This is a genomic window from Rhizobium sp. BK008 (assembly GCF_014197345.1).
GTDB classification, from domain to species: Bacteria; Pseudomonadota; Alphaproteobacteria; order Rhizobiales; family Rhizobiaceae; genus Rhizobium; species Rhizobium anhuiense.
This window is the reverse complement of the sequence record NZ_JACIFK010000003.1, coordinates 56,033-170,237: the sequence shown is the minus strand read 5'-3', so window position 1 is coordinate 170,237 and position 114,205 is coordinate 56,033. Positions and strand designations below refer to the sequence as shown.

General features: G+C 61.4%; 108 protein-coding genes and 2 pseudogenes (2 of these 110 cut by a window edge). 67 read left to right on the top strand and 43 right to left on the bottom strand.

Annotated features, from left to right (window positions below; genetic code table 11):
* On the top strand, positions 1-2,305 hold the 3' portion of the coding sequence (gene leuS, locus FHT69_RS15485) for a leucine--tRNA ligase (protein ID WP_183905583.1). It extends 209 nt beyond the left edge of the window; only the last 2,305 of its 2,514 coding nucleotides appear in the window; its start codon lies off the left edge, out of view; its stop codon occupies positions 2,303-2,305.
* Between the two features lie 21 nt (positions 2,306-2,326).
* Positions 2,327-2,467, top strand: coding sequence for a GrpB family protein (locus FHT69_RS15480; RefSeq protein WP_141677034.1), 141 nt, complete (start codon positions 2,327-2,329; stop codon positions 2,465-2,467).
* A 29-nt stretch (positions 2,468-2,496) separates the two neighbouring features.
* Here FHT69_RS15480 and FHT69_RS15475 read toward each other — a convergent pair whose 3' ends face one another.
* Positions 2,497-2,754 (bottom strand): CrpP-related protein, encoded by a 258-nt coding sequence (locus FHT69_RS15475; protein ID WP_028758724.1) that lies wholly within the window; start codon positions 2,752-2,754, stop codon positions 2,497-2,499.
* Positions 2,755-3,129: 375 nt separating this feature from the next.
* Here FHT69_RS15475 and FHT69_RS15470 point away from each other — a divergent pair, with 375 nt between their 5' ends.
* From FHT69_RS15470 to FHT69_RS15460, 3 genes are all read left to right on the top strand, one after another.
* Positions 3,130-3,735, top strand: coding sequence for a LysE family translocator (locus FHT69_RS15470; protein ID WP_063475696.1), 606 nt, complete (start codon positions 3,130-3,132; stop codon positions 3,733-3,735).
* A 259-nt stretch (positions 3,736-3,994) separates the two neighbouring features.
* Positions 3,995-4,471 carry an NUDIX hydrolase gene (locus FHT69_RS15465; protein WP_029733135.1) on the top strand — a complete coding sequence of 159 codons (477 nt, stop codon included), beginning with the start codon at positions 3,995-3,997 and terminating at the stop codon, positions 4,469-4,471.
* 169 nt (positions 4,472-4,640) lie between these two features.
* Positions 4,641-5,021 (top strand): GNAT family N-acetyltransferase, encoded by a 381-nt coding sequence (locus FHT69_RS15460; RefSeq protein WP_246780728.1) that lies wholly within the window; start codon positions 4,641-4,643, stop codon positions 5,019-5,021.
* Between the two features lie 6 nt (positions 5,022-5,027).
* Here the strand turns inward: FHT69_RS15460 and FHT69_RS15455 are convergent.
* Positions 5,028-5,150 (bottom strand): annotated as a pseudogene (locus FHT69_RS15455) (TetR/AcrR family transcriptional regulator); the annotation flags it as partial.
* Positions 5,151-5,406: 256 nt separating this feature from the next.
* Between FHT69_RS15455 and FHT69_RS15450 the strand changes: the two are divergent.
* The 3 genes from FHT69_RS15450 (at position 5,407) to FHT69_RS15440 (ending at position 9,273) form a co-directional block, all read left to right on the top strand.
* Positions 5,407-6,492, top strand: a complete 1,086-nt coding sequence (locus tag FHT69_RS15450) for a polysaccharide pyruvyl transferase family protein (protein WP_183905581.1) — start codon at positions 5,407-5,409, stop codon at positions 6,490-6,492.
* Positions 6,493-6,511: 19 nt separating this feature from the next.
* Positions 6,512-8,026 (top strand): lipopolysaccharide biosynthesis protein, encoded by a 1,515-nt coding sequence (locus tag FHT69_RS15445; protein WP_028758729.1) that lies wholly within the window; start codon positions 6,512-6,514, stop codon positions 8,024-8,026.
* Positions 8,027-8,181: 155 nt separating this feature from the next.
* The gene (locus FHT69_RS15440; RefSeq protein ID WP_183902927.1) at positions 8,182-9,273 is read left to right on the top strand and encodes an acyltransferase family protein; all 1,092 of its coding nucleotides are present in this window, start codon (positions 8,182-8,184) and stop codon (positions 9,271-9,273) included.
* A gap of 57 nt (positions 9,274-9,330) precedes the next feature.
* Here FHT69_RS15440 and FHT69_RS15435 read toward each other — a convergent pair whose 3' ends face one another.
* Positions 9,331-9,924: a TetR/AcrR family transcriptional regulator gene (locus FHT69_RS15435; protein WP_183902928.1), complete on the bottom strand. Its 594-nt coding sequence runs from the start codon at positions 9,922-9,924 to the stop codon at positions 9,331-9,333.
* A gap of 151 nt (positions 9,925-10,075) precedes the next feature.
* Here FHT69_RS15435 and FHT69_RS15430 point away from each other — a divergent pair, with 151 nt between their 5' ends.
* The gene (locus FHT69_RS15430) at positions 10,076-10,474 is read left to right on the top strand and encodes a RidA family protein (protein ID WP_183902929.1); all 399 of its coding nucleotides are present in this window, start codon (positions 10,076-10,078) and stop codon (positions 10,472-10,474) included.
* Positions 10,475-10,522: 48 nt separating this feature from the next.
* On the opposite strand, the gene FHT69_RS15425 is transcribed toward FHT69_RS15430, so the two are convergent.
* From FHT69_RS15425 to FHT69_RS15375, 11 genes are read right to left on the bottom strand one after another with little or no spacing between them, the layout of a single operon-like run.
* On the bottom strand, positions 10,523-11,398 hold the full coding sequence (locus FHT69_RS15425; protein WP_183905580.1) for an FHA domain-containing protein: 876 nt from the start codon (positions 11,396-11,398) through the stop codon (positions 10,523-10,525).
* Positions 11,399-11,400: 2 nt separating this feature from the next.
* Positions 11,401-12,306 carry a type II secretion system F family protein gene (locus FHT69_RS15420; RefSeq protein ID WP_097542631.1) on the bottom strand — a complete coding sequence of 302 codons (906 nt, stop codon included), beginning with the start codon at positions 12,304-12,306 and terminating at the stop codon, positions 11,401-11,403.
* On the bottom strand, positions 12,303-13,166 hold the full coding sequence (locus FHT69_RS15415; protein ID WP_029868316.1) for a type II secretion system F family protein: 864 nt from the start codon (positions 13,164-13,166) through the stop codon (positions 12,303-12,305). Before FHT69_RS15415 ends, FHT69_RS15420 begins: the two co-directional genes overlap by 4 nt.
* A 10-nt stretch (positions 13,167-13,176) precedes the next feature.
* Positions 13,177-15,075 (bottom strand): ATPase, T2SS/T4P/T4SS family, encoded by a 1,899-nt coding sequence (locus tag FHT69_RS15410; RefSeq protein WP_029868317.1) that lies wholly within the window; start codon positions 15,073-15,075, stop codon positions 13,177-13,179.
* 20 nt (positions 15,076-15,095) lie between these two features.
* Entirely contained in the window at positions 15,096-16,034 is a 939-nt protein-coding gene (locus tag FHT69_RS15405; protein ID WP_063475693.1) for a Flp pilus assembly protein CpaB, read from the bottom strand.
* A complete protein-coding gene (locus tag FHT69_RS15400; RefSeq protein ID WP_183905579.1) occupies positions 16,031-16,957 on the bottom strand; it encodes a hypothetical protein in 927 nt (308 codons plus the stop codon). Before FHT69_RS15400 ends, FHT69_RS15405 begins: the two co-directional genes overlap by 4 nt.
* Before the next feature lies 1 nt (position 16,958).
* Complete coding sequence (locus FHT69_RS15395) at positions 16,959-17,639, bottom strand: TadE/TadG family type IV pilus assembly protein (protein ID WP_183905578.1); 681 nt, start codon at positions 17,637-17,639, stop codon at positions 16,959-16,961.
* Positions 17,611-19,254: a TadE/TadG family type IV pilus assembly protein gene (locus FHT69_RS15390; RefSeq protein ID WP_183905577.1), complete on the bottom strand. Its 1,644-nt coding sequence runs from the start codon at positions 19,252-19,254 to the stop codon at positions 17,611-17,613. Before FHT69_RS15390 ends, FHT69_RS15395 begins: the two co-directional genes overlap by 29 nt.
* Positions 19,251-20,048 (bottom strand): TadE/TadG family type IV pilus assembly protein, encoded by a 798-nt coding sequence (locus tag FHT69_RS15385; RefSeq protein WP_183905576.1) that lies wholly within the window; start codon positions 20,046-20,048, stop codon positions 19,251-19,253. The genes FHT69_RS15390 and FHT69_RS15385 overlap by 4 nt, the downstream gene beginning before the upstream one ends.
* Before the next feature lie 5 nt (positions 20,049-20,053).
* Positions 20,054-20,617: a prepilin peptidase gene (locus FHT69_RS15380; RefSeq protein ID WP_047611856.1), complete on the bottom strand. Its 564-nt coding sequence runs from the start codon at positions 20,615-20,617 to the stop codon at positions 20,054-20,056.
* A 13-nt stretch (positions 20,618-20,630) separates the two neighbouring features.
* A complete protein-coding gene (locus FHT69_RS15375) occupies positions 20,631-20,834 on the bottom strand; it encodes a hypothetical protein (protein ID WP_047611854.1) in 204 nt (67 codons plus the stop codon).
* A 469-nt stretch (positions 20,835-21,303) separates the two neighbouring features.
* On the opposite strand from FHT69_RS15375, the gene FHT69_RS15370 reads away from it, so the two are divergent.
* A complete protein-coding gene (locus FHT69_RS15370) occupies positions 21,304-22,623 on the top strand; it encodes a CpaF family protein (RefSeq protein WP_245433198.1) in 1,320 nt (439 codons plus the stop codon).
* A gap of 19 nt (positions 22,624-22,642) precedes the next feature.
* On the opposite strand, the gene FHT69_RS15365 is transcribed toward FHT69_RS15370, so the two are convergent.
* Genes FHT69_RS15365 through FHT69_RS15350 form a run of 4 tightly spaced genes read right to left on the bottom strand, consistent with a single transcriptional unit; the run spans position 22,643 to position 27,679 of the window.
* On the bottom strand, positions 22,643-23,191 hold the full coding sequence (locus tag FHT69_RS15365) for a sarcosine oxidase subunit gamma (protein WP_183905575.1): 549 nt from the start codon (positions 23,189-23,191) through the stop codon (positions 22,643-22,645).
* Positions 23,184-26,138 carry a sarcosine oxidase subunit alpha family protein gene (locus FHT69_RS15360; RefSeq protein ID WP_183905574.1) on the bottom strand — a complete coding sequence of 985 codons (2,955 nt, stop codon included), beginning with the start codon at positions 26,136-26,138 and terminating at the stop codon, positions 23,184-23,186. The genes FHT69_RS15365 and FHT69_RS15360 overlap by 8 nt, the downstream gene beginning before the upstream one ends.
* Positions 26,135-26,416: a sarcosine oxidase subunit delta gene (locus FHT69_RS15355; protein ID WP_183905573.1), complete on the bottom strand. Its 282-nt coding sequence runs from the start codon at positions 26,414-26,416 to the stop codon at positions 26,135-26,137. The genes FHT69_RS15360 and FHT69_RS15355 overlap by 4 nt, the downstream gene beginning before the upstream one ends.
* A gap of 12 nt (positions 26,417-26,428) precedes the next feature.
* Positions 26,429-27,679, bottom strand: coding sequence for a sarcosine oxidase subunit beta family protein (locus FHT69_RS15350; RefSeq protein WP_183905572.1), 1,251 nt, complete (start codon positions 27,677-27,679; stop codon positions 26,429-26,431).
* 86 nt (positions 27,680-27,765) lie between these two features.
* On the opposite strand from FHT69_RS15350, the gene FHT69_RS15345 reads away from it, so the two are divergent.
* From FHT69_RS15345 to minE, 16 genes are all read left to right on the top strand, one after another.
* The gene (locus tag FHT69_RS15345) at positions 27,766-28,725 is read left to right on the top strand and encodes a GlxA family transcriptional regulator (RefSeq protein WP_183905571.1); all 960 of its coding nucleotides are present in this window, start codon (positions 27,766-27,768) and stop codon (positions 28,723-28,725) included.
* A gap of 81 nt (positions 28,726-28,806) precedes the next feature.
* Complete coding sequence (locus tag FHT69_RS15340) at positions 28,807-29,490, top strand: helix-turn-helix domain-containing protein (RefSeq protein WP_063475681.1); 684 nt, start codon at positions 28,807-28,809, stop codon at positions 29,488-29,490.
* A gap of 88 nt (positions 29,491-29,578) precedes the next feature.
* A complete protein-coding gene (locus tag FHT69_RS15335) occupies positions 29,579-30,484 on the top strand; it encodes a class II glutamine amidotransferase (protein WP_183905570.1) in 906 nt (301 codons plus the stop codon).
* A gap of 55 nt (positions 30,485-30,539) precedes the next feature.
* Complete coding sequence (locus tag FHT69_RS15330) at positions 30,540-31,226, top strand: GXGXG domain-containing protein (protein WP_047611831.1); 687 nt, start codon at positions 30,540-30,542, stop codon at positions 31,224-31,226.
* A gap of 14 nt (positions 31,227-31,240) precedes the next feature.
* The gene (locus FHT69_RS15325) at positions 31,241-32,569 is read left to right on the top strand and encodes an FMN-binding glutamate synthase family protein (protein ID WP_003594873.1); all 1,329 of its coding nucleotides are present in this window, start codon (positions 31,241-31,243) and stop codon (positions 32,567-32,569) included.
* A gap of 91 nt (positions 32,570-32,660) precedes the next feature.
* Positions 32,661-33,968 carry a type III glutamate--ammonia ligase gene (gene glnT, locus FHT69_RS15320; RefSeq protein ID WP_063475679.1) on the top strand — a complete coding sequence of 436 codons (1,308 nt, stop codon included), beginning with the start codon at positions 32,661-32,663 and terminating at the stop codon, positions 33,966-33,968.
* A gap of 94 nt (positions 33,969-34,062) precedes the next feature.
* Positions 34,063-34,947: a formyltetrahydrofolate deformylase gene (gene purU, locus FHT69_RS15315; RefSeq protein ID WP_183905569.1), complete on the top strand. Its 885-nt coding sequence runs from the start codon at positions 34,063-34,065 to the stop codon at positions 34,945-34,947.
* Positions 34,948-35,120: 173 nt separating this feature from the next.
* The gene (locus FHT69_RS15310; RefSeq protein WP_183905568.1) at positions 35,121-36,254 is read left to right on the top strand and encodes an aminomethyltransferase family protein; all 1,134 of its coding nucleotides are present in this window, start codon (positions 35,121-35,123) and stop codon (positions 36,252-36,254) included.
* 11 nt (positions 36,255-36,265) lie between these two features.
* Positions 36,266-36,871, top strand: coding sequence for a dimethylamine monooxygenase subunit DmmA family protein (locus tag FHT69_RS15305; protein ID WP_183905567.1), 606 nt, complete (start codon positions 36,266-36,268; stop codon positions 36,869-36,871).
* Complete coding sequence (locus tag FHT69_RS15300) at positions 36,868-37,833, top strand: PDR/VanB family oxidoreductase (RefSeq protein ID WP_097544636.1); 966 nt, start codon at positions 36,868-36,870, stop codon at positions 37,831-37,833. Before FHT69_RS15305 ends, FHT69_RS15300 begins: the two co-directional genes overlap by 4 nt.
* Positions 37,834-37,867: 34 nt before the next feature.
* Positions 37,868-38,908 (top strand): heme-dependent oxidative N-demethylase family protein, encoded by a 1,041-nt coding sequence (locus FHT69_RS15295; RefSeq protein ID WP_097622835.1) that lies wholly within the window; start codon positions 37,868-37,870, stop codon positions 38,906-38,908.
* Positions 38,909-38,991: 83 nt separating this feature from the next.
* Entirely contained in the window at positions 38,992-40,329 is a 1,338-nt protein-coding gene (locus FHT69_RS15290) for an NAD(P)-binding domain-containing protein (RefSeq protein WP_097544638.1), read from the top strand.
* A gap of 117 nt (positions 40,330-40,446) precedes the next feature.
* Positions 40,447-41,049, top strand: a complete 603-nt coding sequence (locus tag FHT69_RS34555) for a PAS domain-containing protein (protein WP_047613341.1) — start codon at positions 40,447-40,449, stop codon at positions 41,047-41,049.
* Positions 41,050-41,259: 210 nt separating this feature from the next.
* A complete protein-coding gene (minC, locus tag FHT69_RS15280; RefSeq protein ID WP_047613339.1) occupies positions 41,260-41,979 on the top strand; it encodes a septum site-determining protein MinC in 720 nt (239 codons plus the stop codon).
* Between the two features lie 85 nt (positions 41,980-42,064).
* Complete coding sequence (minD, locus tag FHT69_RS15275; protein ID WP_018448670.1) at positions 42,065-42,880, top strand: septum site-determining protein MinD; 816 nt, start codon at positions 42,065-42,067, stop codon at positions 42,878-42,880.
* Complete coding sequence (gene minE / locus FHT69_RS15270; RefSeq protein WP_003574994.1) at positions 42,877-43,137, top strand: cell division topological specificity factor MinE; 261 nt, start codon at positions 42,877-42,879, stop codon at positions 43,135-43,137. The genes minD and minE overlap by 4 nt, the downstream gene beginning before the upstream one ends.
* A gap of 41 nt (positions 43,138-43,178) precedes the next feature.
* Here the strand turns inward: minE and FHT69_RS15265 are convergent, their stop codons facing one another.
* The 4 genes from FHT69_RS15265 to FHT69_RS15255 all read right to left on the bottom strand — a co-directional run bounded on the left by FHT69_RS15265 (position 43,179) and on the right by FHT69_RS15255 (position 46,795).
* Positions 43,179-43,559, bottom strand: coding sequence for a DUF6481 family protein (locus FHT69_RS15265; RefSeq protein WP_047613336.1), 381 nt, complete (start codon positions 43,557-43,559; stop codon positions 43,179-43,181).
* A 36-nt stretch (positions 43,560-43,595) separates the two neighbouring features.
* Positions 43,596-43,817, bottom strand: a complete 222-nt coding sequence (locus FHT69_RS33965) for a hypothetical protein (protein WP_047613334.1) — start codon at positions 43,815-43,817, stop codon at positions 43,596-43,598.
* Between the two features lie 127 nt (positions 43,818-43,944).
* A complete protein-coding gene (locus FHT69_RS15260; protein WP_003548109.1) occupies positions 43,945-44,154 on the bottom strand; it encodes a cold-shock protein in 210 nt (69 codons plus the stop codon).
* A 271-nt stretch (positions 44,155-44,425) separates the two neighbouring features.
* Positions 44,426-46,795 (bottom strand): DUF1989 domain-containing protein, encoded by a 2,370-nt coding sequence (locus FHT69_RS15255; protein ID WP_183902940.1) that lies wholly within the window; start codon positions 46,793-46,795, stop codon positions 44,426-44,428.
* 248 nt (positions 46,796-47,043) lie between these two features.
* Here FHT69_RS15255 and FHT69_RS15250 point away from each other — a divergent pair, with 248 nt between their 5' ends.
* Entirely contained in the window at positions 47,044-48,828 is a 1,785-nt protein-coding gene (locus FHT69_RS15250) for an APC family permease (protein ID WP_047613331.1), read from the top strand.
* A gap of 108 nt (positions 48,829-48,936) precedes the next feature.
* Here the strand turns inward: FHT69_RS15250 and FHT69_RS15245 are convergent, their stop codons facing one another.
* From FHT69_RS15245 to FHT69_RS15235, 3 genes are all read right to left on the bottom strand, one after another.
* Complete coding sequence (locus tag FHT69_RS15245) at positions 48,937-49,968, bottom strand: aldo/keto reductase (protein ID WP_097622832.1); 1,032 nt, start codon at positions 49,966-49,968, stop codon at positions 48,937-48,939.
* A gap of 225 nt (positions 49,969-50,193) precedes the next feature.
* Positions 50,194-51,462 carry an NAD(P)/FAD-dependent oxidoreductase gene (locus FHT69_RS15240; protein WP_183905566.1) on the bottom strand — a complete coding sequence of 423 codons (1,269 nt, stop codon included), beginning with the start codon at positions 51,460-51,462 and terminating at the stop codon, positions 50,194-50,196.
* Between the two features lie 58 nt (positions 51,463-51,520).
* Positions 51,521-51,943: a MarR family winged helix-turn-helix transcriptional regulator gene (locus FHT69_RS15235; RefSeq protein ID WP_097622830.1), complete on the bottom strand. Its 423-nt coding sequence runs from the start codon at positions 51,941-51,943 to the stop codon at positions 51,521-51,523.
* A gap of 89 nt (positions 51,944-52,032) precedes the next feature.
* Here FHT69_RS15235 and FHT69_RS15230 point away from each other — a divergent pair, with 89 nt between their 5' ends.
* The 7 genes and pseudogenes from FHT69_RS15230 (at position 52,033) to FHT69_RS15205 (ending at position 57,164) form a co-directional block, all read left to right on the top strand.
* Complete coding sequence (locus FHT69_RS15230) at positions 52,033-52,923, top strand: haloalkane dehalogenase (RefSeq protein ID WP_183902942.1); 891 nt, start codon at positions 52,033-52,035, stop codon at positions 52,921-52,923.
* A gap of 95 nt (positions 52,924-53,018) precedes the next feature.
* Positions 53,019-53,282 (top strand): annotated as a pseudogene (locus FHT69_RS34670) (rRNA adenine N-6-methyltransferase family protein); the annotation flags it as partial.
* A gap of 32 nt (positions 53,283-53,314) precedes the next feature.
* Positions 53,315-53,617 carry a hypothetical protein gene (locus FHT69_RS34665; protein WP_312865548.1) on the top strand — a complete coding sequence of 101 codons (303 nt, stop codon included), beginning with the start codon at positions 53,315-53,317 and terminating at the stop codon, positions 53,615-53,617.
* Between the two features lie 146 nt (positions 53,618-53,763).
* Positions 53,764-54,438 carry a response regulator transcription factor gene (locus FHT69_RS15220; RefSeq protein ID WP_097544644.1) on the top strand — a complete coding sequence of 225 codons (675 nt, stop codon included), beginning with the start codon at positions 53,764-53,766 and terminating at the stop codon, positions 54,436-54,438.
* Entirely contained in the window at positions 54,435-55,835 is a 1,401-nt protein-coding gene (locus FHT69_RS15215; RefSeq protein ID WP_063476221.1) for a sensor histidine kinase, read from the top strand. Before FHT69_RS15220 ends, FHT69_RS15215 begins: the two co-directional genes overlap by 4 nt.
* Positions 55,836-55,847: 12 nt before the next feature.
* Positions 55,848-56,828, top strand: a complete 981-nt coding sequence (locus tag FHT69_RS15210) for a 3'-5' exonuclease (RefSeq protein ID WP_097594705.1) — start codon at positions 55,848-55,850, stop codon at positions 56,826-56,828.
* Between the two features lie 189 nt (positions 56,829-57,017).
* The gene (locus tag FHT69_RS15205) at positions 57,018-57,164 is read left to right on the top strand and encodes a DUF1127 domain-containing protein (RefSeq protein ID WP_003548073.1); all 147 of its coding nucleotides are present in this window, start codon (positions 57,018-57,020) and stop codon (positions 57,162-57,164) included.
* 153 nt (positions 57,165-57,317) lie between these two features.
* Here the strand turns inward: FHT69_RS15205 and FHT69_RS15200 are convergent, their stop codons facing one another.
* On the bottom strand, positions 57,318-57,800 hold the full coding sequence (locus FHT69_RS15200; protein ID WP_132573343.1) for a hypothetical protein: 483 nt from the start codon (positions 57,798-57,800) through the stop codon (positions 57,318-57,320).
* Here FHT69_RS15200 and kduI point away from each other — a divergent pair.
* From kduI to FHT69_RS15185, 3 genes are all read left to right on the top strand, one after another.
* Positions 57,780-58,616, top strand: a complete 837-nt coding sequence (gene kduI / locus FHT69_RS15195) for a 5-dehydro-4-deoxy-D-glucuronate isomerase (RefSeq protein ID WP_097630896.1) — start codon at positions 57,780-57,782, stop codon at positions 58,614-58,616. The genes FHT69_RS15200 and kduI overlap by 21 nt on opposite strands.
* The gene (gene kduD / locus FHT69_RS15190) at positions 58,613-59,377 is read left to right on the top strand and encodes a 2-dehydro-3-deoxy-D-gluconate 5-dehydrogenase KduD (RefSeq protein WP_280178053.1); all 765 of its coding nucleotides are present in this window, start codon (positions 58,613-58,615) and stop codon (positions 59,375-59,377) included. Before kduI ends, kduD begins: the two co-directional genes overlap by 4 nt.
* A 182-nt stretch (positions 59,378-59,559) precedes the next feature.
* The gene (locus FHT69_RS15185; protein WP_097630897.1) at positions 59,560-60,303 is read left to right on the top strand and encodes a FadR/GntR family transcriptional regulator; all 744 of its coding nucleotides are present in this window, start codon (positions 59,560-59,562) and stop codon (positions 60,301-60,303) included.
* 6 nt (positions 60,304-60,309) lie between these two features.
* On the opposite strand, the gene FHT69_RS15180 is transcribed toward FHT69_RS15185, so the two are convergent.
* The 3 genes from FHT69_RS15180 to FHT69_RS15170 form a co-directional block, all read right to left on the bottom strand.
* Entirely contained in the window at positions 60,310-63,597 is a 3,288-nt protein-coding gene (locus FHT69_RS15180; protein WP_183905565.1) for a GH36-type glycosyl hydrolase domain-containing protein, read from the bottom strand.
* A gap of 105 nt (positions 63,598-63,702) precedes the next feature.
* Positions 63,703-65,244 carry a DHA2 family efflux MFS transporter permease subunit gene (locus tag FHT69_RS15175; RefSeq protein WP_097544649.1) on the bottom strand — a complete coding sequence of 514 codons (1,542 nt, stop codon included), beginning with the start codon at positions 65,242-65,244 and terminating at the stop codon, positions 63,703-63,705.
* Positions 65,245-65,526: 282 nt separating this feature from the next.
* Positions 65,527-66,435 (bottom strand): flagellin, encoded by a 909-nt coding sequence (locus FHT69_RS15170; RefSeq protein ID WP_063476216.1) that lies wholly within the window; start codon positions 66,433-66,435, stop codon positions 65,527-65,529.
* Between the two features lie 381 nt (positions 66,436-66,816).
* Between FHT69_RS15170 and FHT69_RS15165 the strand changes: the two genes are divergently transcribed.
* The 6 genes from FHT69_RS15165 to FHT69_RS15140 are packed head-to-tail and all read left to right on the top strand — an operon-like array spanning position 66,817 to position 74,237.
* On the top strand, positions 66,817-68,508 hold the full coding sequence (locus tag FHT69_RS15165) for an ABC transporter substrate-binding protein (protein ID WP_132573341.1): 1,692 nt from the start codon (positions 66,817-66,819) through the stop codon (positions 68,506-68,508).
* Between the two features lie 19 nt (positions 68,509-68,527).
* On the top strand, positions 68,528-69,508 hold the full coding sequence (locus tag FHT69_RS15160; protein ID WP_097544651.1) for an ABC transporter permease: 981 nt from the start codon (positions 68,528-68,530) through the stop codon (positions 69,506-69,508).
* Entirely contained in the window at positions 69,508-70,410 is a 903-nt protein-coding gene (locus tag FHT69_RS15155; RefSeq protein ID WP_063476213.1) for an ABC transporter permease, read from the top strand. The genes FHT69_RS15160 and FHT69_RS15155 overlap by 1 nt, the downstream gene beginning before the upstream one ends.
* Positions 70,407-71,222: an ABC transporter ATP-binding protein gene (locus FHT69_RS15150; protein ID WP_097544652.1), complete on the top strand. Its 816-nt coding sequence runs from the start codon at positions 70,407-70,409 to the stop codon at positions 71,220-71,222. Before FHT69_RS15155 ends, FHT69_RS15150 begins: the two co-directional genes overlap by 4 nt.
* On the top strand, positions 71,219-72,163 hold the full coding sequence (locus tag FHT69_RS15145) for an ABC transporter ATP-binding protein (protein WP_097630900.1): 945 nt from the start codon (positions 71,219-71,221) through the stop codon (positions 72,161-72,163). The genes FHT69_RS15150 and FHT69_RS15145 overlap by 4 nt, the downstream gene beginning before the upstream one ends.
* Before the next feature lie 52 nt (positions 72,164-72,215).
* Positions 72,216-74,237, top strand: coding sequence for a beta-N-acetylhexosaminidase (locus FHT69_RS15140; RefSeq protein WP_097630901.1), 2,022 nt, complete (start codon positions 72,216-72,218; stop codon positions 74,235-74,237).
* 85 nt (positions 74,238-74,322) lie between these two features.
* Here the strand turns inward: FHT69_RS15140 and FHT69_RS15135 are convergent, their stop codons facing one another.
* The gene (locus tag FHT69_RS15135) at positions 74,323-74,799 is read right to left on the bottom strand and encodes a winged helix-turn-helix transcriptional regulator (RefSeq protein ID WP_097630902.1); all 477 of its coding nucleotides are present in this window, start codon (positions 74,797-74,799) and stop codon (positions 74,323-74,325) included.
* 90 nt (positions 74,800-74,889) lie between these two features.
* Here FHT69_RS15135 and FHT69_RS15130 point away from each other — a divergent pair, with 90 nt between their 5' ends.
* A complete protein-coding gene (locus FHT69_RS15130; protein WP_097630903.1) occupies positions 74,890-75,705 on the top strand; it encodes an oxidoreductase in 816 nt (271 codons plus the stop codon).
* A gap of 52 nt (positions 75,706-75,757) precedes the next feature.
* Positions 75,758-76,759: an NADP-dependent oxidoreductase gene (locus tag FHT69_RS15125; protein ID WP_097630904.1), complete on the top strand. Its 1,002-nt coding sequence runs from the start codon at positions 75,758-75,760 to the stop codon at positions 76,757-76,759.
* Between the two features lie 80 nt (positions 76,760-76,839).
* On the opposite strand, the gene FHT69_RS15120 is transcribed toward FHT69_RS15125, so the two are convergent.
* Positions 76,840-77,577: an AraC family transcriptional regulator gene (locus FHT69_RS15120; protein ID WP_183905733.1), complete on the bottom strand. Its 738-nt coding sequence runs from the start codon at positions 77,575-77,577 to the stop codon at positions 76,840-76,842.
* A gap of 277 nt (positions 77,578-77,854) precedes the next feature.
* Here FHT69_RS15120 and FHT69_RS15115 point away from each other — a divergent pair, with 277 nt between their 5' ends.
* Positions 77,855-78,769, top strand: a complete 915-nt coding sequence (locus FHT69_RS15115; protein WP_097630906.1) for a DMT family transporter — start codon at positions 77,855-77,857, stop codon at positions 78,767-78,769.
* Between the two features lie 91 nt (positions 78,770-78,860).
* Here the strand turns inward: FHT69_RS15115 and FHT69_RS15110 are convergent, their stop codons facing one another.
* The 5 genes from FHT69_RS15110 to FHT69_RS15090 form a co-directional block, all read right to left on the bottom strand.
* Positions 78,861-80,063, bottom strand: a complete 1,203-nt coding sequence (locus tag FHT69_RS15110) for an ROK family transcriptional regulator (protein ID WP_097594720.1) — start codon at positions 80,061-80,063, stop codon at positions 78,861-78,863.
* A gap of 84 nt (positions 80,064-80,147) precedes the next feature.
* The gene (locus FHT69_RS15105; protein WP_097630907.1) at positions 80,148-81,347 is read right to left on the bottom strand and encodes an MFS transporter; all 1,200 of its coding nucleotides are present in this window, start codon (positions 81,345-81,347) and stop codon (positions 80,148-80,150) included.
* A 163-nt stretch (positions 81,348-81,510) separates the two neighbouring features.
* Positions 81,511-82,287: an SDR family oxidoreductase gene (locus tag FHT69_RS15100; RefSeq protein WP_047613294.1), complete on the bottom strand. Its 777-nt coding sequence runs from the start codon at positions 82,285-82,287 to the stop codon at positions 81,511-81,513.
* Positions 82,288-82,312: 25 nt separating this feature from the next.
* A complete protein-coding gene (locus FHT69_RS15095) occupies positions 82,313-83,176 on the bottom strand; it encodes a MurR/RpiR family transcriptional regulator (RefSeq protein WP_047613292.1) in 864 nt (287 codons plus the stop codon).
* Between the two features lie 21 nt (positions 83,177-83,197).
* On the bottom strand, positions 83,198-83,587 hold the full coding sequence (locus FHT69_RS15090) for a RidA family protein (RefSeq protein WP_012555064.1): 390 nt from the start codon (positions 83,585-83,587) through the stop codon (positions 83,198-83,200).
* A 111-nt stretch (positions 83,588-83,698) separates the two neighbouring features.
* On the opposite strand from FHT69_RS15090, the gene FHT69_RS15085 reads away from it, so the two are divergent.
* From FHT69_RS15085 to FHT69_RS15075, 3 genes are read left to right on the top strand one after another with little or no spacing between them, the layout of a single operon-like run.
* Positions 83,699-84,181: a hypothetical protein gene (locus FHT69_RS15085; protein WP_047613290.1), complete on the top strand. Its 483-nt coding sequence runs from the start codon at positions 83,699-83,701 to the stop codon at positions 84,179-84,181.
* Positions 84,182-84,211: 30 nt separating this feature from the next.
* Positions 84,212-85,687 carry a M81 family metallopeptidase gene (locus FHT69_RS15080; RefSeq protein WP_097630908.1) on the top strand — a complete coding sequence of 492 codons (1,476 nt, stop codon included), beginning with the start codon at positions 84,212-84,214 and terminating at the stop codon, positions 85,685-85,687.
* Positions 85,688-86,788 carry a D-TA family PLP-dependent enzyme gene (locus tag FHT69_RS15075; protein WP_097630909.1) on the top strand — a complete coding sequence of 367 codons (1,101 nt, stop codon included), beginning with the start codon at positions 85,688-85,690 and terminating at the stop codon, positions 86,786-86,788. It begins immediately after the preceding gene.
* A 235-nt stretch (positions 86,789-87,023) separates the two neighbouring features.
* Here FHT69_RS15075 and FHT69_RS15070 read toward each other — a convergent pair whose 3' ends face one another.
* Complete coding sequence (locus FHT69_RS15070) at positions 87,024-87,446, bottom strand: winged helix-turn-helix transcriptional regulator (protein ID WP_097630910.1); 423 nt, start codon at positions 87,444-87,446, stop codon at positions 87,024-87,026.
* A 101-nt stretch (positions 87,447-87,547) separates the two neighbouring features.
* On the opposite strand from FHT69_RS15070, the gene FHT69_RS15065 reads away from it, so the two are divergent.
* A complete protein-coding gene (locus tag FHT69_RS15065) occupies positions 87,548-88,669 on the top strand; it encodes an NADH:flavin oxidoreductase (protein WP_132573337.1) in 1,122 nt (373 codons plus the stop codon).
* Positions 88,670-89,001: 332 nt separating this feature from the next.
* Here the strand turns inward: FHT69_RS15065 and FHT69_RS15060 are convergent, their stop codons facing one another.
* From FHT69_RS15060 to FHT69_RS15040, 5 genes are all read right to left on the bottom strand, one after another.
* Positions 89,002-90,135, bottom strand: a complete 1,134-nt coding sequence (locus FHT69_RS15060; RefSeq protein WP_097630912.1) for an ABC transporter ATP-binding protein — start codon at positions 90,133-90,135, stop codon at positions 89,002-89,004.
* Positions 90,136-90,225: 90 nt separating this feature from the next.
* Positions 90,226-91,431 (bottom strand): ABC transporter substrate-binding protein, encoded by a 1,206-nt coding sequence (locus FHT69_RS15055; RefSeq protein ID WP_047613511.1) that lies wholly within the window; start codon positions 91,429-91,431, stop codon positions 90,226-90,228.
* 73 nt (positions 91,432-91,504) lie between these two features.
* The gene (locus FHT69_RS15050; protein ID WP_097630913.1) at positions 91,505-92,362 is read right to left on the bottom strand and encodes a carbohydrate ABC transporter permease; all 858 of its coding nucleotides are present in this window, start codon (positions 92,360-92,362) and stop codon (positions 91,505-91,507) included.
* Positions 92,359-93,243: a carbohydrate ABC transporter permease gene (locus FHT69_RS15045; RefSeq protein WP_047613282.1), complete on the bottom strand. Its 885-nt coding sequence runs from the start codon at positions 93,241-93,243 to the stop codon at positions 92,359-92,361. The genes FHT69_RS15050 and FHT69_RS15045 overlap by 4 nt, the downstream gene beginning before the upstream one ends.
* 13 nt (positions 93,244-93,256) lie before the next feature.
* On the bottom strand, positions 93,257-94,414 hold the full coding sequence (locus FHT69_RS15040; protein ID WP_097544667.1) for a Gfo/Idh/MocA family protein: 1,158 nt from the start codon (positions 94,412-94,414) through the stop codon (positions 93,257-93,259).
* A 319-nt stretch (positions 94,415-94,733) separates the two neighbouring features.
* Between FHT69_RS15040 and yghX the strand changes: the two genes are divergently transcribed.
* Positions 94,734-95,621: a YghX family hydrolase gene (gene yghX / locus FHT69_RS15035; RefSeq protein ID WP_028756487.1), complete on the top strand. Its 888-nt coding sequence runs from the start codon at positions 94,734-94,736 to the stop codon at positions 95,619-95,621.
* A 69-nt stretch (positions 95,622-95,690) separates the two neighbouring features.
* Here yghX and FHT69_RS15030 read toward each other — a convergent pair whose 3' ends face one another.
* Complete coding sequence (locus FHT69_RS15030; protein WP_183905564.1) at positions 95,691-97,064, bottom strand: MmgE/PrpD family protein; 1,374 nt, start codon at positions 97,062-97,064, stop codon at positions 95,691-95,693.
* Between the two features lie 39 nt (positions 97,065-97,103).
* On the opposite strand from FHT69_RS15030, the gene FHT69_RS15025 reads away from it, so the two are divergent.
* From FHT69_RS15025 to FHT69_RS14950, 16 genes are all read left to right on the top strand, one after another.
* Positions 97,104-98,078, top strand: a complete 975-nt coding sequence (locus tag FHT69_RS15025) for a LysR family transcriptional regulator (RefSeq protein WP_183902946.1) — start codon at positions 97,104-97,106, stop codon at positions 98,076-98,078.
* A 37-nt stretch (positions 98,079-98,115) separates the two neighbouring features.
* Positions 98,116-99,021, top strand: coding sequence for a LysR family transcriptional regulator (locus FHT69_RS15020; RefSeq protein ID WP_028756484.1), 906 nt, complete (start codon positions 98,116-98,118; stop codon positions 99,019-99,021).
* Between the two features lie 178 nt (positions 99,022-99,199).
* Entirely contained in the window at positions 99,200-100,144 is a 945-nt protein-coding gene (locus FHT69_RS15015) for an ABC transporter permease (protein WP_047615028.1), read from the top strand.
* On the top strand, positions 100,141-100,959 hold the full coding sequence (locus tag FHT69_RS15010; RefSeq protein WP_017992060.1) for an ABC transporter permease: 819 nt from the start codon (positions 100,141-100,143) through the stop codon (positions 100,957-100,959). The genes FHT69_RS15015 and FHT69_RS15010 overlap by 4 nt, the downstream gene beginning before the upstream one ends.
* A complete protein-coding gene (locus tag FHT69_RS15005; protein WP_028756482.1) occupies positions 100,956-102,584 on the top strand; it encodes an ABC transporter ATP-binding protein in 1,629 nt (542 codons plus the stop codon). The genes FHT69_RS15010 and FHT69_RS15005 overlap by 4 nt, the downstream gene beginning before the upstream one ends.
* 1 nt (position 102,585) lies before the next feature.
* Positions 102,586-103,449, top strand: a complete 864-nt coding sequence (locus FHT69_RS15000) for a serine hydrolase (RefSeq protein ID WP_028756481.1) — start codon at positions 102,586-102,588, stop codon at positions 103,447-103,449.
* A 24-nt stretch (positions 103,450-103,473) separates the two neighbouring features.
* Complete coding sequence (locus tag FHT69_RS14995; protein ID WP_028756480.1) at positions 103,474-105,018, top strand: ABC transporter substrate-binding protein; 1,545 nt, start codon at positions 103,474-103,476, stop codon at positions 105,016-105,018.
* 134 nt (positions 105,019-105,152) lie between these two features.
* Positions 105,153-106,601, top strand: coding sequence for a M20 family metallopeptidase (locus tag FHT69_RS14990; RefSeq protein ID WP_028756479.1), 1,449 nt, complete (start codon positions 105,153-105,155; stop codon positions 106,599-106,601).
* A gap of 145 nt (positions 106,602-106,746) precedes the next feature.
* The gene (locus FHT69_RS14985) at positions 106,747-107,880 is read left to right on the top strand and encodes a transporter substrate-binding domain-containing protein (protein ID WP_028756478.1); all 1,134 of its coding nucleotides are present in this window, start codon (positions 106,747-106,749) and stop codon (positions 107,878-107,880) included.
* Position 107,881: 1 nt separating this feature from the next.
* Positions 107,882-108,505 (top strand): ANTAR domain-containing response regulator, encoded by a 624-nt coding sequence (locus tag FHT69_RS14980; protein WP_028756477.1) that lies wholly within the window; start codon positions 107,882-107,884, stop codon positions 108,503-108,505.
* Positions 108,506-108,693: 188 nt separating this feature from the next.
* Positions 108,694-109,539: a nitrilase family protein gene (locus FHT69_RS14975; protein ID WP_028756476.1), complete on the top strand. Its 846-nt coding sequence runs from the start codon at positions 108,694-108,696 to the stop codon at positions 109,537-109,539.
* 29 nt (positions 109,540-109,568) lie between these two features.
* The gene (locus FHT69_RS14970; RefSeq protein ID WP_028756475.1) at positions 109,569-110,717 is read left to right on the top strand and encodes a substrate-binding protein; all 1,149 of its coding nucleotides are present in this window, start codon (positions 109,569-109,571) and stop codon (positions 110,715-110,717) included.
* Positions 110,718-110,768: 51 nt separating this feature from the next.
* Positions 110,769-111,602 (top strand): branched-chain amino acid ABC transporter permease, encoded by an 834-nt coding sequence (locus FHT69_RS14965; protein ID WP_183902949.1) that lies wholly within the window; start codon positions 110,769-110,771, stop codon positions 111,600-111,602.
* The gene (locus tag FHT69_RS14960; protein WP_312865531.1) at positions 111,595-113,352 is read left to right on the top strand and encodes an ABC transporter permease subunit; all 1,758 of its coding nucleotides are present in this window, start codon (positions 111,595-111,597) and stop codon (positions 113,350-113,352) included. Before FHT69_RS14965 ends, FHT69_RS14960 begins: the two co-directional genes overlap by 8 nt.
* Positions 113,345-114,052, top strand: a complete 708-nt coding sequence (locus FHT69_RS14955; protein WP_097630923.1) for an ABC transporter ATP-binding protein — start codon at positions 113,345-113,347, stop codon at positions 114,050-114,052. The genes FHT69_RS14960 and FHT69_RS14955 overlap by 8 nt, the downstream gene beginning before the upstream one ends.
* Before the next feature lie 12 nt (positions 114,053-114,064).
* Positions 114,065-114,205: the 5' end (the start) of an amidase family protein gene (locus FHT69_RS14950; RefSeq protein ID WP_183902951.1), read on the top strand. The gene runs 1,020 nt beyond the window's last position; the window shows 141 of its 1,161 coding nt (coding positions 1-141); the start codon lies at positions 114,065-114,067; the stop codon falls past the right edge of the window.

Here is a 114,205-nt window from a genome sequence, read left to right as displayed (position 1 = left end):
CAGTGTGTTGCACCCGATGGGATGGGATAGCTTCGGCCTGCCAGCGGAGCGCCATGCGATGCGCACAGGCGTTCATCCGGCTATCACGACCAAGCGCAATATCGAGACGTTTCGCGGCCAGGTGCAACGACTGGGTTTTTCCTACGACTGGAGCCGCGAACTCGCCACCACCAATCCCAACTATGTCAGGTGGACGCAGTGGATTTTCCTGAAGCTGTTCGAGCGGGGTCTTGCGTACCAGGCCGAGGTGGCGGTCAATTGGTGTCCGGCTCAGAATGCCGTGCTCGCCGACGAGGAAGTCAAAGATGGGCGCTACGTCGAGACCGGCGATCCGGTGGTCCGCCGTCAGATGCGTCAATGGATGCTGCGCATCACCGCATATGCCGACCGGTTGTTGGATGGCCTGGATGATCTCAATTGGCCAGAAAGCCTGAAGGCGATGCAGCGCAATTGGATCGGCCGTTCGGCAGGAGCCGAGATTGCCTTTACTGTCGATCCTGGCGGCACGGAGATCGTGACCTTCACAACACGACCCGAAACCCTGTTTGGTGTGAGCTATATCGTCGTCGCGCCGGAGCATCCGTTGCTGCCTGCTATCGTGACGGGGGAGGCCCGAGCTGCGGTGGAAAGCTATGTTGAGCAGTCTGCAGTCCTAGATGAGACGTCGCGCGCCGATGCAGGACGCGAAAAGACCGGCGTTTTCACGGGTGCTTACGCAGTCAATCCGGCAACAGGGATCCGGCTGCCGATCTGGGTGGCAGATTATGTTCTGAGTGGGTACGGCACTGGTGCCCTCATGGCGGTTCCAGCCCATGATGCGCGTGATCATGCTTTTGCTGTTGCTCACGGCCTGCCGATCACGCGCGTGATCGAGAGCGACCAGGACGTCGAGCGCGTGGCCTACGAGGGCAATGGGCGGATGGTCGGTTCCGGTTTTCTGGATGGCCTGGACGCGCCTGCAGCCAGGCAGACGATGGTTGCCTGGCTGCAGGCCAACGGGGCAGGTAAAGCGAAGGTCACCTATCGCCTGCGGGACTGGCTTTTCTCGCGTCAGCGTTATTGGGGTGAGCCGATTCCGGTGCTGCATCTGGCCGACGGTTCGGTGGTGCCTTTGCCTGAAGAATGCCTGCCGCTGCTGCCGCCGGAATTGGATGACTATGCACCGACGGCTGATGGAGAACCGCCACTCGCCCGGGCGGAGGACTGGGTGCAAACGACGGTGCCTGGCACCGACCTCCCGGCAAGGCGGGAGACCAACACGATGCCGCAATGGGCCGGCTCATGCTGGTACTATTTGCGGTTCCTCGATCCCCACAATAAGCGTGAACTGGTGGGGCATGAGGCCGAACGCTACTGGATGCCCGTCGATATCTACGTCGGCGGGGCGGAGCATGCCGTCTTGCACCTGCTCTACGCTCGCTTCTGGCACAAGGTGCTTTACGATATCGGGGTCGTATCGACCGAAGAACCATTTCAGCGCCTGTTCAATCAGGGAATGATCCTCGCCCACTCCTATCGGGATGTGGCTGGCCGATATTACGAGCCGTCTTCCGTAACCGAAAAGGGCGGACGATGGTTTGCGGGCTCGGTCGAGGTCCATCGCGCCGTCGAGAAGATGTCCAAGTCGCGTTTGAACGTCGTCAACCCTGATGACGTCGTCGACGAATATGGGGCTGATGCGCTGCGGCTTTACGAGATGTTCATGGGGCCACTGGACGGAACCAAACCCTGGCAGACGGAGGGTGTGAAGGGTGTGCGCCGGTTCCTGGATCGAGCATGGCGCATGGTCTGTGATGAGGCTGATGGACTGCATCCAGCCGTGCGGGACGCCATCCCTGGTTCGGAACTGCTGCGCTTGCGCCATCAGACGGTGAAGTTCGTCACCGAAGATATAGAAGCCATGCGCTTCAACACGGCCATCGCCCGTCTGATGGAATTGTCTAACGCCCTTGTGGCAGCGACCGAGCGGCCGCGCGAGGTCGTCGAGACATTGATTTTATTGTTGTCCCCGTTCGCTCCTCACATTGCCGAGGAGTTGTGGAGCAAGCTTGGTCATGAAGGGACACTGGCTTTCGTTCCATGGCCAAGTTTCGATCCTGAATTGGCGGAGGAGGAGATGCGCGAGTACGTGGTGCAGATCAACGGGAAGGTTCGTCACCGTTTCCGAGCGGCGTCCGATCTGGGGGAGGGTTTGCTGGCGGCAGCTCGATCAGAGCCTGAGGTGGTGACTTTGCTTGCCGGCAGGACCGTTGTGAAGGAAATAGCGGTCCCGGGTCGATTGGTGAACTATGTCACAAAAGGGTAAGGTTTGCTTCAAGGAGCAACGATGGCTGTAACCAGCAAAAACTCAATTTATGACAGCCGCTGGCCGTCTATGTTTCCTGCTGAGAAACAACGGATCGCGGGCTGCTTCGAGGGTGATGTCGCATTGTTTCACCAGCGCCCGAACACGACGCTTGGCGTTTAACTCAGGCATCGTAGCCAAAATTAACAACGTCACGCATCGAGCGCACCTCGTTTGGCAATCGAGATCAGCTCTTTGAAGTGAGTCACAATTCTACCTTCACGGCTGGCGTCCTCCGCTTCCCAACCGAACTTCCACGCGTCGTGACGCGCAAGCCAATCCCCCAGAGCAGCGCTATCACCGGTCGGCATCCTATGGGCCGCGAGGTATGGGTTCTCGTGAGCCTTCAGTCCGAGCACCCGCGCCCTCGAGCCTGCTTCCTGTAAATCGATCAGCTCTTCAATTGTCATACGCGATCCCCCACGATGGCGTCGACGGTAGCATCGAAGTCCGCGCATGCAAGCGAATGCTAAATTATGGGTTAATTTGGGACAGTTGCGAGTGGAGAGCGCCTCTGGTCGGTCGGGCGTTGCACCGGAGTGTCAATGCTTCCTGTGCTTCATACTTGCCCCGCCGCCAATTGATCGCAGGAGCAGCAAATAAATCAGACGTACTGCCTAATTTCAGCACACCTCCTGACGAATTTATACGCAACCATAAGTGTTGATTCTAGAATTTTTTACACGTAATAATGCGCCCGCTGAGCGCTACAAGCAGATAGGAGCGGAGTACTTTCAAGGCGGATATTGCAAGTTCGACGAGTTAACGGAGCAAAGGAGCGCATGATGGACCTACAAACAGTTCTGACGTTTAGCTTGGCCTTCTTCGTATTCGCGGCAAGCCCTGGCCCTGACAACCTGACGATCCTGTCGAAGACCGTGTCCAGCGGCCCGGCGCAGGGCGTCGCCTACGGGGGCGGCGTCGTTTTTAGCATCTTCCTGTTCGTCATCTTCTCGGCCATCGGCTTCAACGCCATTGCTCAATACATGAACGAAAATCTGCGTTTCATCCAATATGTCGGCGCTATCTACCTGATTTACACAGGGGTCACGATGTGGCGTTCGAAGCCGAACATCAAACCTCGTGTGATGAGGGGCGGCCTGATCCGCCTGTTCATTACGGGTTTTCTTCTCAATATCTCCAATCCCAAAATGCCGATTTTCTATCTGGCGCTACTGCCGGGCGTCTTGGGCATCCGGCCACTGACCATCCCCGACACCGTGGAACTGCTGGCGGTCATAGCCCTGATAGAGGTGGTCGTAGTCGGAGGACATGTGCTCATCGGCTATAAAGCGAAAACGGCACTGACCGATCCGAAAAAGATCGGCATCCTCAACCGTGGCGCTGGAGCTTTGATGGTCGGGGCAGGGGTGCTTGTCGCCAGCAGATGATGCCGCCTCGAAGGCGTAGCCCCGAATAGTGACGCGATGACGGAAGCCCACGATGCGATAAGAGAACGTGCGGGGATGGCTGACTGGCATCAACGGCTTGTCGGCCCCGAAAGGTCAGAGGACTTCGAACGTCCGCTTCGGGCCGAGGGCGGAAGACCGGCCTCGGCTGGAATGCGCCAATAGCGAACGTTGTGCGCGTTGCCGAACTTCCTATTATGCCGACGGACAGATCCAGCGGATCACTTTGGCGGAGAGGCTCATGATCGAAATTCCAATCCGTTGTTTTGCTGTATCGGTCGTCGTCATCCGCAAAAGAACTGCTCGACATGAGGTGCTGCTTTTACGCAGAAATCACACGTTGATTGGTGAGTGGTGCCAGGTAGCCGGCGGCATCGAGGACGGCGAGAAAGCTTGGGAAACTGCGCTACGAGAGGTCCGTGAAGAGACGGGCCTGATCTGCGACTTTCTCTATTCCGCAGATATCTGCGAGCAATTCTATGAGGCTGATCGCAATGCCATCAGTATGCTGCCCGTCTTCGTCGGCATTGTGGATGCCGAGCAGCCAGTTTTTCTCAACGACGAACACAGCGAATTTCAGTGGGTATCATTCGCGGAGGCGATGGAAATGGTGCCATTCGCAGGGCAGCGCCATGTTCTAAAACATGTAGAGGCAGAATTTGTGAATCGGGAGCCTATTCGGCATCTTCTCATCCATGAGGTGTCGCGGAAAATTTAAATTTCTGCGACGCCCAATGACCGCTTCGGGCCGAGAGCAGTCAGCGGATCGCGTCCGCTTTGTACTGAGAGCGGTCATTGAACCGATGGCCGCTAAGAGGCATTGTGCAAGCCTTCGCAACATATCGAGAGATCATTGCATGCTCCGAAAAGCGGTTCCGAGTGACCTCTTGGCGCTGAAAGCTGTCTGTTCCTCAGTCGTCGAAAACATGTTGAGCGACCCCACAAAGGTTACCGATGATGATTACGATTTGTATGTAGCCAATCCGGGAGTGGCCGTTTGGGAAGAGAACGGCGAGGTCGTCGGCTTTTCTGCGGCCGACCCACGCAACGGAAACATTTGGGCGCTTTTTGTGGTTCCCGGATTTGAAAGAAACGGGATCGGCTCGATCCTGCTGGCCGAAGCCTGTGCCTGTCTCAAGTCTGCAGGCATCGGACGCGCTTGGCTCACCACCGATCGAAACACCCGAGCCGAGAGATTTTATCGCGCGGCTGGTTGGGAACACGTCGGCGAAAAGGACAATGAGCTTCTTTTCGAACGATCACTGTGAATTAGATCACAAACGCTCCAAAAGCAGGCCTCCCGCCAAGGCATGAAAGGCCTCGACCGCCTTCGGCTGCGCGCTCTGCGGGTTTTCGCTCGCGGCGACCCAGAGGGCAGCGTTGAGAGCCGCGCCGCTCTCCCTGATCTCCATCTTCGACGGTCCCGTCTGATCAACACTTCGTCATCCACGACCATTCCTCAGGAGCCGCTCGCCCGCGTCACGGGCATTTGCCAAGCCCAGGCGCGACGATCGAACCTCGTGATCGCTGGTGGCCAAGAAGTGAGACAATTTGCCCACTTAACTATGACCTAAAAGTAATTCATCCTCCAATTGACTCTTCAGAATCGCGGTTGTAATTGCTGTTTGAGTTTTGAAAATACAAGTTGAGTATATGCATCACCTCGGCGAAGTTGTAATACGAAGACAAAAAGAAAAGTTGATTGAAATAGTAAGGAAATTTGTAAGCCGGGGACAGCCTTACGTTTTAATAAACTTTCCATCAAATAAAGATCCTGGCCATCACGCGAGTTGGCTTGGATTGGCGATAGTATTGCGCGAAGTAACGGGGCGCCTGCCGGTGCTGACGGGCAGCGCAACGCAAAGTATAGATGAGATAAAAACAACACCAGGTGACGCTCCAATATTCATTTGCGGTGGAGCCGACCTTGGTGACGCGCAGGCGGGCAGGGATGATGTTCGCTACCGTTTGATGTGGAAATATCCGGATCGAACGATCATCCAGATGCCGCAAACGATCCATTTCGCAAACGAGTCCCTCAAGGAATATGCGAAACGTACGATCGGAAGGCATCGCAATTTTTTTTGCATGACGCGCGATCGTCAGAGTTTCGAGCTGGCGAAAGCCAACTTCGATTGTGATGTCGAGGCCGGCCCGGACACGGCATTCGGCATGGGAGCGCTGAAACCGTTCGAAGCCGATCCTCTCCGGGTATTATATGTCATGCAGCCTCTCGGAGAGGACGAGGTCGATATAGCGAAAGCGCGAGCGATCGTTGACGGACCTCTTACCAATTGGATCAACGGTCCGAACAGTTTGTCGCGCATGCGCAAGTCGAGCGTCGTCAAGTCGGCGTTGCGGCATGGCTTTAGCCGCACAGAGATGATCGCCCAGCATCGTCAGGATGTCGCGGCTCGATATGTCGATTACGGCGTGAAGATCCTCTCCGGCGCACAACGGATCATCACCAACCATCTGCACGGTCATATTCTCTGTCTTTTGCTGAATAAGCCGCATATCGCGGTTGCGAGGGACGGAAGCAATCTGCACGACGTCATCGGTAGCCAGACTGGCGATAGCCCTCTGGTGGAGAAGGCGACAAATGCCGGTGAGCTTTTGGCAGCAATGTCTCGCCTGCCGTATAAGCTGGGAGGAACTTGGTACAAGTCGAGTAAACCCATGCATCCAAGTCCCGCTGTTCCGGCCCCAGATCTAATACCTCAACCCTCCATAGTCTGATTCCCGGTAGGAGTTCACTTTGTCGGTTTTACGAGACGACGATATTCTGTTCAGCCATGTCAGTGAGAACCGATCCGCCGCAGCCGTTACGGGTGCTTTCTGGTCGGCGCTGAGCACGCTTATTCCGACAGTCCTGACCTTCGCAGTCTTTGTGGTGACGTCTCGCGTTCTCCAGCCTCAGGATTTCGGCCTTGTTGCGCTGGCCTTCAGCATCGTGTCGTTTGCCGGCAGCTTTGGACCGACGGCATTTGGCGAAGCGATCATCCAAAAAGCCGAAATCAGGCGCAGCCATCTGGATACGATATTCCTGCTTTCGCTCGCTTTTTCATTTTTGATCTATGGTGCTTTGTGCATCGCCGCTTCGCCAATCGCGGCCTATGTGGGGCATGAGCAAATCACACCCCTGATTTACATCATGGGATTGAAGGTTTTCTTCGACTTCACGGCCGTCGTTCCGAATGCAATTGTCAATCGGAAGATGTCGTTTCATCTGGTAGCCGTCCGCACTGTGATTGCGACGATCACTTCTGCCTGCATTTGCCTTGTTTTGGTTCTCGCGGGTTTCGGCTTGTGGGGGCTTGCGATTGCGCAGATCGCGGCCACAGCGGCATCATGCGGCGCCGCTTTCTGGGGCGCCGGGTGGCGGCCCGGGCTTCACCTGAAAAGAGCAAGCCTCAACGAGCTCCTTCACTATGGGTTTTTTGCATCCGGCACTCGGTTTTTACAGACAATGAGCTTGGACAACCTGCTCATCGGGGTGCTCTTGAGCCCATCAGCGCTCGGGATCTATAATTTTTCCAAGCGTTTGTTCGATATGATCAACAACGTCATCGCCGGGGGCTTAACATCCGTCACGCACGTCTTGCTTTCTTCATTGCGGGCCGATCCGAAGAAAGTGCGAGAAGCATTTCTCATGGCGACGTTTGGCTGCGCTCTGGTTTCCTACCCCGTCTTCATAGGCCTTGCTGCCGTCGCCGATGATGCGATCACGACAATTTTCGGTGCACATTGGATCGCGGCCGTTTGGCCGGTTCGGTTCTACTGCGTCATAGGATTGATGGCCGGGATCGGCTACGTGCAGGCATCCTTGATCAAGAGCCAAGGAGAGATGGATTGGTGGTTTTACTACCAGCTGGCACGAAACCTCCTCACACTCCTGACGATCGCAATTCTCTATCCCTACGGCGTCACGACAATCGTTTTCGCCATCATGATCGAAGTTCTGTTGTTTTGGCCGATCACCAGCTGGAAGGTTTCGCAGCATATAGAGCTGAGTATCCCGGCATATCTGGCGCAATTCCTGCGGCCTACCATGGCCTCTGCAGGAATGGTTGCAGTCATTTTCCTCCTCCATGAATTGCTCATTCATTGGTCCCCGTATCCACGCTTGGCCGTGGAAATCCTGGCAGGCGGCATGGCTTACTGCGGTCTGATATTCGTTCTGTGCAGAGCTCGTTTAAATGTCTTGATCGGCAGTATAAAGCAGGCACGGCAGCGCAAGAGTAACAGGGGTGCGGTTGCCAACCCTGCATGATTTCCAGGCCATACCCGCATAGACCTGTGTCGCGATTTGAGGGATCTGGTGCTCAAGCCGTCATCTGAAATTATCAGAACGTCGCTTTGGTGACGTTCTCATCCACCGCATCCGAACGCCCCTCAGACGCAACGCGCAATAGGATAATCCATAAGATGACTAGCCTCGACCGCGGTTATTCGCCATCGGCGATGGACGACGTAGGAGTCTCGATTGCCGAGCGCAGCCGTTACTACACGCTCGATGCCATGCGCGGATTTGCCGCTATCTGTGTTGTCGCTACACATTTCCGGGAGAGCTATGCGCCTTCGGCCTATCTGGCAGTCGATTTTTTCTTCGTTCTCAGCGGATTTATTATCGCGGATATTTATGGAAAACGGCTCTCGCGCGGTCTGCTGTTCCAGTCGTTTATGGCGGCCCGCATCAAGCGCCTTTATCCGCTCTATTTCATCGGAATTGTGGTCGGCCTCGTCCAGATCATTCTGCTAACAAACTGGGGGCTGAGAAATCAAAGTGTCATCGACCTGCTGGTGTCGACGACTGCGAACACGTTCTTTCTGCCGAGCCCGATGTATTTCCTTCAAGCGAACCCGATGCAAGGAATGTTCCCCATCAACGGCCCGGCATGGTCGATGTTCTGGGAGCTGCTGGTGAATATAGTCTTCGCCCTGTGGCTTTTTCGGCTCTCCGTCCGCGCGCTCTGCGGAGTTGCATTGGTCTCGGCTGCATGTTTGGTTTTTGTCGGCCTTAAATACGGCATGTTGAATATTGGCTGGGAGTGGCCCTCAGCGGTCGGTGGACTGCCAAGGGTGATGTTTTCGTTTACGGCAGGGGTGGTGATAAGCCGCCTCTTCGGCGGCATGCCCGCCTGGAGGAAGGGTTGGGTCGCCATTGTGCCATGCCTTCTTCTGATGATTTGCATTGCGGCGCCGGTTCCTGTCGTGTTGCGGCCTTACTACGACTTGATGTTCGCGATGGCCTTGGCCCCGCTCATCGTGATGCTCGGCCTCTTTCTGGAGATGCCCGCAAAAGCCGAGACATTGGCGACGTGGATTGGCTATATTTCCTATCCTGTCTACATCTTGCACCGCGGTGCGATCGGCGTCTTCAAGCCGGTTGCGGCGTCGATTGGATTGAACGGCCCTCTCGCATTCTTAGTATTTCTCAGCGTGGTCCTGTGTTTCGCTTATCTGACCGCTCGTCTCGTTGACAAAACGATGGCCACACGGACTCGTCGCGCTCGATAAGTTTTGCGTCCGTTATGCCGTGGGCTTTCTGTTTGGCGAGAGAACCTTTCACGACGATCACGAACGCTCCAAAAGCAGACCTGCCGCCAAGGCATGAAAGGCCTCGACCGCCTTCGGCAACACGGTCTTCGGGTTTTCGCTGGCGGCGATCCAGAGAGCGGCATTGAGAGCCGCGCCGCTCAGCAATCGGGCCGCCGCCTCGGCGTCGAGCGGCTTGAGGATGCCTTGGGCGGTCAGGCGCTCCACCGTGCTCTTGGTCACCTGTAGACAGTTGTTCTGGCTGGGCCATTGCGAGGGATCACCCAGCACCGCTGGTCCGTCGAGCAGAACGATGCGCTGGACTTCCGGATTGAGCGCCATCTCGATATAGGCCGCGCCCTCGGCGAGTAGGCCCTGCCAGTCGTCACCCGCCCGAGACCCGATCTGTTGAGCGCGCGCCGCCATCTCCGTGTCGATCTGATCGACGACCGCCGCCAGCAGCCCGCGCTTGTCTCCGAAGTTGTGGTAAAGCGCGCCGCGTGTCAGGCCGGCGTCAGCCGTCAGCTCGTCCATCGACGCTGCAGCGTAGCCCTTTTCGGCGAAAGCCTTTCGCGCCGCCGCGATCAGCTTGGCGCGGTTTTCCTGCATCGTTTCATTGCGTGTTTTCGCCATTCGACCCCTCAATTCACATACGAAGCGTATATTAACTTGACATACGATGCGTATGCCAGTTATTTCACATACGTACCGTATATCAAATCGAGCACGCTTGTGAAGCATTCCCCGCGCTCACCGGTCTTTGCCAACATCAAGAGAGATCAGAATGACCCAACGCGAAGCAATCTTTCCTGCCGAAAGGCACGCTCTTTACGAGGAGCACGGCTATTCCGCCGCCATCCGATCCGGTGATCTGCTGTTTGTATCAGGGCAGGTCGGCAGCCGTTCGGATGGAACAGCCGAACCCGATTTCGAACGTCAGGTGCGGCTGGCCTTTGAAAACCTGAAGGCGACGCTGAGCGCCGCCGGCTGCACGCTGGATGACATCGTTGACGTCACCACCTTCCACACCGACCCGGAGAACCAGTTCGGAACGATCATGGCGGTCAAGCAGGAGATCTTCAGCAAGCTACCCTATCCGAATTGGACGGCGCTCGGGGTGAACTGGCTCGCCGGTTTCGATTTCGAGATCAAGGTCATCGCCCGCATTCCGGCAAGTCCTTGATATCGTCCCCCGGCTTGAACGTCAGCAAACAGCGCTGCGGGACCGCTGTCAGCGGCGGGCGACCGGCTTCGTGGCGGCGCGGCGCTGCAGCGCGAAACGCGCCGCCGAGCAGTTGACGTCGGGCACGAGATCGTAGGTCTGCTGGTAGAGGCTTTGCGCCAGCGTGTTGTTGCCTCGGGTTTCCGAGGCAAGGGCGGCAAGCGCCGTGCGCTTGTAGGCCTCGACGATCGGTTCGGCGGCTTTTGCCAGTGCCGCATCGTCTGATGGTTCGGCGCTCAGCGAAAGGGCGGCATAGGTTGCGTCGCCATCCCTGCCGACGCGGCCGCCGACGGCGCCGTTGAAGCTTTGCTCGGAAACCTGGCGCATGCGCCGGGCATTCTTGATGCATGTGGGGATGCGGGCGGCTTCCGCATTGATGCGCTCGGCCGTCGGGCCGCCGTCCGCGCTGCCGCTGTCGGATAGGATGACGTAGCCGATGATGCCGACGATGGCGAGATAGGCGACCCCCATGCCGGCGAGGAAGGCCGGCTGCTTGAGCAACGGCTTCTTCGGCTTGTCGTCACCGGCCTTGGAGGACTCCTTCTTCGGCGCCTCCTTGGCGGCGGTTTTGACGACGAACTGGAATTCGACGTCCTTGCCGAGACGGAAGCTGTCACCGGCTTTCAGCGAGGCCGTCTGCAGCAGCGCTTCGCCGCGCAGCATGATCGGGTTCAGCCCCATGCGGCGAATGATGAAGCCGCCGTCGCTCTGGCGCTCGATGCGCGCATGGATCGGCGCCAGGAACGGATCGTCGACGACGATATCGGCGTTGGAAGCTCGACCGATCGACATTTCCGGCCGGTCGAGCACATGGCTGCGGCTCTGGCCGCCGGGCCCGGTCTGCAGCAGGCTTGGTTTGTTTCCGCGAAAGAAGGAAAAGGCCATGATCAGAACATCCCACTCGACATCATCTCAACGATTGCCGGCGCCAGCACCAGAAGAAGGATCGACACGACGATCATCATCGCCGGCATGACGATCTTGGCTTTCAGCTTTTCACTGGCCCTGTCGGCCTTTTCCCAGCGGCGGAAGCGCAGGTCGCGCGCATGTTCGCGCAGCAGCTCGACGCGGTTGCTGCCCTCGACTTCGCCCTGAATCACCGCACGGATGACGCGCACGACCTCCTCGGCGGTCATGCGGCGCTCCAGCCGCTGCAGGGCCTCGACCATGCCGGTGCCGAGCGCGACGTCCTTCAGCGTCTGTTCGATCTCCTCGCTCATGACGGTGCCGGGTGCGGCCTCGGCATAAAGCCTCAGGCTTTCCGGCAGCGTCGCCTGCGCCTGCTGCGTCATGACGACGAGATCGAGGAAATAGGGAAATTCGCGCGAGATGCGCTCCTTGCGGTCCTGCATCTTGTCGTCGGCGACGACCCAGAAATAGATCGCGGGAATCAGGCCGAGGATCAGCCCGGCGACCAGCCCGCCGATCACGCTGCCGCTGGCAATGCCGAACAGCACGCCGAGCAGGATGAAGCCGAACAGGCTGAGGACGACGAGAAGGGCGATATATTCCCGCCCCGTCACGCCGCCGAAGGGCCGGCCGCCATAGATCAGCTTCTGCTCGAGCTGGGCGCCGTAATCGGCCAGCAGCGGCTCGAAATGGGTCAGCACGAATTCGACAGGCGTGCGCATACCGATGCTGTCGACGATATTCGGCGGCGGGCCATCGCCGCCCGCGGACCGGCGCACCACCTGGATGCTGCCGAGCAGATCGCCAATCCACCAGACGAAGAGGGCAGCGGTGATGCCGGCAAAGACGACGGCGATCGGGGCGAGGGGTATTTGAGACATCATACCGACACCTTCATCATCGAGCGCATCCAGAAGAAGCCGGTGGCGTAGAGAATGGCGCCGACGATCGCGATGACGATGCCGATGGCGTTGCCGAACACCTTGTCGATCAGTTCCGGCTGGCCGAAAAAGATCATCAGGATCATGAACAGCGCGCCGCCATTGACGACGCGGAAGTTCATGCGCGCCTGCGACGACGAGGTGGTGATCTTCTGGTCGAGCTTCCAGATCTCCTTGAAGGATTTCGACATTTCCGTCAGCGGCTCGGAAATGTCGCCGCCCTGGCGGGCAAAGAGGCCGAGGGCCGCATCGACCATCTTGAAGTGCAGGCTCGGCACGTTGCGGCCGTGGCGGTCGAGCGCCTCGACGAGGCCGATGCCGAGCTTCTGTTCGCGGGCGATGCGCTCGAACTCGCGTGAGGCCGGCATCTGGCCGGTATCGGCCACCGCATTGACGGCGATGGCAAGCGGCTTGCCGGTGCGCACTGCCGAGACGATCTGGTCGACGGCATAGGGAAGCTGCGATTCGATCTGCAGCCAGCGGCGCTGCAGGAAATAGCGGATGATCGCCTTGGGCAAGAAGAAGGCGACCGGGATGGCGATGACTATGCCGGCGATCGGCCCGAAGATCAGCGAGACCACCACGAAGACGAGGATCGCGGTGATGCCGTAGGCGAGGATCATCGTATAGGGCGGAACGGCATCGCGCCCGAAGACCTGGGCCGCCTCGCTGGCGAGCGCGATGTCGCGTTCGGTGGCGCGCAACAGCGGCGCCGGCCAGCGCACCGGCGCGCCCCAGACGAGCAGCCCCGCCGTCACCGCGCCGAGGGCGACCGTAAAGATCTGCAGAATGCTGATATTCATGGTTTCCCCCTCAAACGAACATGTCCAATTTTTCGATTTCGCCGTCGTCGTTGAACTCGACGAGCTCGGCGACGAAGCTCGGCAGGTAACCGGTGAAGGCATGCACTGCCTGGCCGCCGGCGCGGCCGACGAGATGGAAAATCGGCTCGACGATGACAAGGCCGGTATCCGGATCGATGCCGATCACCTCGGATATCTCGGTGACGGCGCGCCGGCCGCTTTCCAGGCGGTTGAGCTGCACGACGAGCTCGACGGCGGCGACGATCTGCTGACGGATCGCCATCACAGGCAGCGAGCTCTGGCCCTGCAGCACCATCACCTCCAGCCGGGTCATCATGTCCTGCGGCGTATTGGCATGCGCCGTCGTCATCGAGCCGGCATGGCCGGTATTCATCGCCTGCAGCATGTCGATTGCCTCGGCACCGCGGCACTCGCCGACGATGATGCGGTCGGGCCGCATGCGCAGCGCGTTGCGCACCAGGTCGCGGATGGTGACGCTGGTCTCGGATTCCGCCGTCTTCGGCCGCGATTGCAGGTAAACGACATGGATGCCGTCGAGCTGCAGTTCCGACGTGTCCTCGACCGCCACGACGCGCTCGCCGACCGGGATGAACTGCGACAGGCTGTTCAACAGCGTCGTCTTGCCGGAGCCGGTGCCGCCCGAGACGACGATGTTCTTGCGGGCGCGCACGGCCGCCTCGAGGAAGGCGCGCATCGGCTCGCTGAGCGCACCTGCGGTGACCAGCTTGCTGATGTCGAGCCGCGACTTGCCGCCAAATTTGCGGATGGTCAGGCAGGCGCCCTTGACCGCCAGCGGCGGAATGACGGCGTTGACGCGCGAACCGTCCGGCATGCGGAAGTCGGCCATCGCCTCGCTTTCGTTGATCGAGCGGTTGGAATCGACGGCGATGCGCTCGATCACCTTCATCAGCTGCCGCTCATTGGCAAAGGCGAAGGGGTATCGCTCCAGCAGGCCGAACTTTTCGACATAGATCTCGTCGTACCGCGTCACCATGATTTCCGAGATGACGTCGAGATCCATCAGCTCCGAGATCGTCCCCCAGCGATACATCAGCTCCTCGATATTGGAGCGCAGGTGCATATGGGCGATCTCGTAGCGGTCGCCGGCATTGAAAAGCGCCTGCCGGGCCTGGAAGGCGGCGCTGAAGCGGGTGTCGAGCTGGGCGAAGTCCGCGCGGGTGGATTCGAAGTTGAGCTTCAGCTGCAAGGCCGAGATCAGCGCCTTGCCGACGTCGAAAAGACGGCGGTTGTCCTGTTCCTCGCGCGCCAGGCTTGCGGCATTCGACGAGGCGTCGCGCCGGCCGGTCCGGGCGATGCGTTTTGCCAGCCATCGATAGACGGCGTTCTTGATGACGAGGATGACAAGATCCTGCGGCGCGCTGTCGAGCGCCTCCTTGATGAACATGTCGAGACGCTCGCGGATGCGGCCGCGCGTCTCCTCGCGGCCGAAATCGGAAGATTTCACCAGCCGGTCATACTGCGTGTCTTTTAGCAGTCGCTCATGTATCTCCATCTGCAGCGCCAGCACCCGTTCCTGGTCCGGAAACTGCGTGACCGCCTCAGGCGCTGCCACCGGCTCGACGAGTTCGATCGTGACGTTCGGCACCCAGATCGACATGCCGGCCGAGACCGCGACCGGCGTGCCGGCCCGAAGCGGCTGGTCGTCGACCCGCGTCGGGTTGCGCCCATGATGCTGCACCGACCAGCCCTGGCCCGATTTCCGCAGCACGAATTGCGGCGAGGAGACATGGCTGCCGCGCAACCGCACGACGCCCGCACCGGCCGGCAGCGTCAGCGTGCTGCTTTCGCCGACAAAATAGGTCTCATTCGCCGAGAGCGGGATCACCTCCCGACCGCTGCCGTCCTCATAGGAAATTTTCAACAGCATGGCTCATTCCCCCGCGACGGTCACATGCGCGTCCAGTTGATGCTCGGCAGGTCCTCGACGGTATTGTCGGTCGGATTGCGCAGCACGAGATTGAGGCTGCCGTTCGACTGGCCCATGGCGAAGATCAGCATCTCGGCTTCCGACGGCGTCACTTCGACGGTCACATTGTTGTAAGTGCTGTTGGCCTTGGTCACCGCACCCTCCGGGGTCGTCGCCGCACCGACGGCCAGAACCTTGACGTTCTGCAGGAAGGTGCGGGTGACGACGCGGGTGCGTGAGCTGATGCCGAGTTTATAATCCTGCGCCTGCTTCCGGTAGGCGTTGACATCGTTCTCGTCGGCGCCCGGATACTGGGTGAGGTAGTTCTTCAGCATCTGCTCGACCGGCGACGGCGGCTGGGCCGGAGCCGGCGGTTGCCCGGTCGCGGCAGGCTGCTGGCCCGGAACGGCAGGCGCCTGGCCAGGTGTTCCGGGCTGAGTAGCGGCGGCAGGCGCCACCGGCTCGACCGGTTCGTCGACTGTACCGAGGATATCGACATAGCTGCCCGGCTCGACGAAATGGCCGACGGCCGCGGCAGCGTTGACGGGAAGGGTCAGCGCCCGCTTGCCGGGCGCGATCATCGTTGTCAGGCGTCCGCCATCGGTATCGTCGAAATACTGGAAGAGCAGCACGGAGCCGGCCGGAATGTCGCTCGCAGCCGTCCTGTCCTTCAGCCATTCCTGGTAGGCGCTGGCGGCGGGAACCGCGAGTTTGGCAAGCGCGCCGAAACTTTCCGGCAGCATCACCGGTTCGGCGAGCATGTCGGGCGTGATCGCCTGTCCTCGCGTCACCTTCCGGTCTGGCTGGAGCCGCATGAAGGCATAGGCCACCTGCTCGTTCTTGACGCTCTCGGTCCAGAAGTAGAGCAGAACGCCGGTGATGAGCCCGACGATGACGGCCGCAATGAGCTTCCAGTTCATGGTGTTATTCCTTCGACGAAGGGTTGCCGGATTTGAATGACCTCGACGGTCCTGCCGTCGGTTTTGCTGCGGGTGTACAAGACATTGGCCTCGACGCTGCCGCGCCGGCCGTAAAGGGCGGTGACCCCGCCGCGCTCAGCCGGCGGCGTCTCGATGGTGAAGCCGTCGCGAGCAAGAAGATCGGCGCGCTGATCCGACCAGCGCGAGGCCGACATCGTGCCTTTCGACACGACCGTGCGCGACGTGTGGCCCTTGTCGCGATCGCCGATATCGCTCAGCACCTCGACGCCGGCCGGCGGACGCAGCGACATCGGCAGCTTGCTGACACCGGCAGGCGCCGTAAAGGCCGGCAGCGTCGAGGCGACATCCTCGAAGTGGCTCATCAGCACCTCGGTCATCGGCGCATCGGCGGGACGGCGGATCATGATCGAGACGCCCGGGATCGGCGCTCTTGCCGAAGGATTGGCCGGATCCTGCCGCCTGAGATAATCGAGGGCGGCCTCGCCGTCGCCGTCGAAGAAGCGCACCACCACGGCGAGGTCATCGCGGATGCGGCTTACCTTCGGGACGATCAGCATGTTGGCGGCGATGACGGCGGTCAGCTCTTGCCTGTCATTGCTCTTCGGCAGGGCAGGTCTTGTATTGACGGCCAGCACCCGCAACCATTCGTCGGTGATATCGGAAATGCTGCGATCGCTCTGATAGGGCGTGAATTCCAGCGGCTGGCCGTTGATGACGAGATCGCGTGGCGAACGTTCCGGCGCGCCGAGAATGCCGGCCAACATCGAATTCAGCGTCACCCTGAAATCCTTGTAGATCTCGGCACGGCCCGGCGTGGCCACCACGGTGGCGAGGCCGATGACCAGCGCCAAACTCGTGAGATGGCCGGCAAAACGGAAGGAGATGCGCGAGCCCTGTCCCATCTCATTTCGCTCCCGGAAAGACGCCGTCGAAGAGATCGCCGGAATCGTCGGCCACATCGCGGATTTCCCGGCGCAGCGTCGGATCGTAGCCGCGGCGCGTGGTATCGTTGTTGTGCGAGGCAAACAGCGTCGAGTCATCCACCGTGAACGCATCCTTCCAGCGGATGCTCCTGATCGTATCGAGATCGTCGGAATCCCTGAACTTGTAGACCCGGTCGGCGGTCGCGGTGACCAGCTGCGGCTTTTCATTGGCGAGGTCGCCGACCATATCGCCGAAGTCGCGACCGTCGCTCTTCAGGGCATTTTGCACGTCGTCCCAGACAAAGGTGCGTTGCGGTTCGCCGTCGCCTTCATGCGACGGGGTGCGCGAGCAGTTCATGGCGTCGCGGCCGGGCAGGGCCGGCAAGGTGGGGATCGGGAAGACGTTCGAGAAGTCGGAGGTGCAGGTGAGCCCATTCGCCTCGGCGAAGGCGGCGTTGCGCATGGCGAGCATGGTCCCGACCTTCTTGGTGGAAATCCTGTTCGCGTGGATCACGAAAATCACGATCAGCAGGATGACCGGCGCGGCGAGCACGAATTCAATCGAGGCAAGCCCGCGCCTGTCGCGGTGCAGCCGCATCAGCAGCCCGCGGCCCGGAGGACCGCCCATTGGCTCAGTGTGTGTTGACGGCAGCCCAGGCATTGGCTCCTCCCTGATCGAAGACGCGCGTCAGGCCGGTGAAACTGTCGGCGGCCGGGCTCTGCTTGATGGTGTTCGAGACCTCGCCCATATCGTCGGCAAGCGTGGCGGGAGCCAGCGATGCGAGCCAGTCCTGGGTATAGAGGTCGAAGGCCGTGTAATTGTGGACCCAGCTCTGCGCCAAGGCATAGGCGGATGGCGTCTTGTCCTTGAAGATGCGGACCTGCAGCCGGGCGCGCGGTGCGCGCGAAACGACCGCCAGCGTCTGGTAGTCGGTGAGCTGGTCGCCCCCGAAGGGCGTGAAGTTGAAGGGTATGCGTCCCTTCAGCCAATAGGGCTTCGGGAAGGAGACGACGGGCAGACTAGCGCCCGCCACGGAGATCGCACCGCCCGCCGGGCCGCAGACCTGGTTCCAGATCATGTCGAACTTGCGGGTGAAGTCGTTCTCGGGCTTTGTCTGCGCATCCGAATAACGCGGCGGCACGTCGATCGGCAGCTGGAAGGGGTTGGTGATGCCGAAGCCGACGCCGAAGACCTTGTCTGCCAGCCAGAAACTGACATCGAGCGCCAATTCTTCCCAAAAGCCGAGGTCGCCGGCATATTGCTCGACAATCGCCTTGAACGGAACCTTGCTCAGGTAAGCCGGGCCGAAGGCTTCATAAAAGATGTAGAATTCCACCAGTTGATCGTCGATGCCGCTCTCGTGGTTGACCCAGTCGCGAATATGGCTGCCGTCGACCCCGCCTGCCGTCAGCGGACCCTTGCCGTTGGGGAAGCCACGATTGGCGAACTCGCCGCGCATGAGGAGCGGATCCTGTCCCTGAGTCCCATAGGACATGGCAAGGCACATTTCGGTATAGGCCGCGGCGGGATTGACGCCATCACGGTCCACCGGCAGGTTGCCGCCGGCACCTTCTCCGGCCTGGCCGCAGGATTCGCACGGGGGATGGAAGACGACGTGATCCGACTTGTTGAGGCGCACGAGGTGCAGGGCTTCGTTGCCGACGCGCTGCGGAAAGCTTTCGACGAGGTAGTCGTTCAGATCGTTCATCGCATCGATGATGTCACTGGACTTGTTGATAAGACCCCAGGGATCGTATTTGACTTGCGCCGCCACCGTATAGGCAATCGCCTTGGTGGCTTCCGTCGCCCGGAATCCCTGGAACGCCAAGCAAGCGCCGTAGATTATGCCGCCGACGATCGGCACCTTTTGCCAGCCGGGGCAATAGGGCATCGGCGGAAGCGGCGGCAGCAGGGATGCCGGCCCAAAGCCTTCCGTGAAGGAATATTCGGCGAGTTTCGCCAGAATGACACCCGAGCGCAGGGCCAGTTCCGCCGTCGTAAGTTGGAAGGCGACCGAGGTCGCCATGACGACGGTTGCCTGCGACGAGGCGACGTTGTTCATCGCCATGATGTTGAGATAACGCGCTTCCCAATCGGCATGGACGAGCGCGGCGGCGTCGGCCGTATCCTGCGTGCGCTGCTTGTCGTAGATCATCTGTCCGGTGTTCAGGATCCAGACGATCATCAAAGCGAGCGCGATCGTCATGTAGAGAATGATCGGCGAGAGGAAGCCGCGTTCGTCGCGGTGCAGACGTTTGATGAAGGTCGGTGTCATAGCAAGTTCACCTCCGCCGTCGAAATCGTGTAGTAGCGGCCGTCCTTCCTTTGGCCGCGGGCAAAGACCCAGCCGGCATATTCGAGCAGCAGGAAACGCGCTTCCACCTTGGCGGTCACAGGCACCTGCGGCGAGCGGTTGATGGCGGCATAAAGCGCCATCGGCGCACGGTCGACAGTCACGGTGACGTTCTGCGGATCGAACATATAACGGGCCTGGTTGCGCATGGCGCGCCAGTTCTTCGAAAGGCCCGAGGCATCGGCAAGGCTTTTCAGTGCGTCTTCCGGCGGCTGGCAGGCACCGACGCATTTCAACTGGTCGTAGGGAGCGGACGGAATCAGCGCCAGGCGGGCGGCAAGATCGGCCTTGCCGGCGGCGGCATCGTCGTCACAAGTCTTGGCGTCGATCAAGCTTCGGATGGTGATCGGCAGGGCCGGGCAGAAATAGACGCGGGCGCTGCGCGCCGCCGCATAGGCGGCGTAATGGGTGAAGAGGTGGTTTTTAGCCAGGATCGTGAACTGGAAGACCACGAACATGAAGAAGACGAAGACCGGCGTGACGAGCACGAAATCCATCATTGTCGTGCTGCCTGATGTATCGCCGTGCAGCTCGGATATCCGGCGCCGGCGGGCGGAAAGCCGCGGCAGCAGCAGCATCGAGGCAAGCAAGATCATGGCGATCGCGAAGGTGCCGAAGAGCGCGCCGTGATCCTCAGGGATCCAGAAGGTCCGTGAGTGCAGGATCGAACTCCAGAAAGCACCGTCGAAGATGGGGCGTTCGAGTTCCGCGCGCATTGCCGTTACCTCACGAGTGAGAGAGGGGTGAAATCGGGCATGAAAAGGCACCAGAGAAGTCCGAGCGCAGCGGCAACGCCGAAGCGGACGGTATGATGGGTTTCGCGCGGCTTCAGCACTGAAGCGGCATCGCGGAAACCGGCGGGCAGGAGCAGCGCAAACAGTCCGACAGTTCGGGCCAGCACGCTCCACTGAACACGCCGCGCCATCGAGAAAACGGCGATCACGCCGCCGATCATAAGCGATGCGAGGGTCACGTCGATGGCGGGCCACAGGCCGAGAATGGCGCCGAGCGCCGCCATCAGCTTGACATCGCCGCCGCCGCAGCTTCCGGCTGCGAAGGCGATGAAAAAGATCAGGCCGGCTGCGAGGAGCCCGGCAAAGGCCAGGCCGATCCCGGTCAGACCGCCACTGAGCGCTGCCAGCATGAACCCGCCAAGCAGGCAGGGATAGGTGACGGCGTTCGGGATATGACCGTGGCGATGGTCGAGCACCGCCGCGGTCATGGTGCAGGCGACGGCAAGAGCCGCCGCTGCAGGCATCAGGGTCAGATCGTAGGTCATGTCCATGACACTGATCCGCTTATTGACCCGGCTCGGGAATTCTCTCAGCGTCGGAGAGAGCCGTGTTCTTTTCGTTGAACCATTCGCCGATCTGTTTGCCGAATGCGAGCAAAAGCAGCATCAGCGGAATGACGATCAACGCGACGGCCAGGACGATCTGGGCCATGTCGCCGCGCTCGTCCTTGTGAAGTGCAATTGCGATAGTCTTGAGTTTTCCAAACATCTGCGTATTCCTCGTTCCTAGGTTTGTTTCGGATCGAAGACCTTGGCGAAGATGAAGCAAGCATACGCTATCGATCCGAACCAGCACGTTGCTCGTTCCAATGATATTTTCTGCTTCAGCTTATCTTCCCCAGCGGCCAACGCTTGTTGAGCAACACCATTAAGACCCAAGAGTGCGCCCAAGGCCAGCCCTCCGTCAAGCAAACGAAACGAAGGGTTCCAATTGACTTGGAGACGTCGCCGGCAAAGCCGCAGTTGACGGCAGAGTTTTTCAACTAACCGTTTGAACCGTCTGCGGTTTTACCTGCCGAGACGAAGTTTTTGGCGCTGTTGCGGCACCTCGTCTACTGCTCCATAATTGGTCAATTCTTTCAAAGCGATAGAAGAAGTGGCGCGCTTCACTCATAGCGGCCGTCTTCGCCGAGCCCAACCATGGTGTTATTTGAGGATCTGGATTAAGCTTTCCTCAAATGGTGGACATGGTCCGCCAGTCGATCCGGAGAGAAAACGATGGAAACGATGAGCAGCATCTTGATACTTGGATTGGTCCTCATTCCACTGATGATGTTCTTTCCGACCGCCGTTCAGATGATGGCGACACTCTTCGGCATGAGCACGGTTCTGGTCGGGATGCCGCTCTGATGAAAGCCGTTTCCGACGACGCTGCCGAACAGGCAACCTTCCAGGTTCTGACCCGGGCGCTGGACAAGCTGCTCGGGCCGATCCGTTTTCTCCTCGAGGATCCGAGCGTTTCCGAAATCCTGATCAACGGGACATCCGACATCTTCGTCGAAAGGCGAGGCAAGCTCGAACGCGCCGATACGCGTTTCGCCAGTCGCGAGGACCTGGAATCGGCCGCGCGCAGCATCGCGCAATTCTCCGGCAAGCGGCTGACGCCGGAGGAGCCGAGCGTGGAGGCCCGCCTGCCGGATGGTTCACGCGTCCAGATGATCCAGCCGCCGGCGGCCCGCACCGGGCTCTGCATCTCCATCCGCCGCTTTCTGAAAGAACATCGCAGCATCCGCGATCTCGTCACACAGGGCAGCCTGACCGAGGAGTCGCTGTCGCTGCTGCAGGCCGCCGTCGGGCTGCAGAAGAACGTCATCATCTCCGGCGGCACCGGCACCGGCAAGACGACGATGCTGAACGCGCTGTCGGAAGCCTTTGCCGACCACGAACGCATCATCGTCATCGAGGACACGTCGGAACTGCAGATCCGCAAGGAGCACGTGGTCTATCTCGAAGTGACGAAGCCTGACCGTTTCGGCCGCGGCGGCGCCAGCATCCGCGACCTGTTCCGCTCGTCGCTGCGCATGCGGCCCGATCGCATCATCGTCGGCGAATGCCGCGGCGGCGAGGCCCTCGATATGATCCAAGCAATGACTTCGGGGCACAGCGGCAGCCTTTCGACAGTGCATGCGAACACGCCCTACGATGCCCTGCACCGGCTGGAAACGCTGGCGCTGATGTCGGATATCGACATGCCGCTCCGGCCGTTGCGCGCCCAGATCGCCTCGGCGGTCGACGTCGTCGTGCAGATCGCCCGCTTCAAGCGCACCGGAAGACGCCGGGTGATCGAGATTTCCGAGATCAAGGGCCTGAACAATGACGGCCAGTATATCGTCGAAAGCATCTACAAGCTCGAGGGCGACGGCCACTCCAATTCCGACGGCGCATTGCTATGGACCGGCGTCGTGCCGAGCTTTGCCACCGATGCGCTGGAAGAACTGCAAGGCGCCGAGCGCTCAGAGTGGATGACGGCCGAAGCCGCCACGCGGCAAACGGCTTGAAAACGACCGCCACGCACCGTTACGAGGCATCATCCTTTTCGGCACTCACCGCCATATGCCTAAGCTCGTCCCAGAGGCTTTCGGCAAAACTGCGCAGAACGGTGAGTTCGAAGCGGTCGTCGCCGGTGCGGACGATCTGCACGGAGAGATGACCGATCATCGTCATGGCCGCATGGCCTTCCGGGAAGACGGAAGGATCGAGATCGACGGCGGTGCCTTTCGAGAGAAGCGCCCGCGAAGAACGGCCGGAAATGCCGATGCGCACACGGCCGTGGCTTTGGTCCATGACGTAAGCTTTTCCGGCAAGCGCTGCGGCGAGAACATCGAGGCTGGCCGGGGTGAGCGGCTCGTCGCCGGCGACGAACCATTGGCGGAAGCCCGCCTTGCGGATCGAACTTTTGGCCAAGCCTGCCTTTGCCAATTCCGCAGCGAGCGTGGATGGCTCGATCGCACCGAGCACATGCAGGAGATGGCCTTCCGGTAAGGCTTGCAGCCGGATGCCTGCCTCCGAGATACCACTATAAACCGTTCCGGCCAGAACCGGTTTGTGTTGCGGAAGATCAGGCATGGAGCTTCTCGTTTTCGGGATCGATGAAGACGGGATGGCAGAGCACCGCATCGGTGAATTCGTTGCGCAGGCCGTTCCAGACCGTCACCTTTTCACCGACGCGCTCCGGCCCGCGCTTGACGAGCGCCAGGCCGATCGTATGGCCGAGCCCCGGCGAAAAGGCGCTCGATGTGACGTAGCCCTGATCGTTTTCGAGCGTCGCCGCAACGCTATCGGCGAGAATATGCGAGCCGGTGCGGAAGCCGGTCGCCGGATTGAGCGGTTTGACGCCGACGAGGCGTGGCCGCTCGGGATCCTGCAGGCCGTCGCGGGCAAGCATGGCCTTGCCGATGAAATCCGGCTTGGTTGATGAAACCATGCGGCCGAAACCGAGATCGCCTGGGGTGACCGTGCCGTTGATCTCGGCATGGGTGACGTGGCCTTTCTCGATACGCATGACGCCGAGCGCTTCGGCGCCATAGGCGCAGATGCCATGTTTCTCACCGGCTGCCATGATCGCGTCGGCAACGCCTTCGCCGTAGCCGGCCGGTACTGCCAGCTCGTAGGCGAGTTCGCCGGAGAAGGAGATCCGGAAGAGCCGGCCTTCGAGCCCGCCGCCGAAGAGCGAGACCTTGCGGGCGCTCATGAAGGGGAAGGCCGCATCCGACAGATCCTCATCGACGATCTCGGAGAGGATGGCGCGCGACTTCGGCCCGGCAACGGCCATCTGCGCCCATTGATCGGTGGAGGAGGCGAAGCAGACGTCGAGCTCCGGCCAGAGCGTCTGGGCGCAGAATTCGAGATGGGTCAGAACGCCGGCGGCAAGTGCGGTCGTCGTCGTCATGAAGAAATGATCGTCGCTGAAGCGGCTGGTGGTGCCGTCGTCATAGATGAAGCCATCCTCGCGCAGCATGATGCCATAACGCGCCTTGCCGACGGCAAGCTTGGCGAAGCCGTTGCAATAGATGCGATCGAGGAAGGCAGCCGCATCCTTGCCTGATATTTCGATCTTGCCGAGGGTCGAGACGTCGCAGAGGCCGGCATTTTTGCGGATGTTCAATACTTCGCGGTCGACGCTTTCGCGCCACGTCGTTTCGCCCACGCGCGGGAACCAGGAAGAACGATACCAGAGGCCGGTTTCGACGAAGACCGCGCCGTTTTTCTCAGCCCAGCCATGCAGCGGCGATTTGCGCGCCGGCTGGAAATGTTTGCCGCGCGATGCCCCGGTCAAAGCGCCGAAGGAGACCGGCGTATAGAAGGGCCGGAAGGTCGTCGTTCCCACCTCGGCGGGCGACACGCCACGCGCCTCGGCGAGAATGCCGATGGCGTTGATATTGGAAAGCTTACCCTGGTCGGTCGCCATGCCGCTGGTGGTATAACGCTTGGCGAGCTCGACATGGCCGTAGCCTTCGCGCACGGCCAGCCCAAGGTCCTTGAGATGCACGTCGTTCTGATAGTCGACGAAAGCCTTGCCCTTTGAGCCTTTGACCGACCAGAGCGGCTTTGCGTGCTGAGCCGTCTCGGTGGCGGAAGCAAAGGCCGGTTCCGCGGCGAGGCCGATTGCCTGCAATGCGGCGGCGGCCTTTGCGGCGCCATCGCCGAGGCAGGCTGTGGTCTGCGCAAGGCCGGCTGCGGCGCCCGCAACCGCGAGGCCTTCCTGTGTAGTCGGCGCCAGAAACGCCGAAGTCTCCTCCGACCATCGCGGCTTGCCGCCGCGATGGCAGGCAAGATGAATGACCGGGCTCCAGCCACCCGACATCGCGAGCGCATCCGCGTCGATCCGGCGAATGCCGCCTGCGGTTTCGACGCTGACGCCGTGCAGGCGCTTGCCGCCGAACGCATCGATCACCCGGGCGCCCCGCAGAACCTCGGCACGGCTCTGCCAGCTCTTGCCGCCATCGGCGCGGCTGTCGATGATCGCCGCAACTCGAAGGCCGGCGGCTTCGAGGTCGGCGGCGGTGTCATATCCGGTATCGTTGGTGGTGAAGATCACCGTGCTTTGGCCCGGCGCCACCGCCTGCCGGTTGAGATAGCTGCGCATGGCGCCTGCCATCATCACACCGGGAATATCGTTGCCGCCGAAGACAAGCGGCCGCTCTTCGGCGCCTGTCGCTAGGATCGCCTGGCGGGCGACGATGCGCCACAAGCGTTCGACGGGACGATCCGGATCGGGCATCGCCACATGTTTCTGCACCCGTTCGACGGCGCCGAAAACATTGTCGTCGTACCAGCCGAACACCGTCATGCGCGGCAGGCGGCGCACGTTCTCCAGGCCCTCCAGCTCGGCAAGCAGCTCGTTGAGAACAGTGCCCGCCGGCTTGCCGTCGACGGTGCCGGTCTCGGAAAGCAGGCTGCCGCCGAGTTCGGGACCTTCGTCGGCGAGGATGACGCGTGCGCCGGCCCGGCCGGCGGTCAGCGCTGCGGCAAGACCGGCAGGGCCGGCGCCGATCACCAACAGATCGCAATGCGCCCAGCATTTCTCGTAGCCATCGGGATCGGCTTCGTAGGAGGCCCTGCCGAGGCCCGCCGCCTTGCGGATCACCGGCTCGTAGAGCTTTTCCCAGAGGGCCGCCGGCCACATGAAGGTCTTGTAATAGAAGCCGGCGCTGAGGAAGGGCGACAGCAGCCCGTTGACCGCGCCGATATCGAAGCCGAGCGAGGGCCAGCGGTTCTGGCTCTTTGCCGTCAACCCCTGATAAAGCTCGATCATCGTCGCGCGTGTATTCGGTTCGGTACGCCCGCCGCTGCCTGTCGTCACCAGCGCGTTCGGTTCGGCGGCCCCCGCCGTCAGAATGCCGCGCGGGCGGTGATATTTGAAGCTGCGGCCGACGAGCTGGACGCCGTTGGCAAGCAGCGCCGAGGCGAGTGTGTCGCCCGGATGGCCTTCGAGCGGCCTGCCGTCGAAGGTGAAGCCGAGCGTTGTGGCGCGGTCGATCCGGCCGCCGGAGGAAAGACGGAAACTCGTCATGCCGGTTCTCCGCCGAGCTTGGAGAGCGCGGCATCCCTGACGCGGTGGACCGCGTGGGTGACGGTGTCGCGTTCGACGATCAGCCAGCGGCGGCATCCGGAGGCGTGGTGCCAGTATTCGCTGTGCCGGCCCCGCGGATTGTCACGGAGATAGACATAGTCGAACCAGGCATCCGCGCCGGCATCCGGCGCCGGCCTGGCAAGGCTGGCATCGCCGCGGATCGAAAATTCCTCCTTGGGCCGGGCACCGCAATGGGGACATGAAATCAGGCTTGCCATGGTCGAATGTCCTTAGTGCAGATTGGGCTGGGCGCCGACGCCCTTTTCGTCGATCGGATAGCCGCGCGCGAAGCGGTCGAGCCGGAAGGCGCGGGCGGTCTGATGCGGCGTGTTGCTGGCGATCAGATGGGCGTAGCAGAAGCCGGAGGCGGGTGTCGCCTTGAAGCCGCCGTAACACCAGCCGGTATTGAGGTAGAGATTGTCGATATGGGTGCGGTCGATGATCGGCGAGCCGTCCATGCTCATATCCATGACGCCGCCCCAGGAGCGCAGATAGCGCACGCGCGAAAGCGACGGGATCATCGCCAGCCCGGCCTCGGCGACATGTTCGACCGAAGCGAGATTGCCGCGCTGGGCATAGGAATTATAGCCGTCGATATCGCCGCCGAAGACGAGGCCGCCCTTATCGGACTGGGAGACATAGAAATGCCCGGCGCCGAAGGTGACGACCGTGTCGATGAAGGGTTTCAGGCCTTCGGAGACGAAGGCCTGCAGCACATGGCTTTCAATCGGCAGCCGCAGGCCGGCCATATCGGCGACGACGGTGGAGTTGCCGGCGGCTGCGAGCGCCAGCTTGCCGCAGCCGATGAAGCCCTTGCTGGTCTCGACGCCGGTCACCTGACCATTTTCGCGGCGGATGCCGGTCACCTCGCACTGGGTGATGATGTCGACGCCGCGGCTGTCTGCGCCGCGCGCATAACCCCAGGCGACCGCATCGTGACGCACCGTGCCGCCGCGCGGGTGGAACAGGCCGCCCATAATGGGGAAACGGGCATTGTCGAAATCGAGGAAGGGCAATTTCCGACGCACCGCCTGCCGGTCGAGAAGCTCGGCGTCGACGCCGTGCAGCCGCATGGCGTTGCCGCGGCGCGTATAGGCGTCACGCTGCGCATCGGAATGGAAGAGGTTGAGCACGCCGCGCTGCGAGACCATGGCGTTGAAGTTGAAGTCCTGCTCCAGCCCTTCCCAGAGCTTCATCGACAACTCGTAGAAGGGGTTGTTGCCTGATAGCAGGTAGTTCGAGCGGATGATCGTCGTGTTCCTGCCGATATTGCCGGAGCCGAGATAGCCCTTTTCGAGGACGGCGACATTGGTGACGCCGAACTCCTTGGCGAGATAATAGGCGGTGGCAAGACCATGGCCGCCGCCGCCAACGATGATGACGTCGTAATGCGGCTTCGGCGCCGGATCGCGCCAGGCAGGCGCCCAGCCCTTGTTGCCGCGAAGGCCGTGCAGAAAAATCGAAAGAGCGGAATAGCGCATGGGTCACCCGGAAAGAACAGAAGCATGATGCCAGAAAGAGACGCGTGCACTTGCACAATAAGGACATAAATCGCTAAGAAAGAGACATGTCCTTACTTGATAGCAGAAATGTCCAGACAATCGGCTTCATCCTCATCCCGGGATTTGCGCTGATGTCCTATGCCTCGGCCACAGAGCCGCTCAGGGCGGCAAATCTTCTGGCCGGGCGCGAGATCTATCGGCTGCGGATCTTCTCGCCGGATGGTGCAGCGGCGCTTTCCTCCTCGGGCACCAGCGTTCCCGCCGAACCTCTGCCGGTCAGAGGCTCGGGACTTGGAACAGCCTTTGTCTGCGCCGGCGGGTCACCGCGCGACTGGCGATATCCCGGTGTGCTTGCCTGTTTGCGGCAGCTGTCGCGCGAAGGTGTGCGGATCGGCGGCATCTCGGGCGGCCCCTATCTGATGGCCGCCGCCGGATTGCTGGGCGGCCGCGACTTCACCATCCACTGGGAGCATGCAGCCGCCCTTCTCGAAGCCTTCCCGGACCTCACGCCGCGCCAGGCGCGCTTCATGATCGACGGCAACCGGATCACCTGCGGCGGCGGCATCGCGCCCCTCGACATGATGCATGTGCTGATCGCCGAGCGCATGGGACCGGATTTCGCCCGCCGGGTCAGCGACTGGTACCTTCATACCGAGGTCAACGAGCCGGCAGCCCCGCAGCGCGCCTCGCTGGCCGAACGTTACGGCGTCCATCATCCCGGCCTGCTCAGTGTTCTCGAACGGATGGAGGAGACGATCGAGATGCCGCTCGAACGTGCCGCCATGGCGCGCATTGCCGGCGTCACCGCACGCCACCTCGACCGGCTCTTTGCCGCCTATCTCGGCACCACCTTCCTCGATCAATATCGCAGGATCAGGCTGCAGCATGCCCATCGCCTGCTGAAACAGAGCCCGCTTTCGGTCTCGGAAATCGCGGTCGCCACCGGTTTTTCCAGCCTGAGCCATTTTTCCCGGATGTTCCGCGCCGTCTACGGCATCGCTCCGCGCGCGGCGCGGCGGGAATAGGTTTTCTTCACGGTTGAGGAATTTTCACTATGGCGATAGGGTTGCCTTCAGATCAAAAGAGAAGGCGGCGGTGGAAAATCCATGAAATCCAAGCGTGAAGCTGCAGAGCAACCGGAACAGGCGCATAGTGGACGCGCACCCTTTTCCCAGGATCCGCACGCCGTCCGGGAGCCGAAGGAGAACAACCTCGAAATGGCGATCGGCCACGAGGTCCGTGCCTACCGCAAGAAACTCGGCATCACGGTCACCGATCTGGCGGCCGCGACCGGCATTTCGCTCGGCATGCTGTCGAAGATCGAGAACGGCAACATCTCGCCGTCGCTGACGACGCTGCAATCGCTGTCGCGGGCGCTCGGCGTGCCGCTGACCGCCTTTTTTCGCCGCTTCGAGGAACCGCGCAATGCCGTCTTCGTCAAGGCGGGGCAGGGCATCGAGCTCGAGCGGCGCGGCACACGCGCCGGCCACCAGTATAATCTGCTCGGCCATATCGACAACAATACCAGCGGCGTCATCGTCGAGCCCTATCTGATCACGCTGACCGCCGATTCCGATATTTTCCCGACCTTCCAGCACGAGGGCATGGAGTTTCTCTACATGCTCGAAGGCGAGGTGATCTATCGCCACGGCGACCAGCTTTTCCAGATGCAGCCGGGCGACAGCCTGTTCTTCGACGCCGACGCGCCCCATGGGCCGGAGCAGTTGATGAAGCTGCCGAGCAAGTACCTCTCGATCATCAGTTATCCCCAGCAGAACTCCAAGAGCTGACTTGCCTTAGAAGAAAAGTTTATTCCTCCCAGTTGATGTCCCGATGTAGACCTGCTAGTCCTTTCTCAACATGAAAGGAGGCACACCTATGTGCGGCATCGTTGGACTGTTCCTCAAGGACAAGAGCCTTGAGCCTCAGCTGGGAAATCTGCTCTCGGATATGCTGATAACCATGACCGATCGCGGTCCGGACTCGGCCGGCATCGCCATCTATGGCGGCTCCGCCGAGGGCAGGGCAAAAATCACCATCCAGTCGGCCAATCCCGGCGCGGATTTCGACGGCCTCGCCGGCGACCTTGAGAAGGCCGGCATCAAAGCCGACGTCTCGATCAAGAGCACGCATGCGGTCATCGAGCTGGACGCGTCCAAGCTTGGCAATGTGCGCAAGGCGCTTGAAGAGATCCGCCCGGCGGTCCGTCTGATGGGATCGGGCGAAAGCGTCGAAATCTACAAGGAGATAGGCCTTCCGAAAGACGTCGTGGCGCGCTTCGGCGTCCGGGCGATGAGCGGAACCCACGGCATCGGCCATACCCGTATGGCAACGGAATCCGCGGTCACCACGCTCGGCGCGCATCCGTTCTCGACCGGCGCCGACCAGTGCCTCGTGCACAATGGCTCGCTCTCCAACCACAACAACCTGCGCCGCGAACTGGTGCGCGAAGGCATGACCTTCGAGACGCAGAACGATTCCGAAGTCGCCGCCGCCTATCTCACCGCCGAAATGGCCAAGGGCAAGGATCTCGGCCAGGCGCTGACGGGCGCGCTCGACGATCTCGACGGCTTCTTCACCTTCGTCGTCGGCACCAAGTCCGGCTTCGGCGTGGTGCGCGACCCGATCGCCTGCAAGCCCGCCGTCATGGCCGAGACGGATCAGTATGTCGCCTTCGGCTCGGAATATCGCGCGCTGGTCAACCTTCCCGGCATCGAGAATGCCCGTGTCTGGGAGCCGGACCCGGCAACCGTTTACTTCTGGGATCACGACAAGGCCGCCTGAAGGACGCCTGAAAAGCAGGAGCCGGCGCAAACCGTCTCGGACCAACGAGGAATAAATGCCCACATTCGATCTTTCCAACACGCCTCTTCGCGAACTGAACAGCGCGCTGCACGCCCTTTCCCAGGGTGCCAACGACACTGAATTCGAAGTCATCAACCCGCGCGGCAGCCATGCCGTCGCCGTTGGTATCGACAGCCCCGTCACGGTCGCTGTCAGAGGATCGGTTGGCTATTACTGCGCCGGCATGAATGACGGCGGCAGGGTGACGGTTCATGGTTCGGCCGGTCCGGGCGTTGCCGAAAACATGATGTCCGGCACCGTCGTCATAGAGGGCGACGCCAGCCAATATGCCGGCGCCACCGGCCGCGGCGGCCTGCTCGTCATCAAGGGCAACGCGGCGTCGCGTTGCGGCATTTCGATGAAGGGCATCGACATCGTCGTTCATGGCAGCATCGGCCACATGTCGGCCTTCATGGGTCAGTCCGGCCATCTGGTCGTACTGGGCGACGCCGGCGATGCGTTGGGGGATTCGCTCTACGAAGCCAAGCTGTTCGTCCGCGGCGAGGTCAAGAGCCTCGGCTCCGACTGCATCGAGAAGGAGATGCGGCCGGAGCATCTGGACAAGCTTGCCGAGCTGCTCGATCGCGCCGGGGTCACGGACGTCAGGCCCGAAGAGTTCAAGCGCTACGGCTCCGCCCGCAAGCTTTACAATTTCAACATCGACAACGCCGACGCGTATTGAGGCGAGGGACCCCCATGAGCTATCACAACCCCTATACCCCGCCGCGCAAGTCCGCGACTTTCGACGACTATACGCTTGCCGAAATCCGCCGCGCGGCCGCGACCGGTATCTATGACATCCGCGGCGCCGGCACCAAACGCAAGGTTCCGCATTTCGACGACCTGCTGTTTCTCGGCGCCTCCATCTCGCGCTATCCGCTCGAAGGCTACCGCGAGAAATGCGACACGACTGTGGTGCTCGGCTCACGTTTCGCCAAGAAGCCGATCACGCTGAAGACGCCGATCACCATTGCCGGCATGAGCTTCGGCGCGCTGTCCGGCAATGCCAAGGAAGCGCTCGGCCGCGGCGCGACGATCGCCGGGACCTCCACGACGACAGGCGACGGCGGCATGACCGATGAAGAGCGCGGCCATTCGCAAACGCTGGTCTACCAATACCTGCCGTCGCGCTACGGCATGAATCCGAAGGATCTGCGCCGCGCCGACGCGATCGAAGTCGTGGTCGGCCAGGGCGCCAAGCCCGGCGGCGGCGGCATGCTGCTCGGCCAGAAGATCTCCGACCGCGTCGCCAATATGCGCAACCTGCCCAAGGGCATCGACCAGCGCTCGGCCTGCCGCCATCCGGACTGGACCGGCCCCGACGATCTGGAAATCAAGATCATGGAGCTGCGCGAGATCACCGACTGGGAAAAGCCGATCTACGTCAAGGTCGGCGGCGCGCGTCCGTACTACGACACCGCTCTTGCGGTGAAGGCCGGCGCCGACGTCGTCGTGCTCGACGGCATGCAGGGCGGCACGGCGGCGACCCAGGACGTCTTCATCGAGAATGTCGGCATGCCGACGCTCGCCTGCATTCGTCCGGCTGTCCAGGCGCTGCAGGATCTCGGCATGCACCGCAAGGTGCAGCTCATCGTTTCGGGCGGCATCCGCTCCGGCGCCGACGTTGCCAAGGCGCTGGCGCTGGGCGCCGACGCGGTCGCGATCGGCACGGCGGCGCTCGTGGCGATCGGCGACAACGATCCGCATTGGGAAGAGGAATATCAAAAGCTCGGCACGACGGCCGGCGCCTATGACGATTGGCATGAAGGCAAGGATCCGGCCGGCATCACCACCCAGGACCCGGAGCTTGCCAAACGCCTCGACCCGGTTGCGGCCGGCCGCCGCCTCGCCAACTACCTCAAGGTCATGACACTCGAGGCCCAGACGATTGCGCGTGCCTGCGGCAAGAACCACCTGCACAACCTCGAGCCGGAAGACCTCGTCGCACTGACGATCGAGGCATCGGCCATGGCGCAGGTGCCGCTCGCCGGCACCAACTGGATCCCCGGCAAGACCGGTTTCTAAAAACGCCGGCCGGGCGCGTTTGGGAGGATGCGGCCGGCTTCGTTATCAAGTGTCTAAGATCATTACATAAGGTCAATACAAGGGGACAAACGTGACACTGGACCTCTCGCAATACGCCTCCGAAAAAGGCATCAAATATTTCATGATCAGCTACACCGACCTGTTCGGCGGCCAACGCGCCAAGCTGGTCCCCGCCGAAGCCATCGCCGACATGCAGAAAGATGGCGCCGGCTTTGCGGGCTTTGCAACCTGGCTCGATCTGACGCCTGCCCATCCCGACCTGTTCGCGGTTCCCGATGCTTCCTCCGTCATCCAACTGCCCTGGAAGAAGGACGTCGCATGGGTTGCCGCCGACTGCGTCATGGACGATCAGCCTGTCGAACAGGCCCCGCGCGTTCTGCTGAAAAAGCTGGTCGCCGAGGCTGCGAAAGAGGGGCTGCGGGTAAAAACCGGCGTGGAGCCCGAGTTCTTTCTCATCTCTGCCGATGGCTCGGTGATTTCAGACCAGTTCGATACCGCCGAGAAGCCCTGCTATGATCAGCAGGCGGTGATGCGTCGCTATGATGTCATCGCCGAGATTTGCGACTACATGCTCGAGCTCGGCTGGAAGCCCTATCAGAACGATCACGAGGACGCGAACGGCCAGTTCGAGATGAACTGGGAATATGACGACGCGCTTCAGACGGCGGACAAGCACTCCTTCTTCAAGTTCATGGTCAAGTCGGTCGCCGAAAAGCACGGCCTTCGCGCCACCTTCATGCCGAAGCCCTTCAAGGGCCTGACCGGAAACGGCTGCCATGCCCACATCTCGGTCTGGGACATCGATGGCAAGGTCAACGCCTTCGCGGACAAGGAAATGGCCTTCGGGCTCTCCGCTCAGGGTAAAACCTTCCTCGGCGGCATCATGAAGCACGCCTCGGCGCTCGCCGCGATCACCAATCCGACGGTCAATTCTTACAAGCGCATCAACGCGCCGCGCACGACATCGGGCGCCACCTGGTCGCCGAATACCGTGACCTGGACGGGCAACAACCGCACCCACATGGTGCGTGTGCCGGGACCCGGACGTTTCGAGCTGCGCCTGCCGGACGGGGCGGTCAACCCGTATCTCTTGCAGGCGATTATCATCGCCGCCGGCCTCGACGGCATCCGCAGCCAGGCCGATCCCGGCCGGCATTACGATATCGACATGTATGCCGAGGGGCATCTGGTGAAGGACGCACCGCGCCTGCCGCTCAACCTGCTCGACGCGCTGCGTGCCTATGATGCCGACGAGGGCTTGAAGGCGGCAATCGGGGCTGAGTTTTCCGCCGCCTACCTCAAGCTCAAGCATCGGGAATGGAATGCCTACTGCTCGCATTTCACCCAGTGGGAACGCGACAACACGCTCGACATCTGAGGAGCGGGCAGACCTGCAATAATAGGCACGCCGGACGGAAAAGCGCCGGCGCGCCCAGGTTCTCTGCGCTTGAAACGGCGAAGGAAAAGACCGCATGAAGAACTTCGTACTCACCGTATCCTGCCAATCGACGCGCGGCATCGTTGCGGCGATTTCGAGCTATCTGGCGGAGAAGGGCTGCAACATCATCGACAGCTCGCAGTTCGACGATCTCGATACCGGCAAGTTCTTCATGCGCGTCAGCTTCATTTCGGAAGAAGGGCTTTCGGGGGCCGATATCGACGCCGGTTTTACAGCCGTCGCCGCGCCCTTCGAGATGGATTACGAGTTTCACGACAGCGAGAAGCGCATGAAGGTGCTGCTGATGGTGTCGCGCTTCGGCCATTGTCTCAACGACCTGCTCTACCGCTGGAAGATCGGCGCGCTGCCGATCGACATCGTCGGCGTCGTCTCCAATCATTTCGACTACCAGAAGGTCGTGGTCAACCACGACATCCCCTTCCACCATATTCCGGTCACCAAGGCCAACAAGGTGCAGGCCGAGGCCCGGATCATGGAGGTGGCCGAGCAGACCGGCACCGAACTGATCGTGCTCGCCCGCTACATGCAGATCCTGTCGGACGAGATGTGCCAGAAAATGTCCGGCCGGATCATCAACATCCACCATTCCTTCCTGCCGAGCTTCAAGGGCGCCAATCCCTACAAGCAGGCCTATGGCCGCGGCGTCAAGCTGATCGGGGCGACGGCGCATTACGTCACCGCCGATCTCGACGAAGGCCCGATCATCGAGCAGGACACGGCGCGCATCACCCATGCGCAGTCGCCCGACGACTATGTCTCGATCGGCCGTGACGTCGAAAGCCAGGTGCTGGCGCGCGCCATCCACGCCCATATCCATCACCGCACCTTCATCAACGGCAACCGCACCGTGGTCTTCCCGGCAAGCCCCGGAAGCTACGCCTCCGAACGCATGGGTTGAGAGAGACGGCCATCGACGGCAGCACGCAGTCGCATCGGTCATGCAGGACGTTAAAGCTGCGGCGAGTGCCGCCGAAAGTTTGGGAAATGCATGCCGGGCGGGCTTGCCACGGCGCGAAAGACTTATATAGTCAGGAAATAAATATTCCGTAGAGGAAATAAGAGGGAACGGAAATGGCTTTATCATGGCGTTTCTCCGTCTTGGCGGATCGGCATCGCGCTCTGGGATCGAAGCTCGAGGACTGGAGCGGCATGGGAACCGCCTGGACCTACGACAAGGACATGTCGGAAGAACATGTCGCGGTCCGCACCAAGGCCGGCATCATGGATGTCTCGGGCCTGAAGAAAGTGCACCTGGTCGGCCCGCACGCCATCGCCGTGCTCGACTACATCACCACCCGCGACCTGACGAAGATCTATCCCGGCCGCTCGGTCTATGCGACCATGCTGAACGAGCGCGGCCACTTCACCGACGACTGCATCGTCTATCGCACCGGCCCGAATTCCTGGATGCTGGTGCATGGCTCCGGCTCCGGCCACGAGGAAGTCGTTCGCCAGGCGGCAGGCCGCAATTGCGCCGTGCTCTTCGACGACGACCTCCATGACCTGTCGCTGCAGGGTCCGCTCGCGGTCGACTATCTCGCCAAATACGTGCCCGGCATCCGCGACCTCAAATATTTCCACCACATGCAGACGACGCTATTCGGCGCGCCGGTGATGATCTCCCGCACCGGCTATACCGGCGAGCGCGGCTACGAGATCTTCGTGCGCGGCCAGGACGCCGTGATGGTCTGGGACCGGATTGTCGAGGAAGGCAAGGAGATGGGCATCATCCCCTGCTGCTTCTCGGTTCTCGACATGCTGCGTGTCGAAAGCTACCTGCTCTTCTACCCCTACGACAATTCGCAGATGTATCCCTTCGCCGATCAGCCGCCCGGCGACAGCCTCTGGGAACTCGGCCTCGACTTTACCGTCAGCCCCGGCAAGACGGGCTTTCGCGGCGCCGAGGAACATGCCCGCCTCAAGGGTAGGGAACGCTTCAAGATCTTCGGCATGCTGATCGATGCCGACGGACCGGCCGATCTCGGCGACGAGGTCTTTGCCGACGGCAAGAAGGTCGGCGTCATCACCTGCCCGAGCTATTCGTCGCTGACGAAGAAATCCATGGCGATTGCCCGTCTCGACGTTGACAAGGCGGTGCATGGGACGAAACTCGAAGTCCGCGGCAAGACCGTCAAGGCAGGCGCCACCGCCCATACGCTTCCCTTCGACGATCCGGAGAAGAAGAAGAGGACTGCCGTAGGTTAAGGAGCACGCGAATGCTCGTTGCAGGCATCAAGAGCCGACCAGTCTACACGGGACTGACCATCCAGCCCAACGCCCGGCGGCACATTTTCGCGCTCGAAGGGGAGGGCGCCAAGGCTCTCCTCGATCAGCAGCCGGCGCTTGACGAAACGGCGCTTTCCCGCAGCGAAATCCTCTATGTCGCCCGCGGCTCGCAAGGGTCCGGCCTGGACGAGGCGCTGCGCCGCCTCGGCGCCGACATGTTCTTCACCGCTCCGACCATCGCAACGCTGCTCTTCCGGTTGAAAGGCTCGCTCGCCACCGCCCATATGGGCACGCGGCTTTATATCTCGGGCACCGAAGGCTTCATCGGTCAGTCGATGCTCTTGGCGCTCGAATACGGCATGGACCATGCCTCCGTCATCACCGAGCATCGCGGCTCGCTGGCCCGACGCGTGCAGTGCGTCCATTGCAAGGGCATCACCGACGACGTCACCACCAGCCCCTTTGCCTGCAGCCATTGCGGGCTCCCGCTTCTGGTGCGCGACCATTATTCACGTCGGCTCGCGGCCTTCCAGGGCGTCAATATCGATGCCGAAGAGCCCGGCAGCGCGCCTGATCCGGAGGAGTTGTTCCTTTGAGCGGTGGTACTGAAATTCCTGTCCGCGTGGCGCGGATCACGCCGATCGCCGATCGCGTCAAGCGCTTTCGCTTCGAGCGCCTGGACGGCAAGCCGATGCCCTATTTCTCCGGCGGCGCGCATGTCATCGTCTCGATGAACGATGGCGGCCACATGCGCCGCAACGCCTATTCGCTGATGTCGCCGCCGCATGACTGCACGGCCTATGAGATCAGCGTGCTGCATGTCGAGGATTCACGCGGCGGCTCCACCTTCATGCATGAGAAGGTCAGTGAAGGCGACGAGCTGAAGGTCAGCTATCCCGTCAACCTGTTCCAGCCGGACTGGCGCGGGCGCAAGCATCTTCTGATCGCCGGCGGCATCGGCATCACTCCCTTCATCGCGATGATGGAGCAATTTTCCCGCGAAGGCGCCAATTTCGAGCTGCACTACGCCATCCGCTCGCGCGACCGCGGCGCCTATTGGCGGGAACTGCTGGAGCGCTACGGCGGGCATCGCATCAAGATCTATTGCGACGCCGAAGGTGGCGCCATCCCGTTGACGCGCCTGCTCGACAGCCAGCCGCTTGGCACGCATCTCTATGTCTGCGGCCCATCCGGGATGATCGACGGTGTGCTGAAAACAGGCCTCAATGCCGGCTGGCCGGAACAGAACCTGCATTCGGAACGGTTCCTGTCGTCGCTGCCCGGCAAACCGTTTACGATGGAACTGATCCGCTCCGGCAAGACCGTGAAGGTCGGCCATCACGAAAGCATGCTGGAGGCGATCGAGGCGGCGGGCGTCGACGCGCCCTTCCTCTGTCGCGGCGGCGCCTGCGGTCAATGCGAGACCGGGGTCGTCACCTGCGACGGCAAGCTGCTGCACCATGACGTCTATCTGACGAACGAAGAAAAAGCATCCGGCCGCAAGGTGATGATCTGCGTGTCCCGCTTCGAGGGAAACACGCTGCATCTCGATCTCTAGCGGCATCTGACAAAGCGGGACAAGGAGACCGAACATGGCAATCGCCTTCAAGCAGGAAACCTTCCGGAACGACTTCAGCTACCGCAACAGCCCCGAAAATATCCGGCGCTTCCCGTTTCCCTTCGACCGCGACGAATACATGTATTCCGTCAACATGGAGCCGCATGTGCGCGGCCGGGCGGGCACCGTCTACGAAAACCTGATCGACGTCGACGAGCATTACGTCGCCGAAATGCACGACCGGGCGTTGGTTCTGAAGGAAGATCCGCTGCGCTACCAGGCGCTGCCGCACATGATGAGCGCGCAATGGGATACGCTCGAACTTTTGATGGAAGAGCAGGCGGCGGGTTATCCCGAGCATTTCACGCTGATCCGCAACGGCGACCAATGGCGCTGGATCAACCGCCCGCTCGGCATCGACGACAGCTTCACCTTCGGCGATGCCTCGACGCTGCCCTGCGAGCCCTTCGAATATATCACCCGCCAGGCCCAGGGCGACTTCTGCATCGTTGATCAGCGCGACGGCAATCTCTGGATGGACGCCGGCATGGTGACGACGCAGGCCGACTGGTCGCTCGATTTCGATATCGGCATGAATTTCATGGAATGGCACGGGCCGGTGCCGCTCGCCCACCAGATCGGCGTCTTCGACCGGGCGCTGAAATTCCTGTTGAACCTGCAGCAGGGCAAACCGACACGGCGCTTCAACTGGACGATGACGATCAATCCTCGGCTCGACACCAGCCCGGAGAACTACCACAAATGGGGTCCCGATCGCACCACCGTGACGCCTGACAATGTCGGCGAGAAGGTGCATCTGCGCGTCGAGCTGCAGAGCCTCTGGCGCCTGCCGCGCTCGAATGCCATCCTCTTCGTCATCCGCTGCTACCTGATGAACATGGAGGAGCTCGCCACCGTGCCGAAATGGGCGCGCCGCTTTCCGCGCGTGCTGAAGACGCTGCCGCCGGAGCTCATCGACTACAAGGGCCTCACCCGTTTCCGCGAGACGACGATCGACTGGCTTTCCAAATATGACGACGGAGCTCCCACCAGCCCCGGCATCTATCCCGACTGACGCGCAGCGGTGCGCACCAGCGCCGCGTGTGGTTTCAGACGCGCAAAACAGGCAATGACATATAATCAAGAGGGGAATGCTTCATGACAAGAGTAGCCGTCATCGGTGCCGGTCCTTCCGGGCTTGCGCAGCTGCGCGCCTTTCAATCGGCCGCCCAGAAGGGCGCCGAGATCCCGGAGATCGTCTGCTTCGAAAAACAGTCGGATTGGGGCGGGCTCTGGAACTATACCTGGCGCACCGGCCTCGACGAATATGGCGAGCCGGTCCATGGCAGCATGTATCGATACCTCTGGTCGAACGGCCCGAAGGAATGCCTGGAATTCGCCGATTATTCCTTCGAGGAGCATTTCGGCAAGCCGATCGCCTCCTATCCGCCGCGCGCCGTGCTCTGGGATTACATCAAGGGCCGCGTCGAGAAGGCGAATGTCCGCCACTGGGTGCGCTTCAGCACGCCGGTGCGCATGGTCCGCTTCGACGATCAGACGAAGAAATTCACGGTGACGGCGCATAACCGCATCGAGGACCGGATGTATGACGAGGAATTCGATTATGTCGTCGTCGCAAGCGGCCATTTCTCGACGCCGAACGTGCCCTATTTCGAGGGTGTGAAGACCTTCAACGGCCGCGTGCTGCATGCCCATGATTTCCGCGACGCGCTGGAGTTCAAGGGCAAGGATATCCTGATCGTCGGCCGCAGCTATTCGGCCGAAGACATCGGTTCGCAATGCTGGAAATACGGCGCGAAATCGGTGACGACGAGCTACCGTTCAAAACCGATGGGCTTCAAATGGCCGGAGAATTTCGAGGAACGGCCGCTGTTGACCAAGCTCGAAAACCGCACGGCGCATTTCCTCGACGGCTCGAGCAAGGAGGTCGATGCTGTGATCCTCTGCACCGGATACCAGCACCACTTCCCCTTCCTGCCCGACGATCTCCGGCTGAAGACCGCCAACCGCCTCTGGGCCGACAGCCTCTACAAGGGGGTGATCTTCGACAAGAACCCGCAGCTTTTCTATATCGGCATGCAGGACCAGTTCTACACCTTCAACATGTTCGACGTGCAGGCCTGGTGGGCGCGCGACGTAATGATGGGGCGCATCACCCTGCCGTCGGAAGAGGCGCTGAAGGCCAATTTCGACATGTGGCGCGCCCGCGAGGAAACGCTTGAAGATGCCGAGCAGATGATCTGGTATCAGGGCGACTATGTGAAGGAACTGCTTGATGAAACCGACTATCCCTCCTTCGACATCGAGGGCACCAACCGGACCTTCATGGAGTGGGAACATCACAAGGCCCACAATATCATGGGCTTCCGCGATCATGCCTACCGGTCGCTGATGACCGGCAACATGTCGCCGACGCATCACACGCCCTGGGTCGAGGCGCTCGACGATTCCATGGAAGAATATCTGCGCAACTGATGAGGCAGGCCTGCATTGCCGGAGGAGGGTGGTCGTGCATTCTCTTCCGGCGCATGCGCCGTATTAAATGAGACGACATAAATCCATCTGTAACTCTTCTCTTCGGATGTGGCCTTCATGGATTTTCAAACGAGCATTCTCGGGCGCATGAACGGTTTTCTCTACCGCTGCCGCGCCGACGAAAACTACACCATGCTTGAAATGACCGACGGCATCGAGCGCATCTTCGGTTATCCCACCGACGAGATCATCGGCAATCGCACGCGGACCTTCACCTCGATCATGTACGAGGAAGACGTGCCTCTGATGGACGAGATCGTCGGTCGGGCGCTGGAGAAGCGCACGGACTGGACGATGGAATACCGCATCCGTCACGCCATGGGTCATCTCATCTGGGTCACCGAGACCGGCGGCGGCATCTGGGACGAGAGGGGCGAGCTTCTTTATCTCGAAGGCAGCATCATCAACATCGAATCACTCTATCAGCGAATCGATGAGCAGACCGCCGACATGCGCGTCACCGCCTCGAAGACCAATGAAATCCTGCAATCGCTGCGTTACCTGAAGCTGCTTGCCGTCAATGCCGGCATCGAGGCCGCCCGCGCCGGCACGGCCGGATCGGGCTTTGCCGTGCTGGCCGCCGAGATGCGCACGCTCGCCAACTCCTCGGAAGAGGCCGCACGCGCCATTTCCAATGCACAACGCAAGGCGGAAGGCTGAGCGTCACCCGGCGCAGCGGCAGATTTGCGGCTGACGTCGAAAGCCGCATTATTAACCGTGCGGTGCAGCTGGAGAACATAAAGCGTTTCCAATGGCTTGCCGCAATCTCGCCCTCGAAAAACCTCACGTCATTATGGGTAATGTTAAGGTCGCGTTAACTTTTTGTTAACCATAGCAGCGCTAGACATGGTCAACGATTTCTTCACATAGATGACCAAAGTGCTAACAGACGCTCGCTCTATCCGCATCAAGGGCCGCTCTTTCCTCGCGGTCATGCTGTCCCCGGATCTTCCCATCGATGATTGGTTGATCAGGCTGGACGATCTGGCCGCGCGTTCGGCCGGGTTTTTCCTCGGCCGGCCTGTCGTGCTCGATCTGACGGACCTGCAGATCGACCGGCCGCAGCTGAAGGACCTGATTGCCGAACTTGCCAAGCGCAATGTCAGCATCATGGGCATCGAAGGCGCGCGGCCTTCGATCCTCGGCTCCGGGATGCCGCCGGCGCTCAAAGGCGGCCGGTCGGTTTCCGATATCGAGGTTCCGGCCAAAGAGAGCGTCGATACGCCGGTCAAACCGGCAGCGGCGGAGACGCGCCCGGCCATGCAATCGATCGTCATTCGGGAGCCGGTGCGCTCCGGACAATCGGTGATATTCCCGGAAGGTGACGTCACCGTCATCGGATCGGTCGCCTCGGGTGCCGAGGTCATCGCCGGAGGGTCCGTGCATATCTATGGCGCCCTGCGTGGCCGAGCCATGGCGGGGTCCATCGGAAACGCATCGGCGCGGATCTTTTGTCGCAAGCTCGAGGCCGAGCTGGTTGCAATCGACGGCATCTACAAAATGGCGGAAGACATGGCCCCCAATCTTCGCGGACAGGCTGTTCAGCTCTGGCTCGAAGAGGACGCGATCATGGCAGAGAAACTGATCTGACGGCAGCGGTGCGCGTCTCTTCGAGAGCCGCAAAGGACGCTGTAACACTTTGAATTACTGGGGCCACGGCAAAGGAGAGACAATGATGGGGAAAGTGATCGTCGTCACGTCAGGCAAGGGCGGGGTTGGCAAGACCACCTCGACCGCCGCATTGGGAGCGGCGCTGGCGCAACGCAATGAAAAAGTCGTCGTCGTCGATTTCGACGTGGGCTTGCGCAATCTCGACCTCGTGATGGGCGCCGAACGCCGGGTCGTCTACGACCTGATCAACGTGATCCAGGGCGACGCCAAGCTTACCCAGGCGCTGATCCGCGACAAGCGTTTGGAAACGCTGTTCCTGCTGCCGGCCTCGCAGACGCGCGACAAGGACAATCTGACGGCCGAGGGCGTCGAGCGCGTCATCAACGACCTGAAGCGCTATTTCGACTGGATCATCTGCGACAGCCCCGCAGGGATCGAACGCGGCGCGACGCTTGCCATGCGCCACGCCGATGTTGCCGTGGTCGTCACCAATCCGGAAGTCTCGTCGGTGCGCGATTCCGATCGCATCATCGGCCTGCTGGATGCCAAGACCGCCAAGGCCGAACGCGGCGAACGGATGGAAAAGCACCTGCTGCTCACCCGCTACGACGCCAACCGCGCCGAACGCGGCGACATGCTCAAGGTCGACGACGTCCTGGAAATCCTTTCCATCCCGCTGCTCGGCATCATACCCGAAAGCATGGATGTCCTGCGTGCCTCCAACATCGGCGCGCCGGTCACGCTGGCAGACAGCCGCAGCGCGGCTGCTATGGCCTATTTCGATGCCGCTCGCCGGCTCGCCGGCGAGACGGTGCCGATCGCGATCCCAGAGGAAAAGAGGAATATTTTCGGCAAGATCTTCGGACGGAGGGCAGCATGAATATTTTCCGTCTTTTCAACAAGCAGAGAACAGCACCGGCCGCCCGCGAACGGCTGCAGGTCCTTCTCGCCCATGAACGTTCCTCGGCGGGGTCGGACCTGGTCTCGCTGCTGCGTGAGGAAATCCTGGCGGTGATCGCAAAACACGTGCAGCTCGACCATGACAAGGTGCAGGTGACGATCGATCGCAACGAGTACGTCTCGACGCTGGAAATCGACGTCGAAATCCCGCTGAATGCAGCCGTGCAGGCGGCTTGAAAGATAGCGCTGCCTGTCGTGTCGACAGGCGGCGCCGACAGTCAGGACTTTCTGGCTTTGCGATTGGCGTAGCGCAGGTCGCGTTCGGCCTTTCGGGCCGCTTCATCGGCAATCACGCGGGCGATCCGGTCTTTGTCAGCCGCTTCGCGCGCGTCGGCCTCGGCGCGTGCGGCGGCCTCGGCGGCAGCCTGACGCTCGGCTTCTGCGGCCTGAGCCCGCTCCAGTTCCTCGAGCTTGACCCGTTCGCGCGCAGCACGCCGTTCTTCCCTGGCCGCGGCAATGGCCTGGCGCTCCGCCTGCTTGGCGAGCCGGGTGGGTTCAGCCGTATCCTTGGCGGTACGATACGCATTGAGGAGAGCGGCCTTGGCTTCGGCAGCGGCGCTGCGGCGATCGGCAAGCTCGTTGTTTCTGGCGTTTTTCAAATCTGTTTCCTGACTGTTGGATGTCTGGCCCGAAGGTCAGATTTTCTTTTTCTTTGCGGCAAGAGCGGTAACCGCTGTCAAGCGATCCTGCAACTCCTTGGCCTCGCGGGCTTCGCGTAACCGCAAGGTCTTTTCTTCGCGGGCCCGCACCGTCTGATCGACTTCCTCAACCGCACGGCTTCGCGCCAGGAATTGCGATTGCGCGTTTCCAAAGGCAATCTCCGCCTGCTTGCGTGATTTGCTATGTGACTCTGTCATATCCGTCCTGGATTCATGCGCCGCTCAGCGAACGCAACAAAAAGGCCAGGCAAATTGCCTGACCTTGATAGTATCATGCTTTCGGCAGTGCCGGTACATCCGCGGTCAAAGGAAAGCAGATTTCAGCTCAGGCAGCCTGGAGATTGCAAGCGGACATTTTGCCCGACTTGTTATCGCGCTCAAGCTCGTAGCCGATCTTCTGGCCCTCGACGATTTCGCGCATTCCGGCGCGCTCGACGGCAGAGATGTGAACGAAGGCGTCAGCGCCGCCGTCATCAGGCTGAATGAAGCCGAAGCCCTTGGTGGAATTGAACCATTTAACTGTGCCAGTGGTCATAACAAACCCTTTCATAGCAATTGACAGACCGCACGTGCGCAAGCACGGCGGATGATGATCTCGATTTTGAAGAGGGAAGTTCGTCCAGGGCACGTTGCTAGCGTGCGATAACAAAAGTCAAACAAGCAATATCGACAACCGGAATATAGTCATCCAAGCCGAGTTTGTCAACTTTTAGTTTTTTGGAATAGCGAAATCTCCATTAGGTTGTATATCGACCGCCTTGCATGCCGAAAATCCGATCACCGCCTCAGACCTCAAAGAGCACGGGTTATGAGCGCGGCCGCGACTTCTGCGGGTCGTAGTGCGAAAGCGGCACGATCGTCGCCGGCAGGCGCTTCTGGTGGCCGTCGAGCCTGCCGATTTCGACCTCGGTGCCGGGGCTTGCATGCATCACGTCGATGCGGGCGAGCGCGATGGTCTTGCCGAGAACAGGCGAGCGGGTGGCACTGGTGACGACGCCGACCTGGGCCCGGCCGATATGGACGCAATCACCATGGCCGACGGCCTCGTTGGCCTTGATGTCGAGGCCGACGAGCAGGTGGCGCGGATGCTCCTTGCGCCGGATCAGCGCCTCACGGCCGATAAAATCATCCTGCTTGGATTTCAGCGGCACGGTGAAACCGATGCCGGCCTCGAACGGGTCCGTCTGGTCGGTGAATTCGTGATGGGCGAAAATCAGGCCCGCCTCGATGCGGACCATGTCGAGCGCCTCCAGCCCCATCGGCTTCAACCCATGCGGCTGGCCTGCCTCCCAGACGGCGTCGAACACCGTCAGCGCATCCTTCGGATGACAGAAGATCTCATAGCCTAGCTCGCCGGTATAGCCCGTGCGCGAGACGACGACAGGGGCGCCCTCGAAGCCGCCGATGCGACCGACGGTGAAGCGGAACCATTCGAGCTCGCCGATTTCAGGCTGGCGCGGCGCCGTCCAGATGATCTGCTTGAGGATATCGCGGCTCTTCGGCCCCTGGAGGGCGATATTGTGCATCTGGTCGGTCGAGGAGCGGACCCAGGCCTTGAAGCCCTTCTTCTCGGCCTGTTGACGCAGCCATATGCCGCTGAAATCATCGCCGCCGATCCAGCGGAAATTCTTGTCGCCGAGCCTGAACAGCGTGCCGTCATCGATCATGCCGCCGTTTTCGTAGCACATGGCGGAATAGACGACCTGGCCGGTCGACAGTTTGCGCACGTCGCGCGTCAGGCAATATTGCAGCAGTTCCTCGGCATCCGGCCCCGTCACCTCGAACTTCCGCAAGGGCGAGAGATCGATGACGGCGGCGCGCTCGCGGCAGGCCCAATATTCCTCGACCGGCCCTTCGCTGGAAAAGCGGTTCGGCAGCCAGTAGCCGCGATATTCGGCGTAGTCCCGCGTCAAGGCGGAGAGGCGAGGATGAAAGGCGGTTTCGCGCGTCAGTTCGGCGTCGGCATCTGGGGTCATGCGATAGGCTACCGCTCGTGAGAATTTCTCTTTTCCGGAAAAGGTGCGGACGTGGATATCCGTCGGATCCCAGCCGTTCGCCGCGTCGATATCGTCGGGACAGGACGAGGAGACGCAGACGAGATCGGTCAGCGCCCGCATCAGCACGTAATCGCCGGGACGCGACCATGGCTCGTCGAGATAGAGCTGGTTGTTGTGGTCGATATTGGTGTTGTAGAAATAATTCAGCGCTTCCCAGCCCTTGCGGCCGGCAATGCCGTAGGGCGCCAGCGCCGCGTTGAAATTATCCGTGCAGTTGACGTGGCCGGGATAGCCCATGTCGTCGTAATAACGCGCATTGCAGGCGGTCGCGAAAGCGTCGTGACGGCCGACCGTATCCTGGACGATCTCGACCAGCGGCTCGAAGTCGCGGTCGAAGGCCTTGGAGGGCAGGCCAGGCATGGGATAGCTGCGGCCGAGCAGCGTGCGGGTGACGGTGGAATCAAGCGCGAGATCGAGGCCTTTGTCGACCTTGCGGGCGGCAAACGCCTGGAAATCGGTGCACTGGCGTCCATAGACGTCGATGATCTGGATGAATTCGCCGGCACGTACGAAATAGGCAGCGGCGGTCGCCGCCCGGATGCGGATATCCTCGACCGGATCGGCGACCGGTTCCGGCAGGGCCGAGGCGTAATCGCGGATCAACAGGCTGCGCTTGATCCTGATCTCGATCGGCGTCGCCGTATCCTGCGCCTCCGGCGACATGGCCGCGGCGGGTGCCGCGACGATCAGCAGGCCCTTCATGGCAATCGTGAAATCCGCCTGGCTGCCCGGGGTCGATCCTGCCCCGAAAATGCGAAGCGCCCCGGCCGAAGCCAGATCGGCGCCGCGGCGCAGAAGCGCTACGCGCGTGCGGGCGGCGCTCTCATGCTCTGCCTGAAGAATGGCCTTCAAACCCTCGGCTGAATTGCTGAATGCCGCACCAAGACCGGCTGCCCGGAACCGTCCCTTTTCGTCGAGGAAAGAGATCTCGCAGACCTGCCCGCCCTCGCTGTCGATGACGCTGACGCGGTCGCCCGGCGCGACGCGCATGACGACCGATCCGCCGCCCTTTGCCCGGTAGCGCTCGGTTCCCTCCGGCAGGGTGGGAATGCCGGGATAATGCACGAGGCTCGCAGTCGCCGGGCGCAGGCCGTTCATAGCAGGATGAAGTTCTCGCATGCTGCCCTCATGGGGGATCGGCGTACCCTGGGGCACACCCATACAGGTTACAAAATGCCTCGGGAAAGTAAAGTCATGTTGACTAAAAAGAAAATATCTTCACTATGTATAAAGAGTTGAGACTCGGGGAATCCGTCGGGAACACGGATCGCCAAAATCATCCGGGCCGGCTTGAGACTGTCAGGGAGACACGTTCAGGGAGACGTACAAAGATACGTCCGGAACAAATCGAATGGGGAATTTCACCGATGACAGATGTTGTGGAGGCCGGAATTGCATCCGGCACCGAGGGTAAGCTTGTACGCGCGCTCGATTGGAAGGGCGCATTCTGGGTGGCTGCGGGCGTGCCGCCGCTCGTTCTTTTCTCCATCGGCGGTATCGCGGGCACGACGGGCAAGCTCGCCTTCGTCGTCTGGATCATCTCGATGGTGATGGGTTTCCTGCAATCCTTCACCTATGCCGAAATCGCCGGCATGTTCGGCAACAAATCCGGCGGCGCCTCGGTCTATGGCGCCACCGCCTGGCTGCGTTATTCGAAATTCATCGCGCCGCTGTCGGTCTGGTGCAACTGGTTTGCCTGGTCGCCGGTGCTGTCGCTCGGCTGCGCCATCGCCGCCGGCTACATCCTCAATGCCTTCTACCCGATTCCGGCGGCGGATTCGCAAATGGTCCTCGACTGGATAGCCGCCCATGCCGCTTCCATCACGGCCGATAGCCCCCGCGTCGCCGAATATATCGCCGCCCATGCCGGCACCACCCCCGATGACGCCGTCAAGGCATTGCTCAGCACCGACGGTGTCGCGGCGCTCACGCCGGCGATCCGCAACTGGTCGCTCGTCACCTTCAACATCCCCTTCCTTGCCACCGCCAATATCAATGCCACCTTCTTCATCGGCGGCATCCTGATGCTGATCATCTTCGCGATCCAGCATCGCGGCATCTCGGAAACGGCCAGCGTACAGAAGTGGCTGGCCATCATCGTGCTGGTGCCGCTGCTGATCATCGGTCTTTACCCGATCGTCAGCGGCCAGATCCTTGCCACCAACGTCACCGGCCTCGTGCCGCCGACGGCAGCCTATGCCGCCGCCGACGGCACCTGGAGCAACGGCGGCTGGACGCTCTTCCTCGGCGGCCTCTATATCGCCGCCTGGTCGACCTACGGCTTCGAGACGGCGGTCTGCTACACCCGCGAACTGAAGAACCCGAAGACCGACACCTTCAAGGCGATCTTCTATTCCGGCCTTGCCTGCTGCCTGTTCTTCTTCCTCGTCCCCTTCGCCTTCCAGGGCGTTCTCGGCCATGCAGGCATGCTCGCCCCCGGCATCGTCGACGGCACCGGCGTTGCCGAAGCGCTCGGCGGCCTGATCGGCGCCGGCCGGGTCGTCACCCAACTGCTCGTCGTGTTGATGATCATGGCGCTCTTCCTCGCCATCATGACGGCGATGGCCGGCTCTTCGCGAACGCTCTACCAGGGCTCGAAGGACGGCTGGCTGCCGAAATACCTCGACCACGTCAATGAGAATGGCGCGCCGACGCGGGCGATGTGGACCGATTTCGCCTTCAATCTCTTCCTGCTGGCAATCGCCTCGGATGTCGGCGGCTATTTCTTCGTGCTCGCCGTCTCGAATGTCGGCTACATCATCTTCAACTTCCTGAACCTCAACTCCGGCTGGATCCACCGGGTGGATTCCGGCCATATCGAACGCCCCTGGAAGGCGCCGACGTGGCTGATCGGCCTCAACACCGTGCTCGCCTTCGTCAACGCCCTCTTCCTCGGCGCCGGCGCCAAGGTCTGGGGTTACTCCAATGCGCTCTGGGTCGGCTTCATCTTCGCCGCCCTGATCCTGCCGGTCTTCGCCTATCGCCACTATGTGCGCGACGGCGGCAAGTTCCCGGCCGGCGCGATGGAGGATCTCGGTCTCGTCGGCCAGGATCTCGGCGTCAAGAAAGCCGGCATCCTGCCCTATCTCGCGCTCGCCGGCGGCTTGGCGATCGTCCTGATCGCTAACGTGATCTTCCAGCTTCCGGCCTAAAATCGCCTCCCAAGCAGCAAGGCCGAAAAGCCGCCATGGAAACATGGCGGCTTTCTTCGTTGGTGTTGCAGACCGGGCGAGACGACTCATCCGGTTATGGGCGGAGACTCAGCGGCCGCCCTCGATCTTGCGGTGGCGCTGGTTGATGCCGCCCTTGCCGTAGGGATAGTCGAACGGCTGAGGGGCGCTCACCTCGTTCAATCTTGCCATGTCATCATCGGAGAGCTTGAGCTTCATGGCGCCGAGATTGTCGGCGAGCTGTTCGGGCGTGCGGGCGCCGAGGATGACCGAGGTGATCGCCGGCTGTGCCGCCGTCCAGGCGAGCGCCACCTGCGCCATGCTGACGCCATGCCCCTTGGCGATCTCTTCGACAACAGCGATGATCGCCCAGGTTCGCTCCAGCGCGTTGCGCGGCGCATAGGATTCGCCGCCGCGATTGGGGTTTTCACCGAGGCGGGTAGCACCCGTCGGCATCTCGTCGCGCTTGTACTTGCCGGTCAGCCAGCCGCCGCCGAGCGGCGACCACGGCAGCAGGCCCATGCCGGCATCCTGGCAGGCCGCGACAATCTCAAGTTCGATGTCGCGCACCAGCAGGTTATATTGCGGCTGCAGCGTCACCGGGCGGGTATAACCGCGTGCCTTGGCGATTTCCGAGGCCTTGGCGATGTGCCAGCCGACATAATTGGAGAAGCCGTAATAGGCGATCTTGCCGGAGGAAACCGCATCGTCGAGAAAGCGCAGCGTCTCTTCGATCGGCGTCAGCGCATCCCAGGCATGCATCTGATAGAGATCGATCTGCTCAAGGCCGAGGCGGCGCAGAGAATCGTCGAGCGCCTGGCCGAGATGCCGGCGCGACAGGCCGATATCGTTGGGTCCGTTGCCCATCGGGAAACGCCCCTTGGTGGCGACGATCGCCTGGCGGGCCTCGGTCGGGCGCGCTTTCAGCCAGCCTCCGATGATCTCTTCCGACTTGCCGGCGCTGTAGACATCGGCGGTATCGATGAAATTGCCGCCCCAGGCGAAATAATCGTCGAGCAGTTTATGCGAGGCGGCCTCGTCAGCCTCCGCGCCGAACGTCATGGTGCCGAGGCAATAGGCGGTGACGACGGTCCCGCTGGGACCGAGCTTGCGATAGTCCATTTCTTCCTCCTCATGCGGATACCCGCAGCCGACGCGCAAACGGTCGGGGTAGAAGCCGGGGCTCCTGCAATCAATGACAATATTGAGCTTGAGGCGGCCGCTTGCCGCCGGATGACGTACCGCGCCCTGAGCTCGCAGCGCAGGGGCGAGGGGGAGCATAGCCAATCCCGCCCTCGCGACAAGTGAGAAAAAAATTTTCCCGCCTGCCGTCGCAGCCGGCGACGGTTACGGATTTTGCGAAAACGAGCCGGCGATCAGATCGGCCGCAGCAACCCCGGTCTCGTAGGCGCCGTGCGCCGTTGAATAGCGCGACGTCGAACAGGCTTCGCCGGCAAAGAAGATCCGCCCGTCATGCGGCGCGGCGAGACGGCCGCGCAAATTGGACGCGCCGGGTTCGGCATAGGAATAGGAGCCGCCGATATGGGGCACAGCGGCCCAGGCCGACAGTGCGGCGACCGACAATTGCTTGCGAATGTCAGCGCCGAAATGCGCTGCCAATTCGTTGCACGCGAAGGAAAAGGCGGCCTCGCTGCCTTGCCCTTCCAGATCATGCGCGAGGTCGCCGGCGAAATAGGCCTCGACGACAGGCGCGCCGAACGGCCGGAGCTGATAGGTGCCGGTCGCGCCACGACTGGTGGAACCGAGCATATGCGTATCCGCCGGCAGCGCCTCCGGATTTGCGAGCCTCAGGAAGAGCTTGTCGGCGAGGCCGAGCGGCAAACGGGCTGCCGCCTCGATCTTGTCCGGCAGAGGCGGGTCGAAGGCGATCCTGCCGGCGGCAAGCACATTCGTCGACACGGTCACCAGCACGGCGCGGGCACGGAGCACACCCTGGTTCGTCTCGATGCCGATACGGCCGGCATGACGGTGGTCGATGCGCGTCACCTCGGTGCCGAGCCTTGCCGGAACCGGCTTGCCGTAACGCGAGACCAGCGTTCCATAACCCTCGCGCACCCGCCAGTCGGGACCGGGGCCGGGATCATATCTGTTGTAATCGACGATTGACGACCGCTCCAGCTCGGCGCCGGTGATATAAGTGCCGATCGCACGGATCTGGCCGTTCCAGGGATTGCCGGGCTCGAGCAATTCGGCCATGGCGGCGTCATTCCCCTCATGGCTCTCGAGACGCTCGAAATAGGCGCCGATCGCCTGCCTTGCGGCACGCGCTTCCGCGCCATCACGCTGAAGCTGGCGTCCGCCGTCGTTCCAGGGCGCCGGCGTGCGGTCGACCGTCAGTCCGACCTCGCCGGCGATCGCAGTCCAGGCATTGGTCCGCGCGCCATGCAGCCAGCCGCAGCCGAGATCGAGCGCAATATCGGCGTCAGGCAGTCCAACCGTCCAGGCGCGCCCGCCGAGACGATCGCCGGCTTCAAGCAGGAGGATGGACAGATCCGGGCGGAGCGCCTGCAGGCGACGGGCGGCGGCAATACCGGCAGCTCCACCGCCGATGATGACTACATCCGCGTCGGCACCCTTGCTATCGTCACCAGGCATCTATTTTCCTTCGGTCGTGCGACGGTTAAGTGGAAAGGGGCAAGGCAGTGCCGCTTCGCTATTGCAACTGTGCCAGCAGCCGCCGGAGCGCTGTCCGCAGATCGTCCATTTGCTGCTGGCTGGTCAAGGCGGCCCAGCTTTCATCGACGCGCCGGCCCGCCGCCATCGCTATCGGCCTGACTCCTTGGCCTTTTTCCGTCAGAAACACCAGCCGGCCGCGCCGATCGTTCGGATCGGGCCGGCGCTCGACATAACCCAAGCGCTCGAGTTCTTCCACGGCCTGGGTCATCGTCTGCTTGCGAACACGGGCGAGCTTGGTCAGCTCGCTGACCTGAATGCCCTCGGGTCGCGCGAAGGTGAAGACGTTGGCGTGCGGCGGGCGGATATCTCCGTAGCCGGCCTCATCGAGTGCCGCTTCGACAGCCTGTGTCCAATGCTGATGGACCAGACGCAACAACAGGCCAAGGGACGAAGACGCCATGAAACCCCCGCGGCAATATAGACAGCTACCTGTCTATATGATAAATGGACAGTTGCCTGCCTATATAGCACGAAAGCGCGGAGCTCCATATGCCGACCATCGATATTCTCACCTCGTTCATCTCCTACGAGGAACTGGGGGAGGGCGACCCGATTGTCTTCCTCCACGGCAATCCCACTTCATCGCATCTCTGGCGGAACATCATGCCAGGCGTCGGGCCAGGCCGTTGCCTGGCGCCCGATCTGATCGGCATGGGACGCTCCGGCAAACCCGATATCGACTATCGCTATGGCGATCACATCGCCTATCTCGACGCCTGGTTCGAGGCGCTTGACCTCGACGACGTCGTGCTCGTCGGCCACGACTGGGGCGGTGCGCTGGCATTCGACTGGGCTTCGCGCCACGCCGAACGTGTGCGCGGCATCGCCTTCATGGAAACCATCCTGCGGCCGATGAGTTGGGAGGATCTGCCAGGCGGCGGAAAGGCGCGTTATGAACTGTTGCGGGGCGCCGGAACAGGCGAGGCCAAGGTCCTCGATGAAAATTTCTTCATTGAGCAGGCCTTGCGTGCAACCACGCTGAAAGGGCTTAGCGATGCCGACTGGGATGTCTACCGCGCTCCCTATCCGGACCGTAACAGCCGGCGCCCGCTGCTGGAATGGCCGCGCGCCATGCCCATCAACGGCGAGCCGGCCGATGTGGTCGCCAGGATCGAGAACTATGACCGCTGGCTTTCCGCCAGTCCTCAGACTCCCAAGCTGCTGCTGACCTTCGACGGGCCTGCCGAAACGCTGTTGATCGGCAGCGAGATGATTTCGTGGTGCCGCGACAACATCGCAGGCCTGGAGACCAGGGGGTGCGGGCCTTCGCGCCACATTGCCCCTGAGGACCAGCCCGAGGCGATTGCCGCCGAAATCAAAAGCTGGATCGACAGCAGGGGTCTCAGGGCAGCGCAGCCGAAGGTCGAGTCTCAGGTATAAAATCTGCGTCTGCGTCACCGTGACTGCGCCATGACAGACTGTTGCAATGTTGAGCCGGTTCATGGGCGGGATCAATCAGCCGCTGTGAAGGTCCAATGCCCCGTTTCGATCGACGACGCTTTCTTCTCGCCTGGCTTTGCGCGCCGCTGCGCATCGCTTCGATCACACCATCAGGCCCCCGCCTTGCGGGCCTGATGACCAAGGAAATTTCTGCGCTCACCGGGCCGGTTCTCGAACTCGGTCCGGGCACCGGCGTTTTCACCGCGGCCCTTTTGCAACGCGGCATTGCCGAGCGGGATCTGACGCTGGTGGAATACGAGCGTGATTTCGCCACGCTGTTGCAGGACCGCTTTCCCGATGCCAGGGTGCTGCAGGTGGACGTGCGGCAGATGTGGAAGACGTCGCTTCCGGAAGTTTCTTCGGCGGCGTCGTCAGCGGGCTTCCGCTTCTTGCCATGCGGCCGGACGACGTGCAGGCGCTGCTCGAGGACTGCTTTGCCAACCTCAGGCCGCACGGCGCCTTCTATCAATTCACCTACGGGCCGAAATGCCCGGTGCCTGCCGAAATCCTCGACGCCCTCGGCCTTGTCTCAAAAAAGATCGGCTGGACGTTGCGCAATATTCCGCCGGCCGCGGTCTATCGCATCAGCCGCCGCTACCAGCCAATGGCCCTGATCGAGCAGCGCCGCGCTTGATGACGGATACGATCCTTTGCGACGAAGCGGCGCTCTTGCATTCGATACGCCACGGGCACCGCAGACTTGCTTGAGGGTGATATGGTTTCCACCTATGGATCGACGGCCCCGACAAGCCCCCATAGGCCCTGCGACAGGAATGTGAGATGCGCATATTACTGATCGAGGATGAACCTCAAATGGCCGCAGCACTCCGAGGGGCGCTCACCAGGCACGACATGGTGATGGACCACGTTTCGAGCTTGGGCGACGCCGAACTGGTGATCGGCGACGGCGCCTATGACGCCGTCCTCCTGGATCGGCAGCTGCCAGACGGCGACGGTCTTGAGCTTATTCCGAAGATCCGCAAAAGGGGATTGACGCTACCGGTCATCGTCATCACCGCCAAGGGAGAGGTTCCAGACAGGATCACCGGCCTGGAGACCGGCGCCGACGATTACCTCGCCAAGCCCTTCGTCTTCGACGAACTTCTGGCGCGGCTGCGTGCCGTCATGCGCCGCTCCGAAACCTTGCGCCCCGCGCTGATCTCGATCGGCCGGCTTTCATTCGATCCGACCTATTGCGAGATCATCGTCTCCGGCCGGCGTCTGGAAATGCCGCGCCGGGAAGCGCTGGTGCTCGAATGCCTCGTGCGCCGGGCCGGCCGCATGGTGCCGCGACCGGCCTTGATGGAAGCGGTTTTCGGCTTCGACGACGAGATCCAGTCGAACGCGCTCGATTCCCACATATCGCGGCTGCGGCGCAAGCTGGCAGCGTCGCAGGCGGGCGTGGTCATCAACGTTATCCGGGGCGTGGGTTATCTCCTGCGTGAGGCATCATGAGCAAACATTGCTCCTATTCGCTGCACAAGCGGCTGTTCTGGCGGCTTCTTGCCGTCCAGTCGGTCGTGCTCATCCTGGTGATGATCGTGCTGATCTCGGTGGCCAAGATATGGGATTACCGGTCGACGGAAGGTACGATCGAGATTCTGCGCCAGGCCGTCTTCCGCCAGCCCACCGGAGCGTTGGGCCTGAGGGAGACCGAGGATATCAGGCAGTTGCGGAAAGATGCGCCCGATCTCTGGTACACCATTCGCGACATGCAGGGGCATGTTTTGACCGAGGGCCGGATTCCGGAAGAATATGCCAGCATCGGCAATACGCTCGATCATGTCGGCCAGGCGCGCTTCGGCGAGAATCTCGGCGACCACGACCGTCCGGCGGCAAGGATGAAGTGGATTGCGATGGATGGGGGACAGGTGCAGTTCCTGACCGGCACCGACGGCCCCAACCCGCTCGCCCCTTTCCTGTTCGGCGTTTCGCTGATCCTTGCGAAAATGGTGATTCCCATCGTTGCGGTGATGGCGTTGGGAGCGCTGATCGCAACGCCGCTCGTCGTGCGAAGGTCGCTGGTCGGGATCGACCAGGCCGCGTTGCAGGCCGATACGATCGATATCGACCAGCGCGGCGGCCGGCTCTCGGCAGACGATATTCCCGACGAGATCGCGCCGCTGGTGCGTGCCGTCAACCGCGCGCTCGGCCGTCTCGACGAGGGGTATGAGCGGCAGGAGCGGTTCCTGACCGACGCTGCTCATGAACTGCGCACGCCAATCGCCATTCTGAATACGAGAATTGGATCCCTGCCGCACAGTTCGATCAAGACCGACCTTCTGGAAGATGCCGCAAGGCTCGCCGTCCTCACCGAGCAGATGCTCGATCTTCAGCGGCTGAAACAGGGCAAGGTCCAGTTCAGCAAGGTCGATTTGGGGCAGCTGGCGCGCAAGGTCATCATCGAGATGGCGCCGCTGGCCTTTGCCGCCGGTTATACGGTGCAGTTCGAGGTCGACGGCGCCGGAGAGATCGACGGCGATCCTCTGGCGCTGCAGCGCGCCCTGATGAACATCCTGCAGAACGCGATCAACCACGGCGGCAGGAAAGGCATCATCTCGCTGACGTCAGGCTGCAACTGGATCGAGGTCAGCGACGAGGGACCAGGCATTCCCGCCGATGTCCGGGATCGGATATTCGAGCCCTTCTTCAAGCGCCATCATGACGGACGCGGCGCCGGCCTCGGCCTCAATCTGGTTCGCGACATCATCCGTTTGCATGGCGGCGAGGTGACGATCGACAACCGCAATCCCGGCGCGGTCTGCCGGCTGAGCTTCCCGCTGGAGAGGGCCGCAGGTGGGGACACTCCACAGCGGCTGGCGCGAGTGATGGATTCAATCGCCTCTCCGTGACATATAGATTCGATGAGCGTGCATAGAGATTCGCAACTCGACATGTTTGCCAAGGCATCGCCCGCGATCGCCAAGGCGCGCGGTCCATCGCGCCGGCCGCCGTCGCAGCCGGCCGGCTCTTCCCAAGAAGACATGGCGCGGACGCTGGAAGAGAGCGGCAATTATCGCATCCTGAGAAAACTGGCCGCCCGGCCGATTGCGCCCGTCAGACGGCCGGGATTTTCGCGGCTCGGCGTCGTTCTCGACACCGAGACGACAGGTCTCAACCACCGCAACGACGAGATCATCGAAATCGGCGCCGTCGCCTTCACCTTCAACGATGACGGCGCGATCGGCGACATCGTCGGCATTTATGGCGGCCTGCAACAACCGTCCCGGCCGATCCCGCCCGAGATCACCCGGCTGACCGGCATCACCGATGCGATGGTCGAAGGACAGGTCATCGATATCCAGGCGTTGCAGTCCCTGATCGAGCCGGCGGATCTGATCATTGCCCACAATGCCGGTTTCGACCGGCCGTTCTGCGAGGCCTTCTCGACAATTTTCGCCGGCAAGGCCTGGGCATGCTCGGTGTCGGAGATCGACTGGAGCGCCCGCGGTTTCGAGGGCACGAAGCTCGGCTATCTCGTCGGCCAGGCCGGATATTTCCATGACGGCCATCGCGCGGTGGACGATTGCCACGCGCTGCTGGAAATTCTCGATCGAGAGCAGGGCGAGAGTGAAAGCCCGTTCACCGAGCTTTATCGCGCCAGCCAGCGTTCGCGCATCCGTATCTTTGCCGAACACAGCCCGTTCGAGATGAAGGACCACCTGAAGGCGAGGGGCTATCGCTGGTCGGATGGAAGCGATGGCCGGCTGAAGTCGTGGTGGATCGAGGTCGACGAAGACGGCCTCGGCGACGAGCTTTCCTATCTGCGCGCGGAGATTTACCGGTGGAAAGAAGCAGAACCACCGCTCGTGCGGCTGACGGCCTTCGATCGCTTCAAATCCTGATCGCGAAGCGGTTCCGATCGTGACCGCGAAATCGCCAATAGATAGCGACCCATGCAGGCACCGCATAGGTGCAGTGATGCATTGGCGCTGCAACAATCGAAGGTCTCGTACTATATAGAACTCATCGAAGCGAACGAAGCGCCAAGGACTGGCAGCTAGGCTTCGAAAGCCCACGGAAAGGGGATCATCATGAACGTAGCACGCTCTTTTAACAACTGGCGCAAGTACCGTCAGACGGTCGCTGAACTGGGTCGCATGTCCGCACGCGAACTGGACGACCTCGGCATCGGCCGCAGCGAAATCCGCAATGTCGCCCGCGCAGCCATCGCCCGCTAACGGCAACTAAGACTACGCATTTTCGAGACTGTGCCCAGCGCCTGCTTCCTCCCGAGCGGGCGCTTTGCTTTTGTGTTTCCGGTGGACGGATCACGGGCAGTCGAGCCGCCCGCTTTTCGCATAACGCATAGCTGCCTTGCAAAGAAATGCCTATCAACTGGGCAAGAAATAAGTATGATTATTTCTATCGAAGCGATGCACCTCCTCCCGCATCCCTTCGATATACAGGCGCCCCATCCTCCTCCCAGGGTCGTCTGTGGAACGGCAGCACTCCTCCTCCCAGCTGTCGTTCGGTTCTTTTCGAAAGCCTGCCGCACCTCCTCCCGCGGCAGGCTTTTTCGTTTTGGCCGACATAAATTCGAGCGGGGCTGAGAAACGAGCACCTGCGATCCATCGCTCGGAGATGACAGTTTTCCCGCTTGTGCTTGATTTTATTCCGGATTTCCCGAGGCCGCTTGCTGCCGCGAGCGAGCCTGCAGAAACATATTGACTTCGAACTTGTCGTACAACTATGTAACCGTATGGTTCATTGCCGAGCGGAACGGACGGTCGAACCGAGCCGGCTTTCGCGACAGCAACAACGCTTGACGACAACGAAAACTGAGGAAATTCGACATGCAGATCGACGTCAGACATGCCTCCCATCCCGAGGCTGTGCGCAATTTCGACACCGAAACGCTGCGGCGTCACTTTCTGGTCGAGACCATCTTCGAAGGCGGCGAGATCCGGCTCACCTATTCCCATTACGACCGCATGGTCATCGGCGGCGCCACACCGCTCGATACCGGGCTGACACTGACGGCGCCGACGGCGATCGGACAGGAAACCTTCCTCGCCGAGCGTGAACTCGGCGCGCTGAACATCGGCGGCGCCGGCCGTATCGTCGTCGACGGTACCAGCTACGATCTCGCCAAGTATGATTGCCTCTATGCTGGCAAGGGTGCCAAGGATATCCGGTTCGAGAGCGCCGATGCCGCCAATCCGGCAAAGTTCTATCTGGTCTCGACTCCGGCCCATCAAACGCACCCGACCGTGTTGCTCACCCGCGAAAAGGCCCGTCACCTGACGCCCGGTGAAGCCGCGACGGCCAACAAGCGGTCGATCTACCAGTTCATCCATCCGGACGTCTGCCAGTCCTGCCAGCTCACGCTCGGCTTCACCATGATCGAGCCGGGCAGCGTCTGGAACACCATGCCGGCCCATACGCATGACCGCCGCATGGAAGCCTATCTCTATTTCGATCTCGAAGCCGAGCAGCGCGTCTTCCACTTCATGGGCGAGCCGCAACAGACCCGGCATATGCTCGTCGCCAACGAGCAGGCGGTCATCTCGCCGCCCTGGTCGATCCATTCGGGCGCCGGCACCAAGAACTACAGCTTCATCTGGGCGATGGCCGGCGACAATAAGAGCTTCACCGACATGGACCATATCGCCATTGCGGATCTGAGGTGAGCGCCGTGGCCAATCCCTTCGACCTGTCCGGCAGGACTGCCGTCGTTACCGGCGCCAATACCGGCCTCGGCCAGGCGATCGCGGCGGCGCTGGCCGAGGCCGGCGCGTCGATCGTCGCCGTCGGCCGCTCCTCGATGGACGAAACCGAGGCGCTGGTGAAGCAAGCGGGAAGCCGCTTCCATGTCATCAAGGCCGATCTCGCCAGCATCGAACCGGTAAAGGGGATCGTCGCCGAGACCATCCAGACTTTCGGCGGCCTCGACATCCTCGTCAACAATGCCGGCATCATCCGCCGTGCCGATGCGCTCGACTTCACCGAGGAGGACTGGGATGCGGTGATCGACGTCAATCTGAAGACCGCCTTCTTCCTGTCGCAGGCGGCCGGCCGCCATATGGTTGAGAAGGGCAGGGGCAAGATCATCAACATCGCCTCGCTGCTTTCCTTCCAGGGCGGCATCCGGATCCCGTCCTATACCGCCTCGAAAAGCGGGCTTGCCGGACTGACCAAGCTGCTGGCCTGCGAATGGGCCGGCAAGGGCGTCAACGTCAACGCCATCGCCCCCGGCTACTTCGTGACCAACAACACCACGGCGCTGCGCGAGGATGCCGACCGCAATGCCGCCATCCTTGCCCGCATCCCGGCCGGGCGCTGGGGAACGCCGTCCGAACTCGGCGGTGCTGCCGTATTCCTGGCATCGTCGGCGTCCGACTACGTGCATGGAACGGTGCTACCCGTCGATGGCGGTTGGCTGGCGCGGTGATCCGCCCATTGAACGACGACTGCATAGTTCAAAGTGCGACAGCGCCGCGCGTCTGAGAAGATACGCGGCGCTGTCGGCATCAGGCTGCCGTGACCGGCGTCATTTTGCCTTTCCCGCCGGCATGCGCTAGCAAAAGGATATGAGGCCGGCGCAGCCGCATCGACAGGCAGGATTCAATAGGGATGACGGACAGGGACAAGGTGGTCTTCAACACCATGCGGCAGCCGGTCAATAACCTGCGCAGCGGCCTTGCGGATACGTTGACGGCGCAGATCGAGTCCGGCGACCTGAAACCCGGCCAGCGTCTGCCGACCGAACAGGCGATCATGCAGGCGACCGGCGTCAGCCGGACGATCGTTCGCGAAGCGCTCGCCGCGCTGCGCGCGAAAGGCCTGATCACCACGCGGCAAGGCCTTGGGGCTTTCGTCGCGAACGATCCGACGACCCGATCCTTCTCCATCATTCCCAACGACCTGCAATCGATCGACGAGGTTCTGCGCGTGCTGGAGCTGCGCATGGGGATCGAATACGAAGCCGCTGGCCTTGCCGCATTGAGACGCACGCAGGACGATATCGACCGCATGCAGGATCGTCTCGATGCCCTCGACAAGGCGCTCGAGGAGGGCGGTTACGGCGCGCAGGAGGATTACGCCTTCCACAGGTCCATTCTGGTCGCGACGCAGAACTCCTATTACAGCCGCCTCTTCGATACGTTCGGGGACATCATGGTGCCGCGGCAATGGGCGCGCCTGGACAAGATGACGGCAGTCGAGCGCAAGCGCCATGCGGCACGCATGCGCCGGGAACACCACGCGATATTCGCGGCGATCCGTGACCGCGAGGAGGCCGCCGCACGCCGTGCCATCCGGACCCACCTGTCGAAAAGTGCGGCGCGCTTCGAAGTGTTGCGCGACGCTACGGTATAATCCTTTTTACAGCTCAGGCTTCGGCCTCATCAGCCGCCGCCAGGCGGCGTGGTCGGTGTGCAGATCGACGGAAGCGTGGATCGCGGGAAGAAGCGGTTTGCGTTTGCGCCGGCCGAAGCGCCGTTTGAAGCCCAGGATGTTTTCGACGAAGCTCCTGGTGTAGAGGCCGGGGCCGCTCGAATAGATGCGCCATCCGCCGTCGACAGCGATCTCTCCCGCCTTGACGCGCTCCCATTCGGCCGCCGCCTGGTAGCGGTCATGGAAAGCCGCATCGCTGCTGCTGAAATAGGTATTGCGCTGGCGCAGCGACGCATGCGGCAGCGCTGACGTGATCGAAATCGGATTGACGACGGCGATCGCCTTCCAGAGCTTTTCCGCCTCGGCCTCCAGCGCCAGCGTTTCGCAATAGCGCAGATGCGCATGTACATACATCAAGCCGATCTCGCGGCCGAAGAAGGAGGAGGATTCGGCCCGGCGAAACAGCGTCTCGGGTCCGCCGGCATAGGTCGCCGGCTTCTCCATCAGCCGCACGCCGTCGGGGAAGAGCAGATGCTCTTTAATCAGCTTCATATGATCGCGTCTCTGCGCCGGCGTGAACAGGCCGCCGAGCATTGCCTGCGTCATCGAGATCAGCGAGAAGTGCAGGCCGGTGCGCCGGTCGCTCGGGTGCAGCAGCAATTCGACGCCGTCATGGGCGGGATCGAAGATACCGTAGCCGGCAACGACGCCGTCACGCACGAGATGGTGGTTGAAATCCCGGCGCATCGCGGTTGCGATCTTCCGCAGTCCCTTGGCCTTGTTGCCATGGCCGAGGCGGCGCAGGATCGCGGAATAACGGACGATCTGCTCATAGAGCAGGGCGACGGTCCAACTGCTGACCATCCAGTCGCGCAGATGCGGATCGGCCGGCTGCAGCGAATCGTTCCAGTCTCCCTCGCCATAGCGGATCAGATGCGTTCCCGGGATGAACGCTTCACGGACGGTATCGAGCAGCTTCTCGACATGGATCGCGATGGTATCGGCTTCCCTCGCCCTGGCCATCGTCTTCTCATCGCGCCAGGAGACTTTCTCGTCGAGGAAGGCGAGATCGCCGGTCGCCTCGATATAGTCGCAGAGCGCCTTCAGCGGCCAGACGACGATATCGCCGTGGCTATCGCCCGCCCGGATATTGGCATAGGGCTCCAGCATGAACCATTGCGGCCAGTCGCCTTTCTCCAGATATTGTTCGCTGAAGACGGTCTTCAACACCTCTTTGGCTTCGCGGTCATGCTCATAGGCGAGCAGGAATTCGATCGGACCCTGGCAGGCGTCGCGTGTACCCCAGGCAGCGCCGGTATATTGTTCGAGGCCATGCGGCACGCTCAAATGCACGATGGCGTCATGCGCGAGCCAGGGTAGCAGGGCCGTCTGCGCCGCAAGATCGGGCGAGGTGCTGCCGATCGTTACGCCGCGGACGGCGTTGCGCCAGAATTTTGATGCCGGCGCAAGCATGGCCTCGTCGGCGACGCCGGCCTCATAGCGCTGCGCCAGGCGCTCGGCTTCCGCCGCATCGGTCATCGAACCGACGACGGCGAAGGAAATCACCCGCGTCGGTCGGGATCGGAGCGCGACGAAGGCGCCGTTGCGCGCCACCCCATCGCTATAAAGCAGTTCGTCGCCGCCGATCTCCTCGATGGCATCGGGTGTCGAACTCACCAGCCAATAGCTGGCATCGGGATAACGCTCGCCCCAGAGCCAGGCCGGGTCCGGCCGGAAAAGGATGCGTTTGCCCGAGGTGTCGAATTCGATCTGGCCGCCCGCATCATATTCGCGCTCGCCGAGCACGACATGGCCGAACACCAGGAAGCGGCACGGCGTGCCCTCGACGGAAATGGTCCACTGCATCGCCGCATCCTCGCCGGAGGCGACCGCCGAAACGATGATCGTGCGTTCGGGGAGGCGATAGATCCAGCGGCAATCGCTGAGACCCATTTCGAAAGCCGACGGTACCGCCAGCAGCTGCCAGCCGGCGCCAAGATCCGCCATGATGCGCAGCCCGCTGGCGCGCGTCAGATTGTAGGGGTCGCGGGACACGGAAAAGAGTTTGTGAAAGGAGGTATTGCCGATCGTCAGCTGCGCGGCGAAAATGCCCTGCATCCAGCAGGTCGCGGCAAGCGTCCCATCGTCGAGCAGCATATTCTGGCCGCTACGAACGATCGCGCCGTGGCGGCGGGCCACCATGAGTTCCTTGTCGCGCAGCACGACATGGCGGTTCAAAACGCCGTCGGAGACAAAAAACGACAACAGCTTTCCGCCGACCCGCTCTTCGAGGCTGCGCTGGGGGTAAAGCTGGCTGATCGCCTTTTTGTCCAGCGTTTCGGCCTTCAGCAGGGCGGCATCCTGCAGCAGGCTGCGCACCGGCGCCGCCTCTGCGATATCGGCGGCCGTATTGTCCGTCGTCGCCAGCCCATCGAGCCGCGAAAGGTCGGCATCGCTCGACGCCTCGGGATGGTCGGCGGCGAAGACGGCAAAGAAGGTCGCGGTCGCCCCACTTGCCGGCACGGAGAGCGATTTCGACTGGATGGCGGGACATGCCGTCTCCTGCTGGCGCCGCTTGCTCGGCAGGCTGGTGCCGAAGGGGCCGACCAGCAGATCGTCGAGACGGTTCTTCGCCTGCACCAGCTGGATCGCATCCGTGGCATAGGCAGCCGCGCCATCGACGCAGCCCTGCGCGAGCCAGGGATTGCGGGCGCCCGACTGCTTGAGATTTTGCCGGTTCATCACCACAGGGCCGAATGTCTGATGATCGGCAATATGGTGATCGACATATTGCGAGGCATAGGCTTCGCTGTTCATCAGGAAGCCGCGATCGCCGAGACCGACGTCCTGGATCAGCACCAGATCCGCCGGCAGCGTCCCATCCTTCCGATGCCGGATGGAGACGCGCCAGAACCAGGCCGTTTCGGAAGGATGCAGCTCAAGACGGACGGCGTAGCCGATATCGCCTGTTTCGCCGCTCCAGGAAAGGCTCGTCGCATCGTGCCCGAAGCCGCCATTGGCGCGGGGCCCGACAATCTCGACGACCTCAGGCGCCGCGCCGCCGATGCGCAGATAAAGGCGACTGACGCCGCCAAACAGCGGCGATCCCTGGATCTGGTTGATCTGCACCGTTCCCTTGTCGTCGGCATATTCGATGGCAAACAGCGTGCCGTTCGGCAGGGCCGATACCGACAGGCCGGACCCGTTGCTGATCGTGACGAGGCCAAGCTCCTCGCGTCGAGGCATTTGAAAACTGCGCGTGAGGTTCGGGGCCATTGAGATCTCGTCGATTGGCTTCAGAGGGGAACTGGAGGATGACGCAAAATGATTGAGAGAAATCTTACCGGCGATCGGAAGATCGGCAACTTATCACCTTGGTTTTCACGTTGACGCCGGCCGCCTGGCGAAGGGGACTGAGAGCAGGGCGCAGCCGGTCAGGACGGCGATGACCAGCCAGGCTTCGTTGATCGCCTGGACGCTTGCCGCGGTCTGGACCAGCGGATCGAGCACCGCCGTCGTGTCCGCATCGAAGCTGCCGCTATGTCCCGATATGGCCTGGAGAGGTGCGCCGACAAATGTCGCAGCCTCGATATCGCCGGTTTGAAGACGGGTCCAGAGGCTTTGTCCCAGCGGTTCCGAGCGCGTGTAGATGATGGTGTCGATCAGCGCGATGCCGATCGCCCCGCCGAGATTGCGCATCAGATTGAAAAGACCGCTCGCATCGGGGATGCGATCCGGCGGAAGCGTGCCGAGCGCCAGCCGCGTCGGCGGCAGCAGGCAGAACATGATGGCGACGCCGCGCACGACCTGCGGCCAGAACATCGCGTCATAATCGGAGCGGGGATCCTGAAACGCGCTCATTCCGACACCGATCGCAAACAGGGCGAAACCGGCGGCCGACAGCAGCCGCGCATCCATGCGCTTCTCCAGCGCCACCGCGATCGGCGCGGTGATCAGTTGCGCAATGCCGGTGACCAGCATCGTCATGCCGATTGCGAGCGCGTCATGTCCCCTGATGAAAGCGAGAAAGACCGGCATGAGATAAACCGAGCCGAAGAGGCCGATGCCGAGCACGAAGCTCAGCACCGAGCCGACGAGAAAGTTCCGGTCGCCGAAATTGCCGAGATCGACGATCGGCCGGCTTCGGTAGAGCGTTCGCCCTATGAACGCGCCTCCCGACGCAAGACAGAGGGCCAGCAGGCCGAGCACATAGGCCGAGGTCCAGCCGCTGGTCGGCGCCTCTTTCAGGCTGAGTTCCAGGCTCGTCAACGCGGTCGCCATCAAGAGAAGCGACAGAACGTCGAGATGCCCAAGCTCGGACGGATCGGCCGCCTGCCGCGGCAGGAAGCGCGCCGCCAGAATTGCCGAGACGATGCCGGGGATGATGTTGATCAGGAACAGCCAATGCCAGGAATAGGTCTGCGTCAACCATCCGCCGACGATCGGCCCGACGGTCGGCGCCAGCACCGCCAGCACGCCGGCGATGGTCGTCGCCAGCGCCTGTCGCTCGTTCGGAAAGAGGATGAACACGGCTGAAAATACCGAGGGGATCAGGGTTCCACCGGAAAAACCCTGCAGCACCCGCCAGGCGACCAGCTCACCGAAACTGCCGCTGGCCGCGCAGCCGGCGGAGGCGGCGACGAACAGGCTGATGGCGGTGACGAACAGCCACCGCATCGTCAGAAGCCGCGTCAACAGGCCGGTGAGCGGGATCGCCACCACTTCGGCGATGAGATAGGCCGTCTGTATCCAGCTCATCTGATCCGGATCGATGCCGAGCGCCGACTGAATGGTCGGCAGCGATGTCGCCACCACCTGGACGTCGAGGATCGCCATGAACATGCCGACGCACATCGCCAGAAAGCCGAGCCAGACGATGGCGGGCGTTTCACCAGAACGGGCAGATTCAAGTCGTTCCGACATGCGATGATCCCGCGCACTGCATTCTTCGCTCCCGACTGCGAAAGCCAAGGCCGATCGCGTTTACGATCGAGACGACCGACGGCATGGTTCAAGCAAAGAAATGGACCGCGATTCCGCCAATCGCGACACCATAGTTCGGATGAGGACGGAAGCGATAGAGCCTGCCCACACAAATACGTCACCAACGCAATCGAGCCTGACCGGGAAGGCCAGGCTCGATGTTCGATCGGCGAATGCGGTCCGGGCGTTCTATGCGCCCGGCTCCTTTTGCGGCCAGGACGATTAGCCGCGGAAGAGCGACAGGATGTTCTGCGACGACGAATTCGCGATCGACAGCGACTGGATCGCCAGCTGCTGTTGTGTTTGCAAGGCGGAGAGTTTGCTCGACTCCTCCTCCATATCGGCATCGACCAGCCGGCCCACGCCCGAGTCGATCGAATCGGAAAGCGCACCGACGAAGTCTTCCTGCAGGTCGATGCGCGTCGAGATCGAACCCAGTTGCGCACCGGCAGAGGTCATTGCCGATAGCGCGGATTCGATGGTCGACAGGGCCGACTGGATCTGACCGGTGGTGAAGTTCGTGATATCGAGCGAATAGACGGAATTGCCATATGCATCAGCCGTTCCGAGAATCCCCGTGGAGGTTTCGATCGACCCGCCGCTCATGCCGAACAACACATTGCCCACGGAGCTGGTATCCAGGGTGTATTCCGTCATTTTAACGGAAACGGCGCCGGAACCGTCGCGAACGAAGGAGGATACGACACTTTTCGTGCCATCCGCGCCCGCAACCCAGTTCTCGCCCGAGAACGACGCCGACTGGGCAATGCTCGCCAGCTGTTCCTGCAACTGGCTGATTTCTTCCTGGACCTTGGACTTGTCGACACCGTCCTCGGTTGCTGCGACGAGCTTGGATTTGATCTCGTCGACGACGTCAATCGCATTGTCCATGGCCGTATAGGCCGTATCGACCTTTGCTGCGCCGAGGCCGAGCGCGTCGGACACGGCGGAGAGCGCCTTGTTGTCGGACCGCATCGTGGTTGCGATCGACCAGTAAGCGGCGTTGTCGGATGCGGTGTCGACCCGGTAACCGGTGGAAACACTGTTCTGTGTCGTTTCGAGATTGGAGTTGATGCTGCGCAGCGTCTGAAGGGCAGACATCGCTGAATTGTTCGTATTGATGCTCGTCATGGGAAATTCGCCTGCTTCGGAGGTTGAATGTGTTGCATCCCGGGGAACATCCCGGCCGTGGCGAGCAGCCTCATGCTTATCGATCCGTGTTTCCGATCAATTCGCCACCGTTGGGTTAATTATCGTACTTAAAAGTACCTTAATGGTTAACGCGGCGCGCATGGCCCGATATTTTTCTCGAAACGGGACGTGAAACCTCGGAAGACCCTGATCCGCCGGCCATCTCACGGGCGAATCCTGCATTGATTTCTGCCGAAGAGCTGAGCCGAAAGGTCGCTGCAGAAATTTGAGATCGGCAATTGACGGGTCGGCGGGAAACTGACTATCAATATTAAATCAATTTGATTGACTCCAAAAATAAAGCACAAGGGGAACGTTGGAATGAGATCGAGCAAGAGGGCAATCCGCAATATTTCCGTGTGTGCCGGCTGGGCAGTAGCAACCGCCCTGACGGCATTCGTCGTTTTTGGAGCGGGGGGTGCAGCCGCTGAATCGGTGCTGACGATGCACATCGAAGAGCAGACCAGCTGGGTGCAGAACTTCAATCCCTTCGACCTGGCCGGCCGCCGGCAGAGCACGATGGATTTCATCTACGAGCCCCTGGTCATCTTCAATGCCGAGGATGGCGGCAAGCCAGTGTTTCGCCTGGCGACTGATTATAAATTCTCCGAGGATATGAAATCGGTGACCTATACGCTGCGGTCAGGCGTGAAGTGGTCAGACGGCCAACCGCTGACGTCGGCCGACGTGAAATACACGATCGATCTGATGCTGAAGAACGCCGCCCTCGACACTGTCGGCGTCGGCGAGAGCGTTGCCTCCGTCGAAACGCCGTCGCCGACCGAGGTCAGGATCGATCTCAAGGCGGTGAATTCCGATTTCCCGGAATCGCTTGCGGATCTGGCCGTCGTTCCCGAGCATATCTGGAAGGACGTTTCCGATCCGGTCGCCTTCAAAAACGAGAAGCCTGTGGGCTCCGGCCCGATGACGGAGCTGCGCCGCTTCACGCCGCAGGTCTACGAGCAGTGCCGCAACCCGAATTACTGGGATGCTGCCTCGCTGCACGTCGACTGCCTCCGGCTGCCGCAGATCTCCGGCAACGACCAGATGCTTGCCATCCTGCCGGAGGGCAATATGGACTGGATCGGCTCCTTCATTCCGCAGATCGACAAGACCTTCGTCGCGCTCGATGCCGATCACAACGGCTATTGGCAGCCGCCGGCCGAAACCGTCGCCTTCCAGATGAACTTCAAGAGCGGCAATGAAGGCAACCTCGAGGCCTATAAGGACCTGAATTTCCGTCACGCCTTCAGCCTTGCCATGGACCGCACGTCGATGGTCGATATTGCCGGCTTCGGCTATCCCGTCGTCAACGAACATGCGACCGGCCTGCCGCCACGATTCGAGACCTGGCGCAACAAGGGCGCGGAAGGCGACAAGGACGCCTTCATGGGCTTCGATACCGAGAAGGCCAACAAGATCCTCGACGATGCCGGCTACAAGAAGGGCGCCGACGGCTTCCGCACGACGCCAGGCGGCAAGCCGATCGCCTTCCCGATCATCGTTCCGAACGGCTGGACGGACTGGATCGACGCCGTGCAGATCGCGGTCGAAGGACTGCGCGCCGCCGGCATCAACGCGTCGGTTGCCACGCCGGAATACGAACAATGGCGCAAGCAGATCATCGACGGCAGCTTCGAGGTCGTCATGAACTCCCGCGCCGACGGCGCAACCCCGTTCCGCGGCTATTATCAGAGCCTGTCGACCGCCTATGGCGGGCGCATCACCGGCGCGCCCTCGCGCTATTCGAACCCGAAGCTGGACGCCCTTTTCGATCAATATCTGAAGGCAACGTCGGAGGATGATCACAAGAAGATCTTCAACGACATCCAGCTGCTGATTGCCGACGACTTCCCCGTCGTGCCGGTGTTCAACGGGCCGACCTGGTATCAGTTCTCCAGCAAACGCTTCACCGGCTGGGTCACCGACAAGGATCCCGTCATGAATCCGGAGGATCATGACAATAACCGCATGCGCCTGATGCATCTGCTGCGCCTCAAGCCGGTCAGCTGAGCCTCGCGAAGGAGCGGAAATGCGCGTTTCGAGCCGGCGCCTCGGCGTCTATGCGGTCGCCCTGGCGTTCGCTATCGTCATGAACTTCATCCTTCCCCGGCTCATGCCGGGGAGTCCGGTCGATGCCATGGTCGCCCAGCTCGGCCCGCGGGCGACACCCGCGGCCGTTGAGGCGATCAAGGCGCGCTTCGGCGCGGTCGACCAGCCGATGCTCTGGCAGTTCGTCGATTACGTGAAGGGGCTTGCGACCTTCGATCTCGGCGTCTCGGTCAAATATTATCCCCAGACCGTCGTCCAGGTCCTTGGCCGCTCGACGCTCTGGACGGTCTTTCTCGTGACGACCGCGGTCATCTTTTCGCTCTGCGTCGGTGTCGTGCTTGGCGCGATCTCGGCCTGGCGCCGCGGCGGGCGCTTCGACACGATCGTCTCGCCGCTCTCCGTGATCATGATTTCGGTGCCGCCTGTCATCGTGGCGCTGACGACGCTGTTCGTCTTCGCGGTCTCGCTGCGCTGGTTTCCTGTCGGCTATGCCTATGATCCGAACCTCGATCCTGCCTTCGATTTCACCTTCGTCGGCAGCGTCTTCGCCCATGCGATCCTGCCGGTGCTGACGCTGTCACCGTTCCTGATCGGCGAATTCCAGACGACGATGCGCTCGTCGATGATCTCGGTGCTCGGCGAGGATTATGTGACTATGGGGCGTGCCAAGGGCCTCAGCCACCTCACGGTCATGTTCGGTTACGGCGCGCGCAATGCCATGCTTCCGGTGCTGACCAACCTGGCGCTGATGCTCGGCGCCGTCTTCGGCGGCTCGATCGTTACCGAGATCGTCTTCAACTATCCCGGCTTGGGACTGACGCTCTATACTGCGAGCATCGCCCGCGATTACCCGGTCATCCAGGGACAGCTACTGCTGATGACGCTCGCGACGCTCGGCGCCAATTTCCTCGTCGACCTCATTTATGGGCTCGTCGATCCCAGATTGCGGGAGGCCGTATAATGGGCTTCGGACTCCGGCCTATTCTCAGGCAGAAGAAGGCGCTGGCCGGCCTCGTCATCATTGTTGCCCTGTGGCTGATGGCGCTGTTTGCGCCGATCGTCGCGCCCGGCGAGCCGGGAGCGCGTGTCGGGCGCTCGCACCAGCCGCCATCGATCGAACATGTCATGGGCACCACGAAGATGGGGCGGGACGTCTATCGCCAGTTCGTCTGGGGCGCCCGCAGTTCTCTCTCCGTCGGCTTTGCCACGGGGATTGCCATCACCGTTCTCGGCACGGCCATCGGCCTCGTCGCCGGTTATGCCGGCGGCAGGACCGATGCGGTGCTCGACCTTGCGACCAACGCCGTGCTTGTCGTGCCGAACATGCCGCTCTTAATCCTGCTCGCCTCCTTCGCCGGCACGGTGGGGCCGATGACGATCATGGCGATCATCGCGCTGACCTCCTGGCCCTGGGGCGCCCGCATGACGCGCTCGCAGACGATGGCGCTTCGCAACCGTGATTTCGTCACGGCCTCCAAGATGATCGGAGAGCCGGCCTGGCGCATCATCTTCGTGGAAATCCTGCCGAACCTGACGACGCTGATCGGCATCAACCTCGTCGGCAGCATCATCTACGCCATCGTTGCCCAGACGACGCTCGAATATCTCGGCTTTGGCGATCCCTTGAAGGTCTCCTGGGGCACGATGCTCTACAATGCCCAGAATTCCTCGGCGATCATGGTCGGCGCATGGTGGGACATCGGCGTGCCGGCAGCAGGCATCGCACTGACGGGGCTTGGCCTTGCGCTTTTGAATTTCACCTTCGACGAGATCGCCAATCCGCAGCTGCGCTCCGGCCCGGCGCTGACACGTTGGTTCCGCCTCACCCGCGCCCGCAACCGGGAACTGGAGCTTGGCCGATGAGCGACAATCTGCTGGAAATCGACAAGCTCAATGTCGACTACCTCGTCGACAAGGGAGAGTTTCGCGCCGTCAAGGACGTCTCCTTCACTATCGGCCGCGGCGAGATCTTCGGGCTGGCCGGTGAATCCGGCTGCGGCAAGAGCACGATCGCCTATGCCATCACCCGTCTTTCCAAGGCGCCGGCCTGGATTAGCGGCGGCAGCATCCGGCTCACCGGACAGGATCTCCTGAGGTTGCCGGAACGCGAGCTGCAGCGTATCCGCTGGAAGCGCATCGGCATGGTCTTTCAGAGCGCGATGAATTCGCTCAATCCACTGATGCGGGTCGAGGCGCAGTTCCACGACGTTCTCTCCCGGCACACCGGTTGTTCGCGCGAGGAATCAAGAGCTCGGGCCGAGGAGATGTTCCGCCTTGTCGGCATTCCCACCCATCGCATCGGCGATTACCCGCACCAGTTCTCCGGCGGCATGCGTCAGCGCATCGTCATTGCGATCTGCCTGGCGCTGAGGCCCGAACTCATCATCATGGACGAGCCGACGACCGCGCTCGACGTCGTCGTGCAGCGGGAGATCCTCGAGCAGGTCGTCGATCTGCAGCGGAGCTATGGTTTCTCGGTGCTCTTCATCACCCATGACCTGCATCTGATGGCGCAGCTCTGCCAGCGCATCGGCGTCATGCTGAAGGGCGAACTCGTTGAAGTGGGCGACGTGCGGCAGGTCGCCCAGGCGCCGCTGCACGCCTATACCCGCAAGCTCTGGAATGCCATTCCACAGCTTCCGGGCAATCCGCATCTCTCGGGGGTCCTGGCATGAAAGCGGAGACTGATGCTGTTGTCACGGATGCCGTGATCCGGCTCGAAGACATCAAGCGCAATTTCGGCCCGGTCCAGGCGCTGAAAAGTGTGTCCTTCTCGCTCTTTCCCGGCCGGGCATTGGCGCTGGTCGGCGAATCCGGCTGCGGCAAGACGACCTGCGCCCGCATCATCGCGCGTCTGGACAAGCCGACCGGCGGCAGGCTGTTTTTCCGCGGACAGGATCTGACCGCCCGCGGCGAGGCCAAGGATGAGCATCGCTACCGCCGAGAGGTGCAGATGGTCTTCCAGGATCCGTTCTCGTCGCTCAACCCGGCCTTCACCGTCAGCCATCATCTGGCGCGGCCGCTGCAATTGCACCGGCAGAACGGCGCGAGGGCGGATCTTGCCGAAGAGATTGCCAGCCTGCTGGCAAGCGTGGGGCTGGAACCCGATTTGACCCGGCAAAAATTCCCGCATGAGCTTTCGGGCGGGCAGCGGCAGCGCGTCAACATCGCCCGCGCGCTGGCGGTCGCGCCGAGCGTGTTGGTCGCCGATGAGCCGACCTCGATGCTCGATGTCTCCATCCGCAAGGACATTCTCGATCTGCTCGCCACAGTGAAGCGTGAAAACGACTTGGCCATGCTCTATATCACCCACGACATCGCGACGGCCGCACATGTGGCCGAGGAGATCGTCGTGATGTTCGCCGGTCAAATGGTCGAATGGGGCGATACCGATGCCGTCCTCTCCGATCCCCGCCATCCCTATACGCGGTTGCTGCTTTCAGCCGTTCCGGATGGCAGCCGGCCGTTCGTGACGGGCGGAAGCGCGCGTTTCCTCGAACAGGCGGAAAAGGTGCGCTCGCTCAGCCGTCCTGAGTCCACCGTCGTCGAGCAGGTCGGCCCCAATCATTTCATGCGCGCGCTTGGCGGCTCGAATGCCGGAATGCTCGAGAGCTGATTTTCAAAAGGCCAATTCTCAAAAGGCCAATCCTCAAAAGGAAAGAGTGACCATGTCCACATCACGACCGAAAGCCCTGCGGCTTGAAACCCTTTGGAACCCGCCTGCCGACGGCAAGGAGTTTTCCTACGTCCTGCGCCTCAAGAACCTCGGCACCGAGCGGCTTTCGAATTTCTCGCTTTGCGTCAGCGGCCCGGGTCGTGTCGATCCGGCAGGTCGTGTCGAAGGCGCCACGGTTTCGCAGCGGCTCTCGAATTTCACCGAATTCCAGCCGCCGGCCAATTTCGTTCTCGGCGCCGGCGAGACGTGGACGATCTCGGTCTATGCGCTGAGCTGGCAGTTCCGCCACTGGACGGACGGCGCGACGAGCGGCTATCTCGCGCTTTCCGACGGCAGCACGATCGTGCTCACCATAGAGCCGACGCGATCTTCGGTCAGCAACGCGCCGCTGAAGCGTGGCGCCGAGATCTATCCGGTTCCCGTCAACGCGCCGGTTCAGGTGTCAATCATCCCCTGGCCGAACCATGTGGCCGTCACTGCCCGCCGGCCGCTGCCGGCCGGTTTTGCGCCGCAGGCGCAAAGCGCTGAAGGGGAGGCGGCAGCACGCAGCTTCGCAGCGCTGGTCGAGCATCTCTTCGCCGTTGAAGGCATCGTGCGGAGCGAGGCGGAAGGCGCGGTTCCGGTTGTCCTGAAGGAGGCCACCGGGTTCGGACCAGAGGCTTACCGGCTGAGTTTCGAAGGTGAGACGATCACCATCGAGGCAAGCCGCCAGAGCGGCTTCTTCTACGGTCTCGTCACGCTCGGCCAGATCTGGCGCGGCGCAAGGCTGCATCCCCAAGTCTTCCAGTTTCCGGCCGCAGGCGAGATCGTCGACGAACCGTCGATGGGCTGGCGCGGGCTGCATCTCGATGTCGCCCGCCAGTTCTACGGTGCTGCCGAGGTCAAGAAGCTCGTGGCGGTGCTGGCCTGGAACAAGCTCAACCGCTTCCACTGGCACCTTTCCGACGACGAGGCCTGGCGCGTCGAGATCGACGCCTATCCCGCCCTGACCGCGGTCGGCGCCTGGCGCGGCCATGGCCTGGCCGTTCCGCCGCTGCTCGGTTCGAGCCCTGCCCGCACCGGCGGTTATTACACCAAGGCTGCGATCCGCGAGATCGTCGCCCAGGCTAAGAGCTTCGGCGTCGAGATCGTGCCGGAGATCGATGTCCCCGGCCATTGCTACGCCATGCTGCAGGCGATACCGGAGCTGCGCGACCCGGCCGAGGTCGGCAGCTACTATTCGGTTCAGGGCTTTCCCGACAATTGCATCAACCCGGCCCGCGAGAAGACCTACGAGATCATCGAGACGATCCTCTCGGAACTCATCGAGCTCTTTCCGTTCAAGACCATCCATCTCGGCGCCGACGAAGTTCCGCTCGGCGCGTGGTCCGGCTCGCCGGAAGCGCTCGAGCGCCTGCGCACCGTGGCGGGCGACGAGGTGGCCGATGCGCATGCCAAGCGGCTGAACGTCGTGACCAATACCCATGGCGCCGACGACATCCACGGCTCGGGCGCCGCCATCCTGCAGGCGGAGTTCCTGAATCGTGTCCAGCGCTTCCTTGCGAGCAAGGGCTGCATCACCGGCGGCTGGGAAGAGGCCGCCCACGGCGATGTCATCGACAAATCGAAGAGCTATCTCTGCAGCTGGCGCAACGTCGAGGTCTCGGCCGAACTTGCTGAACGCGGCTATCAAATGGTGGTCTGCCCCGGGCAGGTCTATTACCTCGACATGGCGCTCAGGCCCGATTGGGACGAGCCCGGCGCCAGCTGGGCGGGGACTTCGGATGCGGAAAAGCTCTACAATTTCGACCCCATCGGCGGCTGGACGACAGCACAGAAACAGAAGCTCCTCGGCATCCAGGCCTGCATCTGGTCCGAGCCGATGACGGATCGCGCCGTTTTCGACCGCCTCGTCTTCCCGCGCCTTTCCGCCCTTGCCGAAACGGGCTGGACGAAGCCTTCATCCAAATCGTGGGAGCGTTTCAGGGCGCTCGCAGGACTGATGCCGCTGCTCTACGGGCTGCAGCAGTCGTAGCGCCCGGATAGGCCACGGGTTTTGATTTGCGGACTACCCTTGCCATCGCCGGAGGCGGTGATGGCGGGGGATACTGACATTGCTTTCAAAGGGAATTGTCCGGTGCCGCTTCATCTGCCGCGGGCGGCTGACATTCGGCTGCGGCGATACGAATCGGACGTGTTCCAATCGGCGCGCCGGTCGCGCGGTCGATGGTGACGGGATCGATCTCGGTTCCGGTCTCGGCGTCGAAGAAGCGGGTGACGTCACCGCCGCCGCGATGCTTGCGGCCCCAGGCACCGATCGCAAACAGCACCGGCAGAAAGTCGCGGCCAGCCTCCGTCAGCACATATTCATCGCGCGGCGGGCGCTCGGAATAGCGGCGTTTTTCCAAGAGTCCTTCCTCGGTCAACGATGACAGCCGCCCCGTCAGCATCGTCGGGACGATGCCGAGGCTTTTGCGAAATTCATCGAAGCGGGTCAGCCCCGCATGGGCGTCGCGCATGATCAGCATGCTCCACGCATCGCCGACGAGCGCCAGGCTACGGGCGATCAGACAGGGTTGATTCGAAAGATTCTTCATGTCGATATCTTTTTAGTAGTGACTTACTATCAATTTGATAGTAACAGGTTGCGCATAGATGTTCCATGACAAAAACGAAGGCAGACATTGATGAGCAAGAGAGAACGCGGCGTTGCCCTGGTCACCGGGGCTTCCTCCGGCATCGGGCTGGTGACGGCGAAAGCGCTGCGGCACGACGGTTACCATGTGTTCGGCACCAGCCGGAAGCCGATGTCTGATACCGCCGATGGCATCACCATGCTGGTCTGCGACGTCATCGACGATCAATCCGTGCAGGGCGTCGTCGACGAGGTTCTGAAACGCACGGGACGGATCGATCTGCTCGTCAACAATGCCGGGATCGGCCTGCTCGGCGGTGCCGAGGAGTCGACGACGGCGCAGGCCAAAGCCGTCTTCGACGTCAACGTCTTCGGCACGATGCGCATGACCAATGCAGTGCTGCCGGTGATGCGGCGGCAGCGTAGCGGCCGGATCATCAACCTGAGCTCGATCCTCGGGCTGATCCCGGCGCCCTTCAACGCGCTCTACGCAGCAACCAAACACGCGATCGAAGGCTATTCGGAATCCCTCGACCATGAGGTGCGAACGCAGGGCATCCGCGTCGTGCTCGTCGAACCGGGCGTCACTCGCACCTCTTTCGAGGAGAACATCACCCGGCCGGACAAGCCGCTTGCCGTCTATGATGCGGTGCGTGCCGATGCAGAGAAGCTGATGCGCGAGATCGTCTCGAAGGGCGATGCGCCCGAAGTGGTCGCCGCAACCGTCGTCCGGGCTGCCAATGCGCCATCGCCCAAGAGACGTTACACGGCCGGGAAAGCAGCAGGACAGGTGCGTTTCATCCGCCGCTTCCTGCCCGAGTCCTTCGTCGACAAGAGCCTGCGGAAATTCAACAAACTTCCCGATTGATCCTGGCTTGCCGCGCATTGTCGGCTCATCACAAACACGAAAGTTCGCCTTCATGAAAGCATTCCTGATCGATCGCTACAAGAAAGGCGGCGCCCTCAGGCTCGGCCAGAGCCCTGAACCGCAGCTGCGCGAGAATGACGTCATGGTCGAGATCCATGCCGCTAGCGTGAACCCGCTGGATGCCAAGATCCGGGACGGAGAGTTCAAGCTGATCCTGCCTTACCGGCTTCCGTTGGTGCCCGGCAATGATGTCGCTGGTGTCGTGGTCCGGGTGGGCGCCAATGTCCGGCAATTCAAGCCCGGCGACGAGGTCTATGCGCGCCCCGGCAAGGATCGCATCGGCACCTTCGCCGAGTATATCGCCATCGACGCTGCCGATATCGCCCTGAAGCCCGCCAATCTCAGCATGGAAGAGGCCGCATCCATTCCGCTTGTGGCGCTGACCGCATGGCAGGCGCTGGTCGAGCGCGCCAAGCTGCAGAAGGGGCAGCGGGTGCTGATCCATGCGGGCTCGGGCGGCGTCGGCACCATCGCGATCCAGCTTGCCAAACATCTCGGCGCCCATGTGGCGACGACCGTGAGCACGGCAAATGTCGATCTGGTGAAAAGCCTCGGCGCCGATTTCGTGGTCGATTACAAGAAGGACGACTTCGAAAAGGTGCTGAAGGGCTATGACGTGGTGCTGAACAGCCTCGGCAAGGATACGCTGGAGAAATCGCTCGCCGTCCTCAAGCCGGGCGGCAAGCTGATCTCGATATCAGGTCCGCCTGATCCCGACTTCGGCAGGGAAAACGGCTTCGGCTGGCTGCTGCAGCAGGTCATGCGCTTCTTGAGCTTCGGCATCAGGCGGAAATCGAAAGGCCTGGGGATAGGCTATTCCTTCCTCTTCATGACGGCAAACGGCGCGCAACTCGGCAAGATCACCGCGCTGATCGAGGCGGGCGCCATCCGCCCCGTCATCGACCGGGCCTTCCCGTTCGAGAAGACCAACGAGGCGCTGGACTATGTGGAAACGGGACGCGCGAAGGGTAAGGTCGTCATCGCGGTGAAGTGAGGTCTTTAGCCGAGGGGCTTTTGCAGGACATCAAGCGCGGATTGGTTTCGGAAAAGACAAGTGCGGTCGAGCGAAGGACTTCACTGTCGTTGCCGGTAGGCAGAGGGTGTGACGCCTGTGCCCAACTTGAATGCCCGTGTCATATGGCTCTGGCTGCTGAAACCGCAGGCCGAAGCGATCTGCGCGATCGGGTCCATGCCGCACAACATCGATTTGGCGCGCTCGACACGCCGATGGGCCACCCACCCATGCGGGGAAACACCATAGCTTGCCCGGAACATCCGCTGAAAATGAAAGGCGCTGAGCTGCCCGATCGTCGCCAGATCCTGTAGGCGGATCGTCTCACCGAGATGGGCCTCGATATACTCGAGAATACGGCGTCGCACATGAGGAGCGAGCCCGCCGCTGATTGCGCAGGGACGCATCCCGCCAAAACGCGGATCAACGAAAAGATCGTTGATCGCCTGCGTCATTGCTTCTTCAGCCAACAGATGACCGCCCGCCAACATCGCTTTCGTCATCTGCCGCAGCGTGTGCGCCAAGGCGGGTGCCTCTGCGAAGGTCACTTCGGGAAGAGCCATGAGCCGAGCATCGCGGTCAAACGTCTCGGAAAACATCCGGCGCATTTGATCGTCGGGAACATACAGATGCACGAATTCGAAGAAGTCGGTGATTTCCCATTCGGACGAGTGCCCCTGTGGCATGATGCACAGGACCCCTGGACGGCCGCGCACGGGGCTGCCGTCCAGACGACGCGTTCCGGCGCCGCCTCTGAGATAAAGACTGAACGTATGACCGTTCGGCTGCTCATAGCTCATCCTGTCGTGTGCATTGTTCCAGATGGCCGCTGATCGCCCAAAACCCAAATCGATGGATTGTGACATCCGCGCATTGGGAGATGCGGACAAAAACCTGAAAACCGAGAGACGGCTATCTTTCACCAATACTTCCCCATGCCTGGCCACGCCTTGCGAACAATACTGGTCGACGACCCGCATGGCGAGCAGGAAGTCCGGGCAAAGCGATTTCATAGCAAGAATGTGCAAGAGCCCTGCGCGCGGTTCGCCTATTGGTCGCGAAAACGAGGATCACTCCATGGCAAATGCCGCTCTCTTCATCGCGACCGTCCTCATATGGGGGACGACCTGGATCGCCATTGCGATGCAGGTCGGTCCCGTGCCGGTCCTGGTCTCGGTCTTTTACAGATTTGCAGTCGCAGCAGTGATACTCGTCGCCATCCTGGCTGTCATGCGGCGGCTCAAGCTCCCTGCCTTGCGCGATCAACCTTTCATCCTTGCGCAAGCGCTCTGCCTGTTCAGCCTCAATTTCATCTGTTTCTACAGCGCCGCCGCCTCCATCCCGTCCGGGCTGATCTCCGTGATCTTTTCGCTCGCAACGATCTACAACGCCGTCAATGCGCGCCTGTTCTTCGGCGACCGCATTACGGGCCGCACGCTTCTCGCAGCGGCGCTCGGAGCAACCGGGCTCCTCCTGCTTTTCGGCGAGGAGGTTGTCGTCGATTTCGATACGGGCACGTTGAAAGGGATCGGGCTCGCAGCGCTTGGCACGCTCTTCTTCTCGCTGGGCAATATGGCATCGCGTCGAAACAGCGCGGTCGGAATCTCACCGCTGACCGCCAATGCATGGGGCATGGCCTATGGCGCGATCATCCTCCTCTTCCTGATTGCCGTGACGCAAACGCCGATCGTGGCGCCGCCCAACATCACTTATATTGCCGCCCTGTTCTATCTCGCGGCAATCGGATCGGTGATCGGTTTCACCACCTACCTGATGCTGGTGTCCCGCATCGGTTCCTCACGCGCTGCCTATGCCACCGTCCTGTTCCCGATCGTTGCCCTGTCATTGTCGACGGTCTTTGAAGGCTACCACTGGAGCGGTCTGGGCCTGATCGGCCTGGCGCTGACGCTTCTCGGGAACGTGGTCATCTTTGCGCGACCTCTCGCCCGTCGCCCGCTGCAAGCAGATGCGAGGCAGCCGGCCGGCGGATGAGGCCGGCATCGGCAACCTCCCGGGCGCTCTAGCACTTTGAATCTACGCATCGCGCTTTCCGAAAATCGATTCCGATTTTCGGGCCGATGCGCTAGCCGAGCGGTTTTTGCAGGACGTCGAAGCGCGGATTGGTTTCGGAAAAGATCGGCAGCGCGGCGGCGCCGAGGATGGCCGTATCCTTGCCGGTCATGCCGATCATGACGCGAGGCGCGGTGCGCTTCTGGCTGGGGTCGATCGGGGTGTACAGCGGCTCCAGCCGCTCTGCCAGCCGAAGCATCAGCGATGTCGATATGCTGCCGCCGAGCACGATGGTCTGCGGATCGAAGGCCAGTTCCAGAAAATCGACAGTCTGCCGCAGCGGCTGGACGGCCTGATCGAGCCAGGCATCGAGACCCTCACCGCCCCTGGCGATCAGTGCGTCGAGATCGTCAGGCGAAAGCTCCTCGGCATTGGCAATGCCCATGAATTCGTAGGCAACGGTCGGCGAGATGTAGCGATCCAGACAACCGCGCTTGCCGCAGCTGCAGAGCTTGCCATGCGGTTCGACGATGATATGCCCGATCTCGCCGGCATTGTTGCGGCTGCCCTTGTAGAGGTGGCCGTCGAGGAACATTCCCGCACCGATGCCGCCGCCGCCGGCGAGGAAGAGATAGACGAAGCTGCCCAAACCGCGGGCGACGCCGTGAAGACGCTCGCCGATCGCCGCTGCCGTCGCATCGTTCTCGACGAGCACCGGCACCTTCACCCGCTGTTCCAGCTCATGCCCGACAGGAAAGTCCTGCCAGCCGGGCAGGCTCTGCGGGCTGAGAGAGGTTGTGCCGCCATCGGCATAACGGCCGGGCAGGGCCATGCCGACGCCGAGCAGCCGGTTCCGGTCGAATGCGAAGGCCTGCTGAAGATCCTCGACGATTGTCTGGAGAGCCGGCATGGCCCTTTGCGGATCGGGGTGTTCGACATGGCGCTCGATGCGTGCGCAAACGGCGCCGGACAGATCCGTCAGAACGCCGCTTGCGCGCTGGCGGCCGAGTTCGAGGCCAATCGAATAGGCACCGCGTGGATTGATGGTGTAGGGGATGATCGGCTGGCCGCGCGCCAGCTTCTGCGCCTCGGACGGGACGAGAAGGTGCGATCTCTCCAGTTCCTCGACGATATTCGAGACGGTCTGGGCGGTCAGCGCCGTCATCCGGGCGATCGCCGCGCGCGACAAGGGGCCGTGCGTGCGGACAGCCTCGATCACCACACGCCGGTTGTGAGACTTGGCCTGCTCGAGATTCGTGCCAGAGATCGCCTTCATGTCGCCTTCAAAGGAAATGGTGCGTCACCCTTGTCACAAGACGAACAGCGATGAAAGCTCCATTCTTCGCAACGTCTTATTTGCTCAACGGGCTCTGCGTCCTTGCAGGAAGCCGAGGAGCGCTATGCCGGATAATCCGGTGACGGCGCTCAGGATGGCGGTTCCCGAATAGCCTGTCATGAATGTGCCGGCGGCAAAGACCAGCGCGCCGATCCCGGCGCTGGCAAAGATGTTGACGGAGATCAGTGCGCTGCCGAGCCCCGGCCGGTCGGCGATGAGATCCTGCAGATAGGTGATCGGAAAGCTGATGATCGCGGCCGCTCCGATGCCTGCGAGCAAGGTGAGCCCATAGAGGTGCCACGGCTGCGAGGCAAAGCCGAGAAGGCTGAGAAATACGGCATAGATGACGGTGCCGGCGGCAAGCGCCGTCATCTGGCCGGTCTTCCGGGCAATCCGCGACCAGATGATGATGAAGACGACCTCCAGCAATGCGACGATGCCGACAAGAATGCCGACGTCGCTGAGCCTGCCATGCGCAGCACCGGTGGCGATCAACGGCAGAAGGGCGTCATTGAGATGCAGCGTGCTGGTAATCAGCGCCACCCCGCAAATATGCGCGGAGATGCGCGGCGAAACCACCTGGCGCAGCGCGCCGAGATAGCTGAGATGATGGACCGCGGCCATCTCCGTTGCCGACCGCTTGGGCAGGGCGAAGATGATGATTGCCTGGCAGAGCAGACATGAGATGGCGGCAAAGAGATAGGCCGGCAGCATGCTCGATGCGCCGGACAGCATGAGGCCTGTTATCCCCGGGATCAGCACCCAGGACAGCGAGATCATGGCGCGCACACCGGAGTTGGCCGTCACCATGTCGCTTCGGTTCATGCCGTGCATCGCCGCGCGCGCATTGGCAAACAGCAGCGAGTTCAGCGCCCCGTAAATCGGCAGCGGCAGCAAGCCGCTGATGACGAAGACGGCGGCTGTGGGAAAAGCGTAGACCATGCCGTAGCCGGCGATGCCGAACAGGCAGGCGCCGATCATCGTCGACCTGTACTCGCCCAGCCGATCGGCGAGATTGCCGAGCAGGATGCTGATGACGACGTTCACCGCCGCCGAGACAAAACTCAGGAAGGAATAGAGGCCGTCGCTCAAGCCCAATTCGCGGATACCGACGATCGAACGGTAGGGTGCGGTCATCGCCCCCGCCATCCCGAAGGTAAAAATGGCGATCATGCTGGCGCGGATCGCCGGATTGCGGAAGACATCGGGAAAAAGGCGGCTCATGCGGTCATCGATCCGAAGTAAGCCGGCTTCACAACCTGCTCCTCTCGTATTCCTCTAGAGCAATTCCAGGAAAAGTGCGAAGCGGTTTTTCGTCCGGAATTGCGTAAAAACAAAAAGTTAGAGCGGTTCGGCGCTTCCATGAAAAGATGAACCGCTCTGGATTTCAATAATGTTCCGATTGCGAGAAGGTCCGCGCCAGTTCGGCTTGGCCAGCCGTGAGGCCGCAATCGACTGGCAGGCAGACGCCTGTGATCGCTGCGGCAAGAGGACCGGCAAGGAAGGCCACGGCATTGGCGACGTCTTTCGGATCGACGACGCGCTGCAGCGGATACCAGCGGCGAGCTTCCTCGAAAACATTTGGATTGGCGCTTGCGCGTGCTTCCCAGGCCTGCGTCTTCACCGTGCCGGGTGCGACGGCATTGGAGCGGATGCCGAACTTGCCGTATTCCACGGCAACCAACCGGGTAAAATGCAGAAGGCCTGCCTTGGCGGCGCTATAGGCAGGGTGTCCGAAGACATGCAGGCCGTTGACCGAGGCGATGTTGACGACGGAGCCCTTCGAGGCCTTCAGCATGGGCTCGCATGCGCGGAAACATAAGAATGCCGCTTCGAGATTGAGCGCAACGTCCGCCCGCCAGATCTCCGGCGTCGTCTCGTGCAGGTTGGTGGCGCGGGCCGCACCGGCATTGTTGACGAGGGTCCGAACCACACCGATCTCCGCCGCACGCCTTGCCAATTCGGCAATGCTCGTCTCGTTGGTCACGTCGCATCCGACGGCCACGAAACGATTGCCCGGCCCGAGTTTTGACGCCACGGCAGCCGCAGCGGCAGCATCGATGTCGGCGAGCAGCACGACGTCGTGGTCATCGGCGAGCCGTGCGGCGATCGCCGCGCCGATATCGCCTGCAGCGCCGGTCACGATGGCTATCGACTGCGTCATTTCCTGTCGCTCCCGTTCATGAACCTCAATCTCCAAGCAATTGCCGGTCGTCGCCGTCGCGGTGAATGACCAGCTGCTGCTTGATGCGCCGAAGCGTGGTCGTCGCCTTTGGCTGAACGGCGTAGGCGACCAGGCTCGACAGAATATCGACCGTCGCGATGTAGGCGATGCGCGTGGAGGTCGGGCGATAGATATTGCTGCCTTCGGGAAGGTCGATCGGCACGACGATCTCGGCAGCCTTGGCAACCGGGCTTGCCGTCTGGGTCAGAGCGATCGTCTTCACCTTGGCCTGGCGGGCAAGCTCGAAGGCCCGCACCAGCTCCGTATTGCGTCCCGAGAAGGAGGAGCCGATCAACACGTCGCCGGGCCTTGCCGCGGCAGCCATCATCAGCTGCATGCTGTGGTCGGAACTTGCCGTGATGCGCAACCCGAGACGGAAGAGGCGATTCTGGAGTTCGTCCGCGATCATCGACGAATTGCCGCCCGAGCCGAAGGCGTAAATCATATCGGCCTTGGCGATATGCGAAACGGCGGCTTCGATCGCGGCGAGATCAAGCGACCGGTGCAGGAGAAACAACGCGTTCTGGGCCTTGGTGATGATATCCTGGGCCACATCGGCCGGGTCGGTGCTTTTCGATTCCGGTTTCAGATAACGCACGCCGATATGGGCGGTTCGGGCGAGCTGCACCTTGAAGTCGGAGAAACTTTCGCAACCCAGCCGACGGCAAAAACGGGTGACGGTCGGCGGCGATACCTCGGCCCGTTCCGCCAGCTCGATGATCGAGGCGTTCACGGCAAACTCGAAGTCGTTGACGATGATTTCCGCGATGCGGCTCTCGGAGGGGGAGAGCCGGCTCTTGTCTTCCTGCAATGTCGAAAAGATATCCAAACCCGTCCCCCCGATGGCGCGCTATCCATCCTTCTTCTTATAGGCCACGCAGTCGATCTCAACCTTGCAATCGACCATCATCGACGATTGCACACAGGCGCGTGCCGGCGGATGTTCGCCGAAATACTCCTGATAGATTTTATTGAAGGTCCAGAAGTCGCGCGGATCGTCGAGCCAGACGCCGACGCGCACGACGTCCTCGACCCCGTACCCGGCCTCATCGAGGATCGCCAGCACATTGGCGATCGTCTTGTGGGTCTGGGCAATGATGTTACCGTCGATGATTTCGCCATCTTCCATCGCAACCTGCCCGGAAACATACAGCCATCCGTCGGCTTCGACCGCACGTGCGAAAGGCAGCGCCTTGCCGCCGGCGCCGGTTTGAACAGTGCCATAGCGCTTGATGGGCATGCTGAAGTCCTTGCAAATTATTTTCTTGATAAGTTGACAAATGACCATAGAAAGCGGAATTTGACCAGTGAAAAACGCGATTTATGAAAAGAATTTCAATCCGGGGCAAACATGCGCGATCCTTTCCTAAATCCTTTCCCGTCCGACAGTGCCCGGTCTGCGATCTGGGAAATGCTCGTTCCGCGCGATATCGATGCCTTTCTGGCCGCCGACTGGTCGATGGTCGAGCATGACTTCGTCGAAGAGGGCTTCATCGGCATCGACGGTCAGAAGGCCGTCAGCCCCGACAAGTGGCGCCTCGCATTTCCGACGCTGTCGGCCTATCGCGAGGAATGGCTGAGGCAGGCCAGGGATTTCGCCGCACAGAGTTTCGCGGAAGATGCGCGCACGGCGATCTTCACCACGACGACGCTTGAGGATATCGAGATCGAAGGCGACATGGCGCTTGTCCGCAAGAAATTCGACGGCGGCATTTCCAAGCCTGACGGCACCCGCGATATCATGCAATGGCAGACGCTTTATTATTGCAGGCTTCACCAAGGACGCTGGAAAATCTCAGGTTTCACCGGCTACCTGCCGAACCCGATGGGTTGACGCGGGGACGACAACACGAAGGCCACTTTCTTGCGCATTTTCACCGCAGCACTGGCGACCGAGACCAACACCTTTTCCCCGATCTGCGTGGATCGCCGCGCATTCGAAGCCTCGCTTTATGCCCCGCCGGGCCAACATCCGGAAACGCCGACGCTCTGCACCGCGCCGATCACCGTCGGAAGGCGCGTCACCCGAGAAAAAGGTTGGGAGCTGATCGAGGGAACCGCCACCTGGGCCGATCCCGCCGGTCTCGTCAACCGGGCGACCTACGAAGAATTGCGTGACGAAATCCTCGATCAACTCCGCGCGGCAATGCCGGTCGACGCTGTCGTGATGGGCCTGCATGGCGCCATGGTGGCCGCCGGATACGAGGACACGGAAGGCGATCTTCTCGCGCGCATGCGCGAGATGGTCGGGCCCGACGTGCTAATCTGCGCCGAACTCGATCCGCACAGCCATCTCACGGCAAAACGCGTCGCGGCACTCGATTTCGCCGTCTATTTCAAGGAATTTCCGCATACGGATTTCGTCGATCGCGCCGAGGATCTCTGGCGCATCGCCGTGGAAACACTGGAAGGCCGGGTCAAGCCTGATATGTCGGTATTCGACTGCAAGATGATCGACGTCTTCCCGACATCGCGCGAGCCGATGCGCTCCTTCGTCGACAAGATCATGCGGATCGAGAAGGATGATCCGGACATCCTGTCGATCTCGGTGATCCACGGTTTCATGGTGGGCGACGTTCCCGAAATGGGAACGAAGCTGCTTGTCGTCACCGACGACAAGCCGGAAAAGGGCGCGGCTCTGGCGCGCGAACTCGGCCTGGAGCTGTTTTCCAAGCGCGGCACCTTCATGGTCCCGCAGATCGACGAGAAGGAAGCCGTGTCGCGGGCGATGGCCGCCACCGCATGGCCCGTCGTCATTGCCGACGTCTGGGACAATCCGGGCGGCGGCACGGCAGGGGATGCCACTGTCGTCCTGGGCGAACTCCTGGCCCGCGGCGTCACCAGCGCCGCGATCGGCACGATCTGGGATCCGGTGGCCGTGCAGATCTGTTTTGCGGCGGGCGAGGGGGCGGAGATTCCGCTGCGCTTCGGCGCCAAGTCGGCACCCGGCACCGGCAATCCCATCGACGGTACCGTGAAGATCGTCAAGCTCTTGAAGAATGCCGAGATGCAGTTCGGCGAGAGCCTCGCACCTTTCGGCGATGCCGCCCATATCGTGCTTGACGGCATCGACATCATCCTCAATTCCACCCGCGCCCAAAGCTTCGATCCGAGCCTTTTTTCGGTGATGGGCATCGATCCCACCAGGCAGAAGATCCTGGTGATCAAATCCACCAACCACTTCTTCGCCTCCTTCTCGAAGATCGCAGCGGAAATCCTTTACTGCTCCGCCGGAACGCCCTATCCCAATAATCCGGCAACGACGCCATACCAGCGGGCACCGAAGACCATCTGGCCGATCGTCGCCGATCCACATGGGATAGAACGCGGAGCCGCCTAGATGCCTGACACCCCGTTTGCCGTCGTCGCCAAGGCGGGCGACAGGATCGCCGATCTCTCGACGCCGCGTCCCGTGATCGACGAAGACAGGCTGGCGGCAAACATCGCCCGCGTTCAATCCTATATGGATCAGCACGGGCTGAACTTCCGGCCGCATATCAAGACGCACAAGATCCCGGCCCTGGCCGTCGCGCAGACTGCCGCGGGCGCCAAGGGCATCAATTGCCAGAAGGTGACGGAAGCCGAAGTCTTCGCCGCAGCCGGCTTCGAGGACATCCTCATCACCTTCAACATCCTCGGACCGCAGAAAATCGAGCGGCTGGCCAGGCTGAACGACAGGATTTCAGCGCTGAAGGTCGTCGCCGACAGCGAAGTGACGGTAGACGGCCTGGCAGCACATTTCTCCGGCCACAAGCCGCTGAACGTCCTGGTCGAATGCGATACCGGCGGTGGCCGCTGCGGCGTACAGACGCCGGGGGAGGCGGCCTCGCTCGCCAAGCGCATCGCCGCCGCCGACGGACTGACCTTCGGCGGCATCGTGACCTATCCGAAGCCGCAATCGGCGGCCGCCGTGGAAGCCTTCATCGCTGAAACGCTGGCACAGCTGAAAGCCGAAGGCATAACCTGCCAGATCGTCAGCAATGGCGGCACACCCAGCCTCTTCGAGGCCCATCTCGTCAAATCGGCCACCGAACACCGCGCCGGCACCTATATCTACAACGACCGCCAGATGGTGCGCATGGGCCATTGCACCGAGGACGATTGCGCCATGCATGTGCTGGCGACCGTGGTGTCACGGCCAAATGCCGACCGCGCCGTCATCGATGCCGGCTCAAAGGCGCTGACCTCGGATCTCCAGGGCTTCAGCGACTACGGCCTGATCGTCGGTTATCCCCAAGCGCGGATCACCAGCCTCTCGGAAGAACACGGCGTCATCGACCTCGCGAATTGCACCGGCCCCCGCCCGCAGATCGGCGAGAAGCTCTTCATCATCCCGAACCACACCTGCGTGGTCTCCAACCTGTTCGATACGATGGTCTTCCATCGCGGCGGCATCGTCACCCGCGTCGAGGAAGTCGCGGCCCGCGGTCTCGTCTGGTAGGGGTCCGTTCAGGTCAGGGGAGTGACGCAAAGCTCGCGCATGGGACATTTGCGCGCCGACCGACCTTGCTCGGGGCTAGCATGAAGGGCGCGATCAACGCCACTCCTCATCCGTACGGTCACTTTCATAGCGCAGGTGCCTGCGGTCATGGTGCTCCCGAGTGGTTTCAGTCCCGGCCATCTCGATCCTCCGTAGTCTTCGCAAACCACAGAGAATCACAAATTACTGAAATCACTCAACTTAATTTGCGGCTGGCTCTTACATTCGGGCTGGTAGGGGTTGTCCAGCCCGACCGCGAACTCCTGTCGAAAGCTTCTCTTGCTACGGCGACCTCCGGCAGTTTCACCAACGTCCACTTGTGGAGTTCTTGGAGGGGTTCACGTAACGTCTGGCCAAGTGGCGTCAGCTGATATTGTACAGCCACTGGCGACAGTGAAATTACCTCTCTCGCTATGAGACCGTTCCGTTCAAGGCGACGGAGGCACTGAGTGAGAGCCTTCTGAGTCACGCCTTGCAAGCGGCGGCGAATGGCATTGAAGCGCTGCGGTCCGTCATCAAGAACCGCGATCACCATCATCGACCACTTGTCAGCAATCTGATCGAATAGAGCTCGGCTCGGACATTCAGAAGAAAAGCAGAGCGGTTCCAGTTCAAGCATGATGGTTTCCTTCGATATACCTAGGCGACTTCAAGTGCCTGATTGACGCTAGGTTTACTTCATATACCTGTAGCTTCGTTCAACGCAACGGAGTTCTACTGATGCCCAGTCCCAATACAAGCAGCCTGTTTCGACCCTTCACGATCCGGTCGCTTGAACTCAAAAATCGCATCGTCATGGCGCCCATGACCCGCCTTTTTGCGTCTGAAGGCGTGCCGGGGTCGGCGAGCGCTGATTACTATCGGCGCCGGGCAGAAGGTCGCGCCGGACTGATCTTATCTGAAGGCACCGTGGTCAATCGCCCTGCCTCCCGCAACGACAGCGGAATCCCGTTCTTTCATGGCGATGCGGCACTGCAGGGGTGGAAGAATGTGATTGACGCTGTCCATGGTGCTGGAGGTCGTATGGGGCCACAGATCTGGCACACGGGAGCGACGCGCTACATCAATAATTGGGAGCCCGATGCCCCGGTGGAAAGTCCGTCCGGTCTCGACGCACCCGGTGACGCGCGCGGCGTGGCGATGACCGAAGAGGACATCGCAGATACTATCGCAGCCTTCACCAAAGCCGCGGCAGACGCCAAGCGGCTTGGTTTCGACACCATCGAGATCCACGGCGCGCACGGCTATCTGATCGATCAATTCTTCTGGGCGGGCACCAATCTGCGGACGGACCGGTACGGCGGACCAACGATTAAGGAACGCTCGCGCTTTGCGGTCGAGATCGTCAGCGCCATGCGTGAAGCGGTAGGCCCCGACTTCCCGATCATCATGCGCGTCAGTCAATGGAAGCAACAAGATTTCAGCGTGCGCCTCGCAGAAACGCCAGCAGAAATGGAGACCTGGCTATTACCGTTGGTCGAGGCGGGAGTCGATGTCCTTCACATGTCGCAACGCCGCTTCTGGGAACCGGAATTCCCGGAGATTGACGGCGAGAATGGTCTCAATGGCGCAGGCTGGGCAAAGAAAGTGACGGGTGCCGCAACAATCGCGGTCGGATCGGTGGGCCTTGACAACGACGTTACTGCCAGCGCCTTCGTCGGCAAGGGATCAACCACAGCTAGCCTCGATCGCTTAATCGAGCGAATGGATCGGAATGAGTTCGACCTGATTGCGGTGGGTCGCGCGCTGCTCACTGATCCGAATTGGGTCGCCAAAGTTGAAGACGGCGGTTTTTCGGGATTGAAAGGGTTCGACCCAACTTCCTTATCCGAGTTGGTCTGACGCAAAGGGGTGGGCGCATGGGCCATTTGCACGGCCGACCGGCCTTGCTCGGAGCTGACATGAAGGGCGCGATCAACGCCCACTCCTCACATACAATCGCTTGCATAGCGCCGGTGCCTGCGGTCAACAAGCGTGTTGACCGAACGAGAGGGCCCAGCAATCAAGTGACCTTTGGCAGTCTCGCTTTGATCTTTCGTCCTCGCGATGCGTCTGGATCTGTTGGGAACGAGCTGGCCTGCGTAAGTCATCAAGTCCACCAATGCCTTCCTCTGTACAGCATCGATTATGCCCCCAACGCTTGCCGAGATCGCGCTCGCCGACACCGAGCCGGCTCAAGCGGCCGTCGGATTGATCAGGTTCATATCGATTTCGGTCAGTTCCACGCGCCGCTCGAAGGCAATGCCCGCCTCGTCGAAGAGGTGGCAGTCCGCAGCATTGATGCCGGTTGCGACAGGCGCATCCGCGCGGATGCCGACGCTGCCGGGCAGCATGGCGCAGAAATTCTCGGCTTCGCCGTTCAGCGAGGCGTAAGCGACCGTATTTGCCCCGAGGCGCTCGATGACCGTCGGCGTCACGGTAAAGACGATATCGCCGCCGCCGAGCTGGATATGCTCCGGCCGGATGCCGAGCGTCAATGCCTTGCCGGCCATGCCGTCACGCGGCGTCACGGGCAGAACGGCTGTCTGGCCTTGATAATCAACCTCGACGCCATTGGCGCTGACGCCCTTGCAGGTCACGGGAAGAAAATTCATTTTCGGATTGCCGATGAAGCCGGCGACAAACTGGTTTGCCGGCTTGTGATAAAGCTCCAGCGGCGCCCCCGTCTGCGAGATATCGCCGGAATCGAGCACCACGATACGATCGGCCATGGTCATCGCCTCGACCTGATCGTGCGTCACATAGATCATCGTCGCCTTCAACTGCCTGTGCAGCTTGGCAAGCTCGATGCGCATGTCGGCGCGCAGTGCTGCGTCGAGGTTGGAAAGCGGCTCGTCGAACAGGAAGATCTTCGGTTCGCGCACGATGGCGCGGCCGATCGCGACGCGCTGGCGCTGGCCACCGGAGAGCATGCCGGGTTTCTGCTGCAGCCGCTGTTCGAGGTGAAGGATGCGGGCGGCATTTTCCACCTTGGCCTTGAGCTTTTCCTCTTCCATCCTTTCGACGCGAAGCGGGAAGGCAATGTTTTCGAAAACAGTCATGTGCGGATAGAGCGCGTAGGACTGGAACACCATGGCGATGCCGCGCTTGACCGGCGGCAGGTCATTGACCCTGATACCATCGATAACGATATCGCCCGCGCTCGTCGCGTCGAGACCGGCAATCATGCGCAGCAGGGTGGATTTGCCGCAGCCTGACGGGCCGACGAAGACGACGAACTCGCCGTTCCTCACCTCGAGCTGCACGCCCTTCAGAACTTCGTAGTCGCCATAGAACTTCTGAACTTTGTTGAGAAGGAGCTGTCCCAAAAATCTGTCTCCACCGGCGGCCTTGTCGCACATTCGATCGGGGAGGGATCGCGGGCTGTGCACCCGCGATCCCAAAGAGTCCAAAGCGGTTTACTTGAACGCTTCGATTTCGCCGGCAGCCTTCTTCAGCGCAGCTTCCGGTTCGGCCTTGCCCGTCACCACCGACTGAATCATCTCGATGATCGAGTTCTGGAAGCCCTTGTAGTCGGTGAAGAGCGGTTCGGGACCACCATAGTTGATACCCTCGATGAGCGGCTTCCAGTAAGGATCCTTGGCGACGAACTCGTCGACCTTTGCCGACGGGCGCAGCGGGGTCAGGCCGGCACCGCCCTGCAGCTCGTATTCCGACTGGACGTCGGGCGAGGTGATGAACTTGGCGAATTCCGTCGCCTTCTCCTCGACCCCCGAACCCTTGAAGATCGCCAGGCTGTCGGTGATCAGCAGCGTGCCGGGCCCCTTGGCGTCGGGACCCAGCGGCAGCGTCGCAATGCCCCAGGCAATCTTCGTCTCCTTCAGCCTGGAGGCGGCGCCCGATCCTGCCTGGATCATGGCGACCTTGCCGTCGAGGAAGATGGCGCGGACTTCGTTCTGCTCATAGGCCGTCGGGCCTTCCTCGGAGTAGGGGACGATATCCTTGTAGGCCTTCAGTGCGGCGAGAATCTGTGGGCTGTCGAGCGTGACCTTGCCTTCGGCATCCGTCACCGCGCCGTTGTTGGTGTAAACCCAATGCATGAACTGGTGCATCGTGTTGTCGAAGGTCTTGGCGGAGAGACCGAAGCCCGGAATGCCGGTCTTTTCCTTGATGGTCTTGGCCATCTCGATTTCCTCAGCCCAGGTCTTCGGCGGCTTCTCGGGATCGAGGCCGGCCTGCTTGAAGAGGTCCTTGTTCCAGTAAAGCGCCTTGGTGGAGAAAGCGATCGGGACGCCCCACTGGGTATCCTCGAAGGTCACCGTGTCGACGATGTGCGGATAGTAGCTCTTCTTTTCGTCATCGGTCATCGGCACCGGGACGATCAAGTCGTTCTGCGCGAATTCCTTCAGCGTGCGCGAGCCGACATAGGCCATGGCAACGGGCGTGCCGGCGGCGGCGAGCGTCGTTGCCTTGTCCTGGCACTGCGCCCAGCCGACAACTTCGGGCGTGACCTTCCAACCTGCGTTCTTTTCTTCCCACTGCTTGATGTATTTGGTATGGACCGGGTCGATCGTGTCGCCGCAATAGATCCAGCTGATTTCCTTGTCGGCCGCCTGGGCAGTGACTGCGGTCAATGCCGTCGAACCGAGCAAGGCGAGGGCCATCAGGCCTGTCTTGATGGTAATGCTCACGTCGTGACTCCCATTCTTGTGTTAGCTGTTCACTCGTTTTTTGGTCTTATTGTTTCACCGCACCGGCGGTCAGCCCGCCGACAAGGTAGCGCTGAAGGAAGAAGATGACGACCATCGCCGGCGCGATACCGACGAAGGAAGCCGCCATCAGTTCGTTCCAGATGACCTCCTGCTTGCCGAAGTAAGCAAAGAGCCCCACCGGCAAGGGCATGTATTCGCTCTTCGAGTTGAACGTCAGCGCGAAGATGAATTGCTGGGCGTAAGCGCCGATGAAGGTGGTTATGGCGACGACGATAATCCCCGGCATCGCAATGGGCAGGATGACACGGCGCAGCGTGTAGAAATGGCTGGCGCCATCCATGTAGGCCGCTTCGTTGAGCTCCTGTGGAATGCGGATCATATAGGTGCGCAACAGCCAGATCGCCGACGGGATCAGGAAGGCGACGCCCGGCACGATCATGGCGAGATAGGTGTTGAGCACGCCCATGCTGCGCATCAGCCGGAAGAGCGGGATCAACAGCACGGCGCCGGAGAACATGTTCACCGTCAGGAACGCGCCGAGCAGGATCCCCATGCCCTTGAATTCGAACTTCGCGAAGGCGTAAGCCGCCGGAATGACGAGGCAGAGCACGATCAGCGTGACGATGATCGAGATGAAGAACGAGTTGAAGATATAGCGCCCGAAGCCCGGCACGCTGATCCACATTGTCCGGTAGGCTTCGAACGAGCCGTTCTCCGGCCAGAAGCGGTAGGGCGAGGAAAAGAGCTGGGCGAGCGGCTTCAGCGACACCAGGAAGCCCTCGACGAAGGGCGACAGCACGAAGAACAGAAACATTGCGATGCCGCAATAGATCAGGATGATTTCCCACCAGCGGTAACGGTCGATCATGGAGGCACTGCTCATGCGCGCTTCTCCGGATTGAGACGGCGGGTGACGCGGAAATAGGCGAAGCAGAAGAGCGACAGGAAGATGCAGATCAACACAGCGCGCGCTGCACCTTCCCCGTATTTCTTCGAACCGATCGCCGTCTGATAGGTATCGATGATCATCGTCGTCGTCTCGCCGCTCGGTCCGCCCTGCGTCAGGATCCAGATGATGTCGAACGAGTTGAAGGTGGCGATCAGCGACAGCATCGACATGGTGATGATCGCCGGAACCATCAGCGGCAGGGTGATGCGGCGGAAGCGGTACCAGCGGCCGGCGCCGTCGGTCCAGGCAGCCTCGTAGAGATCCTTCGGAATGGATTGGATCGCCGCCAGGAAGTAGATCGTCACCAGCGGCACACCAATCCACACATCGGTGATGATCGTTGCCCAGAAGGCGGTACTGCCATAGGCGAGGAAGGCGACCGGGCCGTCGACGAGACCGAAGCGCTGCAACAGGCCTGATATCATTCCGAACTGGCCGTTATACATCCAGCCCCACATGAAGATGCCAATGGCCATCGGCACGATCCATGGCGGCATGGTCAAAAGCCGGAATAATGAGCGCCCCGGCACCGCCGCATTCAGCATGCATGCGCCGAAGGTGCCGATCACCATTTTCAGGGCGACCGAGAAGAACGTCCAGATGAAGGTCCGGAAGATGACTTCCGCAAACCGCTCATTGAAGATCTTCTCGTAGTTGATCCAGCCCACCCAATTGGTGGTCTTCCTCAGCGATGCATCGGTGAAGGAGAGAATGAACGTATCGACCAGCGGATAGGCGACGATCGCCAGAACATAGAGGACAGCCGGGAGAAGAAGGATCCAGGCGAAGATGACCGTGCTTCTTTGAACACTCATCTTGCCGCTCTCCTCAAGCCGCTCTTGCGTGAAGGGCTTCGTCGAAACGGTCCCAGATCGGTCTGAGATCGACGACCGTTTTCTTCATCCTCGCCTCGTCCATCGCCAGAGCCAGAATGCCGGCTTCGAGCGCATTCAGCGTGGAAACGGGAAGTTCGAGCCCGGTGCGCACGCTTTCAAGCAGGTCGCTCGCCATCTGTTCATCGGCGCCGTAATGCTGGGAGAGCTCGGTGGCGGCATATTTGTTTTCGACCACCTTGTTGCCGGTCAGCTGTTCGTGAACGTCGAGATAGCCGCGCACGAAATCGCCTTCGGCCATGCCGCGCGACCCCATGATGGCGAAACGGCGGAACTGGTCGGGCACGTTCAGATTGGTGTGAAAGTTCATGCCGACGCCATTGGCATATTCGACGATCGCCACCTGATAGTCGATGATATCGGCATCGCTGTCGAAGACCTTGTCCGAGCCCATCCATCCGCTCGGCTTGCGGTGAAAAAGTTCGAGGTCGTTGATGCCCTCGCGCGCCGGATCGTTGGCCGGAGTAAAGCTCTTGCGGCCGCCGAAACTGGCGACGCGTTCCGGCCGTGCGCCGACGACGCCATTGTAAAGATCAAGGTCATGGCAGCATTTCTCCAGCATGAAGCTGCCGGAGTAACGCTCATAGCGGCGCCAGTCGCGCATGAAGAAGGCGCCGTGATAAGGCTCGATATGTTCGGAGGCCTCGATCGACACGATCTGACCGAGCTTGCCCTCGGCCTGGATGGCGCGGAGATCCTTATAAAGAGGGGAATAACGCAGCACGAGACCGACCATCAGCCGCTCGTGGCCGAATTTTGCCATCAGATGGGCAAGCTCGATGCTTTCTGCGATGGTCGTGACGATCGGCTTTTCACAGAAGACCTTGAGACCGGCCTGAAGGCCGAGCCTGATATGGTCGAGATGGAGGTGATTGGGGGAGCCGATCATCAGCAGATCGAGCTTTTCGGAAGCGAGGAGTTCTTCCGGCGAACCATAGGCCTTGCCGACTGAAATGCCCTTTTCCGTCAATCCGGGAAGTCCGGCGGGTTCCGGATCCACATAGCCGACAATGTCGAAGCTGCTATCGATTGCCTTGAAAACATAGCCGAGATAGCCGAGCCGGAATCCTAGCCCAATGATTCCCACTTTCATGCCGATCAAGTTCCCATTTAGTAATTTATTTTCTTTAAGTTGGGACAAAAATCGAGAGGCGTCAATAGAAAACGGGCCTCAAAGCGCGAGTATGAAATTAATTTTCATAGATCGATAGCCGGCGGCCCATTGCTTGCAACAACTGGGCGGACGCGGTTCGCCAGATGGACGTTGGCGCGCATCCTCCCGAAGCCAAGTCAGTCATCCAGCGCCGGTTGCCCCAGCCGACAAGCTCACGCGAAACTCGCGAAATGTTGAAAAGAGTCGCGAGCTTACCTGTGTAGGATGGTGCGAGAACAAGGAGGCAGGAGGAGCCATCATGACGCGTATGACAGCCAAGGATTTCCCTCAGGAACTTCTCGAACTCTACGATTATTACGCCCACGGGAGAATTACCAAGCGTGAGTTTCTCGACCGGGCCGGCAAATTCGCCGTCGGCGGCGTGACGGCCGCCGCCATTCTTGCGTCGCTGAGCCCTGACTATGCGCTGGCGACCCAGGTCGAGTTCACCGATCCCGATATATCAGCCGAATACATCACCTATCCCTCGCCAAAGGGAAATGGAGATGTGCGCGCCTATCTCGTCCGCCCGAAAAACGTGACCGGCAAAGTTGCGGCCGTGGTGGTCGTTCACGAGAACAGGGGCCTGAACCCCTATATCGAGGATGTGGCGCGCCGCGTGGCAAAGGCGGGTTTCGTAGCACTTGCCCCGGATGGCCTGACGTCGGTCGGAGGCTACCCCGGCAATGACGAAAAGGGGCGGGAGCTTCAGCAGAAGGTCGACCCGGAAAAGCTGATGAACGACTTCTTCGCGGCGGTCGAATTTTTGATGCATAACGATCTCACCACCGGCAAGGTCGGCATCACCGGCTTCTGCTATGGCGGCGGCGTCGCCAACGCCGCGGCGGTGGCCTATCCGGAACTTGCCGCAGCCGTGCCCTTTTACGGCAGGCAGCCGCGCGCCGAGGACGTGCCGAAGATCAAGGCGCCCTTGCTTCTCCATTATGCCGGGCTGGACAAGGGGATCAACGAAGGCTGGCCGGCCTATGAAGCTGCGCTGAAGGCATCGGGAAAAACATTCGAGGGCTACATCTATCCCGACGTCAATCACGGCTTTCACAATGATTCCACCCCCCGCTACGACGAAGCGGCAGCCAAGCTCGCCTGGCAGCGAACGGTCGACTGGTTTACGAAATACCTCGCCTAGAAGTCCGCGGCCTGAACGTTGATGTTGGCGGGGAGATTTTCCCCGCCGCCGATCCGCCGCCGTGGCTTGTCAAGGCGACTGATGGTCGGTGATCAGTCTCCAGACGGCATCGTCGCCGGACAGGTTTTCAAAATCGGCAAGCTTGCGAAGCTGCAGGAAAGAGGCCTCGGACACATTCCGATTTCCCCAGCGCAAGCAGTCCATGAACTTGACTTCGCGTTCATGCACACTCATCGGCGCTTCGAGCGATCCCTTTGCATGCAAGCGAGACTTGCTCAAGATGCCCCCATCGCGCGTCGTGACGGTGACGACGTGCGGGAGGCGCTCCACGCCTTTTTCCTCTTCGGCCGAATAGGACTGCATTTCGATGCACGGCATGAGTTCCCGGATTTCCGGCCGCCCAATCTCCTGCCGCGTAAAATCCGAAAGGCTAAGGGAGCCTTTGAGGAAAGCTGTCGCCAGGCAATATTGCATCGAGAAGCGGGCCTGCATCTCATCGATGGGGTCGGGATAAGCGAGGTTGCGGGCAGCGGATATGCCGACTTTTGTCTCGATCCGGGCAATGTCGCCAGCCAGAAGCCCACGCTCCTGCTTCAGATCCAGAAGCGCGTCGATGGCGCGATGGGTCGAGGCGCAACAGGGATGGCGCTTGGTCACCACGCCTCGGCTTTCGATGACATGTTCCTCCTCGAAGGTCAGGCCCTGCCAGCCGTTGGCATCATTGCCCCCGAAGAGATCGAGGAAACCTTGCGGCCGCTCGAGGATATCCGGCCGCCCGCTCATGCCGGCCAGCGCCATGCGCGCCGCGTCCACGGCATGGCGCGCGGCAATGCCGGCGTGAAGCGGTTTGGCGGTCGTGCCGAATTGCCCTTTCGGGCCGCAGGCGAAGCTCGTCGCCAGGCTCATCGCCGCGACGAGTCTCTCTTCGTCGGCGCCGAGAAGCCGTGCCACGCCAGCCGCAGCCCCGATGCTGCCGACCGTCGCTGTCGCGTGCCAGCCCCTGTTGTAGTGAGAGGGATTGACGCCAAAGCCGACCGCCGCCTGCGCTTCCAGCCCGGCGAGGTAGGCCTCGAGAAACCGTCTTCCGCTCGTCACCTTGCCGCTGGTCAGAACCGCCAGCAGCGCCGGCACCAGCACCGCGGAAGCATGCGCCCTCGCCGGATGGAAATTGTCATCGAAATCCAGCGCATGCGCCGCGGTTGCGTTGATGAGTGCGGCGAAAGAGGGCGAGGCGGAGCCGCCGGTGACGAGCCGCGCTTCGCCGCCTCCGGCGATTTCCCCGTCGAAGGCGCGAATGAGTGCCGCAATGCTCTCATCGCCCCGGCCGGCAATCATGCAGCCGATGGTGTCCACCGCAGCATCTCTTGCCCGCTCCATGGCGACGTCTGAGAACGTTGTTCGCGACAGGACCTGTTCCGCGATCTTCCGGAGAATGGTGGCCATTGACGAAAGTCTTTCCGTGAGTTTGGTTCTCGGCGGAAAATGTTCAACTTTCCGCAGCTCCGCAATCTTATGCGGATCGCGGGTAGGGCTATCGACATTGGAGATAGAATGGCGCGAGACACGAGTGCGGCGATCAGCCTGAAGCATATCGAGGCCTATGACGCCATCGCCGCGACGGGCTCGACGATCGCCGCTTCCGTCGAGCTCGGGATCTCGCAATCGAACGCCAGCCGCTTGCTGCAGCAACTCGAAGACTATCTCGGCGTCCGGCTTTTCGAACGGGAAAAGAACCGGCTTCAACCGACCCGCGAGGGGCTGCAGCTCGGCCCGGAAATCCGGGCCATTTCCGACCGGCTGCGCGCCTTGAAAACCGCGGCGATGGAGCTCGAGAGCGGTCGGTCGCGCGAGATCATGCTGCGGCTCGCCTTTCCCTCCAGCCTTTCCTCGACGCGCATTCCGAAGCTGGTGAAGAATTTTCTCGCCGCCAATGGTCCGATGCGCGTCGAAGTCGCGTCCGGCAGCTATCTGGCAATCGAACGGATGGTGGCCGACGGCGAAGCCGATCTCGGTTTCGCGCGGCTGCCACTGATGAGCCCGGGGTTGAAACAGGAGAAGATCCTGTCGTCGCGGATTGTTTGCGTCCTGCATAATGATCATCCCAAGGCCGGCAGCCGCCTATTGTCGGTCGGCGAGCTGAAGGGGCAGGATCTGATCATGCTGAACAGGGAGCGGCCGGTTCGCCATGAGCTGGAGGCGTTGTTCTACAACGCCGGCATCCGCCAACGCCCCCTGCTCGAGGCGCATTCGGTGGCGAGTGCCTGCGCTCTGGCCGCCCAAGGGCTCGGCATTGCGCTGGTCGGTGAGATCATCGCCCGCGAATATGCGACGCTGCCGCTGCAGTTCATCCCGCTCGAACCGGAACTGCCGGTTGCCTACGCGCTGATCAGCGGCGAGAAATTTCCGATGCCCAAGGCCGCCAGCCTCTTCCTTCAAAGCATTTCGGACTGGGCATGATGACGGTGCTTGGACTGTCCCGGGGGATCGCAAACGCATGAATATCAAGCAACTGGAAGTCCTGCGCACGCTTCTGGCGACGGGGTCGACGATTGCCACGGCAAAGACGATGGGTCTCAGCCAGTCCGGTGTCAGCCGCCTCCTCCAGCAGCTCGAGGCGGATCTTTCGATGTCGCTTTTTGTGCGCGACAAAGGCCGTCTCATTCCCACGCCCGAGGCCCTGCTTCTTGCCCGCGATGCCGAGAACATCTTGCTGGCGGTCGATCGGATGTCGGGTCATGCGGAGGACCTAAGAAGCGGCGCCGCCGGTCCGGAGATCGTCCGCATCGGCCTGCCGAGCAGCATGTGGGAGCATTTCGCGCCGGCCATGCTGGTCGATTATATCAGGGATTTCCCCGGTGTGCGGATCGAGACCTTCTTCGAGACGACGACTGCGATCAACAAGCTTGTCGAGCAGAGGGTGATCGATTTCGGCTTTCTGCGCATGGAGGGCGAGAGCGGACCGGGCATCGAGGTCGAGCGCGTCGCCACCGGCGAAAGCGTCTGCGTCGTTCCGAAGGATCATCCTCTTGCGAAACTGGAGGAAATCACGGTCAAGAATTTGCGCGACGTTCCTCTCATTCTGATCGGGCGCCAACGGCCGAATCGCATGGCGCTCGACCAGACCTTCCGGCGAGCCGGCATCAAGCAGATCGTCAAGATCGAGACACATACCAACAGTTCCGCCTGTTCCTATGTCGCGCATGGCCTTGGGGTCACGATCATCAGCAGCTTTTATGCCAATCTCTATCGCCACCTGCCGGTGGTTCACCGTCCTTTCGTGCCACGCGCGACCCAAGAATTCGGATTGGCGAGGGCGGTCGGGACGCCACTCTCGATTGCTGCCCACGCTCTGAGCGACGCCTTGAAGCGACAGATCCGGCTTTCGCAAAAAGACGTTTGAAATTAAGCTATTAGCCTGAAGCCTTGCGCGAACGCAGTCGCTTTGGTTGCGGTCGTATTCCGCATAGACTTATGACGGAATCGCATAATATTGCGGATATTTCTTCATTCGATCATAGTCTGCGGCAACGAAACCGATGGCGCCGGGCACAGTCCGTCGCCCATCGCGGGGAACAAAAATGCTGAAATTCGTTCTAAACCGCCTGCTGATGGCATTGCCGACGATCGTCCTCGTTTCGGTGACTGTCTTCACCCTGATCCGCTTCATACCCGGCGATCCGGCGGCACTGATGCTGGGGGATATGGCTGAGCCGGATCAGATCGCGGCAATGCGCTCGGAACTCGGCCTCGACAAATCGCTGCCTGAGCAGTTCCTGATCTGGACCGCCAATGTCGTGCAGGGTGACTTCGGCCGCTCGATCGTCAATGACGAGGCGGTGCTGCCGCTCGTCGCTTCACGTTTTCTGGTCAGCGCCGAAGTCGTCGTCGTCGCCGTGCTTCTGGCAAGCCTCATCGCCGTGCCGGCCGGCGTCATCGCCGCCTGGCGGCAAAACAGTCTGACGGACCTTGCGCTGGTCGGCACGGCCACGATCCTGCTGTCGATCCCGACATTCTGGCTCGGCCTCCTGCTTCTGCTTTTCTTCGGCTTGAAACTCAGCTGGCTGCCGGTGCTCGGCTATGTCTCGATCGGCAGCAACCTCACCGGCGGCCTGCTCTATCTCGTGCTGCCGATCATGACTCTGGTCATTCACGAGATGGGTGTGTTGATCCGCATGGCACGCGCCTCGACGCTGGAAGTGCTGCGTCTCGACTATATCACCCACGCCCGGGCCAAGGGGCTTTCCGAAAGCGCCGTCCTCTGGCGGCACGCCTTCAAGAATGCCTTCGGCCCGACCTGGACAGTCATCGGTCTGATCCTCGGCAATCTGCTCGGCGGCATTGCCGTCATCGAGACGGTCTTCACCATTCCGGGACTCGGGCGACTGATGGTCGACAGTATTTTTGCCCGCGATTACCCGGTGATCCAGGGGTGTCTGCTGTTCGTCTCGCTTTCCTATGTGCTGGTCAATTTGGTCGTCGACCTGCTCTATCCCTTGTTCGATCCGCGGGTAGTCGCCGAATGAAAAACGTCACGTTCAACGGCTTCATCGGCAGCATTCTGATTGCCGCATTGCTCATCTCCGCTGCGATAGGCCTTTTCTGGACCCCCTATGATCCGATGAAGCTCGGCTTCACCGCGCGGCTGGCGGCGCCAAGCAGCGCCCACTGGCTCGGAACCGACGAATTCGGCCGCGACGTACTCAGCCGCCTGATCGTCGGCGCCCGGGCGAGCGTCTGGATCGGCACCTTGACGGTCACATTCGCGACGGTCTGCGGCACGCTGATCGGTCTCGTCAGCGGTTACGCCCGCGGTTGGATCGATGCAGTCATCATGGCCGTCAACAATGCGCTTCTCGCCTTTCCGGGCATTTTGCTGGCGCTCGGTTTGCTCGCCGTCTTCGGCGCCAACCAATATGGCATCATCTTCGCGCTGGGCATTGCCTATTCGCCCTCGATGGCCCGGGTTGTCCGGGGTGCCGTTCTGTCGCTGCGCGAGCGGGAGTTCATCGAGGCTTCCAAGGTGATGGGCAATGGCGAGCTCTACACCATGTTCCGCCATATCCTCCCCAATTGCATCGCCCCGATCACCGTGCTTGCGACCTCGATGTTCGGCTGGGCGATCCTTTCGGAAAGCGCGCTCAGCTTTCTCGGCCTCGGCGTGCCGCCACCGGCGCCCACCTGGGGCAACATGCTGGCCGCCGGCCGGCCATTCATCGAGCAGGCGGTCTGGCTGGGTCTCTTCCCGGGCCTGGCGATCGCCCTGACGCTCCTCGGCATCAATCTTCTGGGCGACGCTCTTCGAGACAAGCTTGATCCGCGGATGAGGGGACTGAAATGACCAAGGAAACGCTTTTGAATGTCCGCAACCTGTCGCTTCAGGTCGCCGGCACCGGTGTGCAGGTCGTCAAGAACGTGAGCTTCGACATCGCGCCAGGCGAGATCTTCGGCATCGTCGGGGAAAGCGGATCGGGCAAGACGCTGGCAACACGCGCCCTGATCTCGCTGCTGCCGGCGCCGATCAAGGTGATCGGCGGCTCCGTTGCCTATAAGGGACGCGACGTGCTTGCGATGAGCGCTGCGCAATTGCGCCAATTGCGCGGTGCGGAAATCGGTGTCGTCTTCCAGGAACCGATGACCTCGCTCAATCCCTCGATGACCGTCGGCCGCCAACTCGAAGAAGGGTTGCAGCTGCATACGAAATTTTCGCAGGAAGAGCGGCGCAGCCGGATCCTTGACGTGCTGAACCGGGTCGGGATCCGCGATCCCGCCGGGGCGCTCACTTCCTATCCGCATGAATTCTCGGGCGGCATGCGCCAGCGCATCATGCTGGCATCGGTCATGCTGCTGAAACCGGCGCTGTTGATCGCCGACGAGCCGACGACGGCGCTCGATGCCGTGATCCAGCGCGATGTCATGGAATTGATGGTGGAACTGACGCAGGCGGAAGGCACCGCCGTGCTGCTGATCAGTCACGACCTGCCGATGGTTGCCCGCTACACCAACCGCATCGTTGTCATGGAAAAGGGCGTGATCGTCGAAGAAGGACGCACCGCCGATCTGCTCGACGCACCACAGCGTGCCTATACGAAGAAACTGCTTTGCTCCCTGCCGTTCCGCGGAGAGACCCGGACGATCGACAAGACCAAGGCGCCGATGGTCTCGGCACGGGATATCGTCGTCGATTATCCGGGCCGGCGGTCGCTGATGAAGAAGGCAACGCCAAAGCGGGCGCTGCATGGCGTCAGCATCGATATCCACGAGGGCGAAGTCGTGGCACTGGTCGGCGGTTCGGGTTCCGGCAAGACCACGCTCGGCCGCACCATTGCCGGACTGGTCCGGGAGAGCGAAGGCGATATCCGGTTCAGGGGACGCAGCCGCGACGACAACTGGATGGACTATCGGCTGAATTGCCAGATGGTGTTCCAGGATCCTTATTCCTCGCTCGATCCGCGCATGACCATCGTCGCGCTTGTGGAAGAAGCGCTGCGGCTCGTTCCCGATCTCGACGCTGCGGCAAAGCGCAAGCGCGCCCTGGAGACGCTGGAGGAAGTCGGGCTTGGGGCCGACTACGCCGGGCGCTACCCGCATGAGCTTTCGGGCGGCCAGCGTCAGCGCGTGGCGATTGCCCGGGCCATTGCGCGCCGGCCGAAATTCCTGATCGCCGACGAACCGGTATCGGCCCTCGACGTGACGGTCAGGGCGCAGGTGCTCGAACTCCTGTCCGATCTGCAAAAACGCTACGGCTTTTCCTGCCTGTTCATCAGCCACGATCTCGGCGTGGTCGAACAGGTGGCCGATCGTGTCGTCGTCATGCAGGACGGCCGGATCATCGAGCAGGGCGACCGCGATACGGTTTTCGACAGCCCGAAGGAGGCCTACACACAACGGCTTCTCTCGGCCATCCCCGCTCTGGACCACAATGCTCAGGGCGGCGTGATCCTCAAATGGCGCCTGGAGAACTGACATGACGACGATGATTGAATCCGCAAAGCTTGCGGAGCGATTGAATGCGATCTGCGATGCCCAGCCTTTCGTGACACGCTTCATGGTGCGTGCGCTCGGCAGCGGAGAAACGATCGGCAGAGGCGCGGACGAGGAAACGCCCTCCGCCAGCACCCGAAAGACCTCGATCATGATGGCAGCCTTGAAGGCCGCGCATGAAGGCCGCCTGGATCTGGACGAACGGATTACCTACGAAAAGCGTTTCGCCGAGGAAGTGGCAAGCGGGATGTTCCGCTATCTCAGCCCCGGAATCGTCCTATCGCTGCGCGATGCCATCACCGGCATGATGGTGCTGAGCGACAATGTCTGCACCAAGATGGTCTTCGAAAGGCTGACGCTCGAAGAGGTCGACAATTATTGCAAGTCGATCGGCATGACAGGCACCAACCATCGCTTCCTCATCCCTCCCTTGGCGCTGTCGCCCGATCATTCCTTGAAGGCCGTCACCACGACGACGGCGCGGGATCAGGTCTATCTGCTGCAGACCATCCTGGATGCGCAGGATTCGCGGGACGCTGCGGACCGGCTCGGCTGCTCGCAGGCGCTGTGCGCTTACGCGCTTCAAACCCTGAAGAACCAGATCCTGCGCTATGCCATTCCTTCCCGGCTGCCGTTCGGGGTGCTCGTCGCCCACAAGGGCGGCACGGGAAAGCGCGGCCGCATGAATGCCGGCATCGTCTATCGCGACGGGACCCCCTTCTACATCATCGCCGCCTATACCGACGACGTGCCGCAGGAAATGCCGGACGGCACACCTGGCTATACGGTCGCGCTCGAAACCATCGGCAGGCTTTCACGCGCCTGCTGGGATGAACTCCGATCCTAACAATCCATAAAAGAGGGTAGAACAATGCATAAGCTTCTTCTCGCAGGCACCATGTTGATGGCGATGGCCGGCGTGGTCGATGCCCGCGATATCGTCGTGGCGCAAAGTTCCGATTTGCGCAGCGCCAATCCAGGCGTCAATCGCGACGGCAATACCGATGGCGTCATCCTGCATATTGTCGAAGGGCTCGTCGGCTATGCCAACAACGGCGAGGTCAAGCCGCTGCTGGCAAAGAGCTTCGAAGTCTCGGCGGATGGGCTGAGCTACAGCTTCAAACTGCGTGACGACGTCAAATTCCACAACGGCAAGAAATTGACCGCCGATGACGTCGTGTGGAACTGGAACCGCTATCTCAAGCCCGAAACGAAATGGACCTGCCTTCCTGACTTCGACGGCAGCGGCAGCGTGCATGTTACCGGGGTCAAGGCAGTCGATACTTCGACCGTCACCATCACGCTGGAAAAGCCATCCGCGGTCTTTCTTGGCCTGATGTCGCGCCCCGAATGCGGTTACACCGGGATCATCTCCCCGGAATCGGTCGGTGCGGACGGAAGCTTCATCAAGCCGATCGGCACCGGTCCCTTCAAATGGGATGAATGGAAGAAGGGCGAATATATCCATCTCGCCAAGTTCGACGATTATGTCTCGCCCCAGAACGACGGCAAACCCGACGGCATGGTCGGCTCGAAACGCCCTCTCGTCGATGGCATCAAGTTCATGGTCATTCCCGACGCTTCGACCGTAAAGGCCGGCCTTCAGTCCGGCGTGCTCGATACCGCGGAGATTTCACCGGATCTCATTCCCGAATTCAAGACGAGCGACACGATGCAACTGATCGTGGCGCGCAACAACGGCAAAAACCTCTTCTACATCCAGACGCGCGACAAGGTTCTGAGCAATCCCGGCGTGCGCCGCGCGATGGCGATGGCACTCGATCTCGACCAGCTCGTCGAGGCAGCCTCCAATGGCACCGGCACCGCCAACGGTTCGATGGTTTCGCAAGACTCGCTCTATTTCGACGATGTCCAGAAGGAACGCCTGCCCTACGACATCGAGGCGGCAAAGAAGGAGCTTGCGGCCGCCGGCTACAAGAGCGAGCCGATTACCATCATCGCCAACAAGCGCAGCAACGTGCCAAGCTTCCCGGCCGCGGTGATGGCGCAGGCCATGATGCAGCAGGCAGGTCTCAACGTGCAGATCGAGGTGCTCGACTATGCGACGCAGGTCGATCGTCGCCGCTCCGGCAACTACCAGATCATCTCGCAATCGGTCGCGCCGCGGCTCGATCCGGCGCTGATGTACGGCTTCTATGTCGGCAACAAGGACAAGAACGCTTCCTTGATGTGGGATGACCCGAAGGCGGTCGAGTTGATGAAGGCGGCCTATGGGGAGCCCGACCAGACGAAGCGTCAGGCGATCTTCGACGAGTTTCACACGCTGATGCTCAAGGAAATGCCGGGCATCTTCCTCTATGACATGGTCGATGTCTGGGGCGCGACCAAGAAGCTGAAGGGCCAGCCCGTCTGGCAATCGAATGCCCGTCTTTGGGAAGTTTCGCTCGACAATTGAGCCTGAACGGCCGCGCCCGGTGGGTCGGGCGCCGCGATCCCGTTTCGACAGTGAACAGGAGAGCCGGCAGGCAGCCCTGCCGGGTCCGGTGAAACACATCCCTGTGGCGGCAGGACAGACAGCGAGGAAATGCCATGAATCTTGACGCGATCAGCTCCATTGCCGCGACGATCGAAAAGATGAAACCGGATTATATCACCCTCAGCGACGGTATCTGGGATTTCGCGGAGCTGAAGTTCGAGGAGCGGCGCTCGTCGCAATTGCTGGCCAGGGCACTCGAGGAAAACGGCTTTGCCGTGCGCCGCGGCGTCGCAGGCATGGAAACGGCCTTCATCGGCGAATCCGGCAGCGGCAAGCCGGTGATTGCTTTCCTCGGCGAATTCGATGCCCTGGCCGGAATGAGCCAGACCGCCGACGTGGCTGAGCCTCTTCCCCAGGCGGCGGGAGCAACCGGTCACGGCTGCGGGCATAATCTGCTTGGTGTCGGGTCGTTGATGGCGGCGGTTGCGCTTGCCCGTCACCTCAAGGAGAACAATCTGCCCGGGACGGTGCGCTATTACGGCTGCCCGGGAGAGGAGGGCGGTTCCGGCAAGACCTTCATGGTTCGCGCCGGCGCATTCGATGATGTCGATGCCGCCCTGACCTGGCATCCGGCTCCGTTCAACGGTGTTCGTTCGACGAACAATCTTGCCGTTCTCGAATATTACTATCGCTTCAGGGGTGTCGCGGCGCATGCCGCCAACAGCGCCCATCTCGGCCGTTCGGCGCTCGATGCAGTCGAACTCATGAATGTCGGCGTCAATTTCCTGCGGGAACACATGCCGCAGGATTGCCGCGTTCACTACGCGATCACCGACACCGGCGGCAGGGCGGCCAATGTCGTGCAGGCCAGCGCCGAGGTTCTCTATCTGATCAGGGCGCCCGACATGCCGCAGGCGCTTGAGCTTGCCGGGCGCGTCGAGAAAGTTGCACGAGGTGCGGCGACGATGACCGAAACCGAGGTCGAGATCGTGTTCGACACCGCCTCGACGAACCTTCTTCCCAACATCACGCTGGAAACGGCAATGCACGAGAACATGGTCGCGCTCGGGCCGATAGCCTTCGACGAGGCCGACATCGCCTTCGCCAGGAAAATCCAGGATACCTTCACTGAGGAAGCAATCAGGAGCAGCATCCGCCTCTATCAGATCAAGGGTGATGTGTTCTCCAATGCCAAGGTCGATGGCTCGACGCCCTTGCACACCGGTCTGCGCGATTTCGAAGGACAATCGCATTTCCGGGCCGGATCGACCGATGTCGGCGACGTCAGCTGGGTGACGCCGACCGCGCAATGCTGGGCGCCAGCCTGGGCGATCGGCACCAATCCCCATACCTGGCAGGTCGTCGCACAGGGAAAAAGCCCGGCCGCGCACAAGGCCATGGCACATGCGGCCAAGACGCTTGCGACAACGGGGCTCGCATTGATGTCGTCACCCGACCTCCTGGCAGCCGCGACGGACGAGTGGCGAGAAAAGACCAGCGGCAAAGCCTATACATGTCCGATCCCCGACAATGTGATGCCCGCAACGGTTCATGGCCGGTAGTTCCCGTCTCCGTCTGCTGTGACAACGACCTGCATCGCACCCGCTTGCAGGATCCCATGAAAAAGCACTAAGGGTATGGAAGTCGAAAGCGCGGAACTGAGGCATTCACCGCTTTCGAACCTCCAACACGTCGGAAAAGGCAAAGATGACAAGCTCCGAATGGCGGGTGGGAGTGCTGTTTTCCAGAAGCGGAATTAGCGAAATTACGGAAACCGAGCACTTTCTTGGCACCGCACTTGCGATCGAGGAAGTCAATGCGGCGGGGGGCGTGCTTGGCAAGCCCATCGTTCCGATCGCCTATGATCCGGGCGGGGACCAAACCGCCTATCGCAATCTGGCCCGGCGCCTGCTCGCCGATGACGACGTCAATATCATTTTCGGTGCCTCGATGTCGGCCAGCCGAAAGGCGGTGCTGCAGATCGTCGAACGGCACAACGGACTGCTGTTTTATCCGTCGATGTACGAAGGTTTCGAATATTCGGAGAATGTGGTCTATACCGGCGCCACCCTCAATCAGAACACCTTCGCGCTTGCGGAATACCTTCTGCGCCACCATGGACGCCGGATCTACTTCGTCGGCGCGGATTATATTTATCCGCGGGAATCCAATCGGGTCATGCGGGATGTGGTCGAGGCAAAGGGCGGTGAAGTCGTCAGCGAGCGATATCTTCCTCTTCATGCCGACGAACAGACCTTGCGTTCGGTGATTTCCGATATCGTCCGTCTCAAGCCCGATGCCATCTTCTCGACGATCATCGGCCGGCCGGCGCAGCGTTTCTACCGCATGTATGCCGAGGCCGGAATCGATCGGACGCGGGTTCCGATTGCCAGCCTGACCATGGCCGAGAGTGAGATTCGCGAGATCGGAGCCGACGCCTGCACCGGCCATATTCTTTCGGCGACCTATTTCCAGACGGTCGAGAACGAGGCGAACGAGCGCTTCGTGGGGGCATTCAAAGCCCGTTTCGGCCAGGACTTCACCACGAGCGTCTGGTCGCAGCCGGCCTATGCGCAGGTTCACCTTTTCGCCCGCGCACTTGCCCGGGCCGGCTCGCTCGAGACCCATCGTATTTCCGAAGAAATCCTTCTGGAAGATTATCTTGCTCCAGAGGGCCGGATCAACTTCGACGCCGATACCCGCCACCTCTGGTTGCATCCCCGCATCGGCGTGGCGCGCGCCGATGGGCTTTTCGACATTGCCTGGCAGGCGCCTGGCCCGATCCGGCCGGACCCGTATCTGACGGCGTCGAGGTTCGAAGACGTCTGGCTGGAGGCCTGAGATGGCGGGACCGAGCAGGATCGTTCAGGATCTGCGGCGCGCACGCGTTCTGGTTGTCCATCCGCGTGACGAGGACGGCAACGTGCTGATCGCTCACCTCAAGCGCCTTGGCTGCGAGGTCCGGGCCACCTGGCCGCTTCCGCCAGCCTTGCCTCCCGACGTGGACACCGTCTTCCTGCATGTCGAGGATGTGCATGTCGAGCACGCGCTTGAGATCATCGACCTCCAGCAGACGGCGATCATCGCCATCGTGACCTATGAGAGCCCGACAGCCCTCCAGGCGATCATCGATCTCAACGCCCACGGCGTTATCAGCAAACCGTTGCGGCCGCTCGGCATCCTGACGCAATTTGCGCTTGCACGCTATCGGCAGAGCTACGAAAAGCGGCTCGCCGGCAAGGTGCAGAAACTCGAGGAAACCTTGAAAAGTCGCCGGCTGGTCGAAAAAGCCGTTTCAGCGCTGCGGGCCATGAATGGTCTCGACGAGGCCGCGGCCTATAAGCTCTTGCGCGATCAGGCGACGTCAAAGCGCGTTCCGATGGCGACGATCGCCGAATCCATCATTGCCGCGCAAGACACCATGAAAAGCCTCGGACTTTCCATCGGCGCAAAAACTCAACCTTAAGTTGCCAGCACTTGCGTCGCTGAAAATGCCTGCTGACGCGGCTTGACGGTCACATTCTTTCGTGCAAGCCTAAAGACAACGAGCAGGTTTGCTCAGCGGCAGGGCTGCCGCATTCACATCATGGCTATGTAGCCTCTGGTTCACGGATTGAATTCCGTGCCAGAGGTTTTTTGCGTTTGGAGACAAGATTGAGTGTCAAGACCTCAACCGCACGGGCGGTAACCGTCGCAACCGTCCAGTTCGAACCGATCATCGGTGATCGCGCCGGTAATCTCGCGGCTATCGAGCGGCTGGCGAAGGCGGCGAAGACCCAAGGCGCGGAGATCGTCGTTCTGCCGGAACTGGCCGATAGCGGCTACACCTTCCGTGACGGCGAGGAGGTTGCCGCATTGGCCGGCCCGGTACCCGGCGGCCCGAGTGCCGAGACGCTCCGCCGCCTTGCCGAGGAGTTTGGCCTTTACATCGTCAGCGGCATTGCCGAGCAGGATGGCGACCGGTTTTACAACAGTGCTCTTCTTTGCGGCCCCGAGGGATATATCGGCAAATACCGCAAGCTCCATCTGTGGAACAACGAAAACCGTCTTTTCAGAAAAGGCGATCTCGGACTGCCGATATTCGACCTGCCTTTTGGCCGTATCGGCATTGCCATCTGCTACGATGGCTGGTTTCCGGAAACGTTTCGTCAGTTGGCCCTGGCCGGCGCCGAGCTGGTCTGCGTGCCCACCAACTGGGTCCCGATGGCCGGTGCCGAAGGCGTTCCCGAGCCGATGGCCAATATCCTCCATAAGGCGGCCGCCCACACCAATGGCCTTTACATCGCCTGCGCCGACCGGATCGGCATCGAGCGCGGCCAGTCCTTCATCGGCCGCAGCCTGATCGTCGGCCCGCAGGGTTGGCCGATCTCCGGTCCGGCCAGTGCCGATCGCGAGGAAATCCTCCTTGCGCAAATCGATCTGTCGAGCGTGACGGAAACCCGCACGCTCAACAGCTTCAATCATCTGCTCGGCGACCGCCGAGCCGATGTCTACGGGTAATGTCAATCCACTCAAGAAAGGGGAACAAAATGCAAATGAAAACCATAATCCTTACACTGGCATCTGCGGCATTCGCCACCGCAGCTTTCGCCGAGGATCCGATCAAGATCGGCGTGCCGGTCGGGCTTTCAGGCGCAAACAGCGTGGTTGCGCCGTCCGTCGTCCAAGCTGCGGAGCTCGCCGTCGAAGAAATCAATGCCAAAGGCGGCGTGCTCGGGCGGCCATTGGAGCTTGAGATCGCCGACGATGCATCAGGGGCGGCCGGCGCGCAAAAGGCCTTCGATTCCCTGGTTTTCCAGAAGGAGGTGAACGTCATCATCTCCATGGAGACGAGTGCTGCGCGCAATGCCGGCCTGCCGATCGTTTCCAAGGGTGAGGTGCCATACATCTACACGTCCTTCTACGAAGGCAAATCCTGCAACGCCAATCTTTTCGTCGATGCCTGGGTTCCAGAACAGCAGGTGCCGCCTGTCGTCGACAATTTCATCAGCAAACAGGGCGCAAAGAAGTTCTTCCTGATCGGTTCGGACTATGCCTTCGGACGCGGCATGCTGACCTTCGCCAAGGGCTATATCGAAAAAGCCGGTGCTCAGATCGTCGGCGAGGAATATCTGCCGATCGACGGCAGCGATTGGACGGCCATCATCTCCAAGGTCCGCTCCTCCGGCGCCGATGCGATCATCACCTCGACGGCCGGCGGCGCACCGAACGTGACCTTGACCAAGCAGTTGCGTTCGTCTGGCGTCACCCTGCCTTACGGCAATCTCGCGGTCGACGAAGGCACCGCCAAGAGCATGGGCGCGGATGCCAAGGACATCTTCCTTTCGGCCTCCTACGTCACCGGCATCGACAGCCCGGAAAACAAGGCTTTTCTCTCGGCCATGGACAAGAAGTTCGGCAAGGAACTGCGCACGCCGAACGATCTCTCCGTGCCGCAATATGAAGCGATCTACCTTTACAAGGCAGCCGTCGAAAAGGCCGGCAGCACGGATACGGCGGACGTGCTCAAAGCCCTTCCTGACGTCTCCTTCACCGGTCCGCGCGGCAAGATCTCCATGAACAAGCAGCACCACGCGCCGCTGACGATGTATCTTGGCCAGGTCAAGGACGACGGCAGCGTTGCAGTCGTCGATAGCTTCAAGGACGTCGATCCCGGCGATCAGTGCCCGAATCTCTGAAACCAGCGTGGCGGGGCAGGGCGCCCCGCCTCCAGCATCGGAGTTCTAGAAATGACGCTCTTTCTCGATATCGTCAGCACTGCGGCCATTCTCTTCATCGTTGCCGCCGGGCTGCTTGCGATCTTCGGCGTGCTGAAGATCATCAATTTCGCGCATGGCGCATGGCTGACCATCGGGGCTTACTGCGCTGTTGTCGTCAGCGGGTTCGGTCTCAATCCATGGCTTGCCATCCCCTTTGCGTTTCTGATCGGCGCGATCCTCGGCGGTGTTGCCGAACGGTTCATCGTACGGCCTCTCTATCGCCGCCCGCTCGACGCCATTCTTGCAACCTGGGGCCTTGGCATCGTCATCGGCCAGCTGATCACGCTGTGGTTTGGCCGCGACGTGCAGTTCACGCCGGCGCTGCTGCCGGGCACCTTCGATCTCTTTGGCACCGGCTACTCGGCCTACCGTCTTTTCGCCATTGTCGCCGCCATCTGTCTGGGTCTCGGCTTCACCTTGCTGCTCGATGGGACAAGGCTTGGTCTCTCCGCCCGGGCAGTCATCATGAACGAAACCCTGGCGCGCGGGCTCGGTATCGATACCGAAAAGGTGCGGCTCGCGACCTTCATGATCGGCACCGGCCTTGCGGCCCTTGCCGGCGTGCTGCTCGCGCCGCTGACCAGCGTCGATCCCAATATGGGCGTCGCCTGGCTGACAGGCGCCTTCATGCTGGTGATGGTCGCAGGCTCTTCTCTCACTGCGCTTGCTGCCGCCTGCCTCATCTTCGGGGCCGCCCAAGTGCTCGTCAGCACCTATTTCAGCCCAATCCTCGGCGGCATCACCGTGGCCGTCCTCTGCGCGATCACACTGCGCATACGTCCGAAGGGATTTGCCCGTGCCTAATAGACAAAAACTCCGGCTTGTCCTTCTTCTGACGCTGGCGCTCGCGGCTCTCCTGCTGATCGTCTTCGGACCGATGTTTCTCGGCCGCTTCAGCCTCAACGTGCTGACGCGTTCGATGATCTACGCCATGCTGGCGATTACCGTCGACTTGCTCTGGGGCTATACGGGTGTTCTCACCTTCGGGCAGGCGGCATTCTTTGGCGTGGGCGCCTATGCCACCGCCATGGTTCTCACCCATATCGGCGCAAGCCCGGCGCTTTTCGTCGTCGCCCTTGTCGCTGCCGTGCTCGTTCCGCTCGTGCTTGGCCTCGCCGTCGGCTGGCTGTCGTTCTATCACGGATCGACACCGCTCTATGCCACCGTGATCTCGCTCGTGGTGCCGATCGTCGTCACCCAACTCATCTTTTCCGGCGGCACCTGGACCGGTTCGTCGAGCGGCCTTGTTGGTTACGAAACCCTCCCGCTCGGGCTTCCTGGCTATTTTCGCCTGTCGGGCGCGTGCCTGCTGGTCTTGGCCGTTCTTGCCATCATCTTCGTCCGGTCGGACGCCGGCCGTCTGCTCGTTGCAATTCGCGACAACGAAGCCCGCATCGCCTATCTCGGCATGAACCCCGCTCGGCTGAAGATCGTCCTGACGGCCGTTCTGGCTGGCGTATGCGGCCTGGCCGGCTTCCTTTATGCCAACGCATCCGGTGTCGTCGCACCCGAGAATACCGGCTTCGTATTCGGAACCGAACTCGTCGTCTGGACGGCGCTCGGTGGCCGGGGAACGATCATCGGACCCTTGTTCGGCGCAATCGGCATCGATTATCTGAGCGCCAGCCTTTCGGGCGATCTGCCCTTCCTGTGGCAATTGATCATCGGTGCGCTCTTCGTCGCCATGATCATCCTTTTGCCGGGCGGCCTCGCTTCCCTGGTGACGCGATTCCTGCTGTCGACGAACTCCAGCAGCACTCTGACGTCCTTGCCGACGCGCATCGTCGCCGAGGACGGTCCGTTGGCAGGCAAAAGCCTTCTGTCGATCCGCGGTCTCGGCAAGTCCTATGGCAGCCTCTCCGTCCTCAAGGGCATCGACCTTGAAATCGGCGCCGGAGAACTCGTCAGCCTGGTCGGCCCCAATGGCGCCGGCAAGACCACGCTGATGCGTTGCCTGTCGGACGGTACCCAGCAGATCGAAGGTCAAGTGGATATCATCGGCACGAATATCGCCGGTCATGCACCGGAACGGATCGTCGCCCTCGGCGTCGGCCGCAAATTCCAGGTTGCCAGCATCTTCGACAGCATGACCATCGGCGAATGCCTCAAGATGGCGCGTTTCAGCCGCGAGACACCCAGTCCGATGCGATCGCTCGCCAAGATCATGCTGCCGGCCGCCGCAGCTGAGATCCTGACGCTCACCGGCATGGCCGACATGTTGGACAAGCCGGTCTTGCTGCTGTCGCATGGTCAAAGGCAGGCTCTCGAACTGGCGATGGTCGTCGCTCTAGAACCACGCATCATTCTTCTCGACGAACCGACGGCGGGTCTTACCAAGACCGAGCGCATGACCATCGGAGCCATCCTCAAGAAACTGACGGACGAGGTGGGTTTCGCCGCCATCCTGGTCGAACACGATCTGGATTTCGTGCGCGACATATCGAGTCGCATCGTGGTTCTCCACCAGGGCAAGCTCGTTCTCGACGGCACGGTGAATGACGTGGTCAATTCCGAAACGGTTCGCACCATCTACGCAGGAGGCGCCCATGGCTGACGCGTTCAAACTCAAACTCAGCGGCGTATCGAGCGGATATGGCGCGGTGGATGTCGTCAATGGCGTGTCGCTTGCCATCCGGCCCGGCGAAATCTTCGCCCTCATGGGCAAGAACGGCATGGGCAAAACGACGCTGCTGAAGACAATCCTTGGCTTCCTGCGCGTCGGCAAGGGCAAGATCGAGGTCGATGGCGCTGCCATCACCGACAGGAAGCCCGCCGAGTTGATCGCTTCCGGCATCGGCTACGCCCCTCAGGAATTGCCGTTGTTTCAGGACCTCTCCATCCGCGACAATCTGCGCCTCGCGCTCAAAGGCGATCGGGATCTGGCATCTGCCCTGGAGCGGGTCTACGCCTATTTCCCGTTCCTGAGGGATCGGCTGGCACAGAAAGCCGGCACGCTGTCGGGCGGGGAGCAGAAAATGCTGATCCTCGCGCGGGCGCTGATGCTGCGTCCGAAACTGCTGCTGATCGACGAAATCTCCGAAGGTCTGCAGCCCTCCGTTGTTCAGAACATCGCCAAGGCATTGAGGGACGACCGCGAAAAGCGCGGCACGACCATCCTGCTGGTCGAACAGAATCTGGATTTTGCCCTTTCGGTGGCGGACCGCTGGGCCATTCTCAAACTCGGGGCGATCGAAGACGAAAGCCTCAATGGTCCGGAGAGCCGCGCCCGTGTCCTGCAACATCTGAAGATCTAGGGGCCGGCGCAAGTGCGAGACCCATGGAGCGCTTTTATACCCTATCCGGATGCAGATGTCGGGCACGCGGCCATCGGCCCGCTTTCCGGCCTTCGACTGGCGGTCAAAGACCTTTTCGACGTTGCCGGCTATCCCACAGCGGCCGGCAACGCC

Bases quoted from the DNA above. Each gene is read 5' to 3' on its own strand.
- FHT69_RS15435 (WP_183902928.1), bottom strand. From the start codon at position 9,924: ATGGCGAAAACACGCAATGAAACGATGCAGGAAAACCGCGCCAAGCTG.
- FHT69_RS15395 (WP_183905578.1), bottom strand. From the start codon at position 17,639: ATGCCTGGGCTGCCGTCAACACACACTGAGCCAATGGGCGGTCCTCCG.
- FHT69_RS15115 (WP_097630906.1), top strand. From the start codon at position 77,855: ATGGCAAATGCCGCTCTCTTCATCGCGACCGTCCTCATATGGGGGACG.
- FHT69_RS15020 (WP_028756484.1), top strand. From the start codon at position 98,116: ATGAATATCAAGCAACTGGAAGTCCTGCGCACGCTTCTGGCGACGGGG.
- FHT69_RS15040 (WP_097544667.1), bottom strand. From the start codon at position 94,414: ATGAAAGTGGGAATCATTGGGCTAGGATTCCGGCTCGGCTATCTCGGC.
- FHT69_RS15180 (WP_183905565.1), bottom strand. From the start codon at position 63,597: ATGGCCCCGAACCTCACGCGCAGTTTTCAAATGCCTCGACGCGAGGAG.
- FHT69_RS15155 (WP_063476213.1), top strand. From the start codon at position 69,508: ATGGGCTTCGGACTCCGGCCTATTCTCAGGCAGAAGAAGGCGCTGGCC.
- FHT69_RS15100 (WP_047613294.1), bottom strand. From the start codon at position 82,287: ATGACGCAGTCGATAGCCATCGTGACCGGCGCTGCAGGCGATATCGGC.
- FHT69_RS15025 (WP_183902946.1), top strand. From the start codon at position 97,104: ATGTTCAACTTTCCGCAGCTCCGCAATCTTATGCGGATCGCGGGTAGG.
- FHT69_RS15050 (WP_097630913.1), bottom strand. From the start codon at position 92,362: ATGAGCAGTGCCTCCATGATCGACCGTTACCGCTGGTGGGAAATCATC.
- FHT69_RS15350 (WP_183905572.1), bottom strand. From the start codon at position 27,679: ATGCGCTATTCCGCTCTTTCGATTTTTCTGCACGGCCTTCGCGGCAAC.
- FHT69_RS15105 (WP_097630907.1), bottom strand. From the start codon at position 81,347: ATGAGCCGCCTTTTTCCCGATGTCTTCCGCAATCCGGCGATCCGCGCC.
- FHT69_RS15440 (WP_183902927.1), top strand. From the start codon at position 8,182: ATGACTAGCCTCGACCGCGGTTATTCGCCATCGGCGATGGACGACGTA.
- FHT69_RS15305 (WP_183905567.1), top strand. From the start codon at position 36,266: ATGCTCGTTGCAGGCATCAAGAGCCGACCAGTCTACACGGGACTGACC.
- FHT69_RS15415 (WP_029868316.1), bottom strand. From the start codon at position 13,166: ATGAATATCAGCATTCTGCAGATCTTTACGGTCGCCCTCGGCGCGGTG.
- FHT69_RS15220 (WP_097544644.1), top strand. From the start codon at position 53,764: ATGCGCATATTACTGATCGAGGATGAACCTCAAATGGCCGCAGCACTC.
- FHT69_RS15150 (WP_097544652.1), top strand. From the start codon at position 70,407: ATGAGCGACAATCTGCTGGAAATCGACAAGCTCAATGTCGACTACCTC.
- FHT69_RS15240 (WP_183905566.1), bottom strand. From the start codon at position 51,462: ATGCCTGGTGACGATAGCAAGGGTGCCGACGCGGATGTAGTCATCATC.
- FHT69_RS15015 (WP_047615028.1), top strand. From the start codon at position 99,200: ATGCTGAAATTCGTTCTAAACCGCCTGCTGATGGCATTGCCGACGATC.
- purU (WP_183905569.1), top strand. From the start codon at position 34,063: ATGAAGAACTTCGTACTCACCGTATCCTGCCAATCGACGCGCGGCATC.
- FHT69_RS15330 (WP_047611831.1), top strand. From the start codon at position 30,540: ATGCCCACATTCGATCTTTCCAACACGCCTCTTCGCGAACTGAACAGC.
- FHT69_RS15005 (WP_028756482.1), top strand. From the start codon at position 100,956: ATGACCAAGGAAACGCTTTTGAATGTCCGCAACCTGTCGCTTCAGGTC.
- minE (WP_003574994.1), top strand. From the start codon at position 42,877: ATGAATATTTTCCGTCTTTTCAACAAGCAGAGAACAGCACCGGCCGCC.
- FHT69_RS15230 (WP_183902942.1), top strand. From the start codon at position 52,033: ATGCCGACCATCGATATTCTCACCTCGTTCATCTCCTACGAGGAACTG.
- FHT69_RS14970 (WP_028756475.1), top strand. From the start codon at position 109,569: ATGCAAATGAAAACCATAATCCTTACACTGGCATCTGCGGCATTCGCC.
- FHT69_RS15355 (WP_183905573.1), bottom strand. From the start codon at position 26,416: ATGGCAAGCCTGATTTCATGTCCCCATTGCGGTGCCCGGCCCAAGGAG.
- FHT69_RS15295 (WP_097622835.1), top strand. From the start codon at position 37,868: ATGGCAATCGCCTTCAAGCAGGAAACCTTCCGGAACGACTTCAGCTAC.
- FHT69_RS15135 (WP_097630902.1), bottom strand. From the start codon at position 74,799: ATGAAGAATCTTTCGAATCAACCCTGTCTGATCGCCCGTAGCCTGGCG.
- FHT69_RS15405 (WP_063475693.1), bottom strand. From the start codon at position 16,034: ATGAACTGGAAGCTCATTGCGGCCGTCATCGTCGGGCTCATCACCGGC.
- FHT69_RS15450 (WP_183905581.1), top strand. From the start codon at position 5,407: ATGCATCACCTCGGCGAAGTTGTAATACGAAGACAAAAAGAAAAGTTG.
- FHT69_RS14985 (WP_028756478.1), top strand. From the start codon at position 106,747: ATGACAAGCTCCGAATGGCGGGTGGGAGTGCTGTTTTCCAGAAGCGGA.
- FHT69_RS15090 (WP_012555064.1), bottom strand. From the start codon at position 83,587: ATGCCCATCAAGCGCTATGGCACTGTTCAAACCGGCGCCGGCGGCAAG.
- FHT69_RS15335 (WP_183905570.1), top strand. From the start codon at position 29,579: ATGTGCGGCATCGTTGGACTGTTCCTCAAGGACAAGAGCCTTGAGCCT.
- FHT69_RS15465 (WP_029733135.1), top strand. From the start codon at position 3,995: ATGATCGAAATTCCAATCCGTTGTTTTGCTGTATCGGTCGTCGTCATC.
- FHT69_RS15400 (WP_183905579.1), bottom strand. From the start codon at position 16,957: ATGGGACAGGGCTCGCGCATCTCCTTCCGTTTTGCCGGCCATCTCACG.
- FHT69_RS15120 (WP_183905733.1), bottom strand. From the start codon at position 77,577: ATGAGCTATGAGCAGCCGAACGGTCATACGTTCAGTCTTTATCTCAGA.
- FHT69_RS15410 (WP_029868317.1), bottom strand. From the start codon at position 15,075: ATGCTGTTGAAAATTTCCTATGAGGACGGCAGCGGTCGGGAGGTGATC.
- FHT69_RS15205 (WP_003548073.1), top strand. From the start codon at position 57,018: ATGAACGTAGCACGCTCTTTTAACAACTGGCGCAAGTACCGTCAGACG.
- FHT69_RS15000 (WP_028756481.1), top strand. From the start codon at position 102,586: ATGACGACGATGATTGAATCCGCAAAGCTTGCGGAGCGATTGAATGCG.
- FHT69_RS15085 (WP_047613290.1), top strand. From the start codon at position 83,699: ATGCGCGATCCTTTCCTAAATCCTTTCCCGTCCGACAGTGCCCGGTCT.
- FHT69_RS15375 (WP_047611854.1), bottom strand. From the start codon at position 20,834: ATGTTTGGAAAACTCAAGACTATCGCAATTGCACTTCACAAGGACGAG.
- FHT69_RS15480 (WP_141677034.1), top strand. From the start codon at position 2,327: ATGGCTGTAACCAGCAAAAACTCAATTTATGACAGCCGCTGGCCGTCT.
- FHT69_RS15185 (WP_097630897.1), top strand. From the start codon at position 59,560: ATGACGGACAGGGACAAGGTGGTCTTCAACACCATGCGGCAGCCGGTC.
- FHT69_RS15215 (WP_063476221.1), top strand. From the start codon at position 54,435: ATGAGCAAACATTGCTCCTATTCGCTGCACAAGCGGCTGTTCTGGCGG.
- FHT69_RS15365 (WP_183905575.1), bottom strand. From the start codon at position 23,191: ATGCCTGATCTTCCGCAACACAAACCGGTTCTGGCCGGAACGGTTTAT.
- FHT69_RS15235 (WP_097622830.1), bottom strand. From the start codon at position 51,943: ATGGCGTCTTCGTCCCTTGGCCTGTTGTTGCGTCTGGTCCATCAGCAT.
- FHT69_RS14965 (WP_183902949.1), top strand. From the start codon at position 110,769: ATGACGCTCTTTCTCGATATCGTCAGCACTGCGGCCATTCTCTTCATC.
- FHT69_RS15370 (WP_245433198.1), top strand. From the start codon at position 21,304: ATGGTGGACATGGTCCGCCAGTCGATCCGGAGAGAAAACGATGGAAAC.
- FHT69_RS34555 (WP_047613341.1), top strand. From the start codon at position 40,447: ATGGATTTTCAAACGAGCATTCTCGGGCGCATGAACGGTTTTCTCTAC.
- FHT69_RS15345 (WP_183905571.1), top strand. From the start codon at position 27,766: ATGTCCTTACTTGATAGCAGAAATGTCCAGACAATCGGCTTCATCCTC.
- FHT69_RS15425 (WP_183905580.1), bottom strand. From the start codon at position 11,398: ATGGCCTTTTCCTTCTTTCGCGGAAACAAACCAAGCCTGCTGCAGACC.
- minC (WP_047613339.1), top strand. From the start codon at position 41,260: ATGACCAAAGTGCTAACAGACGCTCGCTCTATCCGCATCAAGGGCCGC.
- FHT69_RS15010 (WP_017992060.1), top strand. From the start codon at position 100,141: ATGAAAAACGTCACGTTCAACGGCTTCATCGGCAGCATTCTGATTGCC.
- FHT69_RS14995 (WP_028756480.1), top strand. From the start codon at position 103,474: ATGCATAAGCTTCTTCTCGCAGGCACCATGTTGATGGCGATGGCCGGC.
- FHT69_RS15255 (WP_183902940.1), bottom strand. From the start codon at position 46,795: ATGCGAGAACTTCATCCTGCTATGAACGGCCTGCGCCCGGCGACTGCG.
- FHT69_RS15110 (WP_097594720.1), bottom strand. From the start codon at position 80,063: ATGAAGGCGATCTCTGGCACGAATCTCGAGCAGGCCAAGTCTCACAAC.
- FHT69_RS15340 (WP_063475681.1), top strand. From the start codon at position 28,807: ATGAAATCCAAGCGTGAAGCTGCAGAGCAACCGGAACAGGCGCATAGT.
- FHT69_RS15420 (WP_097542631.1), bottom strand. From the start codon at position 12,306: ATGATGTCTCAAATACCCCTCGCCCCGATCGCCGTCGTCTTTGCCGGC.
- FHT69_RS14980 (WP_028756477.1), top strand. From the start codon at position 107,882: ATGGCGGGACCGAGCAGGATCGTTCAGGATCTGCGGCGCGCACGCGTT.
- FHT69_RS15125 (WP_097630904.1), top strand. From the start codon at position 75,758: ATGAAAGCATTCCTGATCGATCGCTACAAGAAAGGCGGCGCCCTCAGG.
- FHT69_RS15145 (WP_097630900.1), top strand. From the start codon at position 71,219: ATGAAAGCGGAGACTGATGCTGTTGTCACGGATGCCGTGATCCGGCTC.
- FHT69_RS15385 (WP_183905576.1), bottom strand. From the start codon at position 20,048: ATGCGCGCGGAACTCGAACGCCCCATCTTCGACGGTGCTTTCTGGAGT.
- FHT69_RS15290 (WP_097544638.1), top strand. From the start codon at position 38,992: ATGACAAGAGTAGCCGTCATCGGTGCCGGTCCTTCCGGGCTTGCGCAG.
- FHT69_RS15165 (WP_132573341.1), top strand. From the start codon at position 66,817: ATGAGATCGAGCAAGAGGGCAATCCGCAATATTTCCGTGTGTGCCGGC.
- FHT69_RS15140 (WP_097630901.1), top strand. From the start codon at position 72,216: ATGTCCACATCACGACCGAAAGCCCTGCGGCTTGAAACCCTTTGGAAC.
- FHT69_RS15200 (WP_132573343.1), bottom strand. From the start codon at position 57,800: ATGTCTGACGTCGATCTGCATGTCGAATTTCCTCAGTTTTCGTTGTCG.
- FHT69_RS15390 (WP_183905577.1), bottom strand. From the start codon at position 19,254: ATGACACCGACCTTCATCAAACGTCTGCACCGCGACGAACGCGGCTTC.
- FHT69_RS15130 (WP_097630903.1), top strand. From the start codon at position 74,890: ATGAGCAAGAGAGAACGCGGCGTTGCCCTGGTCACCGGGGCTTCCTCC.
- FHT69_RS15170 (WP_063476216.1), bottom strand. From the start codon at position 66,435: ATGACGAGCATCAATACGAACAATTCAGCGATGTCTGCCCTTCAGACG.
- FHT69_RS15470 (WP_063475696.1), top strand. From the start codon at position 3,130: ATGGACCTACAAACAGTTCTGACGTTTAGCTTGGCCTTCTTCGTATTC.
- FHT69_RS15430 (WP_183902929.1), top strand. From the start codon at position 10,076: ATGACCCAACGCGAAGCAATCTTTCCTGCCGAAAGGCACGCTCTTTAC.
- FHT69_RS15030 (WP_183905564.1), bottom strand. From the start codon at position 97,064: ATGGCCACCATTCTCCGGAAGATCGCGGAACAGGTCCTGTCGCGAACA.
- FHT69_RS15380 (WP_047611856.1), bottom strand. From the start codon at position 20,617: ATGGACATGACCTACGATCTGACCCTGATGCCTGCAGCGGCGGCTCTT.
- FHT69_RS15175 (WP_097544649.1), bottom strand. From the start codon at position 65,244: ATGTCGGAACGACTTGAATCTGCCCGTTCTGGTGAAACGCCCGCCATC.
- kduI (WP_097630896.1), top strand. From the start codon at position 57,780: ATGCAGATCGACGTCAGACATGCCTCCCATCCCGAGGCTGTGCGCAAT.
- FHT69_RS15475 (WP_028758724.1), bottom strand. From the start codon at position 2,754: ATGACAATTGAAGAGCTGATCGATTTACAGGAAGCAGGCTCGAGGGCG.
- minD (WP_018448670.1), top strand. From the start codon at position 42,065: ATGGGGAAAGTGATCGTCGTCACGTCAGGCAAGGGCGGGGTTGGCAAG.
- FHT69_RS15045 (WP_047613282.1), bottom strand. From the start codon at position 93,243: ATGAGTGTTCAAAGAAGCACGGTCATCTTCGCCTGGATCCTTCTTCTC.
- FHT69_RS15075 (WP_097630909.1), top strand. From the start codon at position 85,688: ATGCCTGACACCCCGTTTGCCGTCGTCGCCAAGGCGGGCGACAGGATC.
- FHT69_RS15310 (WP_183905568.1), top strand. From the start codon at position 35,121: ATGGCTTTATCATGGCGTTTCTCCGTCTTGGCGGATCGGCATCGCGCT.
- FHT69_RS15260 (WP_003548109.1), bottom strand. From the start codon at position 44,154: ATGACCACTGGCACAGTTAAATGGTTCAATTCCACCAAGGGCTTCGGC.
- FHT69_RS15065 (WP_132573337.1), top strand. From the start codon at position 87,548: ATGCCCAGTCCCAATACAAGCAGCCTGTTTCGACCCTTCACGATCCGG.
- yghX (WP_028756487.1), top strand. From the start codon at position 94,734: ATGACGCGTATGACAGCCAAGGATTTCCCTCAGGAACTTCTCGAACTC.
- FHT69_RS15245 (WP_097622832.1), bottom strand. From the start codon at position 49,968: ATGGACTATCGCAAGCTCGGTCCCAGCGGGACCGTCGTCACCGCCTAT.
- FHT69_RS15360 (WP_183905574.1), bottom strand. From the start codon at position 26,138: ATGACGAGTTTCCGTCTTTCCTCCGGCGGCCGGATCGACCGCGCCACA.
- FHT69_RS15250 (WP_047613331.1), top strand. From the start codon at position 47,044: ATGACAGATGTTGTGGAGGCCGGAATTGCATCCGGCACCGAGGGTAAG.
- FHT69_RS15055 (WP_047613511.1), bottom strand. From the start codon at position 91,431: ATGGCCCTCGCCTTGCTCGGTTCGACGGCATTGACCGCAGTCACTGCC.
- FHT69_RS14955 (WP_097630923.1), top strand. From the start codon at position 113,345: ATGGCTGACGCGTTCAAACTCAAACTCAGCGGCGTATCGAGCGGATAT.
- FHT69_RS14990 (WP_028756479.1), top strand. From the start codon at position 105,153: ATGAATCTTGACGCGATCAGCTCCATTGCCGCGACGATCGAAAAGATG.
- FHT69_RS15210 (WP_097594705.1), top strand. From the start codon at position 55,848: ATGAGCGTGCATAGAGATTCGCAACTCGACATGTTTGCCAAGGCATCG.
- FHT69_RS15325 (WP_003594873.1), top strand. From the start codon at position 31,241: ATGAGCTATCACAACCCCTATACCCCGCCGCGCAAGTCCGCGACTTTC.
- FHT69_RS15160 (WP_097544651.1), top strand. From the start codon at position 68,528: ATGCGCGTTTCGAGCCGGCGCCTCGGCGTCTATGCGGTCGCCCTGGCG.
- FHT69_RS15070 (WP_097630910.1), bottom strand. From the start codon at position 87,446: ATGCTTGAACTGGAACCGCTCTGCTTTTCTTCTGAATGTCCGAGCCGA.
- FHT69_RS33965 (WP_047613334.1), bottom strand. From the start codon at position 43,817: ATGACAGAGTCACATAGCAAATCACGCAAGCAGGCGGAGATTGCCTTT.